Origin of the sequence: Lacisediminihabitans changchengi (assembly GCF_016634425.1) — a bacterium.
Taxonomy (GTDB): Bacteria; Actinomycetota; Actinomycetes; order Actinomycetales; family Microbacteriaceae; genus Lacisediminihabitans; species Lacisediminihabitans changchengi.
Map to the genome: position 1 here is coordinate 1 of NZ_JAEPES010000002.1, position 115,343 is coordinate 115,343.

Here is a 115,343-nt window from a genome sequence, read left to right on the forward strand (position 1 = left end):
CCTCGCCAAATCCCGCCTCACCCTCGTTCCCGACACCGGAAGCGAGGTGACCGAACCAGAACTGGCCCTCAGCGCATAATCCTTAGCTCGAAGGAAAACCGGCTACACCACTACCTGGGACTTGACCATGGCTTCTAATTCAGCGAATGGAAAAGCCCTCACTAGACGCGCTGGTTGGCAGATTTGTTGAGTTTCGGTGCGTAGCCTTGGTGCAGAGTTGTCACCGGTCCCCACTGCCGTGAGCACTACCTCCAGAAAGTAGTCTCATGTTCTTGCTCGGCCCCACCGTCGTCTATTCCGCCAGCGACCTCACCGCCGCAGCCACCTGCGAGTGGGCGACGATGCACCGGGTCGGCGCGAAGCTCGGGCGGGTGGAGCTATCGAAGTTCGAGGCTGACGACATGCTCGCCCGCACCGCGAAGCTCGGCGACGCGCACGAGCTGCGGGTGCTTGCCGACCTGAAGGCGACGCGCGACGTGGTGGAGATAGCGCGGCCCGAGAACCCGACCGAGGTCGAGGAGGTTGCGCGGCAGACATCCGTCGCCTTCCAGAGCGAGGCGGGTGTCGTCTACCAGGCCGACTTCTTCGACGGACGTTTCTCGGGTACGCCGACTTCATCCTGCGATCGGATGACGGCAGCTACGAGGTCTACGACACCAAGCTCGCCCGGCACGCGAAGATCACCGCGCTGCTGCAGCTCGCGGCGTACAGCGAGCAACTGCAATGCCTCGGCATCCGCACCGGCGAGCGGGTGCACCTGTGGCTCGGCGACATGCAGGTGAGTTCGCATCGGCCGCAAGACATCCGTGACGCGCCGACGCGGGTTGTTGGCGCGCTCCAATTAATGTAACGCTGTAGGGGAGGGCCGAAGGCCGGCTCCATTTCACGGGACAGCGAGGTCACCATGATTTTGCCCAAAATCAGAGCATTGCGCGCATCGCACACAGCTCGAAAGCGTCGATTGAGAGCGGCCTCGGTGCTTCTGGCATTCGCCGCCCTGGCCACCCTGGTTCCGGCCGCATCCGCGTCGGCGCTCACCGGTTCAACCCGGTTGCATGACCCGAGCATCATCAAGGTGGGTTCGTGCTTCTACGGTTTCTCGACCGGTTTCGAGAACGATCCGCTCAACCCGAGCGGCTCGATCACCGAGTACAAGACCTGCGATCCGACGGCCGCGACGGGCTGGGTCAAGGTGGGCAACATCTGGAATTCCACGCCCTCGTGGATCGTGAAGAAGCTCGGCTCGAACCCGCCGAATATCTGGGCGCCCGACATCAAAGTGATCAACGGAAAGTATTACCTCTACTACGCAGCCTCGCTCTGGGCCAACAACACCATCGCAGATATGGGTGTGGCCACGGCAACCAGCATCACCGGCCCATGGACTGATCAGGGGCTTGTCACCGATGTGAATTACCCGATCGACCCCAACGTCGAACGGGGGCCGAAAAACTCCCTGTACGTGTCGTGGGGTTCGTGGGCGGGCACGTACATGCACCTGCTGGACAACGCGACGGGAAAGCTGTCGACCACGAACAACAACCTGTGGATGATTGCCAAGGGCATTGAAAGCCCGACCATCATGCACGACGGGGGCTACTACTACCTCTTCGGGTCGAAGGGGAGCTGCTGCAGCGGCGTGAACAGCACCTATTACACGGTCGTCGGACGGTCAACCAGCATCACCGGCCCGTACCTCGACAAGGCGGGCGTGAATATGGTCTCTGGCGGCGGCACCACGGTGCTCACGGGAGCCTCGCCCAAGGTGGCCGCCGGTGGTGGCGACGCCTACGAACGCGGAGCGCTGAAGTATTTCGCGTACCACTACTACGACGCCAACAATGCTGGACGCGAGACCCTCGACATCCGTCAGGTCACGTTCTCCAACGGATGGCCGGTCATGGGGGCTCCGCTCTCGTAACGGCCCGGGGCCGTCGTCGCGCCGAGGTGCGTTACGACGGCCCCGTCACCGTCATCATCCCCGTCACAGTCACAGGCACCGTCGAGGCGCGTTCGATCAACTCCGGCTGGAAGACGACCTCGCGGGGCGCAATGCTGAGATCGGATGCCTCCTCCAGCAGCAGCCGGATGGCGGTGGACCCCATCTCGGCGCTCGGCTGCCGAACCGAGGTGATCGGAACGACGGCCGACCGCGCATACATGATGTCGTCGTACCCGACGAGAGCGATGTCGTCTGGCACCCGGATCGCCGAGCCAGACATCGCGAACGCTTCGAGGATGCCCAGCGCGAGCAGGTCGTTCGCCGCGAAGATCGCGTCTGGTCGCCGCGCCTTCGGTCGATCGGCGATCTCTTGTCCGACGAGCCGGCCGGCCTGGATGCTGAGCGCCTGAATGCTGACAGGCGGAGCGCTGAGCAGCTCCAGCGTGGCAGCGGCGGACCCCGCGATCGCGGCCTGCGCGCCAGCGAGGCGGTCGGTCACCTGCCTGATGTGCAGGGGACCGGCGACGAACGCCACCCGAGTGCGCCCGAGATCGACGAGGTGCTGCACCGCGAGCTGGCCGCCCGCGACGTCGTCGACAGAGACGGATGTGGCTTCGACGGGAGTGTGTGCCCGGCCGATCAGAATCGACGGGATGCGCCGCTCGCGCAGGCTGCGCACCCGGGTGCTGATGTCTCGGGTGGGCGAGACGAGTACGCCGCGAACCCGTTGGAGCTCGAACGCCGCGAGGTAGTTCTCCTCACGCTCGCTGTCGGCATCGCTGTTGCCGAGCAGGACGGTGAGGCCGAGCGCTGATGCCGACCTCTCGGCGCCCCGCGCGACCTCCATGAAGAACGGATTGCCCGCATCCAGCATCACGAATCCGATCGTCGAGCTCGTGCCGGCTCGCAGTTGCCGGGCTCTCTCATTGGGCACGTAGTTCATCGCGGTGATGACGGCCTGCACCCGTTCGCGAGTGGCGAGTGAGACGACTTCGGGACGATTCAATACGTTCGAGACGGTTCCGACGGAGACTTCGGCGCGCGCGGCGACGTCACTCACTCGGAACTCCTTCATGCCGACGGTGTGCCTCTCTGCTGGGGTAGGCGCAAGCATGGCATAATTTGGAGCGCACCAATATTAAAACTTGGAGCGTGCCAAAAAAGTGTTGACACACTTGGAGCGCGCCAGTTAGGTTGCTCAGCATTGAACCGTCTCAATCGGAGGCGTCGCATTTCAAGGAGGAATTGTGACCACAGCATCCAGTCGACGATTTACCCGTCGACTCGTTCCCGTCCTGGCGGTTGCCGGTGCGACGCTCATCGCTCTCAGCGCGTGCGCGGGCGGCGGCGGCGCGGCAGCCGGCAACGGCAAGTTCACGTATCTACACGTGACCGAAGACCCCGCCACCCCGGCCATCATCAAAGAACTCGCCGGCAATGAGTGCACCGCCGAGAATAAGGCCCTGCCGTACGACGATCAGAAGATCGCGCAGGCCCAGCTCGACCAGAAGGTTCAGCTTCTTGCGGGCCAGAAGGGTCTGCCGACGATGTTCTCCGCCGGCGGTGCCCCCACCGTCACGCAGTCGCTCGACAAGTCGGGATCGCTCGTGGATGTCGACGCGGCGCTCACCAAGCTGGGTGTGGCCGACGACATCCTGCCGGCCGCCAAGTCCACCATCAAGGCGCTCTACGGCGGAAACGACATCGCGCTGCCCTACCAGTTCAACATCGAGGGCTTTTGGTACAACAAGAAGATCTTCACCGAGAACGGCTTGACCGTTCCCGGCACCTGGGACGAGCTCGTCTCTGACGCGAAGGTGCTCAACGACGCCGGCGTTCAGCCGTTCGCCACGGGCGCCAGCGGACAGGGCTGGCCGATCACCCGTCTCATCAGCGGCTACGCCTTCCGCGAGCTCGGACCGGACGCCATGGCGAACATCCGTGACGGCAAGGCCAAACTCACCGACCCGGCCTACGTGAAGGCCGCCCAGGCAATCGCAGACCTCGGCTCGAAGGGGTACCTCGGCAAGGCGCCCGAAGCCGTGGACTACAACACGATCATCTCGGACTTCCTCACGGGCAAGGCCGGAATCATGTACATGGGAAGCTGGGTTCTGCCGAACTTCGCCGACGCCACCGCCAACAAGATCGGCTCGGACAACATCGGGTTCTTCCCGTTCCCGACCGTGCCCGGCGGCAAGGGAACAGTCGACCAGCTGCCCGCGAACGTCGGTGTTCCCACCGCCCTCTCCAAGGCCGCCTATAACGACAAGGTCGGCGCCTGGACGAAGTGCATCGCGAAGAACTTCGGAAGCGCTGCGCTGAAGGAGAGTGGCCAGATCTCGGGCTTCAAGGTGAACACGCCGGTGAAGACCGACGCGCTGACCTCGCTGGTGCAGGACAAGATCGCGAGCACGAAGACGAGCGTCGTCTGGTTCGAGACCTACTTCAGCTCCAAGGCGAGCACCACATCCTGGAACAACATCGCCGCGCTCGTCGACGGTAAGACCAGCGCCGACGATTTCATGAAGCTGGTGCAGGCCGACCTGTAGCCTGCCGAACTCTCGCGGGCGGCCGATCAGCATGGCGGCCGCCCGCGGGAACCCGCGCCCATCGAGCTCGACCACGGGCCCACTCCAGAAAGCTCTTCACGTGAAATCTGTGTTCGCGGACCGCAAAGCCGCAATCATCCTGCTCGCCCCGGCACTGCTCATCTACGTCGTCGTCATGCTCGTGCCGGTGTTGTCGTCTCTCGGCTACACCTTCTACACCGGGAGCCCGATCACCGGATTCACCTTCAACGGGTTCAACAACATCACGCGCCTGTTCCAGGACAAGGATGTCTGGACCGCTCTCGGCTTCACCCTTCGGTACGCCCTCGTGGTCTCGGTGCTCCAGATCGCCCTCGGGTATGCCCTCTCACTCTTCTACCTGTTCGTGCTGCGCCGACTGTCGACGCTCGTGCGCACCCTGGTCTTCTTCCCGGTGGTGTTGCCCACGGTGGCGGTGGGCCTGCTGTTCCAGCGCCTCTTCGCGATCGTTCCTCAAAACGGCATAGCCAACACCGTGGTGGAGTTCTTCGGCGGACACGCGCTGAGCTGGTTCAACGACGCGGGCACCGCATTCTGGGTGATCGTGATCATGGACCTCTGGCGGTCGATGGGCTTCTACGGCGTGCTTCTGTATGCCGGGTTGCTCGACATCCCCGATGACATCATCGAATCGGCCAAGCTCGACGGTGCATCGGGAGTGCGCCTCATCCGGCACATCGTCATTCCGCTCTCGCTTCCCGTGCTGCTGTCCTCGATCATCTTCTCGATCAACGGCACCCTGAAGGTCTTCGACTCGGTGCTGGCGCTCACCAACGGAGGACCCGGCAACGGCACGACCCCGCTGACGCTGTACATGTTCCAGACCGCATTCAGCTATGGCGATTACGGCTACGGCAGCACCATCGCCCTGCTGCTCACGGTCATCTGCCTCATCGTGACGGTACTCATCTTCCGCTCCTCGCGCCGCGACCTGACGAAGGGCTGATCGATGACGTCCACTGCGCTTCCCGCCACTCGGCAGATCCCCGCTCGCATCGTTTCCCCGTCGAGGATTGTCAGCAAGGTGGCGAGCATCGTCGCCATCGTCGTGCTGCTCGTGATCGAGATCTACCCGCTGTTCTGGCTGATCATGAGCTCGTTCAAGACGCAGGACGAGTTTCTCAACGCCCCCGCCTGGGCGCTTCCGAGCGGTTTCGACTGGAGCAATTACTTCGACGCTCTCGTGACGGCCAACATCGGCAAGAACATCCTCAACAGCGTCATCGCCACGGCGCCGTCGCTCGCGCTGATCATCCTGTTCGGAACGGCGGCGGGTTTCGCGCTCGAGGTGCTCGTGTTCCGGGGTCGAGGGGCGATCCTGCTCACCTTCCTCGCCGGCATCATGATCCCGGGCCAGATGATTCTGTTGCCCCTGTTCAACGCCTACTTTCAGATCGGGATCACCGGCACCCTCTGGCCGCTCATCATCACGTACACGGCCACCGGAATGCCCCTCACCGTCTTCATGATGGCGACCTACTTCAGGGCGGTTCCCCGCGAGATATTCGAAGCGGCGGCCATCGATGGGGCCTCGATGTTGCGCTCATTCTTCTCCATCGGCTTCCCGATGGTGCGCAATGCCGTGTTCACGGTCGCGCTCGTGCAGTTCTTCTTCATCTGGAACGACCTGCTGATCGCGATCACCTTCACGAGTTCCAGCGACACCGCCACGGTGCAGGTGGGGCTCCTCAACTTCTCCGGGCAGTACGGCGCCACCCAGTTCGGCCCCCTGCTCGCCGCCATCTGCGTGAACGTGGTCGGCATTTTGATCATCTACCTCTTCCTCAACCAGCGGATCATGCGGGGCCTGGCAGCGGGCTCCGTCAAGGGATGATCTCCGCGGCATCCGCCCGTTCGCCCCAGTGACTTTCGACTTTCGACTTCGACCCAAAGTGAGAACTCTGTGACCATTCAGCCCACGCCCTTCGATGCCATCGCCGAGCGATTCCGAGAGCCGCACGCCAACGAATACGGCCCCGTGCCGATCTGGTGGTGGAGCGGCGCGAAGGTGACGCGCGAACGGCTTCGCTGGCAGATGGAGCAGCTCACCTCGCAGGGAGTTGCCCAGGCGGTGATCATGAACCTCGCGCCATCGGGGCCGCTGTACGGTTCGCTCGCCGACGATCCGGCGTTCATGAGCGAGGAGTGGTGGGAGCTCTTTCTCGGCGCGTGCGAGGACGCGGCAGAGCTGGGATTCCGATTCTGGCCGTACGACCAGCTCGGATTCTCTGGCGCCAACTTCCAGGGTCGTCTCGTGACGAAGAAGCCGCACTGGGCGGGGCGCACGCTCGGCCGACTCGTCGTCGATATCGAACCTGGTCGCACCACTGAGGTCGCGTTCCCGCAGGACTCGGAGCCCCTGGCCGCCTACGTCGTCTCGACCGACGGTGGGTCGGCCGAGGCGGTGGAGATCGTGGATGGGCGCGCGCGCTGGAGCGGCACTGGCCAGACACTGACCATCGTCTTCGCCCAGGAGCACGGCTTCGACTATTTCAACCCGGAGGCGGTCGCCGGACTCCTCGACACCATCCACGGTGAGTTCGAGCGTCGCGCGTCACAGTGGTTCGGTTCGGTGATCGTGGGGTTCTTCCAGGACGAGCTGCCGTCGATGCCGACCTGGGGGGATGACTTCGCCGCGAGTTTCGAGGCCGCACACGGGTTCGCGATCGAGCCGCGACTGGGGGCGCTGTGGGGGGACCCGACGCCCGGGGACGGGCATCCGCTCTCCGACGATGAGGTGAGGCTTCGGTACGAACGCCACCGGGCGTCGAAATCACGCGCCGCGTTCTTCGGGCAGCTCGACGCCTGGCTCGCCAAAAACGGCCTGCAGTGCGGGTTCGACCAGCAGAGTCCCGCACGCGAGGGCGACCCGGTGGGTTCGGTGGGCGTCTACGCCGACTATCTCGACACGCACAACGGATTCTCGGCCCCGGGCAGCGACCACCTGGGTGACCCCAAGGTGCACAGCTCGCTCTCGCACCTCTCCGGTGGCAGCCGCACGTGGATCGAAGCATTCCATTCGTCGGGATGGGGTGGAACGCTCGAGGAGACCTATGACTGGCTCGCGCCGTTCCTCAAGCGCGGCGCCACACTCTATGACCCGCACGCTGTCTATTACGCGACCCCCGGTGGCTGGTGGGAGTGGGCCCCGCCGTCTACCTGCTGGCGCCAGCCGTACTGGCCCGAGTATCACGTGCTCTCCGGGGCCGTCGCACGGCTGAGCGAGGCCCTGTCATTTGGCACCCTCGTGGCCGACACGGCCCTGATCTTTCCGACGACGACGGTGCAGGCCGGCTTCACGTTCGGCTCGCCGACCACCGCGGCGGCCGATGCGACGCGCGTGTATCACGAGCTCAACGGGGAGACCGCATGGTCGGCCGAGCGCCCCGGCGTTCTGGATCGCGCTGCCCACGAGTACGAGATCGTGAACGACGGTCTGCTCGACGGTGCCCGAGTGGATGCCGCCGGACTCCACGTTGGACCGGCGACCTTCCGCAACGTGGTGCTGCCGGCGGTGGACGTGCTCGATGATGCGGCAGCCGGCGCGCTGGCAGACCTGGTGGATGCCGGCGGCCGCGTCATCGCCGTCGAATCGAGCCCGCGCTGGTTCGTCGAGCCTGGCGAGGGAGCGGAGCGCTTCTCGCGTCACGTCGCCTCGGGTGCGATCGCGGTCGCCGCGGATTCGTCCCGGGTTCCCGAGTTCCTCGAGCGTGCCTCCGTCTGGGCGGAGGCCGACGTTCCCGTGCTTCTGCGGCAGGTGGAGGGCGGCTACCTCCTCGCCCTGTTCGCCCACGACGACGTGACCGGAACCGAGCAGCCGATCTTCAAGGGCTCCGAAGGCTACCTCGACTGGATCGAGGTGTCGTGGAATTCCTTCTGGGAGGGGTTGCGCGCCGACGGGTACACCTTTGTTCCCGTCGGAGGTCGCACGACGCGGGTGCGCATTCACGGTGTCGGCGGGGCGCAACTGCAGCGCTGGAATCCGGTCACCGGAGAGCGCTTCTCGCTCGCCCCGCACATCGCCGATGACGGCTCGGTGAGCGTCGACGTCGACTTCCGCGATGGCAGCGTCACCCTGCTCGCGGTGGGCGACGACCTACCTGATGCCGATGGGACGGCACTCGACTGGGATGATTCGGGCGTGGCGGTCGACATCGTCGACTGGCAGGTCGAGTCGGAATCCTCGCTCGACAACCGGTTTGGAGACTTCGGGTCGGCCGACCGCGGTGGTGTGCTGCCGCAGGAGATCTGGGAGTTCGACACGGCCACCGGTGAGACGCCGACGCAGTGGTCGCCGGTGGTTGCTACCTTCGGTCCATACGCGCGAATCGCTGGTCCGGCGACATCGCCCGATTTCTCTGACGATGACTGGCGCGAGGCGGAATGGTCGCTGTCGCGGGGCATCCGCAACGACGGATCCCACATGGAGTCCCTCGGTCCGAAGGGCTACGTACCCGACGAGGTGCTGCTGTGGAAAGACGTGCGCGCGGGGCAATTCGTTGCCGCAACCACGTGGATCGAGGTGGCAAGCGACTCCCGGAGCCTGGTGGTCGGAGCAAACGCTCGCACGACCGTGTCCATCGACGGTGCGATCGCCGAGCGGGATCCGTCTAACGGATACTGGACCACCGTGCCCGTCGACGCCGGGCGCCACCGCATCGACCTCGGTTTCGAGGCGGAGTACGACGAGGATCTGCGGGCGACATTCGCCGTCGTCGCGGATGTCGAGGCATTCCGCCGGGCCGAATGGGTCGTTCCCGTCGATGGCTCGCTGTCTGCATCGACCCTCACCGTCGAGCTCGAATTCGACATCAACGAGCTTCCGGCCGACGGGCGAGTGCAGGTCGGTGCGGAACAGCCGTGCACGATCGTGATCAACGGCGTCGACATCGGCCGGCAGAACGCCTTCCATCCCTACGGCGGTCACCGCGAGGCACGGTTCCACCCCTACGACCTCGCGCCGCACCTGCACCCTGGCCGCAATCGCCTGGAGCTGCGGTCGACCGATCCCGGACGCGAACCGGCGGTGGTGGTCGACTCGGCACCCACCGCGCTCGGTGGGCTCGGCATCATGACGGGCGTGGGGGAGTGGACCGCGGTGCGTGACGGCACCCCGGTCGATCTTCGCCTGCGCTCGCGTCAATGGGGCGCACCCCGCTTTCTCTGCCTGGTGGCGCGACCGCATCCGTTGCCCCGATCGGCGTGGTTGGAGCGGCCGGCGTTCGGTGGTTCGATCGTCGATGACGTCATTCCCGACCTCGACCCCGACGACGACGCTCCTCGGTGGCTCAGAGCCGCACTTCCGACAGGAACCCGGTCGATCGAGGTGCCGACTCGGCTTGCGTTCGAGGCATTTCTGGACGGATCGACGCTCGGGAGCGATCACGTCATCGTCTTTGACCCGCCGACAGAGACCGGCGCCATCTTCGAATTGCGATTCGACGTGACGGATGGTCGACGAGGCGGTGCGCTGCTCGATGAGCCGGCACGCGTCGAGACGCAGCGTGTCGCGGCGGACCTTCGCGACTGGAGCGAACTCGGATTCGACGCGCTCGCCGGCGAGGTGCGTTATTTCGCCACCGTGTCTGCGTTCGACCCGTCGGATGGCGCGGTCGTGCTCGACCTCGGCGACGTGCGGGGGTCGGCGTCGGTTCACCTCGACGGCGAGAAGGTTGCCGAGTTCGCCTGGGGCCCGTACTCCGTGGATCTTACCGACCGGCTCGCCGGAGGGGACCATGAGCTCGAGGTGAGAGTGCACAACACGCTCGCCAGCTACCTGGATGTCGCTTCGCCCACGCCCGGGGTGTTTCCGGGTCAGAAGCGGGCGGGCCTGTTCGGGCCGGTGCGTCTGGTGGCGAAGAGGGTACGCCGGTCGTGAGCGTAACGGTCGCCACACCCACCTTCGAGCACCACGACCTCGCGCTGGGAATCGGGGAGGTGCGGCCCCGAATCAGCTGGACGATCACGGCGGAACCGGGGTGGACGCAGCGGGCGTATGAGATCGAGACACGTCGGGCGGGCATCGCCCACGAGTCGGGGCGGATCGAATCGTCCGAGCAGATTTTGGTGCCGTGGGCCGATGACGACCTCGACTCGCGCGCCGCGGCAACCGTGCGCGTTCGCGTCTGGGGCCAGGATGACGCGGTGTCGGACTGGTCGTCGCCCTCCGAGGTGGAGATCGGGCTGCTGCACGCCGAAGACTGGACGGCGGTCGGGATCGGGGCAGGCTGGCACGAGGACACCGAGAAAGACAACCCGCCGCCTCTGCTGCGGGGACTTTTCGAGGTCGACGGGCCGGTCGCATCCGCTCGCCTGTATGTCACCGCGCACGGTCTCGCCGAGGTTGAGATAAACGGTCGCAGGGCGGGCGATCAGGCACTGCTTCCCGGCTGGACGGTCTACCAAAGTCGGCTTCGCGTGATCACGATCGACGTCACCGAGCTGTTGGTGGACGGCGCCAATGCCTGGGGTGCCTGGATGGGAGACGGCTGGTATCGCGGTCGATTCGGATTCTACGAGGGCGGTACCCGCAATCTCTACGGAGACCGCCTCGGCCTGTTGGCCCAGCTCGAGATCACGTACGCGGATGGCAGACGGCAGACTGTCGGCACCGATGCCACCTGGCGCGCGGCCTTAGGGCCGATCACCCTGGGTAGCCTCTACGACGGCGAGCGATTCGACGCACGCCGCCACGATCCGGCCTGGTCGACTGCCGCCTACGACGCCTCCGGTTGGGCCCCGGTGGCCATGGTCGAATTCGACCTCGCCACCTTCACAACCCCCGATGGGCCTCCGGTGCGCTGCACCGAGGAGCTGCGACCGAAGACCGTCACAGCCCTCTCCGGCGGACGGATGCTGCTCGACTTCGGCCAGAACCTCGTCGGCCGGCTGCGGGTGACCGTGAAGGGAGAAGCCGGACACGTTGTGCGGTTGCTTCACGCCGAAGTGCTTCAGGACGGCGAGCTGTACCGCCGTCCCCTTCGTGGGGCAGCGGCGATCGACGAATACACGCTCGCTGGGCTGCCGGACGGTGAAGTGTGGGAACCGCGGTTGACCATCCACGGCTTCCGCTACGTCGAGGTGGACGGATGGGAGGGTCGCGCGATCGAGGACGCCGTCGTGGCTCGGGTCTACCACAGCGACATGCGCCGCACCGGGTGGTTCGAAACGTCGAACCCCCTCGTGAATCGGTTGCACGACAACATCGTGGCCAGCATGCGCGGCAACTTCGTCGACGTGCCGACGGACTGCCCGCAGCGGGACGAGCGGCTGGGCTGGACCGGCGACCTCCAGGTCTTCGCGCCCACCGCATCCTTCCTCTACGACACCTCCGGTTTTCTCGCGTCGTGGCTGAAGGACCTCGAGGCCGAGCAGCTGCCGGACGGCACGGTGCCGTGGTACGTGCCGGTGATCCCCGGTGGCGACATGTGGACACCGATCCGCCCCGGCGCGGTCTGGGGTGACGTTGCGGTACTCACGCCCTGGGTGCTGTGGAGCCGCTACGCGGATAAGAACGTGCTCGCGCGGCAGTACGAGAGCGCTCGCCGATGGGTCGACCTCGTCGAACGGCTCTCGGGCGGCGCGCACCTGTGGAACTCCGGGTTCCAGTTGGGCGACTGGTTGGATCCGGCCGCGCCGCCGGACGATCCGGCCGACGCCAAGACCGATCGCTATCTCGTCGCCACGGCATACGCGGCGTGGTCGGCTCGTCATCTCGCGCAGATCGCCGAGGTTCTTGGCCGCGCGGGTGACGCGGAGCACTACGCCGGTCTCGCGGGGGAGATCCGCCGGGCATTCGTCGAGGAATACGTCAACGCGGACGGCACTCTGACCAGCGATGCGGTGACGGCGTACTCGTTGGCGATCGCATTCGGGCTGATGCCCGATCATATGGTGGCGCGAGCCGGCCATCGACTGGCCGCTCTCGTCGCCGAATCCGGGTTCACGATCGCCACGGGGTTCGCCGGGGTGAACGTCGTGAGCGACGCCCTCAGCATGACCGGGCACACCGACATCGCCTACGGACTGCTTCTCGAAGAGGAGTGCCCGTCGTGGCTCTACGCCGTGAAGATGGGCGCGACCACCATCTGGGAGCGCTGGGACAGCATGCTTCCCGACGGCTCGATCAACCCCGGGGAGATGACGTCGTTTAATCACTACGCGCTCGGGTCTGTCGCCGATTGGATGCATCGCAGGGTCGCGGGGATCGAGGCGCTGGAGCCCGGATACCGCGTCGTGCGGTTTCGTCCGGAACCTGGTGGAGGATTGACCTGGGCGAGTGCCCGCCACCTCTCCCCGTATGGAGAGATCTCGATCAGCTGGACGCACGAGCAGGCGGTGCTGACGGTCGAGCTGGTCGTGCCCATCGGAGTAACCGGCATCGTGTACCTTCCCGGGACGGAACCGGTCACCATCGGCGCCGGAACGCATCGACTTCACGCCGAACTAGAGGAAACCCGATGAGCGCAGCGGAGTCGCCACTGCGGATGCCGGCGTCGGCGCACGAATGAGCGTGGTCGAATTGACCGGGCAGGTCGCGCTGGGAGGCGCGGGATTCTCGATCATGCCCCAGCTCGACGACGCCCGGGCAATCGCCACGATACGGGCGGGCTATGACGCCGGCATCCGCATCTTCGATTCCGCGCGAGCCTACGCTCCGGCCGACGATCCCTTGCACAATGAACGCCTCTTTCGGACTGCGCTCGATGGCCGCCCCGATGTTGTGGTCGCCACCAAGGGCGGGCACTATCGCGAGCGCACGGGCGAGTGGCGCATCGACAATCGTCCCGATCGGCTTCGCCGCGACATCGAGGACAGCATTCGCGCCCTCGACACGCGCCCGATCGGGCTCTACTTTCTGCACCGGGCGGATGCGCAGGCCTCGATCGGAGAAGCGGTCGCCGCGCTCGACGACGCACGACGAGACGGGCTCATCGACGGAATCGGGATTTCCAACGTCACGATCGAACAGTTGGACGAGGCAACGGCCATCGCGCCGATCTCCGCCGTGCAGAATCGTCATTCGGCGCTCTTGCGTGAGTCGGATGCGGTGCTTGCGCGGTGCGAGCAGCTCGCCATCCCGTTCTTCGCGTACTCGCCGCTGAGCGGTATCGGTGCCGGCGCGGAGCTGGCGCGACGCCTCCCGAATCTTGCGGCGCTCGCGGCCGAGCGCGGTGTCTCGGTGCAGCGAATGGCGATTGCGTCGCTGCTCGCGTCGTCTCCGTATCTGTCGGTCGTCGTGGGTGCGGGCAGGCCGGCTACGGCGAAGGATTCCGCGGCCGCTGTATCCGAAGCGTGGGGAGATCGGGAGCGCGAGGCGCTGGAGCTGGATCAGGGCGAGCTGTCCGCGCCTAAGTAGGTACCGAAAGTGCTGGCTCGCGGGACGAGCACGGGTTCAAGCATGACGACCCGGTGCTCGTGCTCGTCGGCGGGTACCGAGATCTCCTCGATCAAGAGCGAGGTGGCGGCGAGCCCCATCGCCTCGCCATTCATCTCCACGGTCGTGAGGCTGACCGGTCCGCGCGGCGCCGCGCGGTTGTTCTCACAGCCCACGATGGCGACGTCTCGCGGAACCGAGAGGCCACCCCGCACGACGCCGTCCATGAACCCGTTCGCGAGTTCGTCGGTGACGGCGACGACGCCGTCGGCGCGGGTCGCCGTCGGCTCCAAAAGGAACTGGGCGGCGTATTCGGCGCCGTTCGCGAAATCGAGCTGCTCCTTGTCGACTTCCTGCAGTGTGACGGTCCCACCTGACTCCGCCACCGCGCGGCGCACGCCAAGCCGTCGGTAGTGGACGGGCTGCCAATTCTCGTGGCTGGCCAGGTAGACGAGCCGCGTGCATCCGCGATCAATGAGGTGGCGTGCCGCGAGGTATCCCACCTGCTCGTTGTCGACCAGCACGACGCAGCAGTCGTGATCGTGCGGCCGATAGTTCAGCAGTACGAGCTGTCGCCCGTGTGACCGCATCCGCTTGATTCCGTCGGTCGGATCTTCCATGGGGGCAAGAAGCACGCCGGCGACCCGAGCCTCGTCGAACAGGTCGAGGTAGGCATTCTGTTGCGCCAGATCATCGGCAGAATTGCCGATGAGGATCGTCATATTTGCGTCTCGCGAGCCCGACTGTGCTCCGTGGATCATGTCCACAAACAAGGAATTCTCGATGTTGGTCGACACGAAACCGATGCTTTTGCTCTTGCCAGCAGCGAGGGCTCGTGCCGCGTCGTTGCGCACGTAGCCCAGCGTGGCGATGGCATTCTGAACCCGCTCGAGAGTGCTCGGGGCGACGATGCCCGGATGATTCAACACGTTCGATACGGTGCCTCGCGACACCCCCGCCAAGGCCGCAACATCGGCCAGGCTTGGATTGTGGCCCGCCCGCGATGCTCGGGGTCGATCTGCCATCCACGACTCCTCTTCTCGGCACGAACGGTATGGACCGCTCACAGTTGGAGCGCTACAAGATTCTCTCAGCAAGAGTCGCATACCACGGTAGTTTTGGGCCGGATTTCGATTCACCAATTCCCTGCTGAGCACATTGCCGGTAGTGTCACCGGCCCCCGCTACCGTGAGCACTACCTCCAGAAAGTAGTCTCATGTTCTTGCTTGGCCCCACTGTCGTCTATTCCGCCAGCGACCTCACCGCGGCAGCCACCTGCGAGTGGGCGACCATGCATCGGCTCGACGCGAAGCTCGGGCGGGTCGAGCTGCCGAAGCTCGAGGACGACGACATGCTCGCGCGCACCGCGAAGCTCGGCGACGCGCACGAGCTGCGGGTGCTCGCCGACCTGAGGGCCACGCGAGACGTGGTGGAGATCGCGCGGCCGGAGAACCCGACTGAGGTCGAGGAGGTTGCGCGGCAGACATCCGTCGCCTTCCAGGCTGGAGCGGATGTCGTCTACCAGGCCGCCTTCTTCGATGGACGTTTTCTCGGGTACGCCGACTTCATCCTGCGAGAAGACAACGGCAGCTACGAGGTCTACGACACCAAGCTCGCCCGGCACGCGAAGATCACCGCGCTGCTACAGCTCGCGGCGTACAGCGAGCAACTGCAGCGCCTCGGCATCCGCACCGGCGAGCGGGTGCACCTGTGGCTGGGCGACATGCAGGTGAGTTCGCATCGGCTGCAGGACATCCTTCCCGTCTATCGCAACCGGCGGGCGCGCCTCGAGCGCATCATCGACGAACGGCTCGCCGACAGCGCGCCCACCGCGTGGGGCGACGAGCGGTACGCGGCGTGCGGGCGCTGCGACTACTGCACCGAGCAGGTCGAGCTGCACCGCGACGTGCTGCTCGTCGCAGGCCTCCGGCTCACCCAGCGAGATCGGTTGCGGGCCGCCGGAATCCGCACGATCGAGCAGCTGGCCGAGGCGGCGCCTGTGACCAGCACTGATGCTGTGGACGGCCTGTCGAACGCGACGCTGCGCGGGCTGCGGGAGCAGGCGCGCATCCAGCTCTCGCCGGTCTCCGAGGCCGAACCGCTCGCCTGGGAGATCGCGGACGCCAGCGTGCTCGCCGCCCTGCCCACCCCCGACGTGGGCGACATCTTCTTCGACTTCGAGGGGGATCCGCTCTACCAGGAGGGCGACACCTGGGGCCTCGACTACCTGTTCGGGCTGGTCGAGACCGACGGCACGTTCCGGCCGTTCTGGGCGCATGACCTTCCGCAAGAGAAACGGGCCCTGGTCGAGTTTCTCGAGTATGTCGTCGAGCGGCGGGCGCAGCATCCCGCGATGCACATCTACCACTACGCGTCGTACGAGCGCACCCACCTGCTCACCCTCGCCGCCCGGCACGGCGTCGGCGGCGAGATCGTCGACTCGCTGCTGCGCGACCATGTGCTGGTCGACCTCTACCCGATCGTGCGGCGCGGGCTGCGCATCGGCAGTCACAGCTACTCGCTCAAGAAGCTCGAGCCGCTCTACATGCACGACGCGCGCGAAGGCGTCGCCAACGCCGCCGACTCGATCACCGAATACGTGCGGGCGCGCTCGCTTCAGGCTGCCGGGGAGACGGATGCTGCCGCGCAGGTCATCGCGGACATCGCCCGCTACAACGCCTACGACTGCCTCTCCACGCTCAGGCTGCGCGACTGGCTGCTCGCACGGGCCGCCGAGCAGTCCGTGCCACTCGCCGAGTTCGATGAGCTACGCCCGCCGCACCAGGAGCCCGAACCCGATGAGCTGTACGGGCAGCTCATGGCGCTGATCGACGACACCTCCGCCCTGGATCGCGACCCCACGCAGACCGGCATCGCGCTCGCCGCCGCCGCGCTCGACTACCACCGCCGCGAAAACAACAGCTTCTGGTGGGACCACTTCGACCGTCTGCGCAATCCGATCGACGAGTGGGAGGGAACGCGCGACGTGTTCCGTGTCGATGATGGGGGAGTGGAGGTCATCCGTGACTGGTCTGTCAACGGCAAAGACAAGTCGCTGTCGCGCGACCTGCTGCTGACCGGAACGCCGGCGCCCGGCAGCTCGTTCAAGGTCGGCGACACCGGGCCGTTCATGGTCTACGACGACTACTCGCCGGCCGATGTATCGCTGGAGCCCGGTGCGCGCTGGGCCCACGAACGCTCCGAGCTGCTCGAGGTGGACGAGGTCAGCATGCTCGTGCGCGAGAAGGTCGCGGTCGGCGGGGACCCGATTCCCGACCTGCCGATCGCCCTGTCGCCGTCGAAGCCGCCGCCCTCGAAGTCGCTGGTGGAGGCCATCCGCCGCTGGGCTTCGGAGGTGCTCGCCGCCTGGCCGCGACCGTACGAAGACCCGGCGATGGATGTGCTGCGCCGCGCCTCACCGCGCACCGCGCTCGCGCCCATTGTGGGCGAGCGAAGCGATGCGATCGTGGCGTCGCTGCTGCCGCTGCGCGACTCGTACCTCGCGGTGCAGGGGCCGCCCGGAACCGGCAAGACCTACGTGGGATCCACGGTGATCGTGGAGCTGGTGCGCGACCACGGCTGGAAGATCGGCGTCGTCGCGCAGTCACACGCGGTGGTCGAGCACATGCTCGACGGCATCGTGAAGGCGGGCCTCGACCCCGCCCTCGTCGGCAAGAAGCCGAAGGATGCCTCGGTGCAGGGCGACTGGACCAAGCTCAGCTCCACCGCGGCGCAAGACCGGTTCACCGCGCAGGACGCCTTCGTGCTCGGGGGAACGCAGTGGACCTTCGCCAGCGAGGCGCGCATCCCCTCCCGCTCGCTCGACCTGCTGGTGGTCGACGAGGCGGGTCAGTTCTCGCTGGCGAACACCATCGCGGCGTCGGTCTCGGCCCAGCGGATGTTGCTGCTGGGGGATCCGCAGCAGCTTCCGCAGGTGACGAAGGGAACGCATCCCGAGCCGGTCGATACCTCGGCACTCGGCTGGCTCTCGGCGGGACATGACGTACTGCCGCCGGAGTTCGGCTACTTTCTCGAAACGAGCTGGCGCATGCATCCGGATGTCTGCGCGCCCGTCTCACGCCTGTCGTACGAGGGCAAGCTGCACTCCCACGACTCCGACCGGTCGCTGGCGGGCATCGTGCCGGGGCTGCATCCGGTGGCGCTGGAGCATCACGGCAACTCCACCCTGTCGATCGAAGAAGCGGATGCCGTGGTCGCCCTCGCGCGCGACCTGCTGGGGCGCGATTGGAGTTCTGCCGGTAGCACCGCGCCCCTCGAGCAGGACAACATCATCGTGGTGGCGCCGTACAACGCGCAGGTCGAAACGATCAAGCTGCGGCTCGAGGCGGCGGGCTATGCGTCGATTCCGGTGGGGACGGTCGACAAGTTCCAGGGGCGCGAGGCGGCGGTGTCGATCATCTCGCTCTCGGCCTCGTCGGCGGCCGACGTGCCGCGAGGGCTGGAGTTTCTGCTGCTGGCCAACCGCCTGAACGTCGCCATCTCGCGGGCGCAGTGGGCGTCATACCTGATCTACTCGCCGGGGCTGACCGAGGCGCTACCGACGAGCGTGGCGGGGCTGGCGCAGCTGAGTGCGTTTATCGGGTTGGTTGAGGGTGTGCCTAGCTCTGACCAGTAGCTGAAGACCCGTCGGACAGTGCTTCTGCCTCTTGGGTGAGTGACCACGCCGCGCGCTTGATGAGCTCGGTAATCATCGGATCGAGAAATCGGTCCTCCGTGGCGACGAGCCTGTCGATCGCGGCCTGATAGCCGCCGACCACCGCATCGAGTGCGGCGGAACCCTGCGCTGTTGGCACGATCAGAACGCTTCGCCGGTCTTTCGGGTGATTCTGCCGAACGACCAGCCCGGCCCTTTCGAGTCGATCGAGCATGGCGGTGACGGCCCCCGTCGTCATGTGCAGAGTGCGCGACAACTCTTTAGGAGTGATCTGTTCGGCGTGCCCCACGGCGGTCAACGCGCTGTATTCCGAGTTTGTCAGCTCGAGCCTGGTCGCGTACTCGCTTCGGAGCCGGCGAAGACTGATCTCCAGATGATGAAACGCGCCGGCGAGGGTGTGGGTCGGCGTTTCACCGTCGGTCGAGCCGGCGTACCGGCGCGCCTCGGCTGTCGTTTCCATCAAGTTGTCGCCCAATCGAGTCGCGATCTGCCCAGGTCGAATGGATGCTTCGACGCGGTCAAGTTCAAAAATATTTGCGCTGATGTGCGCGAAAAACCCCCAGTGCAGGGGTGATATCTCGATATTCGAGTTGCTTGAACGTCGTTTAGCTTGATATTCAAGATAACGCACCGCAAGCTGAGGAAGCCCGATGAATAAATTACCCAATCGACCTTATCGCGAGCGATCCGAAACCTAACCCGGGGGAACCATGTCACACCGCCTTGCACTTCGGCCTAGTCGCCGTTCATTCACACTCGTCGGAGCCATTGCCGTGGTCGCCGCTCTTGGCATCAGTTCCGCGATCGTCTGGCAGGCGTCGTATTCCGCGTTCTCCGCAACGACGAGCAACGCCACGAGCAACTGGGCCGCCGGCACCGTTCTGCTGACGAACGACTCGGCAAGCACCGCGATGTTCACCGCGACGGGCCTGAAGCCGGGATCGACCGGAACAAAATGTATCGCTGTGACCTCGACGGGCACCCTGCCGTCTGCCGTGAAGTTGTACACCTCGTCCCCGGCCACAACCAACGCGTTGTCGACCTACATCACGCTGACGATCACCCAGGGCACCGGCGGAAGCTTCGCCTCGTGTGCCAGTTTCGTCGCCGACGCCACCGGTTCTGCGATCTACTCCGGCACTCTCGCCAACATCGGCACCACCAACACGTCCTACGCCAATGGCCTGACCAACTGGTCACCGACCGGCTCGGCGAGCGAGACGAAGACCTACCAGTTCGTCTACACCGTCTCGGCCAGCGCGCCCAACTCGGTGCAGGGCGGCACTGCAGCTCTCGGTTTCACGTGGGAAGCCAACAACACCTAAGCCGAGTCATTGTGACCCGGCAGAGTTTCCCGGGAATTCAGGAGGTGTCGGCGATGCCGGAAGTATCAACTCGTTCGTCGCAGCTGCGACCGGCCAGTGTGACTTCTGGCGACGCCGGCACCTCCTCTTCTGTGAGCCAGTCTCCACCGCTGTCGTGGCGGGGAGGCTGGGGCGCACTCATCATGTCGATGCTGGCTCGAGTCGTGCTTGCAACTGTCGCCGCGCTGCTTCTGACCACTCTCGTCCCCGCTGTCGCTGGGTGGCATCCGACGTTCGTCAGCTCGGGTTCGATGGAGCCGCGCCTGATGGTGGGCGACGTCGTCGTCTCGCGGCCGATCGATTCAGCGCCGCTGCAGCTCAAGCAGGTGATTCTGGAAAAGGATCCCAATCATGCTGGCTGGTTGCGCCTTCATCGATTGGTCGCCATTTCGGGGTCGGGAGAGGTCATCACCAAGGGCGATGCCAACCCTCAGCGCGACACCGCCGGCGTGCCTCTCGCTGACGTCATCGGAATCGCCTCGTTGCGTGTTCCCTACCTGGGCCTTCCCGCGGTCTGGCTGGGCACCGGGCAATACGGCGCCCTCGGCCTCACCGCTGCAGCCCTTGCACTCCTTGTCTCTGTTGCCTTTCTCTTTAAGCAGGATGATTCGAGCCGAACCGGTGCGCCGAGTGCAGCGCCGCGCGAGCGGCGTTCCCGCGCAACACGCCGCGCGCATCGCGGCGAGACCGCCCCGGTACGCATCGCGACGGTGAGCCGAGGAGTCGCCATCGCGAGCGTGATCGGTCTTGCGCTTCCCCTGCTGTCGCCCATGACGGCGGAGGCCGTCGCGTTCAGCAGAACGACCAGCAACGCATCGAATGCCGTTGCCACAGCCAACCGGTTCACCTGCGCCGATCGTGTGGTCGCGGATGCTCCAGCAAATTTCTACAAGCTCACCGAGGCATCGGGCCTCACGGCAGCCGACTCGTCGGGAAACAATCGCCCCGGAACCTACACGTCAACCGGAATCACCTACGGGGTTAGTGGGCCGTGCGCACTCGACGGAGCCACCGCGGTGACGCTCGGCGGCGGCGCGACCACGGGGGTAACGACTGCAAATGCGGTTTCGTCCCCGATGACCTTCAGCGTGGAGATCTGGTTCAAGACGACATCCACTGCCGGTGGGCTCTTGGTGGGGATGTTCACCGACCCGACGTCTGCCACAGCCAGCCAGGATCGCGTGCTGTACATGACCAAAACGGGCAAGATCGCCTTCGGGATGTACAACCGGGTGACCAGTACCCCCGTTTCGGCGACCAGCCCGACCGCGTACAACGACGGTACCTGGCACCTGGCCGAGGCCACCTACACGGTGGCCACCGGGATGACCATCTTCGTGGACGGTTCATCGGTTGCGACGAATGCGGCCGCCATTCCGATCAACAGCTACACAGGCTACTGGCGGCTCGGCTATGGCGGAATTTCCTACTGGCCAGGCGCGCCGACGAGCAGCGTCGGGTTTGCCGGAACTATTGCGTCTGCGGCCGTCTACTCCCAGGCGCTCTCCCCGGCGCAGATCTCGCTCAGATATAGCGCGACGAAAGGAACCTGCGCCAGAGCGGTGCTCGCCGACTCTCCGTCGAACTACTACAAGCTGAATCAGAACAGCGGCACGGTCGCGACCGATTCTTCGGGCAATTCGATTGATGGCACGTACACCGCCGGAATAACCTACGGCGCACCCGGGCCATGTTCGGTGGATGGGGCGGCCGGCGTCACGCTCAGCGGCGCCAACGCAGGCATCACGACAGCGAATTCCCTCACCCGGCCCAACACGTTCAGCTATGAAGTCTGGGTCAATACGACGACCAAAACCGGCGGTCTGCTGATGGGCTTCTACTCAGACCCGACAGCCGTGTCACCCGTCGACAAAGACGCTTTGCTGTATATGAACAATGCCGGCAAGGTTCATTTCGGGATGTATGACTCGACTGCTCTGCGGACCTACAACGTGGAGTCGTCGGCCAGCTTCAACGACGGCACGTGGCACCTGATCCAGGCGACCTACAGTGATGCCACGAACATGGCGCTGTGGGTCGACGGAGTCTCGGTCGGAACGAACACCGCCTCTCCCCACCATGCTTTCAGCGGGTATCTCCGCATCGGGTACGGGGCATCGTCGGACTGGCCGAACCCTCCCGCAAGCACCGGTTTCGCCGGGTCGATGGCCGGGGTTGCGTACTATTCGACGGTGCTCACCGCAGCCCAGGTCGCGGCGCACTACGCGACGCGGTGAGGCTGGCGCCGCCAGGTGGCGCGCACGTGCCGCGGAGGTGTGCCATGCAGTTGTCAACTTCCGCCTGCCGGAGCCCACAGCTCGCGAAGCCGATCTGCGATCTCGTTGAGGGAGAGGTGTTCGGCCGCGACCGCAACGTAGAAGTCGGCGTCGGCGTCATCGCCCAAGTAGACGTACTCGTTCATCGAGAAGATGACAAACGTCGCCGTCGCGGCCAGGCGCTTGTTGCCGTCGAGAAGAGGATGAGTGCGACTGATCGAATCGATCACTGCGGCGACCTTGGTGTGGATGTCGCCGTAAATTTCGGTGCCGTACATGGTCAGATTCGCCCGCTGCAATGCGGACTCGATGAGGCCGATATCTCGCGGGACCGGCGCAAATAGGAGTGTCGACCGGACGAAGACGTCGAGGACCTGGGTGGCGTCGGGAACCCAGGTCACCGATCAGCGAGTTCCTGAAGCGTGTTGCCCAGCACGGCATCCAGTCGAGCGGCCAGCTTGCCCGGATCAAAAGAACGTGTGTTGATCAGGAGGTCGAGCGCCATGTCGACAACCTCCCGCTGAGAGCGAGCGCCGGTGAGCTCTTGCGCTTTTTCGATCTTGCTCTTGTCGATATCGATGCTCGTGACAGCCATGCCGTGCCTCTCTCCTATATAGCTAATATATAACATCGGTTGGAGAGGCACTCGCGTTCGTGAACGTCGTGCTCATCCCGTTATCCCCTGTGGATGAGCCGCAGTGTGCTGAGCTTCCGCGATCAGGGCGGGAGGGCATCCGTGCATTCAATGTCGGCGGGGGCAAATATCGTTCGAGTGTGACTACAGCTCAAGAAAACGGGGTTCCGCCATCGATTGCCAGGATCAGACTCGACGTATTGTCGCCGGACGTACATGCTGCAAGTCGAGCCATCTGGACTGACGCTAGTGTCTGGAAAGGCGGGAGTTCTTGGGCCTGGGTTGATGACTCGGGCTACTTCGCTCATGGGGTGTGCCGAGGCTGGGCGACAGACAATAACGATGCCGAGCTCTGGGCCATAGCTGAAGGGGTTCGCGCGGCTCAGCCTGGTCAGCTGGTGCACGTCAACACCGATAGTGAGACGGCGGCCGCGCTCATGCAACCGTTCGCACTTGTCGATGGCGTGGTGTCCAAACCAATGCGCGACATTGGTAGGTATCGTGAGTCACTGGACGAGATCGGGTCGGTCGCTAACGGGAAAACTGTCGTCGTGCACTGGCTTAAGGGCCATCGTTCTGACGTCAGGAATGTTGCCGCGGACGCCCTCGCAACAGCAGCACGCTGGACGGACTCCACATACGACGAGTGGGAGCACGACTGTCGACACGCTCTTCGAGGATTCGGGGCGAGGCTTGGCCAACGGCTCGCAGAGGGCCCGCTCTGCTCCTGCGGACACCTGCGGTAGCGACTAAATGGTCCCTCGCGAACGTGGTGGGAGGGTCATCCGTGGCGGTGCTGTCGCGCGCGACGACCTGGACATACGCCACCGGCCGGTATGCGCCACCGAGCCGGTAGTCGGCGATGCCGACCGGGGGGAGCTGGATGCCGCCCGCGAGCGTCAGCGCGAGGAGCGCGCCGACGAGAATCATTGGTCAACCGTAGAGGCTCGCGAGTAGCGTGAGGGCACGGCCTTCAAAGGAGTCAGCATGAGCGAGCCGACGATCGAATCAGGGTGGATCTCCCCGGCGGAGTTTCACCGAGCGCCGGCCGTCGGTGACTGGCGGGTCACCGCGACCGGGCCTCAGGCGGTCTTCACCGCGACATCGTTCGCGCAGGCCGCAAGCCTCGTCGGTCCCATCGCCGCCGCTGCCGAGCGGTTCGGCGTATTGCCTGACGTTGATGTGCGACCGGAGGCAGTCGTCGTGCGGGTGCCGTATCGCAGCTGGGACGGCATCCCGGCGGCAGCCAGAGAGTTCGCCGTTGCCGTCTCTGCGGCTGCAGCCGATTTGGACCTGACTCCCGACCCGTCTCGCGCGCAGTCGATCGGCATCTATGTGGCGCAGCACTCCGAGGTCGACGTGCGTCCGTTCTTCCTGGCCGCGCTAGGGTACGAGCCGTTTGGTGACACGGATGCCGTCGACCCGTTGCGCAGTGGACCGCAGCTGGCGTTCAACCCGATTACGGGCGACGCCGCCCGGCGCGGTCGGACGCACTTCGACGTCTTCGTTCCGGCTGACCAGGCCCAGGCGCGAGTGGATGCCGCGCTCGCCGCGGGCGGGCGACTCGTCGACGACTCGAGCGCTCCCGCCTGGTGGTCGCTCGCATCGCCCGACAATCACGGCGTGGACATCGCGTCGTGGACTGACACGTCGGAGTAGAGCGGGGCGGGTTTCGATACGCGTCCTCGTTCCTCGGGCGCTACTCAACCGGCGCCGGAGCTCGACTAGCCCTTGTGCAGCGCTCGATATCTCAGAGCGGTCGTTCCGTGCACCGACTTGAACTGGCGCGAGAAGTAGAAGGCATCGTCGTAGCCCACCTGGACGGCGATACTCGCCACCGAGAGATCAGTGGTGTCGAGCAGTTCGCGAGCTCGCGACATCCGTAGCTGGGTCTGATATTGCAAGACCGGAAACCCGACCTGGCGCCTGAATAGGGCAGAGAAGTGGGAAGGGCTCAACTGGGCCTTAGCGGCCAGCGACGCGATGCTCACCCGCTCGGTGAAATGGCCGCGCAAGAAGTCTCTGGCGTCTTCGATAACCCGTATCCGGTGGTCGTCGGAACCCTGCAGGGCCGCAAGGAGCGTGAGCATGTGCCAGGCAGCCCCCGACGCGGCCAGCAGGCTCGAGGTGCTGAGATCGCGCTCCATCGTGCTCACGATCTCCTCCATCAACGCCACCACTCGAAAGGTGTCGACGACAGTTCTCACGGGGGCGAGCTCGGTCATGCCGCAGGCGGTGAGCACGTCGTCGAGACCGCGGCCATCGAGGTGCACGAACCAGAGCGTCCACGGATCGTCGCGGTTGCTGCCATAGGAGTGCGCAACGCCGGGCGGGATGACGACGGCCTGACCCGCGGCAACAGGGTGGGTGATCTCCCCGATGCGGCACCACCCGCCCCCGGCGGTGCAGACCAGAACGACAGCCTGCGAAACGGGGGTCGAGCGGCTGATGCGGTGCGCGCGCGCTTCGGGAAAGTAGCCGCAGTCGGTCACCAGCAGATGCGTAGTGCCAGGCGAATCCAGCGCCTCGCTAATGCGGGGGCGCGGGAGTACGAGCAGCCGTTGGCCCGGAAAGCCTTCTGCAATTGACATCGAGCTCGATCCCTTCAGAAAGTGATTTCCTCCAGTTTTACCAAGAGATCTGCTATTTTGTCGCCACTCCGATCGTTCTAATGTGGCGTCATGCTCAATGATGAGGCTCGGAAACGGCCAGATGCGATACGGCCAGAACCGACGGAAGTCGCGGCTGAGGCCGATGACACGTCTCGGCTGATCTTGCCGCCAGTACCCGACGAACTCGTCGGCGCCGGGGTGGCCGCCTGGGCGCAGCCGATGATCATTGACACCTATCTGCCGGAGGCGCCGGACACCCTGCCCGCATACCTCGACAATCGTGTCTATCAGGGCTCGAGCGGACGCGTTTACCCGTTGCCGTTTCACGAGCGCATCTCGCAGCACAAGGCGCCGCACGAGTGGCAGGCCGTGCATCTCGAGAACGAGTGGATCCGACTGGTGATCCTTCCCGAGCTCGGCGGCCGCATCCATGTCGCGTACGACAAAGTGAACGATTACGACTTCTTCTATCGCAACAACGTCATCAAGCCCGCGCTGGTGGGGCTGGCGGGGCCGTGGATCTCCGGCGGCGTCGAATTCAACTGGCCGCAGCACCATCGGCCCGCCACATTTCTGCCCACCGACTTCGAGATCGAGCACGAGACAGACGGCGCCGTCACCGTCTGGTGTTCCGATCACGATCCGTTCACCAGGATGAAAGGGATGCACGGCATCCGTCTTCGCCCAGACAGCTCGGTGATCGAGGCACGCGTGCGGTTGTTCAATCGCACAGACGAGACCCAGACCTTTCTCTGGTGGGCGAATGTGGCCGCCGCGGTCAACGACGACTACCAATCGTTCTTCCCAACCGATGTGCGCTTCGTCGCCGACCACGCCAAGCGTGCCGTTGCCACCTTTCCCGCGGTCGAGGGCCGCTATTACGGCATCGACTATCCCGCCCAGAAGAGCGCGCAGACCCCCGACGGCGATCGCCTCGACTGGTACCGAAACATCCCGGTACCCACCTCGTACATGGTGGTAGCCACCGACGACGATTTCTTCGGTGGCTACGATCACGGCCGCGATTCGGGCTTCGTCTACGTCGCGGACCGTCACTTCGCCCCGGGCAAGAAGCAGTGGACCTGGGGGGATGCCGAATTCGGCCGCAGTTGGGAGACCAACCTCACCGACGACGATGGCCCCTATGTCGAGCTGATGGCGGGAGCATTCACCGACAATCAGCCCGACTTCGCGTTTCTCGCGCCCGGCGAGACCAAGGCGTTCAGCCAATACTGGTACCCGATCACCGGGGTCGGCCCAGTGCACCAGGCGACTACCGAGGCGACGGTGCGTCTCGACATCACGTCGGAGGGAAACGTCACTACAGTCGTCATCGGGGTGATGTCGACACAGCTGTTCGTCGATGCGTCGATCACCCTAGGCTTGCGCGACGGCACTGTGCATTTCGAAGACACAGTGCAGTTCGAAACGATCGCCACCCTGACACCCAGCGTTGCGGTGGTGGTCGAGCACACCGTCGACGGTGCATTCGACCCTGCCTCGTTCACCGTGACCGTGCGCTCCGGCACCCGGACGCTGGTGAGCTGGCGCCCCCGAGGGAAGGCCGAGTCGAGCGCAGAACCCACAGCCGCGGTCGAGCCCGAGGCCCCGGAGCAACTGGATTCGGTTGAGCAACTCTTTCTCACCGGGCAGTATCTCGCCCAGTATCGTCACGCCACACGCCTGCCGGAGCCGTATTGGCGCGAAGCGCTGCGGCGTGATCCGGGCGATGTACGGTGCAACCTCGCGCTTTCGCAGCGCCTGCATTGGGCTGGCGATTTTGCCGAGGCCGAAGCGCTGCTCCGCACCGCCCTCGCCCGACTGACGGCGCACGTCTCCACCCCGATCACCGGCGAGGTGCACTATCGGCTGGGCATCGAACTTGTGAACCAGGGGCGCGACGCTGAGGCAGAGGCTGTTCTGGCGAAGGCCGCGTGGGATGCCGCCTGGCGGGTTCCCGCCAATCTGACGCTCGCCCGGATATTCCTCCGCGCCGGTCGTCTGGCCGAGGCCGAACAGGTGCTGACCACGGTGCTCGCGCTCGACGCCGACCAGCTTCAGGCCGCGAACCTGCTCGCCGTTCTGCTACGACTCAGCAATCGGCCCACCGAGGCTCAGCGCCACATCGATGCGACGCTCGCCCGCGATCCGCTCGACCAGTGGACGCGTGACCTCGCCGGGCTGACCGTGACGGATGACGCCCCCACCCTTCTCGACGTCGCCCTCGAGTACTCCGTGGCCGGCGAGGCCGACAGCGCGCTGCGCCTCCTCGACGAGGCCAGCATCGCGGCGAAATCGAATGCGCTCGGTCAGGTGAACGTCGCGCCCCTGGCCCAATACCATCGCGCCATGATCCTCGACCGGCTCGGCCAGACCGAGGCGGCCGGGGAAGCACGTGCCGCGGCACGCGCTGCGGACAGCACCTATTGCCTGGCATCGCGTCTCGACGATGTCGCCGCGTTGAAGGCGGCTCTTTCCGCCGACCCGGCAGACGCCCTGGCCGCGCTGTTGCTCGGGAACTGGTACTACGACCGTCGACGATTCGACGACGCGATCGACTGCTGGACGGCTGCCGGCGGCGTCATGGCCGAGCGCAATCTGGGTATCGCTGCCTTCAATGTGCGTCGTGACCCGCAAGCGGCTCGCCGCCACTACGACGCGGCACTCGCCCTGGCGCCGTCAAACGCGAAACTCCTGTTCGAGTCCGACCAGCTGGCGGCACGGCTCGGCGACTCACACGACGTGCGGCGGATGCGCCTCGAGCGCAGCGCCGACCTCGTCGGTGCCCGCGACGATCTCACCGTGGTGTTCGCCGGACTGCTCACGGCCACCGGAGACCCAGGCGCCGCACGCCGTCTGCTTCTGTCGCGTCAGTTTCAGCCCTGGGAGGGCGGCGAGGGGCAGGTGATCACGGCCTGGGAAGACGCCCACCTCGCGCTTGCCCGGCAAGCGCTAGCTGCAGGGGATGCCGCGGCCGCCGTCGAACGGACTACCGCCGCCATCGACACGCCGGCCAGCCTCGGCGAGGCGCGTCATCCGCTGGCAAATTCCGCTCGCCTCTATCTCGCTCTCGGGGACGCCCTGGCCGCCGCGGATCGCCCAAACGAGGCGCGAGCCGCGTGGACCACGGCTACGCAATTCGAGGGCGACTTTCTCAGCATGAGCACTCAGGCGTTCAGCGACCAGACCTGCTTCACGATTCTCGCGCTGCAGCGCCTGGGCGAGAACGACAATGCGTCGGCGCTCGCCGAGGAGCTTGAGCACTTTGCCGAGGCGCTGGCGGCGACTCCCGCCGTCGTGGACTTTTTCGCCACGTCACTGCCGTCGATGCTCTTGTTCACCGACGACCCGGCGATCGCTCGCGACCGCCAGGTGCGCGCGATTCGAGACCACCTCACGGAAATTTCCATCCCGACCGGTTCCTGACGGTCACACTGGGAGGCAACGCTGCCGACCAGCTACCCACACAGAGAGAAAAGGACGAACCCATGGCAGCATTCACTCGGCGAAAGGTGAGCCGCACCTCGCTCATCCTCGCTACAGCAGCGACCGTGATCCTCTTGGCTACCGCCTGCACTTCGGGCGCGGAGACGGGCGGCGACGTGGCGGCATCCGGCCCCAAGTCGGGCAAGCTCACTATCGCCTACCTGCAGAAGCAGGGCGATCAGCAGTACTTCGTCGACGAGGCCGACGGGGCGAAAGCCGCGGCGAAGTCGCTCGGCGACGTGAACATCAAGGTCGTCGACCTCGGCACCGACGCGAACAAGGCGATCAGCGCGGTCGATTCCGTCATCGCACAGAAGGTCGACGGCATCATCATCGTCGTGCCCGATCAGCAGATCGGCCCGCAGGTGATCGCGGCGGCGAAGGCCGCAGGCATCCCGATCATGGCCTCCGACGACATCATCAAGGATGCCGCGGGCAAGCCAGCCGCATTCGCCGGGTTCGACGGAACCGCCATGGGCAACGCCGTCGGCACCCAGGCGGCGAAGCTCTACAAGGATGCAGGCTGGAGTGCTGCAGACACTCGCATTCTGAGTGGCTACAAGCAGGATCTGTCGGTGTGCACCCAGCGCGTCGACGGCGCGAAAGATGCCTTCACCAAGGCAATCGGCAGCGACATTCCGAAGATCGTCGACATCGGAACGGATAACTCCGCTACCGACGCGCAGAACAAGGCCGGAGCGGTGATCACCGCCAACGCGGGAGTCAAGCACTGGGTCGTCTGGGGCTGCAACGACGAGAACGAAACGGGGATCGTCACCGCGCTGCAGAACTCCGGGGTCGCGCCGGCCAACATCGCAGGTGTCGGGCTCGGCGCCTACCTGACCTGCAAGGACTGGGCGGCCAAGCAGGACACCGGGAACAAGGCGGCGCTGTTCATCTCTGGCGTCGAGGTGGGCAAGGCCGCTCTGACCTCGATGGTCGGTCTCGTACGCGACGGCACCAAGCTGCCCGCCCAGTCGATCGCGAAGACCGCCATGGTCGACTCGAGCAACTGGGAAGCTGCCGGCGTGGTCTGCACCTAACAACTAGCTCGGCCGGGGGTCGCACAGCGGCCCCCGGCACCCGCACTCACACTTTCCCTGGAGATGCAGCATGTCACTACAGCAGGCCCAACCCGAAGCCAGTACCGACGCCGTCACGTTCAGCGCTCGCGACATCAGCAAGAGCTTCGGCCCCATCGTCGCGCTCGATGCGGTGACCCTGGAGTTGCGATCGGGCGAGATCACGGCGCTGATGGGGGAGAACGGGGCGGGAAAATCGACGCTTTTGAAGATCCTGACAGGGGACTACGTTCCCGACAGCGGAACCCTGACGTTGGATGGCGTCGAAGTGCACTTCACCGACCCGGCGCACGCTCACGCGGCAGGTCTTCGAGTCATCTCGCAAGAGCCCGAAATCGTGCCGCACGTCTCGGTCGCCGAAAACATCTACGTAGGATCGCTGGGAGTGCAGGGCTTCTTCTTCGACCGGCGAAAGCTTCAGGCGCGTGCGGCGGCCGACCTCTCTCGCTACGGATTCGACCAGGTCATCTCCCCGACGACAATCGGCAGCCAGCTGTCTGCGGCGCAACGGCAAATTGTCGAGATCATGAGGGCGGTCATCGACAACCCTCGGGTGATCTGCTTCGACGAGCCAACATCGTCTCTCGGCGACGACGAGGTGACGCTCTTGTTCAGGCTCATTCGGCAGTTGCGGGCGGAAGGAAAAGCCATCGGGTATGTCTCGCACCGCATGAACGAGATATTCCAGCTCGCCGATCGCATCACCGTGCTCCGTGACGGAAAACTCGTGGGAACGAAGAAGACCCAGGACACCGACCACAACGAGCTCGTGCACATGATGGTCGGCCGCGATCTCTCCCAGATGTTTCAGCGCGAGCGGCAGCCCGCCGGCGCGACAGTGCTTCATCTGCAGAACGTCACGACCGACGATGTGCACGACATCACCATGACCGTCAAGGCGGGGGAGGTCGTCGGCGTCGCCGGGCTCGTCGGTGCGGGGCGCAGCGAGCTCATGAAAGCGATCGTGGGCGACCTGCCCATCCGCGGTGGCGAGGTCTTCGTCAATGGAGAGCGAGCACATTTCCGGTCTCCAGCGGATGCCCTGGCCGCCGGAATCGGATTCGCGCCGGAGGAACGCAAGGCCGAAGCGCTCATCATGCAGCGTACGGTGCGCGACAACATCGTGCTGGCCAGCCTGTCGCGGATAGCGAAGGGGTGGTTTATCAGCTCGCGGGCGGAGAAGGCGGTAGCGACCAAGTACATCGGCCAACTCCGCATCCGTACCCCCTCCAGCGAGCAGTTGGTGAAGAACCTGTCCGGTGGTAACCAGCAAAAAGTGGTCCTCGCGCGCTGGCTGGCGCTCGGACCAACCCTGCTGGTGCTCGACGAGCCCACGCGCGGGGTGGATGTCGGAGCCAAGGCGGAGATCTACGCCATCATCGACCAGCTTGCACAACAAGGAGTGGCAATCCTGGTCGTCTCGAGCGAGCTGCCCGAGGTGCTCGGACTCGCCGACCGGATCTACGTCATGGCCGGTGGTCGAATCGCGGGTTCCGTGGATCGCGCCGAGGCGACCGAGGAGTCGATCCTCGCCCTGGCCATGTCCGACACCTCGACACAGCACGTCCCATCTCGCAGCGCCGACGCTTCGTGACTCCCACCTTTCGAAAGGAACACTCCGGTGTCCAGTACTGACATAGCAGTCCCCGCCAGCGACCTGGTTGCTGCGCCTTCGCCGATCCGACGGGTGTTCGCCGCCGTCGGCGTGCAGAATATCTCGCTCCTGATCGCTATAGCCGTGCTCGTGGTGATCATCGGCACCCAGAATCCGCTCTTCTTCGGCCTGAACAACATCAGGGTGATCGGAACCGCGATCGCGGTGACAGGGCTCCTCGCCGTCGTGCAGACGGTCGTGATCATCATGGGCGCGCTCGACATCTCTGTCGGGTCGATCGCGGGGCTCACGTCCGTCACCTCCGCCATGATCTTCACCGTCGCGGGCCCGGCGCTTGGGGTGGTCGGCGCGGTGGCCATCGGAATCATCTGTGGGCTGTTGAACGGGTGCATCATCGTCTTCGGGCGGGTCAACCCGGTGATCGCGACCTTGGCGACTCTCGCCGCTTTCAAGGGCATCGCCCAGTTGGTGTCGGATGGTCGAGCGCAGGGGTATACCGGAGCGAACCCGTTCTTCGTCTTCCTCGCCCGCGGCACTCTTCTCGGCATCCCGACGCTCATTGTCGTTCTGATCGTCGCGGCCATCCTGGCGCATGTCGTGCTTCGTTACACCAGCATCGGCCGCAATATCTATGCGGTCGGCGGCAATGACATCGCCTCGCGGCTGGCAGGCATCAACATCAACCGCTATATCCTCGGCGTCTACATGGTGACGGGGGCAGTCGCGGCCATTGCGGGCATCCTGATCACCGCACGAACCGGATCGGGGCAACCGGTGTCAGGCTCCGAGGGGTTGGAGCTGGAGTCGATCACCGCTGCTGCCCTCGGTGGCGCTGCGCTCAAGGGCGGCAAGGGCACGATCATGGGAACGATCCTGGCCGTGATCCTGCTGGGCATCCTCACTAACGGGATGACGCTCCTCGACGTCAACGCCTTCTGGCAGAACGTCGCCAAGGGCGCTCTCCTCGTGATCGCCGTCATCATCCAGCAGCTGCGTTCGAAGGAACGTCGCATCGGTCTGCCTGCATGACGGTGGCTCTGGCCGGCGGCAACGGACTCCGGCTGGTCGTCGACGTCGAGAACGGGGCGAGGATTGTCAGCCTCACCACCGCCGACGGCGTCGAGTGGCTTGCGCCGAGCCGGCCCACCACCGAGGGGGGCCCACGGCCGTCGTTCATCCATCCGGGGATGGGGGGATGGGATGAGGTCGTCCCCACCGTGCAACCTGACGTGCTTCCCGGCGGAACCCGGGTCGGTGACCACGGCGAGGCGTGGAGCGTGCCATGGGCCGAAGAGGAGGTCGCTCCCGGGCACCTTCGTCTGTGGGTCGCGTTGCCCAGCATTCACGCGACTCTGACGCGCACCATCAGGTCAACGACCGCCGGTTTCCGGATCGAGTGGAGCGCCACCACCTCGGCGCCGGTCGCGGTGCCGCTGCTGTGGACGGCGCATCCGCAATTTCGCTCGACAGCGCAATCGGCCTTGTCGTTCTCCAACCTGGGCACACCGGTGCTGCCGAACCTGATCGAACATCATCCGGTCGCCGGACGTTACCTGGTTTTCGACGATCGATCGTTCGCGGACTGGGCACCGCACGGCGGCTCGCTCAAGACCTTCGTCGAGCCAGGCACGCCGATCGACTCGGTCGCTATCGCCGGCCCAGGCGGGAGTTCTGTGTCGCTGAGCTGGGGCGCAGCACAGCTTCCGTACCTGGGCCTGTTCTGGGACAACGGGGAGTTCGCTGAGGGGCCGGTGTTCTCCGTCGAGCCGACAACCGGCCGCGGGGATCTTGCCTCGGAGGCAATGGCGCATGAAGAAGTTGCGATGCTCTCGCCAGGTCGGCCGCTCCGGTGGTGGATCGAGATCACGGCCTGAGGGGTTTCGATACGCGTCCTCGCGCGGGCGCTCGGGCGCTACTCAACCGGCGGAGTAGCGCCCTTCGACAAAAGCTCAGGGACCGTGCGGCTAGCGGCGCTCGCGCTTTTGGTAGGGAGCGCCCGCGTCACGCTTCGGGCGGCCGCCGCGGTCGGGCTTGATTTCGATCAGCTTGCCGCTGATGCGCGTCGCGGCGAGCTTGTCGAAGGTGTCGCGCGGCAGGTCGGCGGGCAGCTCGACGATGGAGAAGTCGGGACGGATGTCGATGTGCCCGAAGTCTTCGCGGCTCAGACCGCCCTCGTTCGCGAGCGCGCCGACGATCTGTCGTGGCTCGACCCGGTGACGCTTGCCGACCTCGATGCGGTACGCCGTGAGCTGCTTGTTCGGGTCACGCGGGCGGCGCTCGCGCTCGGGGCGCTCCGGGCGGTCGTCACGGAAGCGCCCGGCGCCACGCTCCTCGCGCTCGCGAGCCTGACGCGCGAAACGGGGGTCGTCGGGCGACAGCAGCAGCGGGGTGTCGCCCTGCGCGACGATGGCGAGGGCTGCGGAGACATCCGTTTCCAGCACATCGTGGTGCGCCACGTAGTGGGCGATGATGTCGCGGAACTCGTTGAGACGCGCCTCGTCGGCAAGCGCCGCGGTGATCGCGTCGTCGAAGCGGGTGAGGCGCGTGACGTTGACGTCATCGACGCTCGGCAGACGCATCTCGACCATCGGCTGGCGCGTGGCCCGCTCGATCTGGTCGAGCAGGCGACGCTCGCGCGGGGTGACGAAGCTGATGGCGGCACCGCTGCGTCCGGCGCGACCGGTGCGGCCGATGCGGTGCACGTACGACTCCGTGTCGATCGGGATGTCGTAGTTGATCACGTGGGAGATGCGGTCGACGTCGAGACCGCGGGCCGCGACATCCGTTGCCACCAGGATGTCGAGCTTGCCGTTCTTCAACTGCTCGACCGTGCGCTCGCGCTGGGCCTGCGGCACGTCGCCGCTGATGGCGGTGGCCGAATATCCGCGGGCGCGCAGCTTCTCGGCGAGAGTCTCGGTCTCGCTTTTGGTGCGGACGAAGACGATCATGCCCTCGAAGTTCTCCACCTCGAGAATGCGGGTGAGCGCATCGATCTTCTGCGGGTACGAGACCATGAGGTAGCGCTGCGTGGTGTTGACCGAGGTCGTGGTCTTCGCCTTGATCGTTATCTCTTCGGGATCGTGCAGGTACTTGCTCGAGATGCGGCGGATCTGCGCCGGCATCGTGGCGGAGAACAGCGCGATCTGCTTGTCGTCGGGGGTGTCGGCGAGAATCGTCTCGACATCCTCGGCGAAGCCCATCTTCAGCATCTCGTCGGCCTCATCGAGCACCAGGTACTTGAGCTGCGAGAGGTCGAGGGTGCCCTTTTCGAGGTGGTCCATGATGCGACCGGGCGTGCCGACGACGACATGCACGCCGCGACGCAGAGCGGATAACTGGGTGCCGTAACCCTGGCCGCCATAGACCGGCAGCACGTGCACGCCCTTGAGGTGCGAGGAGTAGCTCTCGAACGCCTCGCAGACCTGCAGCGCGAGCTCGCGGGTCGGGGCGAGTACGAGTGCCTGCGGGGTCTTCTGCGACAGGTCGAGTCGATCGAGGATCGGCAGCGCGAAGGCCGCGGTCTTGCCGGTGCCGGTCTGCGCAACGCCGAGCACATCGCGGCCCTCGAGCAGCAGCGGGATCGTCGCGGCCTGGATGGCGGACGGGCTTTCGTAGCCGACATCCTTGAGTGCTTTGAGAACCGGAGCCCCGAGTCCGAGATCGGCAAAGGTGGTGGTGGGAGCTTCTGGCTCGGATGTTTCGGGGGAAGTCATGGCTTAACGGTAGTCGCGTCGGCTGAAGGAAATCGCCGCCTCCGGGGAGGAGGGAGCGTGTTATCCGTCGTTCTCCTCATAGTCCGGCTCTTCGGCGAAATCATCATCGGCATCGTCGGGCGGTGAGGGAAGGGGCGCCGAGGGGTGCAGCTCCTCCTCGGTGTCATCCGGATTCAGGCCCTGGACGTCGAAATCGTCTGAGTCGCGCTTGGTCATGGCATCTCGTCTCTCTCGTCTCGCCTTTCCATCATGCCGCTCGGCGTGCCGAGGGGATAGCTGCAATGAGACGGGTTGACATCCTGCGCCTCGACCGTGGTGCTTCTCGGGGCAACGGGGGATACTTTAAGGCCACCGGTTGGCTGATTGCCGCATCACGACGCGGGTAGGCGACCGCCATTTGCAGGGATGGCTGATGACCGAAGAACGCGGCGTCGAGACTACCGTCGGCACACTGCTGTCGTTGAACGTGGGGCTGCCGAAAGACGTCTCGTGGCACGGTAAGACGGTGCACACCGGCGTCTACAAGTACCCGGTCGATGGTGCACGGCTCGTTCGACGCCTCAACGTCGACGGCGATGGGCAAGGCGATCTGGCTGGCCACGGCGGGGAGAACCGTGCGGTGATGGTCTACCAGCAGGAGTCCTATGACTACTGGACCGAGAACCTGAAGCGCGATGACCTGACGCCAGGCACGTTTGGTGAAAACTTCACCATCAGTGGCCTCCCTGACAGCGAAGTGTGCATCGGTGACCGGTACCGCATCGGCGATGCCACGTTCGAGGTAACCCAACCCCGAGTGACGTGTTACCGGGTGGGAATACGCCTGGGCGTTGCAGAGATGGCGTCCCTGCTCGTCGGCCACCATCGACCAGGATTCTATTTCCGGGTGATCGAAGAAGGCGAGGTTCAGGCGGGCGACTCGATCGTCAAGGTCGAATCGGGGCGTCATCGCCTCAAGGTGGCCGACATCGATGCCCTTCTGTATCTCTCAAACCGCTCGCACGACATGCTGAAACTCGCCGTCGACGTGCCGGCCTTGAGCCCGGGCTGGCAACAGTCGTTCAAGGAGATTCTGGCGGCCGCGGACGCGGGCAACACCATCGACGCCAATCTGGTGATCGGCAGCGAGCCCGCCTGGCCAGGTTTTCGTCCGTTTACCGTGGTCAAAACCGAGCGAGCAACACCCTCCGTCTTGTCGGTGTACCTGGCCGACAAGTCGGGGGCGGCGCTGCCGGCGGCGAGGCCGGGCCAGTACTTGACCTTAAGACTGACGGTGAATGGCGTGGCGGCCGTGCGAAGTTATTCGATCTCCGCCCCACCGAACGAGTCGTACTACCGAATCAGCGTCAAGCGCGAAGACCATGGAACGGTCAGCCGGTATATCCACGACCAACTGACCGTGGGCACCGTCGTCGATGTCGCCGCCCCTCGGGGGGAATTCGTGCTCGATTCGACGGACGAACCGGTGGTTCTGATCTCGGCCGGGATCGGGATATCTCCGGTGCTGGCGATGCTTGCGTCGATTGCATCCACGCAGCGGGATCGGCAGGTGTGGTGGTTGCACGTATCGAGAACCGAAACCGACTATGCGCTCGCCTGCGAGGTAGAGACACTGCTCGAGCAGCTTCCCAACGCTCGGTCGTTCGTGTGGCTGACGAGAGCCGAAGCGCCACGAGATCAGCCGGTGGCCGGGACGACGTTCGGGCGACTCGATTCTGAGGGGTTGCGGGGTCTGGGTTTTTCCGCGGCGTCGAGCGCTTATGTCTGCGGGCCGACGGCCTTCAATGACATGGTGACATCGTCGCTGATCGACATCGGCATTGCTCCCGCAAACGTGCACTCGGAGATCTTCTCGGCGTTGAGCTCGATGAATCCAGGGGTTGTGCAACGGGCGGCCGTCACCCCGCACGCGCCGGCAGGTGCGCCCGGCACGGGCCCGGCGGTCACGTTCGCACGAAGCGGGCTCACCGTGAACTGGTCGGACCAATACCAGTCGCTGCTGGAGCTTGCCGAGGCCTGCGACGTCTCGACGAGGTGGTCGTGCCGCACGGGGGTCTGTCACACCTGCATCACCGGGTTGCTCAGCGGCGACGTCGAGTATTCGACCGAACCGCTCGAGCGTCCCGAGCCATCGAACGTGTTGATCTGTGTGTCCCAGCCCACGGACGAGACCGTGCTCGACGCATGAGCGCCCCAGACAGCGCTGAGACTCAGCGGCCGCTGGTTGCGCTGCGAAGCGCGGCGGGGGCCTGGCTCATTGTCGCTACGGTTCTGTCGTCGATCGTCGGTTTTCTCGATGCGAACGTGATCAACGTCGCTGTGCCTGCCATCAAGCGCGACCTCGGCGGGGGCGCCACCGAGCTGCAGTTCGTCGTCACGGGCTACCTGCTCACTGTGGCTTCGCTACTGCTTCTTTCTGGATCGCTCTCCGATCGATTCGGCCGGCGACGAGTGCTCCAGGTCGGATTGCTGGTTATGCTGCTGGCTTCCGTCTTGTGCTGCGTCGCACCCACGCTCGGGTGGCTGATCGCCGCGCGCGTCGTGCAAGGCGCCGGCGGAGCTCTCGTCGTGCCCAGCAGTCTCGCCATGCTCAACGGCACGTTACGCATGGGCGACCGTGCGCGCGGCATCGGTATCTGGGCGGGCCTGGCGACCCTGGGCACCACCGTCGGGCCGTTCGCCGGCGGGTGGCTGGTAGACAACGCGTCGTGGCGTTGGGTGTTCTTGCTCAACATCCCAATCATCGTGCTTGCGCTGATAGTGCTGCGCTTGGTGCCAGAAGTCGTGAAGAAAGTGAAGACGGCGCACGCTGACCTCCCGGGCGCGCTCCTGGCCGTCGTCGGTCTCGGCGGTACCACCTACGCACTCACGGCAGGCCCGTCGGCGGGCTGGCTGCAGCCGCTGGTGGTGCTGGCGGGAGTGGTGGGTGTCGCCGCGCTCGTCGGGCTGGTGCTCGTCGAGCGCAAGAGTCCTTCGCCGATGATGCGCCTGTCGCTGTTTTCTTCCCGCCAGTTCTCGGCGATCAACATCACGACCGTGCTGCTCTATGGCGGGATGGCCGCGGCCGGCTACTTGCTCGTGCTCCGATGCGAACTGCAGCTGGGCTACACCGCGGCGCAGGCGGGTGCCGTGCTCATCCCGGAATCTGCGGTGTTCCTGCTTCTCTCGCCCCTCAGCGGCGTGCTCGTGACGCGCATCGGCCCACGCTGGCTCATGGTCGCGGGAATCACGGCGGTGGCCCTGGCCTTTGTTCTGCTCTCCGGTGCGAGCCCGGGCCAGAGTTACGTGCAGGCGATCCTGCCCGGCGCGTTGGCCTGGGGGCTCGGTGCCGGGCTCTTGGTGACCCCACTCACGGCCTCGGTTCTCGCCGCAGTGAGAGACGCCGATCTCGGAGAAGCGTCCGCCATCAATGACGGCGCATCCCGCGTCGGTGCCCTGCTCGTGACGGCCTTGGTGCCGGTGCTGATCGGATCGACCGGTGGGATGGAGCTTGCGCTGGCTGTCGACCGGGGATACTCGTCGGCGATGATCGTGATGGCCGTGCTCGCGGCCGCGTCAGCTGTGGTCACGGGCATCTTCGTGTCAAACGCTCGCGGCGCTGCCCTTCAGATGACCCCTGGACCACGGGTGAACTCGTGTGCGATCCCGCTCGTCGATCGACCCGTGGGCACAAAGCAACCCTGATCGAGCATCGCCAGTCCTCGACCGTCTAGTCAGCGCGCCACCCGAATGACCGCCTGCACGGCGGCGTGGTCTGACGCCCAGCCCCTGTCGAAGCGGGTCGTGTTGATGCCGACCTTCTCGATGCTCACGCCGGGGGTCGTCAGAATCCAGTCGATGCGCTTGTGGTCGTGCTTCGGCGGGTGGTAATCGAGAAACGTGCCCCAGACCTCCGTGACGCGGCGGTCCGCGGCATCCCAGGTGTCGACCAGCCGGCCATCGCCCAACAGGGCGGTGTGGACTTCGGAGTTTGCATCCGTGTTGAAATCCCCGGTGATGATGGTCGGCAGGCCGGAGACGAGCGCGACATCCCGCAACCGATCGGCGCTGCGCAGGCGCGAGGTGCGGGAGCGGTTGTCGAAGTGTGTGTTGATGAAGTGGAAGCGCGTCTCGGTGGCGACGTCGGCGAAGGTCGCGTCGACGATCACGCGGGGCGTGCGGTTGCCCCAGGTCGAGGAGCCCTGCGCGTCGGGGGTGTCGGAGAGCATGGTCTGCGTGAAGTCGATCAGACGTACGCGCTCGCGGTCGTAGAAGATCGGGCAGCCCTCACCGCGCCCGTTCTTTTCGCGCCCGTGACCGATCGACCGGTACTGCTCGCCCAGGGCGTGGCGCACGAAGGTGGCCTGCTCGGGAAGGGCCTCCTGAACGCCGAGGATGCTGGGGCGCTCTTCCTCGAGCAGCTGCTTCAGTAGCGGTTGCCGGTGCGGCCAGCGGTCGGCGAGCACCGGGTTGAGGTTCGTCATGCGGCGACGGATGTTGTAGCTCATCACGTGCAGTTCGGGCGGAGGAGTGGGCCCCATGAGTGGCATGGGGTCAGCCTATGCGGCATGCCGCTCGGGGTGCGGGATGTGCCGCGCCTAACCTGCCTCGGGGTCGGCGACATGGGGCCATAGCTCGTGTTGCACCATGTGGGCGAGCTCTCTCAACAGGTCGACGTCGAGCTCGTCGGTGCCTGCCAGATCCCGCTGGTGGTCTTTGTCGAGCACCGTGATCACCGCGGACTCCGCGCTGAACGCCTGGTTCGCCAGCAACAGGATGTGTTGCAGCCGCCCCCTCGTTGCCGGCTCCAGCGGTGCCAACTCGTCGACCGCTCGCTGCCGGTCCCCGAGAGGTGTCATGATTCCCCCGAACCCGTTCGGGCCTGAGCCCTCAGGCCGTCGGCGTGCGCGGGTCTGTATCCCTCGAATCGGTCTGCAGGTGCAGATCGATGTCGCGCGTGCGAGAGACCTCGCCTTCAACCGGCACCAGGCCGGTGATCCCGCGATAGTAGGCGTAAAGACTTGTCTGCTCCTCCTGGCCAATCGAGCCGGACGCGTCGACGCTCGGCGCATCTTTCACGATCTCTTTGGAGAACGGGATGCGGATGTCGCCGCCGATCTCGTCTGCGCGCTCAAGCGGGATGAAATACTCCGACCGTCCGAGCAGCCCCATCTTTACGGTTGCCCAGTTCGGCTGACCCGAGCCAGGGTCGACGTAGATCTGCCCGACGGTGCCGATCTTCTCGCCGTCGGCGTCGACCACGGCAACGCCGATGAGGCTCGCGACATTCTGTGCGTTGATCATCAGCGGCCCAGCCCGACGCGGTCGATCTTGCGGTGGTAGCGCATGCCAGCGAGGCCGCCCAGCAGCGCAGCGAGCAGGCTGGCGACCGCGACCGCGATGGCGGTGATGATGCCGCCCACCGTGACCGAGCCCTCGTCAAGCGGAATGCGCGGAAAGCTGTTGAGATTCGCCAGCACATTGAACCGGCTGCCGGCGATCGCGACGATGATGGCCACCACAACAGCGATGACTACGGCCCACAGCCACACCGCGAGGCCCTGTTTGGCGCCACTGAAGCGCGCCATGCGTCCAGCGACGTAGCCGCCAGCGAGGTAGGCGATGAAGATGACGACGACGAGGGCGATGGCGCCGACGACCCCGACGGTTTCTGCGTTGTCGGCCGCGGCATCCGCTGCCTTGCCGGTCGAGCCGCTATTGGTGCCAAGCCCCACCGCTGCGCCCGCGGCGCTGACCAGCGCGGTCAGTAACACCGCGGTGCCGGTGGCGGTGAGCCAGCCGAAGAACGCCGAGCCGAACTTGAACCCACCGAACTCTTCCTTCTCGCGCTCGAAGACGTCGTGGCGGAGGGTGTGCGTGCCGTCCACCGCGACGGCGGCGTCGGTGGACGTGGTGTCGTAGACGGGGGCGCCGGGTTCGCGGCGCGGAGTGACGGGATCGGTCATGGAGGAGTCCTTTGTGAGGCCGGAAACACATGCGGTTACCCGCACGGTACCGACGTTTGGCCTCGTGCAGCACCCGCTTGCACTCTCGCGGGATGCGGGTAGCTGCCGGTGGCACTGCTTCGGCCCGCCCCGAATTGGGGATTTTTCCTCGACTCCGACGCGGCTAGCGTCTCTGCGGGGGTAACGGTGAGCGAAATCGTGAAGTCAGAACAGGCTGACATTGGTGGGAAGTCCGTGGTGCAAGCGCGAACTGACTTCGCGGGAATCCACGCCCTCCTCTCCCGCCGGCCAGGGTATGCCGTCGCCGAGAAGTGTCTGGAGGTGCAGATCGCCGCCGAACTCGCAGAATCGTCGCTGCGCGCCAACGGTCGACGGATACTTCACGACAGCGCCTGGTCTTGGTACATGGGTGCGATCGGGGAAATCGAGGTCGGCAGGATTCTGAGCTCGCTCGGTCCTGAGTGGATGGTGCGTCACGCGGTTCCCATCGGCGCGGGCACGAAGGATGTCGACCACCTCCTGATCGGCCCTGGTGGAGTCTTTGCGCTAAACACCAAACATCACCGCGACGCGAGAATCTGGATTGGCGATCACGTCATGCGGGTCAATAACGCCGATAAACATCACATGCGAGACGCACAGCGAGACGCGACGGACGTGGCAAATCGGCTTCGCGCGAAAATAGGCTTCCCGGTAACGGTGTCCGCGGCGGTTGTGCTCATCGGACACCGTTCGATTAGCGACGCTCGTCGAGGGGTAGCGCACCCGGCCGAGGTTGTCGCTGCTGTTGACCTGCTCCGCTGGCTGAATTCACGCCCGCGGCAGATGGACGACACACAGCTCGCGCTGATCCGATTGGCAGCTGAAGAACCCGACACCTGGCATGTCGATCCGAACGCCGCAAACACTCTGCGCGTCATGCAGCGGTTCGAGCGGTTGCGGGCGGAGATCGGCGATACGCCGGCGCGGGGAATGACCGCTGCGAACCCTCACGGGGCACCGACGAATCATCGACGCCCGCCATCCTCGAGGCCGGCACCAGCGCGCCAAGCGAAGCCCGAGCCGACTCGCGGCGGCAAAATACTTCGTTTGCTCGTGATCGGCGCGCTCGCCATATGGGGTGCGTCGAATGTGGGGTCGGCCATCGCCCGATTGCTCTATGGCTAGATGCTGCCCCAGTTCAGCACCGGATGCCCGGTTATCGTGCGCGCCATGGTCTGCGCCTGGGCGTCGGTGAGGGATGCCACGTAGTCGCAGACGCCGCGGCCCCGCGACATCCGTTCGAGGTCTGCACGGCTTGTTTGTCCCTCAAGCAGTTCGGGCTGGTCGGCGAGGGTGCGTCGGTAGCCCAGGCTGGCAAGTTCGATGAGGTCGAGCAGGCGGGCGGGTACGCGCGGGCCGTCGTCGCGGCGCTGCAGCCAGAGATCGAGGGCTTCGACGATGGTGCCGAGCACGAACTCCTGGCCCGAGCGGTAGATGCCGAGCTCCGGGCGCCGCAACACGAACTGGCGGTGCACGAACTTGAGGATCGCGATCTCGTGCCAGGCCTGCGGTGCGAGGCGGATGTAGCCGGAACGGGCCGGGGGATCATCCGTCACTACGACCGAGGCCTGCAGGTGCGCGAGCCAGGTCGAGACGAAAGACGAGAGGTTGCGCTGGGCCGCCAGCGAACCGTCGAACGGCACCGTGAGCACGCCCTCGACCAGGTCGTCGCGCACGCTGCGCACCGCCTGCTCGAAGCGATCGTCGTCGGCGATCCACGGGTCGCTGCGGTGCATCTTCAGCCGCAGCGCCTCCAGCGCGGCTCCCGGGCCGCCGTCCGCACCGCGCGCGTCGAGCCAGCCTCGGAACTCGCGCTCCACCTCGGCGTAGCTCAGCACGCCGACGCGGTAGAAGTCGTCGAGGTCGTGCAGGGCGTAGGTGATGTCGTCGGCGAGATCCATCACCGAGCACTCGAGCGTCTGCCGCCACTGGCCGATCGCCGGATAGGACTCCCGTACCAGTTGGAGCTCGGGCAGATTGAGCACGTATGCCGACATCTTCGCCGGCCCGTAGCCATCGGATGCCGGGCGCGCCCCGAGCGGGAAGTCGCTCGTCGGGTGCACAACACGACGGCTCCACGGGTACTTGAGCACGGACGCCCGGACAGCCGCGGTGAGATTGAGGCCCGTGGTGGCGGCGTCGCAGACATCCAGTTCCACCAGGGTGCGGAAGGTCTGCGCGTTGCCCTCGAAGCCCTCGCTGAGGCCGAAATGGTCTTTCGCCAGTCGGTCGAGAGCGTGCTCGCCGCTGTGCCCGAACGGCGGATGCCCGATGTCGTGCGCCCACCCGCCGGCTTGGGCGACCAAGGGGTCGCATCCCCCCAGGGCGGCGATTGTGGGCGCGAACTCCTCGCGGGTGCCGAGGTCGGCGGCGATGGTCCAGGCGACGGACGCGACCTTCATGGAGTGGGTCATCCGGTTGTGCACCATCTGGGTGGAATCGCTCTGGGACAGCACCTGGGTCACCGCCGACAGCCGCGAGAAATACGGCGAGATGGCGATGCGCTCGAGGTCGGTGCGGTACGCGGCATCGGCGCTCTCTTTGCTGGTGCCGGTCGGGCGGTCCTCGTGGGTGCGCCGCGCGAGGCGGGGATCGAGCGTCATCCCCGTATTCTGCCCCGTCGGTGCGCAATGCTCTGTTACTGCTGACTTCCGAGGCATTGCTGATGACTTCTTCGTCACTTCCTCGTCACTTCCTCGTCACTTCCTTGTCACTTTCTCGTCACTTCCGAAATGCAGGAAATTCCTCGCGTGGTGCGGCGTTTCGCCGACGACGCGCCGCGCTCGAGCTCGAAAGGCCTTCATTTCGGAAGTGGGCGGATGGCGGAAGGGGGGGGCGGATGTCGTGGGCCGGGGCTGACCGAGACCATCGGGTCATCAGTGCGGATGTACCGGGTAAACGCCGCGATCCCGCCGTCGCAATTGTCCCGTCGCGTCGAGGTGCCGTCGGGTTTCTCGATCTTCCCGGGCGACCTGGTGCGGCCGCCGACGGAGCGGCTTTCGCGAAGCACCAACCTGGTCTTCCATTCGGAGCCGGCAGCGGGCGGGCACTTCGCGCCGATCGAGCAGCCCGAGGTGTACGCGCAGGAGTTGCGGGACTTCTTCCTGCCGTTTCGGTCGAGCCACCCCTGATCGGGGGATCCCTGCATTGGGGGATTCGAGAGGAACTCACAAGCCGCTACGGTCGACTCATTGCCCGCCACCCTAGGAGATCCATGAGCGACATCACTATTCCCGAGCCCACCGCCGTTGCGCCCGAGCCGACTGCCGTGCCCACCGCAACACCGCAGGGACCGGCCGTCACCAACGTCTACGTGCAGCAGGCGTCGGCACCGGCGCTACCGCCGCGATCGGTCGGTGCCGCGTACGCCTTCCTGCTTCTGCTCGGCGTCCTTGGAGCGCACAAGTTCTACCTCGGCAAGGGCGGCATGGGAGTGCTGTACATCTTCACTGTCGGGATCTTCGGCATTGGCATCCTGATCGATCTCTTCACGCTGCCGTCACAGGTGCGCGCAACCAACGCGCGTCGCGCGGTGGGCATCGCGTAACTTCTCTCACCGCACGATACGAAACCCCCGTGGTCCGATGAGGACGACGGGGGTTGTGCGTTTCGACGCTCAGGCGACGCGGTAGCGCAGATAGACCACGTCGCTCGCGTCAAACCGACGTTCCTCGAGGAGCTGCAGCGACATCCGGAGTCCGTCGGGGAGAAACCGGGTTCCGCCACCCACGACGACCGGGCAGACGAACTGCAGGATCTCGTCGACCAGCCCCGCGCGCAATGCTTCAGCCGCGATGCCTGGGCCGCCGATCACCAGATCGTGTTCGGAGCGGTCTTTGAGGCGCGCAACTTCGGTTGCATCGAAGTCGCGGCGAAGATCGGTGCGGGCGGTGTCGACGCGATCAAGGGTGCGGGAAAAGACCAGCTTGTCGGCTGCGTGCCACTGCTCTGCGAAATCCCGCATTTCGGGTGCGTCATTGTCGATGGTCTCCCACGCAGTCATCACGTCGTAGGTGCGGCGGCCGAACAGCCAGGTGCGGCTGGAGCGCTGCAGGTCGTTGATGAATCCGTGTACCTCGGCGTCCGGTGCCGCCCACCGGAAGTCGCCGTCACGGTCGGCGATGTACCCGTCGAGGGAGCTGATGCTCGAATAGATCAGTCTGGCCACGGTGCCTCCGTCTTGTACCGGTTCCTGTTTACTCCGGTTTCCCTCTTTCAGGACCACGGATAATCGTGGGCCGCTGCCACACCTCGGCACCGACGGGCTGGCATGACGAGCAGCGCACTCCACTCCGGGACCCTTTCTCGCCGAACTGTGGTAGCTCAGCGCCTCCGAGGGTGACCGGTTGTGTGAGGTCGGCGAAGCAAACCGACAGGCAACCGGGTTAGATGGGTCCGCTCTGCCGGCCCGATACCCGGCACTCGGTGAGGCACTCACCACCGGCGCTGTCAGTGTCGACGCCGCCGCGGTCATTTTGCACGAGCTCGAACAAGCAGCCCCGTTCTGCGGTGAAGTGCTCGACGTGGGTCGGTCACGGCGGTTATTCAGCAGCGCCCAACGTCAGGCGTTGGCAGAGTGATATTGCGGATGTGCGTTCCCGGCGTGCGGGCACCCACCGGGCTACACCGATGCGCATCACGTGCACTGGCGGTCGAACGGTGGGCCGACTGACCTGGCCAATGGGATTCCGTTGTGTTCGTTCCATCACCACCGTGTGCACGACGACGGATGGGAGATCGTGATGCGCGATGAGGTTCCGTATTTCATTCCACCACCCTGGATCGACCCCGACCAGATTCCTCGACGAGGAGGGAGGGTGATGCTGGTCAGCTGACTGTGCGACATCGCGTGATCGAGCCACCCCGCACTGGGGTAGTGCGATGCCCTTCGCTCGCGCCTAGCGTTGTGCGCGGGGGTACGGCAATGGCAAGTAGAACGGCGCGGCAGCAACCCGCCTCCGCGGCGGGATTCCGCAATGTCGCCTCGCGAGCAACGGATGTCGACGGCCTTCGCCTGACGAGCCGCGAACCCGAACGTCGCTACGAAACACACCGGGGCCGAGGCGTCGTCACGATCCTTGTCGTGCTGATCGGCATGCCGGCTGCGGTGATCGCCGCCCTCATCGGGTTCACGTCGATCGTGGGGACCCTGGCGCAGTAGGCAGCGCCCGAGGGACAAGGCCGCGTATCGAGGCCCGGCCAGCTAATCCTTCAGCTGCTGGTGCGAGTTGGCGAAGGAGATCGAGTTCGCGGTGACCCCGACCAGCCCGAGACTCACGCGCAGCAACTCCGGCGGCAGCTCGTTTCCGGGCGGCGGTGTGGCTGCGCCGAAGTTCAGCGCCGTGCCATCGCCGAGCGTTGCCGTCGCCGAATCTAGGTAGACCTGCACGTTGCCGTTCAGCTCCATGCGGTCAGACGTGCTCACCAGCGACGGGCCGGTCGACTTGCGCACGTCGAGCACGAAGTCGGTGACGACCACGTCGTCGGCACTCACCTTGAGGGCAGTGGCTCGGGAGCCGTCGGCGAGTGGGACGGTGACCACGGCGATTCCGTGAAGTCCAGAGATCGTGATGGACGATCCGCCGAGAGTCGCCGCGGGCAACGTGAACGTCGGGGCCGAGTCATCCGCAACCGGCGTCGGCGGTGGCGTCTCGCCCGGCGTCCCCGGCACCGCCGGAACCGCGGGCTGCCCCGGAGTGACACCGAGCAGCGGGATCGGAACGGCGATACCGGGAGCCTTCGGCGGACTGCTGGGGGTGCTCGACGAGGTTGGGGTCGGCGACGGGCTAGTACTCGGCGCCGCACAGGGCATGATGATCGGCAGACACAGCGCGGCAGGCTCGGCACGCGCCGCACCAATGCCGCTCAGGGCGAGCACCAGCACAGCGGCGACCGCCGCCGTGGTTCGGGAGCGTTGGCCGGTTAACGCCGGCCGCGCGCTAAAGGGCGCTTCGCCCCCTCGTCGGCGTGCTCATCCTGCGACTCGTCGGCGTCATCAGGGGTGGCGGCGATCGCGTCGAACTCCTCACCGGACGGGCTGTCGGTAACGGAGTCATCCGGCGACTCCTCCGGCGCGACGTCTTTGGGCATCCAGGCGACGACCAACACACCGCCGACCGCACCGAGCAGCATCCCGATGACGAAACCGCCGAGGTTCACCCCGATCAGCGAATACACCGAGAGCGCGAGGGCGATCACTCCGTAGAAGATCCGGTGCACCGGCATGGCGATGGCGAGGATGCCGAGCGCGACCAAGGCGATCGGCACGATCGTCGCCTGCAGCCCCTCGATGCCGAGCTGCACGTGGAACTTGCCGATGTCGAGCTGCCCGGAGAAGAACAGTTCGACGCCAGCGAGCGCGACGAGCAGCCCGCCGACGGTCGGCCGACTACGACACCAGTTTCTCAAGCCCTGCATTAGAAGCAGGTCTTTCCGTCGGTGAGCTCCAGGTGCATCCCCGTCAAGGTGAACACGGATGCCTGGGTCGACCACGCGGTCTGTTGCAGGTTCGAGATGCTGATGCCGTCGGCATCCTGAGCGAAGTCACCGGCCTGACCCTTGGCGTCTGTCTTGACCGTCGACGCGTCGACACCGATACGGATGTTGGTGAAACTCGAGTCACCCTTGAGGTCGGTCATCCCGATCTGCAGGTCGCTCGCCGACGCCGGCTTGCCCCCACCGCCCGCGGTGATGAGCACGCCCATCTTGCCGAGCGGAGTGTCGGTGACGACCGACTGGCAGAGATCGGAGAGCGTCGCCGACGTGATGTTCGCGATCGCGGCCTGGTGGTCCTTGCCCGCGGTATCGGTGGCGACACCGGCATACTGCGAGAAGCCCGTGCCCTCGAGCTTCGATGCCCCGATCTGGAACTGGCTGCCGGAGACCGAGAACGACACCGGGACAGCGCCCTGCGCGACCCCGCCCATCAAGACGCTGGCGGCGATCGCCACCGGCACCGCGGCCAGCACGATACGACCGGAATGGGAGCGGGTGAGCCTTCTGAGCTTCATGAATCCTCCTTGATTCAGCGGGTGCGTGAGGGCGCATGACACTGTGCCCTCCACCGGAAGAGATGCTTTCGCGGCGCAACTATGACGCGGATGGGAGAAAATTTCTGCGGCGCGGGCATCATGGGGGGATGAAGATTTTCACCCCTCCCCAGACCACGCTCGAGGCCTCCAACGTCATCCTCGGGCTCATGAGGATCGCCGACCTCGACGACACGGAAGTGCAGAACCTGGTCGGCACCGCCATCGACTCCGGCATCAACTTCTTCGACCACGCCGACGTGTACGGTGCGACGACGCACGGCTGTGAACAGCGCTTCGGCGAGGCGATCACGTTCACCGACGCGGAGCGCGAGTCGGTCATCATCCAGTCCAAGACCGGTATTCGCAACGGCTTCTGGGACTTCTCGAAGGAGCACATCCTCGAGTCGGTCGACGAATCGTTGACGGCGCTGAACACCCCGTACCTCGACATCCTGCTGCTGCACCGTCCCGACACCCTGATGGAGCCGGATGAGATCGCCGCGGCTTTCGACGAGCTGCAGAGCTCGGGCAAGGTGCGCAACTTCGGCGTTTCGAACCAGACGCCCGGCCAGATCGAACTGTTGAAGCGCTCGGTGAACCAGCCACTGGCGTTCAACCAGGTGCAGCTGAGCATCACCCACGCTCCGCTGTTCGCGCAGGGGGTCGCGGCCAACATGGCCGGACTCGACCAGTCGATCGACCGCGACAACGGCATCCTCGACTACAGCCGCCTGAACGACATCACCCTGCAGGCCTGGTCGCCGTTTCAGAAGGGCTTCTTCGACGGAGTGTTCCTCGGAGACCGCGAGCACTTCGCCGAACTGAACGACGTGCTCGCCGAGCTCGCCGTGAAGTACGAGGTGACCCCGACCGGCATCGCCGTCGCCTGGATCACCCGTCACCCGGCGAACCTGCAGGTCGTGCTCGGCACCACCAAACCCGAGCGCGTGATCGAGTCGGCGGCCGGGTCGGAGATTCCGCTCACCCGCCAGGAGTGGTACCGCCTGTTCACGGCGGCGGGGCACATCCTCCCGTAGAACGCCGGCCGAGTAGCAACTCCGCGATTGCTACTCGACCGCCGCCTCCCGAGGGGGGACCAAAGCCCATAGCAATGCGGCGGCCGGTGGGGTTGGATCAATCCATGACACCGTGGAAGTACGTCGAACCGAAAGACCTTTCCGCCGAAACCCTGCAGCGCCTCAATCATTGGTGGCGCGCGGCCAACTACCTCTCCATCGGGCAGATCTACCTGCTCGACAACCCGCTATTGCGCAGGCCCCTGACGACGGATGACATCAAGTCCCGTCTTCTCGGACACTGGGGCACCACCCCCGGCCTCAACTTCATCTACGCGCAGCTGAATCGGGCCATCCGCGAGCGCGACCTCAGCACGATCTACATCACCGGGCCGGGCCATGGCGGCCCGGGCATGGTCGCTAACTCCTATCTCGACGGCACCTACAGCGAGCTGTATCCGCAGATCCCGCAGACCGAGGACGGCATCCGCAAACTGTTCCGGCAGTTCTCGTTCCCCGGCGGCATCCCCTCGCACGCTGCCCCCAACGTGCCGGGCTCGATCAACGAGGGGGGCGAGCTCGGCTACTCGCTCTCGCACGCGTACGGTGCGGCCTTCGACAACCCCGACCTGCTCGTGGCCACGGTGATCGGCGACGGCGAGGCCGAGACCGGCCCGCTCGCCACCGCCTGGCACTCGAACAAGTTCGTCGACCCGCTGACCGACGGCGTCGTGCTGCCGATCCTCCATCTCAACGGCTACAAGATCGCTAACCCGACCGTGCTGGCGCGCATCCCCGAGGAGGAGCTGCTGCAGCTGATGCGCGGCTACGGCCACACGCCGTACATCGTCTCCGGGGGCTTCGACGACGAAGACCCGATCGAGGTGCACAAGCGCTTCGCGGCGACCCTCGACACCGTGCTCAACCAGATCGCGCAGATCAAAGCGGATGCCGCGGCCGGCACCCTCACGTCTCGCCCAGCCTGGCCGATGATCATCTTCCGTTCTCCCAAGGGCTGGACCTGCCCCAAGGAGATCGACGGACATCCGGCCGAGAACAACTGGCGCTCGCACCAGGTGCCGCTCGCCAACGCGAAAGACACCCCCGCGCACACCGCGCTGCTGGAGGAGTGGATGCGCTCCTACAAGCCGGAGGAGCTGTTCGATCAGGCGGGTGCCCCGATCTACGAGGCGACCGCACTCGCCCCGGACGGCGATCTGCGGATGAGCGCTAACCCGATCGCGAACGGCGGGCTGCTGCGCACGCCGCTCGACCTGCCCGATTTTCGTGACTACGCACAGGACGTGCCGAGCCCCGGAGCAACCGCAGTGGAGGCGACGGCGGTGCTCGGGGGCTGGCTGCGCGACGTGATCGCCCGCAATCCGCGGAACTTCCGCATCTTCGGGCCGGACGAGACCGCATCCAACCGACTGCAGGCCGTGTTCGAGGTGACGAACAAGCAGTGGGATGCGGAGAGCTGGCCGATCGACCAGCTCGATAACCACCTGGCGAAGGCCGGCCGCGTGATGGAGATGCTCAGCGAACACCAGTGCGAGGGATGGCTGGAGGGCTACCTGCTCACCGGTCGACACGGTCTGATCAATTCGTACGAGGCGTTCATCCACATCATCGACTCGATGTTCAACCAGCACGCCAAGTGGCTGGAGTCGGCGAAGGCTGTGCCATGGCGTCGCCCGATCGCCTCGCTCAACTATCTGCTGTCGTCGCACGTCTGGCGGCAAGACCACAACGGCTTCTCGCATCAAGACCCGGGGTTCATCGACCACGTCGTCAACAAGAAAGCCAGCATCGTTCGGGTCTACCTGCCGTTCGACGCCAACACCCTGCTCTCGACGTATGACCACTGCCTGCGCACCACCGACTATGTGAATGTCGTGGTCGCCGGCAAGCAGCCGGCGCCGAACTGGCTGACCATCGACCAGGCCATCGACCACTGCACCCGCGGCCTTGGCCTGTTCCAGTGGGCGGGCAGCGAGGTCGCCGGCGAGCAGCCGGATGTGGTGATGGCGTCGGCCGGGGACGTTCCGACCCTCGAGATGCTGGCGGCGGTCAGCATCCTGAAGGAGCGCGTTCCGGAGCTGCGGGTGCGTGTGGTCAACGTCGTCGACCTGATGCGCCTGCAGAATTCGACAGAGCATCCGCACGGGCTGAGTGACCGCGAGTACGACGCGATCTTCACCACGGATAAGCCGGTGATCTTCGCGTATCACGGGTATCCGTGGCTGATCCACCGTCTCATCTACAAGCGCGCGGGCAATGCCAACGTGCACGTGCGCGGGTTCATCGAGGAGGGCACGACCACCACGCCGTTCGACATGCTGATGTTGAACAGTCTCGACCGCTATCAGCTCGTCATCGACACGCTCGACCGGGTGCCGGGGCTGGGCGAGCGCCAGGCCGGGCTGCGGCAGGACATGCAGGATGCCCGGCTGAAGGCCCGCGCGTACACCCGCGAATACGGCGTCGACATCCCCGCCGTCACCGAGTGGAGCTGGAGCGGCGTCGCGCAGGACGAGGCCGACGATACCGGGGGCGACAACGTCTGAGCTGCCGCTGGTTGAGTAGCGCCCGAGCGGGCCTCGATACGGCTGCTCGTTCGTCGCGGCCTACTCAACCAGCGAAACGCCGAAGGATATTCGGGCGTCTCCCCATAACCCGCGCACAAATTCGGCGTCGGGAATGAAACGCCGCCCTCTGCGTTGGATTGAGTCACAGGCACTCAAGTTTTCCCAGGAGGTCCAATTGCCTAACAACTTCGACCCAGAGCAGACCGGCGCAGGCTCGTTCGACGAGTTTCTCGCGCGGTACCTCCAGGGTGAGCGCGCGGCCCAGTCCGAACGTTCAATCAACATCTCCCGCCTCATGAGCCGTCGCACCCGCGAGGTGCTCGCCGAGGCTGGGCGCTACGCCGTCGAACTCGGCCACGGTGAGCTCGACGCGCTCCACATTCTTCACGTGATCGCCACGCAGGAGCCCGCGGCCGGCGCCATCGCCGGCGTAGGCGGCGACCCGTCGGCGATTGCCGCCGCCGCCGAGGAGCGTCTGCCCGAGCCCACTTCGCGGCGAGCCGATATAGCCCCCATGCTCACGCAGTCCAGCCAGCGTGCGCTGTTCCACGCGTACCAGGTGGCGCGTGCCTCCGGATCGACCTACGTCGACCCCGAGCACCTCTTCTTCGCGATCGTGATCGGTCAGGAAGCCCCCGCCGGTCAGGTGCTGTCTGCCGCGGGCGTCACGCCAGAGGCCCTGCAGGCCGGGATGCGCGAGAGCGTCGACACCGACGGCTCCACCTCGGGGCCGACCACCTCGCAGGCTGCCGAGTCGACATCCGAGACCCCGATGCTCGACAAATACGGTCTCGACCTGACCGAGCGCGCCCGCAGCGGCAAGCTCGACCCGGTGATCGGCCGTTCCGACGAGATCGAGCAGACCATCGAGATCCTGTCGCGTCGCACCAAGAACAACCCTGTGCTCATCGGCGAGGCCGGCGTCGGCAAGACCGCCATCGTCGAGGGACTCGCCCAGGCCATCGTCGACGGCGGCGTTCCCCAGCAGCTGCTGGGCAAGCGCGTCGTCTCGCTCGACCTGCCCGCCATGATCTCCGGTACCCGTTACCGCGGTGACTTCGAGGAGCGTCTCACCACGTTGATGGACGAGATCACGGCCAACAAAGCCGAGGTCATCGTCTTCGTCGACGAACTGCACACCGTCGTCGGCGCCGGTGGTGCTGGTGAGGGTGGAATGGACGCCGGCAACATCCTCAAGCCGCGTCTGGCCCGAGGCGAGCTGCACGTCGTTGGTGCGACCACGCTCAAGGAGTACCGCTCCATTGAGAAGGACCCGGCCCTCGAGCGTCGTTTCCAGCCCGTGCAGGTCGGTGAGCCGAGCATCGAGGATGCCGTGCTCATCCTGAGCGGACTCCGCGGCGCCTACGAAGACCACCACGCCGTGCGCTACACCGACGAGGCCATCCGTGCCGCCGTCGAGCTGTCCGCGCGGTACGTGACCGACCGCTTCCTTCCCGACAAGGCGATCGATCTGATCGACCAGGCCGGAGCGCGACTGCGCCTCTCGCTCGGCTCGAAGATCGACACCTCGGCATTGCTGCAGGAGCTCGCCGTGCTGGAGTCCCGCAAGAACTCCGCCGTCACCGCCGAGCACTACGAGGAGGCCTCCGACCTTCGGGACGAGATCGCTGCGGTGCAGGAAAAGCTCGCGGCCGCGGCATCCGCTGGTCAGACCACCGCTTCGGCCGTCGTCGATGAGAAGGAGATCGCTGCGGTGATCTCTCGCGCCACCGGCATCCCGGCCAACCGTCTCACCGAGGCCGACCGTTCGCGCCTCGCGAAGCTCGAGTCTGAGCTGCACGAGCGCGTGATCGGGCAGGACGACGCCGTGACCGTCGTCGCCAAGGCCGTGCGGCGCAACCGCACCGGGCTCGGCGACCAGCAGCGGCCGGTCGGCAGCTTCCTCTTCCTCGGCCCGACCGGTGTTGGCAAGACCGAGCTGGCGAAGACCCTCGCGGGCTCGCTGTTCGGTGACGAGAAAGCGATGCTGCGCTTCGACATGAGCGAGTTCGGCGAGCGTCACACCGTGTCGCGTCTGGTCGGTGCCCCTCCCGGGTACGTCGGCTACGACGAGGCCGGCCAGCTGACCGAGCGTGTGCGCCGGAACCCCTACTCTGTTGTGCTGTTCGATGAGATCGAGAAGGCCCACCCCGACGTCTTCAACCTGCTGCTGCAGGTTCTGGATGACGGGCGGCTGACGGATGGCCAGGGCCGTACCGTCGACTTCCGCAACACCGTCATCATCATGACCTCGAACCTCGGAAGCGAGTTTCTCGCCAGCCGCGGTGGGGCCCTGGGCTTCGTGCAGAGCGACTCCGGCAACGGCTTCGCCTCGGAGAAGGACCTGCGCGACCGCGTCATGGGCAAGCTCCGGGAGGCCATGCGCCCCGAGATCCTCAACCGGATCGACGAGATCGTGCTGTTCCGCAAGCTCGAGAAGCCGCAGCTGCGGCAGATCGTTCGCCTGCTGCTCGATGCGACCGAGACCCGTCTGGCCGCTCACGACATCAGTGTGGACGTGACGGACGCCGCCCTCGACTGGATCGCCGACAACGGCTACGAGCCCGAGTACGGTGCCCGCCCGCTGCGTCGCCTGATCCAGCGCGAGATCGACGACCGGATCGCCGACCTGCTGGTCACCGAGGAGCTCGCGGACGGCGGACACGTCACCGTGGATTCTTTCCAGGGCGAGCTGCTGGTCGTCTCGCGCCAGGAGGCCGAGCTCCCGCTCGCCGCATAGCGTCGCTCGCTGCACTTCAGCATCCCGAACTCCCCGTCTGCATCTCGCAGGCGGGGAGTTCTCGCGCTAACCCCGTGAGTTGCAGGTTGGAGTGGATATGCGTGGCTCAGAACCACTCGAACGTGCAACTCACGGGGTGGTGGGCGGCATACCCTGGAAGCACACGAGCTTAAGGAGTGACGGATGCCGCTGACCGGAGAGTACGAACCAGGAACCGCCGGCTGGGCCCGCGACCAGGTCGAGCAGTTCGAGGCCAGCAACGGCCAGGAGGCTAACACCCTGCGCGGCCGTCCGATCATCGTGCTGACCTCCCTCGGGGCGAAGAGCGGCAAGATCCGCAAGACGCCGCTGATGCGCGTCGAGCACGACGGGGAGTATGTGGCCGTCGCCTCCCTCGGCGGGGCTCCGAAGCATCCGGTCTGGTATTTCAACCTCAAGGAGCACCCGCTGGTCGAATTGCAAGACGGCGCCGTCAAGCGCGACTACCGCGCGCGCGAGCTCGAAGGCGACGAGCGTGACGTCTGGTGGGACCGCGCGGTCGCGACCTGGCCCGATTACGTGGAGTACACGAAGAAGACCGATCGGGTCATCCCGCTGTTCCTGCTGACGCCGGTCGACTGAACCCATGGCATCTCTCGAACACATGACATCTCTCGAACAGCAGTACGCCGACCTTCAGGCCAGCGGCCTGACCCTCGATCTCACCCGGGGAAAGCCGTCGCCCAGCCAACTCGATCTGTCGAACCCGCTGCTCGCACTGCCCGGGGAGGGTGACTTCCGCGACGCCAGCGGCACCGACCTGCGCAACTACGGCGGGGCAGACGGCCTGCCCGAGCTGCGCGCGATCTTCGGCGAACTGCTGCAGATCCCGAGCGACCAGCTGCTGGCCTACGGCAACGCCAGCCTCGCCATCATGCATGACACCATCGTGCAGGCGCTGCTGGTCGGCGTGCCCGGTGGCGATGGCCCGTGGCGCGATGTGCCCGATGTCGCAGTGCTCTGCCCGGTGCCCGGCTACGACCGCCACTTCACGATCCTCGAATCGCTCGGCGTGCGGATGATCCCGGTCCCGTTCGTCGACGGACGGCTCGACCTCGACACCATCCGTTCCCTGGTCGCGTCCGACCCCAGCATCCGGGGCATGTGGTGTGTGCCGATGTACTCGAACCCCACCGGCGTGACCTACACGGTCGACGAGGTCGAGGCGCTGGTCGGCATGGAGACCGCTGCCCCCGACTTCCGCCTGTTCTGGGACAACGCGTACGCCGTCCACCACCTCACCGAGGCCGAGCCGCTGCCCCTCGACGTGCTGGGCATGGCCGAGCGCGCGGGGCATCCGGAGCGCCCGCTGGTCTACGCCTCCACCGCCAAGATCACCTTCCCCGGTGCCGGCGTCGCCTTCTTCGGTGGCTCGCGCGTCAACGTCGAGTGGATGCGCGCCCGCACGTCAGCGCAGACAATCGGGCCAGACAAGCTCAACCAGCTCCGCCACCTGCGCTTCTTCGGGGATGCGGAGGGCGTGCGCCGACTGATGCGGAAGCACCGCGCGATCATCGCGCCGCGGTTCGCCGCGGTCGAGCGGATCCTCGGCGAACGGCTCACGGGCGTGGCCGACTGGACGCACCCGACCGGCGGATACTTCGTCAACCTCGAGGTGCCGCGTGGCACCGCCAGCGTCGCGGTGGCTCTCGCGGCGGCGGCGGGCGTTGCGCTGACCCCGGCCGGCAGCGCATTCCCGTACCGGGACGATCCGGAGGACAGCAACATCCGTATCGCCCCGACCTTCCCGTCGCCGGACGACCTGGAGGCCGCCATTGAGGCGCTGTGCATCTGCGTGTTGCTGGCCGTCGAGCGTTCGAACTAGATGAAACTCCCCACAACGTCCCCGATAACCGGCCGACCGGCCCTTAAGGTGTCGGTGTGTGGCGTGCCAACAGATCCCCAGACGACTTCGACGAGGAGCCGGCGGATGACCATGCCCGCCCGCATCGACAGGTGACAGCTCCTCACGCACTCAGCCTCGGTGACCCGAGCTTTCAGCCGTCCAACGTCGCGGAGCCGACGTGGGCGAACTGGCGCAGCCAACTCGCCGGCATCGGCGGCGTCTCGCCCCTGCTGCACTTCATCGACGAACCGCGCACCCGCATCGAGCTGAGCGCCACCCATCCCGGTGGTCTCGCCCAGTTCATCACCGGCAAGACGACGCTGCTCTCGAGCCTGATCCGCGACGACATCGCCCTGCGGGCGGCCAAGTATGCGGCAGGCGAGATCGCCGCGAAGAGCCTCGAGCTCGCCACCGCCCGCGGCATCGACTCGATCCACCTGGGCATCGGTATTGCGGAGTGGAAGCACGGCGGTGTGGACTACCGCGCCCCCGTGCTGCTGCGGCCGCTCGCCATCCGTCGCTACGGCCGGGATTTCGAGGTGCGCCTGAAGGGTGCGCCGTTCCTCAACCCGGCACTCGCCGCGGCACTCACCGAGCAGTTCCACATCGCCCTCGACGCTCAGGCCTTCGTGGCGCTCGCCGAGGAAGACGGCTCGTTCAAGCCCAACCCGGTGATCGACCGCCTCCGCGGCCTCACCTCGCACCTCGACTGGTTCAACGTGCAGCCGCGCCTGGTCGTCTCGTCGTTCGCGGATGTCGCCCACGCCATGAGCGCGGACGCCGCGAATCTCGAACACCCCATCCTCGATGCCCTCGCCGGCAACCCGACCGCCAAGTGGTCGGTCGAGGAGGGCTACGCGCCGGTCGAACCGCAGAACCCCGACCTGCGCACGCCCGAGACCGACACCCTGCTGCTGGATGCCGACGCCGAGCAGGAGAACGTCGTCGCCCAGATCGCGGCCGGCAACTCGGTCGTCGTCAAGACGCTTCCCGGTACCGGTGCGACCCAGACCATCGTCAACGCGCTCGGCGCGCTGGTGAACCAGAACAAGCGCGTGCTCGTGGTGAGCGCCCGTCGATCCTCGCTGCTCGGAATCGCGGAGCGGCTCGGGGATGTCGGCCTCGCCGGGGTGGCCGTGTCGCCGTCGACACTGCGGCGGGACCTCATCCGTTCGATCGGACGCAACGAGAAGGCCATCGCCCCCGCAGTCGGCGAGGTGGATGACGCGCTGGTGCGCCTGCGCAAGGTGCTGATCGACTACCGCGGCGCGGTCGCCCGACGCGACCCTGCCATCGGTGTCTCGGTGCTCGACTGCCTGACCGAGCTGTCGCGTCTGGCCCTGCTGCCGTCGCCGCCAGCGACCACCGCGCGGCTCTCCCGCGAGTCGGTCGAGCTGATGTCGACCGACCGCAGTCGTGCCGCCGACGCGATCGTGAAGGCCGCATCGCTCGGGGAGTTCCGGTACGGTCCCGCCGATTCGCCCTGGTATGGCGCCAACTTCTCCACCAGCGAAGCCGCAATGCGCGCGCACGGTATCGCCAAGCAGCTTCAGCACACCGAGGTTCCGCGGCTGCTCGAGCGCGCCAACCTCCTCATCGACGGCACGCGCATGCGACCGTTCGAGAGTATCTACGAGCTGGGCGTCTATCTGCGACTGCTCATTGACATCCGCGACACCCTCGACAAGTTCCTGCCGGTCGTCTTCGACCGGTCCCTCGCCGAACTGATCGCGGCGACCTCCTCGCGCAAGGATTCGCCCGAGATGTCGGGCGCGAACCGGCGTCGGCTGAAGAAGCTCGCACGTGAATACGTGCGCCCCGGTGTTCACGTGACCGAGCTCAACGAGGCCCTGGTGCGCATCCAGCAGCAGCGCGTGCTGTGGCAGCGCTTCGTTGCGGCCGGGGTCACCCCCGAGGTGCCGATCGGCATCGCCGATGTGCAGGTCGCCTTCCAGCATGTAGCGCAAGACCTGGCCTTCCTCGACGAGCCGCTCGGCAACGTCACCAAGGAGGACCAGCTCGCGCACCTTCCCATCCACGTGCTGGTCGACCGCCTCGCCGGGCTCGCCGCCGACTCCGAGGTGCTGAACAACCTGCAGGAGCGTGCGCAGTTGCGGGCGACCCTGCGCGAACTGCAGCTCGACCCGCTGCTGGTCGACCTCGCGTCGCGGCACGTGCCCGACACCGAGGTCGCCGCCGAACTGGAACTCGCCTGGTGGCAGTCGGCCCTGGAATCGTTGCTCGAGACCGACCGCGCACTGCTCGGCGCGAACACCTCCGTGCTCGACCGGCTGGAGGCGGACTTCCGTCTCGTCGACGAAGCTCATGCGTCCAGCGGCGCCAAGCTGATGGCCTGGCAGCTTGCCGAGAACTGGAGCATCGGGCTGGTCGATTGGCCAGAGGAGGCGGCCGCGCTGAAGCGCACGCTGCGCACCCACCACGTGGATGCCCGCGACCTGCAGGAGGCCGCGCCGCACCTTTCCCGCACCATCGCCCCGATCTGGCTGGCCTCGCCGTACGAGGTGGCCGGCATCACCGACACGCTGCGCTTCGACACCGTCATCCTCGTCGACGCGGGCGCGACCACCCTGGCCGAGAACGTCGGTGCCATCCGTCGTGGCAAGCAGACGGTGGCCTTCGGCGACCCGATCACGCAGACGCCGAGCCCCTTCGCCATCGCGGTCGCCGGTGACGAGCCGCTCGTCGTCTCGCTCGACGACCTGCACGCCGACTCCGCGCTCGCCAGGCTCGGGATGCTGCTGCCCACGCTCGCGCTCACCCGCAGCTACCGCGCCGGCGGCGAAGACCTGGCCGAGCTCGTCAACCGCCGGTTCTACGCCGGCAAGATCGAGTCGTTCCCCTGGGCCGGATCCTTCCTCGGCCACAACAGCATCCGTCTGGACTACGTCGCCGACGGCACCGGCATGCCCGACCCGGAGTCGGGCGGGGTGGAGAGCGTCGACGCCGAGGTGTCGCGCGCCGTCGAGCTGGTCGCCGAGCACGCGACGCAGCGTCCGCACGAGTCCCTCATGGTGATCACCGCGAGCGAGGTGCATGCCGTGCGCGTCCAGCAGGCTGTGCTCGCGGCATCCGTCGGCAACGCTGCGTTGAGCGAATTCGTCCTCAGCGATCGCAGCGAGCCCTTCACTGTCACCACGATCGAGCAATCGGTGGCGCAGAGCCGCGACCGGGTCATCTTCTCCATCGGCTACGGCCGCACCCCGCACGGCCGCGTGCTGTCAGACTTCGGCGCGCTCGGCCGTGAGGGTGGCGAGCGTCTTCTCGCCGTCGCCATGACCCGCGCCCGGCGCGCGATGGTCATCGTGACCTGCTTCGAGCCGACCGACATCGACGAGGAGCGCATGCACCACGGTGCGATCGCGCTCGCGGAGATCCTCACCGACATCCAGGCCCGCACGCGCATCGACCATGTGCCGGATGACAGCGATCCCATGCTCGTCGACCTGGCCCGCCGGCTCGAGATCCGCGGGCTTCGCGTCGCGCTCGGGTTGCGCGGAAAGCTCGGGCTGGTCGCCTCGCACCAGGGCATGTGTCTCACCATCGAGACCGACAGCGTGCTGCAGGGCGCGAGCCTGCGCGAGTCGCTGCGCCTGCGCCCCGACATGCTGCGGCGCCTCGGCTGGCACTACCTGCGTGTGCACGCGTTCGAACTGTTCAGTGATCCGGATGCCGTCGCCGACCGCATCACGAAGATGCTGGGTGTCGACACGTCCCCTGTCACCGAGCCGATCCAGATCGTCGGCGGGTAGTTCGATGCCAGAGGACATCACGGAGCCGGCACCCCGGCCCCGGGGGTCTGCGGTGCCGCCTGCGGCTGCGGCTGCTGCGGGGTCAGGAGCGGGTCGCCCGCGCGTGCGACGCCGGGTGACGACAGAGCCCGTCCCCGGCACCGACCCGAACCCGCAGTCCGAGCCGACCCGTCACGCCGAGAACGAGAACGACGACCGCCTGAAGGCCGACAAGCCGCCGCACTGGGGCTGATCCGCCCCGCCCGATCGCTCAACAGGATGGCTTCGCCGAATCATCCGTCAACAGGCTGGATTCGGGAGTTTTGGCCGGCCCATCCTGTTGGCGGACGGTGGGTTTCGACACGCGTCCTCGCGCGGGCGCGCGGGCGCGCGGGCGCTACTCGGCGTGCCTGCCGCCGGAGGAGGGCTGCGCGCCTGCCGCCGTGCTCGGCAGCGTGTGATCGCCCTCCGGGGAGGGGACTCCGGCCAGCAGGTCGCGGATCTGGATCAGCAGCTCGGTCTCGGTGGGCGGCACGTCGGCGGGAGTCGCATCCTCCTCCTTCTTCAGCTTCGCGTACGCGATCTTGCTGAGACGGTTGATCGGCAGCACCAGGGCGAAGTACACGACCGCCGCCACGATGATGAACTGGATGACCGCGGCGATGACGGCACCGAACAGGATCGTTGCCGAACCACCACTCACCGTCGGAATGGTGACCTTGAGGGCGTCCTTCAAGTCATTAGCGTTGAACAGTGCACCGATGATCGGGTTGAACACGGCGGTGACCAGCGTGTTGACGATCGCGGTGAACGCCGCGCCGATGACGACAGCGACTGCGAGGTCGATGACGTTTCCGCGGAGGATGAAGTCTTTGAAACCTTTGAGCATGCTGTCACTTCCTTACCGTGGGGGACTGGTTCAGAGCCTAGGCCCGGGCACCACCCCCGGCTAGGAGGTTGGCGACGACGGCGTGCTGGGCTTCTTCGTCTCAGACTTCTTCGCGTCGGACTTGGGCGCGGCGGCGGGAGCCGGGGTGCTCGAACCCGCGTCGGACGTGGAAGCGGCAGCATTCTTCGACTTGGCGGCGCCCTTTTCCGCCGCCCGACTGTCGTTGCGGTAGAAGCCGGAACCGTTGAAGCTCACCCCGATCGACTTGAAGACCTTGCGCAGGGTCGGCTCTTCGCAGTTCGGGCAGATGATCAGCGAGTCTTCGCTGAAGCTCTGGTGCTTGTCGAACTCGAAGCCGCAATTGGCACAACGATATGAATAGGTGGGCACGGGCAATCCTTTGTGCGGGAGGGTGGGGCTAGAAGTCGACTATCGCGCTGGGGGTGACGACGCCGTCGACGCCACGGTCGTGCACCTCGGTGGGCACAGAATCGACGAGTTCGCGGTCGAAGATCACAGCATAGACCGGCGGGCACTTCTCCATGGAGCCGAGGGTGCGGTCGAAATAACCGCGGCCCCAGCCCATGCGCATACCCTGGCGGTCGACGGATGCCGCGGGCACGATGATCAGGTCGACCCCGTCGAGCGCGCTCGGCGACAGCAGCTCGCCCACCGGCTCTGGCATGCCGAACAGTCCCTCCTGTTCGGTCTCGCCGTCGCCGATGGTCCAGTCGAGCAGGCCGTCGTCGCGCGACACCGGAAACAGCACGCGCAGGCCCTGCTCCTGGGCCCAGTTGAGGAACGGACGGATGTTCGGCTCGTCATTGGAGGAGAGGTACGCCGAAATGGTGCGCGCGTCATAGGCGGTAACGAGATCGCGCAGGTGCGAACAGATGGTCTCGGTGGCGTGCTCACGCTCGGTCGCGGTCATGTTGCGCCGGCGTTCTCGGAGCTCCGCGCGGAGTGCGCGCTTCTGGTGGCTCACCTCGACGGTCATACGCCAATCCTAAGCTTCTGCCCCCCGTAACGATTCCGAAACCCACCACGGCTACCCTGTGGCCATGACGTTCCACATCACAAAAGCAGTAATACCAGCAGCAGGGCTAGGAACACGGTTCCTTCCGGCGACCAAGGCCATGCCGAAGGAGATGCTCCCAGTAGTAGATAAGCCCGCCATCCAGTACGTCGTCGAGGAGGCCGTCGGGGCCGGCCTCACCGACGTGTTGATGATCACGGGACGCAACAAGAATGCCCTCGAGAATCACTTCGACCGCGTCGGAGAGCTTGAGGCCACCCTTCTGCAGAAGGGCGACATCGACCGCCTGAAGAAGGTCAATTACGCAACGGACCTAGCCGAGGTGCACTACGTGCGCCAGGGCGACCCGAAGGGTCTCGGCCACGCGGTGCTCCGCGCGCAGATGCACGTCGGCAACGAGCCGTTCGCCGTGCTCCTCGGTGACGACATCATCGACTCGCGCGACGTGCTGCTCGCCCGCATGATCGAGGAGGCCGGCAAGCGCAACGCGAGTATCGTCGCTCTGCTCGAGGTCGACCCATCCGTCGTGCACATGTACGGCGTCGCGACCGTCGAGAAGACGGACGACGACGACGTGGTGAAGGTCACGGGGCTGGTCGAGAAGCCGAAACGGGAGGACGCGCCGTCGAACTACGCCATCATCGGACGCTACGTGCTTCAGCCCCAGGTGTTCGACATCCTGGCCCACACGCCTCCGGGTAAGGGCGGGGAGATCCAGCTGACGGATGCGCTACAGACCCTGGCCGCGAACGAGAGTCTCGCGGGCGGCGTCTACGGCGTCGTCTTCCGTGGCCGCCGCTACGACACGGGCGACCGCTTGGACTACATCAAGGCGATCGTGCAGTTGGCTGTCGACCGTGAGGATCTCGGTCCGGATCTGCGTCCGTGGCTGAAGGAGTTCACCGCTACTCTCGAGTAGAAGTTTCTGAACCATGCGGGGCGGATGTCGTCGTCCGCCCCGCTGACCGAACTGGACGATATCGGTGGCTACTCCCATCCCCACTCTGCGTGAGGGGAACGTGACGATCCGGCCGATCCGGCTGAGGGACGCCCGGCAGCTCGAACGCGAGCTGCTCGACAACCGCAGCTGGTTGCGCAAGTGGGAGGCGACCAACCCCCACGGCGCGATGTCGTTCGACGTGCGATCGAGCATCCGGAGCCTGCAGACCAACGCGCGCGCAGGCTTCGGCATGCCGTTCGCCATCGAGCACGACGGCGAGTTCGCCGGACAGCTCAACGTCTCGAGCATCACCTACGGGTCGCTCTCGTCGGCGACGATCGGCTACTGGGTGTCTGAGCGCTTCGCCGGACTGGGCGTCACGCCCACCGCGGTCGCCCTCGCCACCGATTACGCCTTCTTCCAGGCCGGGCTGCATCGCATGGAGATCTGCATCCGGCCCGAGAACATCCCGAGCCTGCGCGTGGTCGAGAAGCTCGGCTTTCGCTACGAGGGGCTGCGGCGGCGCTACATCCACATCAACGGGGACTGGCGCGATCACTTCTGCTTCGCTCTCGTGGTCGAGGAACTGCCCACCGGCGTGCTGCGCCGCTGGCTCGACGGCCGGGTTCCGGCCGGGGCGGGCGTCGTGCCGGAGGTCGACCGCATCGCCGCGCAGGTGCCGGGCATCTTCCCGCGCTAGGCGGCCCGCGGATTCTCGCTCAGATTCCCCGCTGAGCAATCTCTGATCGGGCGTAACACGCCCGGGGTTAATGGGGAGGTTAATGTCTGATGACTCTTACGGTAGGCACATGGCAGTCGACGGGTTCGGATCCAGCGTGATCATCGCGCTCGCTGCTGTGCTCTGGCTCGCCTACCTGGTTCCCACCTGGCTGCGCCGGCGCGAGTACCTGTCGACCGAGCGCAACGCGATCCGCCTGCAGCAGACGCTGCGCGTGATGGCAGAGGCGGCGGAGATCCCCGCCGAGGTGCGCGCCGAGACCACCGCCCGCAGCGCCGCAGAGCAGGAGCGGCTGCTCCGCAAGCATCAGCAGCGCGAGGCCGCCGTCGCCCGGGCGCAGGATGCCGCCGCCGCCCGCGCGGCAGCCAGCCGACTCGCCGAACTCCACCCCGCCATCGCCGCGGACGTCGCCATCGCCTCGCCGGCAACCCGTCGCCTCCGCCGTTCCCGCGTGGTCACCTCGGTGGTGCTGCTGCTCGCCCTGGTCGCCACCGCCGTCGGGGTTGCCCAGCTCATCGCCACCGGCTCGTTCGTGATGCTGGTCGGCGGGGGGATCGTCAGCACCGGCTCGTTCGTGATGCTCGGGCAGCTGGCATCCGTCGCCCGCGCTCGCGCCGAACTGGTGCGTAACCTCCGCGCCCGCCCCGTGGTCGTCGCCGAGCGCCCGAAGGCGCAGCCGCAGCGCCCGCAGATACCCGCCGCGGTGCGTCAGGCGAGCTGGACCCCGGTGCCGCTGCCCAAGCCGCTGTACATGTCGAAGCCGCAGGCAGACCGCGCTCTGGAAGCGTCGCTTGAAGCGGCCGCCGAGCTGCGTCAGGCCGCGGCGGATGCCCGGCGCAAGCAGCGCGAGGTCGAGCAGCAGCCCGGCGTCACGCCGATCCGTCCGGTCGCGCCCGTTGCCGCGCCGAGCAAGTTCGCCACGATGGGGATCATCGAGCCGACCGAGGCGTCGAAGACCGACCTCGATGCCGTGCTCGCCCGCCGTCGTCGCGTCGGCTGAGCCTGATCGCAGTCTTCGCCGTCTTCGGTGATCGAGTAGGCCGCGAGCGTCGCTGATCGAGTAGGCCGCGAGCGTCCACGCGAGCCCAGCGCGTGACAAGACGGCCCGCACTCTCGTGATAATGTTGCAACGCACTGCGGGCCCTTGGCGCAGTTGGTAGCGCGCCTCGTTCGCATCGAGGAGGTCAGGAGTTCGAATCTCCTAGGGTCCACCACCGCAACGTGCAGAGAAAGCCCCGCTCGAGTCGCTCGAGCGGGGCTTTCGTCGTTCTGCCTCGGGCCCATCATGACGCCCGGTGTGGGCATCCAATGGACACAAAGGAACCTGCACACAGAAGAACCTGCACACAGAAGAAGCCCCGCTCGAGTGAACTCGAGCGGGGCTTCGTGGTGCTGTGGAGGCGTTACTGCAGAGGTGTTACTTGATCTGCGCCGTGATGGTCGCGACTCCGACCAGCAGGCCGCCCTTGACGGCGTCGGTGTTGAACGTCTTGTTCAGCAGGTCGGCCGCAGCGGATGAGACGTGAACCGTGGTGCCGGTGAGGATGGCGTTGTTGCCATCGAGCTGCAGCGGCTTGAGGGTTCCACCGTGCAGGTTGAACAGGGGCGCCTGAACCACAGCGACGGTGCCGTTGACCGAGACATCACCGTAGAGCAGCGAGTTGCCCGGGTTGACCGTGAAGTTGGCGAGGCCGACGACGGTCGAACCGGCGGTCAGGGTCAGGCCGGAACCATCGTGCTCGATGATGCCCTGCACGTAGGGACGGTAGGTGCCCTTCGGGGACCAGTAGACGACCGAGCCACCGGTGATGGGGAAGTGGACCGAGCCATCGGTGAGGGTGGCGGTTCCGCTGACGCCCGGGGTCAGGCCGAGGGAGGTAAGCGCACCCGTGAAGCCGGAGTCGAGCAGGACGGCGGTGTCGCCACCCTTCAGGGCGGGAACTGCAGCGACCGGAGCCGGGATGCCGGATGACGCCGACTTGGCCTCGGGAGCGGCGCTTGCCGTGGAGGAGACGCCGGCGATGCCGACGAGGAGAAGACCGGCGGTAGCGATACCGACAGCGGCTTTGGTGAATGAACGCATGATGTGATCCCTTGATTGGAGTGTGTGGGTGAACTGCTTGATGCAGAGTGTTCGCCACCCTCCGGCACAGGGTTTGGTCTTCAATAAATAACCTGATGAGGAGGATGTTTGTACCACAGCTTCCCCGACGATCCCCGACCCTGGTCCGGCGAGGGCCAGCCGTCGTCCTCGTCTTCGAGTGCCCAGAATTAACCTTCATGCGGCACAATGCGGGGTATGTCAAAGAAAATCGATGCCGCCCTCAAGGATCTGATCAAGGCCCTCGAGAAGCACGCGGAAGCCGTGGGTGGATCCCGCATCTCGCTCAAGAAGTCCGAGCGTGCCTCCGCCAGGGTGCAGGAGACCGCCACCACCTACGCCCAGGTCGTCTACGAGAAGAGCGGCCTCGAATCGCCGCTCAGCCTGGTCTCGCTCAACGGACTCGACGCGGCGACCCTCTCGTCGCTCGCGGCGGAACGCGACAAGCTCAGCTCGAAGAAGAAGAAGTAGGGCCCCTCTCTCGAACCCAATCGGCTCGTTACGAGGAGAAGTGTGACCCGCGGTCCTTCTGACCCGATCGTCGTCGGCGATCAATCCGTGCTCGACCGTGGTGCGGAGCAAGCTTCTCCGCGCACCCTGATTGACATCCTCTCGGCGACTGCGGCCCGGCATCCTGACGCTCTCGCGCTCGAAGACGCGCTCGGCGGTATCAGCTACCGCCGCCTCCTGCGCCAGGTGCTCGCGCAGGCCGCCGAATTGCGCGCCAGTGGCGTGCGCCGAGGTGACCGGGTGGGGGTGCGGATCCCGTCTGGCACCCGCGAGCTGTACCTCGCCATCCTCGCGATCATGGCGGCCGGCGCAGCCTACGTTCCGGTCGACGCCGACGATCCGGAGGAGCGCGCCGAGCTCGTGTTCGGCGAGGCCGCGGTCGTGGGCGTGATCGGTGCCGCCGGTTTTAGTGCCACCGGTTTCGTTGCGACCGGTTTCGTTGCGACCGGCAGCGAAGGGGGCGCGGATGTCGCGGATGTCGCGGCTCTCGAAACCGCGGACCCCGCCAGCACCGGCGCCATCCCCGTCGTGCCCCCGCCCACGCCCGACGACGACGCCTGGATCATCTTCACCTCGGGTTCCACCGGCGTGCCCAAAGGCGTCGCCGTCACTCATCTTTCTGCCGCGGCCTTCGTGGACGCCGAGGCGGGCCTGTTCCTCCAGCGCGAGCCGATCGGCATCGCCGACCGGGTGCTCGCCGGGCTCTCCGTGGCCTTCGATGCCTCCTGCGAGGAGATGTGGCTGGCCTGGCGCAACGGCGCGTGTCTCGTGCCAGCGCCGCGCTCACTGGTGCGCTCGGGGGTGGACCTCGGACCGTGGCTGATCGCTCACGGCATCACCGTCGTCTCGACGGTGCCCACACTCGCCGCGCTCTGGCCCGAGGAATCCCTCGAGGCAGTGCGCCTGCTCATCTTCGGGGGCGAAGCCTGCCCGCCGGAACTGGTCTCGCGCATCCTCGCCCGCGACCGCGAGGTCTGGAACACCTACGGACCCACCGAGGCGACGGTCGTCGCCTGCGGAGCGCTGCTCGACGGCAGCAGTCCGGTGCGGATCGGCCTGCCGCTGGCCGGCTGGAACCTCGCCGTGGTCGATGCCGCCGGCGCGCGGGTGGGGGAGGGCGAGGTCGGCGAGCTGATCATCGGCGGTGTCGGACTTGCCCGATACCTCGACGCGGCCAAAGACGCGGAGAAGTACGCGCCGTTTCCCGCTCTTGGCTGGGATCGCGCCTACCGCAGCGGCGACCTGGTGCGCTTCGAGGAGGCCGGACTCGTCTTCGTCGGTCGTGCCGACGACCAGATCAAGCTCGGTGGTCGACGCATCGAGCTGGGGGAGATTGACGCGGCTCTGCGCGCTCTCGAGGGTGTGGCGGATGCCGCCGCCGTCGTTCAGCGCACCCCCGCCGGAAACCAGGTGCTGGTCGGCTATCTGGCGTTGACCGACGACTCGGTCGCGTTTGATCGAGTCGCCGCGAGCGACCGCCTGCGTGAGGAGCTGCCCGCGGCGCTGGTCCCGCTGCTTGCCGTCGTCGACGGTCTGCCGACGCGCACGTCGGGCAAGGTCGACCGCGGCGCGCTGCCCTGGCCGTTGCCGGCGGACGATGGCGCCAGCGAGGGCGAATTGTCGCCTACCGTCGCGTGGCTCGCGGGGCCGTGGGCGGCCATCCTGGGTGCACCCGTGACCGGTGCGGATGACGACTTCTTCGCCCAGGGCGGCGGCTCCCTCACCGCGGCGCAGCTGGTCTCCGCGATCCGGGAACGCTACCCGGAGACTCGGGTCAACGACATCTACGACCACCCGCGAATCGGTGCCCTCGCCGAGGAACTCGACTCACGGATGCCCGCGGCCGCCCAGAGCGAGCGGGTGGTCCGCCCGGTCTCCCGCGGCAGCCAGCTCGCCCAGACGCTCATCGGAATCCCGCTGCACGTGCTGGTGGGCCTGCGCTACCTGGTGTACCTCGCGGCGGCGAACAATCTGCTACTCGCGGCCGGCGGTCCCCGGGTGCTCCCGGAGGCATCCTGGTGGACGATCGGGTTCGGTGCGGTGCTGCTGATCACCCCGCTCGGAAAGATGGCGATCTCGGTGGCGGCGGCCCGCATCCTGCTGTACGGGGTGAAGCCCGGGAATTACCCTCGCGGGGGAGCGGTGCACCTGCGGCTGTGGACGGCAGAGCAGGTCGGTCAGCTGGTGGGCGGCGCGAGTCTGGCCGGGGCGCCATGGATCACCTACTACGCACGCGCCCTCGGCGCGAAGATCGGGGAGGGCGTCGATCTGCACACCCTGCCCCCGGTTACCGGCATGCTCAGCATCGGCCCACGGGCGGCGATCGAGCCCGAGGTCGACCTGGCGGGGTACTGGATCGACGGAGACATCCTGCGCCTCGGACGCACCCACGTCGGCGCGGACGCCGTCATCGGCTCGCGCAGCACTCTGCTCGGCGGGGCCAGCGTCGGTGCCGGTGCGGAGGTGGAGCCCGGCTCTGCCGTGGCTGGACGCATCCCCGCTGGGGAGCGTTGGGCGGGTTCGCCCGCTGTGCGTGTCGGGCAGGCCCGTCGGCCGTGGCCGGCCGAACGACCGCCCCGCGCCACCGCCTGGCTCATCGTCTACGGTCTCGGATCGGTGGTCATGTCGGCGGTCCCGATCGCTGCGCTCCTCCTCGGCATCGCCGTGATCGGTGCGATCATCGGCCACCCGGCGACCTTCGGTGTCGCGGTCGGCAGCGCCTTCGCCGCGCTGCCTCTCGGCGTGCTGGTGGCCGGCCTCAGCTATGCGCTGCTGCTGATCCTCATGGTGCGGCTCCTCGGTATCGGTCTGCGCGAGGGGCATTTTCCGGTGCGCGGCCGCATCGGGTGGCAAGTCTGGTCTACCGAGCGGTTGCTCGACAGCGCCAGAACGCTGCTGTTTCCGCTGTACGCGAGCCTGGTGACCCCGGTCTGGCTGCGAGCACTCGGAGCCACGGTCGGTGCGGGGGTGGAGGCATCCACTGTGCTGCTGATTCCGCGACTGACCACAATCGCGCCCGGTGCCTTTCTCGCCGACGACACCATGGTCGCCACCTACGAACTCGGGGGAGGCTGGGTGCGCATCGGGCGGGCGAAAGTCGGTCGGCGTGCGTTCCTCGGCAACAGCGGCATCACCGGTCCGGGCCGCTCGGTGCCGCGCGGGTCGCTGGTGGCGGTGCTCTCGTCGACCCCGCGCAAGGCCAAACGCAACTCTTCCTGGCTTGGCAATCCGCCCGCCCGGCTGCGGCGTACCGTCAGCGACGTGGACGAGGCACGCACCTTCGAGCCGCCACAGCGGCTCAAGCTCGCCCGCGGCGCCTGGGAGCTGCTGCGGATCGTTCCCGTCTTCGTCACCGGGTGGATCGCGCTCGGAATCCTCGCCGTGCTCGACTGGCTGTGGCTGACCATCGGACTCGGCTGGACCATCGCGCTCTCCGGCATGGTGATGCTCGCTGCCGGCGCGGTCGCGGCCGCGGTGACCAGCCTCGCCAAACTCGTCTTCGTCGGTCGGATCGATGCCCGCGAGCATCCGCTCTGGTCATCGTTCGTCTGGCGCAACGAGGTATCAGACACCTTCGTCGAGATGGTGGCGCGGCCGTTCTTCGCCGCCAATGCCGTCGGGACACCGGCTGTCGCCGTGTGGCTGCGCACGCTCGGTGCGACGGTGGGCCGCGGAGTCTGGTGTGAGACCTACTGGCTGCCCGAGGCCGACCTGGTCAGCCTCGGCGACGGTGCAACAGTGAACCGCGGCTGCGTCGTCCAGACACATCTGTTCCACGACCGCATCATGCAGCTGGATGCCGTGCGGCTTGGCAACGGTGCGACGCTCGGGCCCCACAGCGTGATCCTTCCCGCCGCCGCGATCGATACGGGTGCGACGGTCGGCGCCGCGTCGCTCGTGATGCGCGGGGAGCGCGTGCCGCCGGGCTCGTTGTGGGCGGGCAACCCGATCGCTCCGTGGGTGGCAGCACCGCCTGTGACAGCGCCGTGGAATACTTGACGCCAGCCATGGCCGCCATCCCGAGAACGACCGTCACCGCCAGTGGTCCGTCCACCACGGGCGCCCCATCGGCCGGTGACCCCTATCTGCCCACCAGCGGCAACGGCGGTTACCTGGTCGACCACTACGACCTCACCCTCGACTACCGCGTCTCGACGAACCGGCTGACCGCGACGGCGGTCATCACCGCGCTGGCGACGACGACGCTGGCGAAGTTCAGCCTGGACATTGCCGGACTGATGGTCGACAAGGTGACGGTCGGAGGCGCGCGGCCGAAGGCGGTCAAGACGACGGCCCGCAAGCTGGTGGTGACCCCGCTAGAGGCGATCGTGGCCGGCGCCGAGTTCGTCGTCGAGGTGCGGTATCACGGCACTCCGCATCCCATTCGCAGCCCATGGGGCGAGGTCGGCTGGGAGGAACTCGCCGACGGCGTGCTGGTGGCGAGCCAGCCGAACGGTGCATCGTCGTGGTTTCCCTGCAACGACCACCCGAGCAACAAGGCGACCTTCGACATCACGGTGAGCTGTGAGTCGGCCTACCAGGTGATCTCCAACGGAGACCTCGTTTCGAAAACGGCCGGCGCAAGCCGCACCACGTGGGTCTACGCCATCACCGAACCGATGGCCACCTACCTCGCGGCGGTGCAGATCGGGCACTATCGCAGCACGCACAGCGCCACCGGTGGCGTCCCGTTCGGGCTGTACTTTCCGCACCACCTCGCGGCAGCAGCGGCCATCGACTTCGGCCAGGTAGGCACGATGATCGAGCTCTTCACCGAGCTGTTCGGACCGTACCCGTTCGATCGCTACAGCGTGGTGGTCACCGCCGACGAGCTGGAGATCCCACTCGAGGCGCACGGAATGGCCACGTTCGGCAGCAATCACGTCGACGGCGCGCACGGCACCGACCGGCTGATCGCCCACGAGCTGGCGCACCAGTGGTTCGGCAACTCGATCACGATCGCCCGCTGGCAGGACATCTGGTTGCACGAAGGCTTCGCCTGCTATGCGGAGTGGCTCTGGGCCGAGGCGAACGGTGGCGAGACCGCGCAGCACAATGCGACGCGGCACTGGGCCCTGGTGAACGCACAACCCAAGGACATCGTCATCGGCGACCCCGGCATCCCCACCCTGTTCGATGACCGGGTCTACAAGCGTGGAGCACTGGCGCTTCACGTCGTGCGCCACGAGATCGGCGATGAGGCGTTCTTCGGCGGTCTGCGGGCGCTCACGGTGGCTCGACGGTTTTCGAGCGTGGACCTGGCGGATGTCCTGGCCGCCTTCGCGCAGACAGCGCCAGGGGCTCCCGTGGCCGCCGTCCTCGATCGGTGGGTGTACGCGGCACCGCTGCCGCGCTTGCCTCGCTGATTGAGTAGCGCAGGGCGTTCGCGTATCGACATCCACCGCGTGCCGGGTCTCAGACGAGTCCTCGCGCGGGCGCTACTCGACCGGCGGTTAGGAGCGCGTGAGGTCGGAGTTCTGGTCGACCTCGGCATCCGTCGGCTTCTTCTTCGTCGAGCTACCGCTGCTGGGAGCCTCCGGCTTCTCGACCCAGCCCGGTCGGTAGACCGAGGTCTCCGGCTCCGGATGGCGACGCGCCTGCACCACGATCAGCGCGACTCCGAGCGCGATTGCGACGAACGAGGCCCAGATGTTGGCCGGGATGCCGAGGAACCCGTCACTCGTCGGGTCGATGCGCAGCGCCTCGAGCCAGCTACGGCCGAGTCCGTACCAGATCAGGTAGACGCCGAAGGCCTTGCCCCATCTCAGCTCCGAACCGTGGCCGCGCAGGCGGCGCTCGAGCACGAGGATGATGACGATGCCGATGAGGTTCCAGATGATCTCGTACAGGAACAGGGGGTGGAACAGCGTGCCCTCCGGCAGCCCCTTCGGGTAGGCGTTCTGTATGGCAACGTTGCTCGACTCGATCTGCAGGCCCCACGGCAGCGTGGTCGGCAGCCCGAACAGTTCGTGATTGAACCAGTTGCCGAGGCGCCCGATGGCCTGGGCCACGAGCATGGCCGGCGCGAGCGCGTCGGCGAACGACCAGAGCTTGATGCCGTGGCGCCGACATCCGATCAGCGCGCCCACGGCGCCACCCAGCAGCGAGCCGTAGAGCGCGTTGCCGCCGTCCCAGATGGCGAAGACGTTCCAGAGATTTGCACCGGAGAAGAAGTAATCGCCGGTGTGCGTGAGCACGTGATAGAACCGGGCGCCGACGATGCCGAGTGGTACCGCCCAGATGATCACGTCGAGCACCACGCCCGGGCGTCCACCGCGGGCGCCGAGACGACGCTGCGTGATGATGATCGCGGCGACGATGCCGGCCAGGATGCAGAGCGCGTAGGTGTGGATGAGCAACGGCCCGACATTGAATTGTGCCAGCACGGGTGGCGGGCTGGGAATGCTCAGGGGGAGATGCGGCAGCACGGCGGTCCTTCGGTCGGCGCGGGACGATTTCCGCCATTCTCTCGCACTTCTGCTGTGCCGCGGCCCGGGAAGTGACGGGGCGTACTCCTCGAATCAATTTGTGCAATGTACTCGCGCAGACCGGCAATGAGGAGCACTGTGCTCTGCATGAAGACCATTTCGTACGGGGGCGAATCGTTCACTACCAGCGATGCTGCGGCGGAGGCTCTGCTCGATTTCGCCGCTGCGGCAGCTCACAGCGAGGCCGCGGACGTGGTGCATATTCCCGCGGTGGCGGCAAACGGCGATCTGATCACTGCCGACCTGGTGATCGGTCCGGCCAGCGAACTGCTCGTGGTGCCCGTGGATGTCGCCTTCCCGGAGCCGGATTCGACGGCCGCGGTGCTCGAATTGCGGGCCAAGATCCGCGATCTGATGAGCTCCCGCCGCATCAGCTATGGCTCGGCTCTTCCCGCCACGGACGGTGCCGACGCGGCGCAGGCGGAGTGGGGCGAAGAATACGAATAACGAGCGGCGCCGTCATCCGGCGCTCTGGTTGCTATCGTCGTCGAAAGGTCGCAACCCGTACCGACCTCTTCAGACGCACAGAGTGGATTTCCGTGACTCAGCAGGACCAAGACACCGCCACCGACCAGCTGTCGCAAACCTCGGGACGCCTCGCTCTCGCGATCGGTCGGCTCAATCGACGAATGCTGAGGGCGACGGAGGGGTTGAGCCACGGCTCACTCTCCGCGCTGTCGAGCATCGTCAAGTTCGGCCCGCTACGGCTCAACGAACTCGCCGGGCGCGAGGCGGTTGCGGCGGCGACCATCACCCGTATCGCCACCGATCTCGAGGTGCGCGGATATGTCACAAGGGAATCCGACCCGCTCGACCGGCGGGCGATCACCATCGCCGCGACCGAGTCGGGCGTCGACTACATCGTGCGGGCGCGTTCGGCCCGGGCCGACGTCATTTCGGCGCTCCTTGGAACCCTGGAGCCGCACGAGCTCGAGCTGGTCGAAGACGCTCTGCCGGTGCTCGAAGCGCTCGTGCTCGAGGCGCACTACGCCGGCAAGGACTAAGCGCTAGCTCAGAACTGCCCGGTGCCGACGGCGCAGGACCAGCAGCACGATCGCCGCGACCGCGGCCGGTGGCAGCACCCAGGGCAGCAGCACTCCCACCACGACGATCACCCCGGTGATGAAGGTCACCAGCGCGTTCCACCCGGTCGTCAGGCCGGACAGAAAGTCGGCCGGCGCGGGAGCCGGGGGAGCGGGCGCGATCGACCCCAGGCGCAGCGTGATCGTCGCCAGTGCGATCTGGTTGCCGAGCGCAGCCTGTTGTGCCTCGAGCGCCTCCAGGTCGGACTGCCGTTGCGACAGCGCCGACTCGATGGTGATGAGATCCGCTGTCGTAGCCGACCGCGACATCAGATCGACCAACCGGTCGACGGATGCCCGCAGCGCGGTAACCCGAGCGCCGAGGTCAGTGTGCTCCGCCGTCACATCTCGGGCCGAAATGCTGACGTCGTCCACCTTGCCGAGGGCACGGATCGACGCGAGAGTCTCGGTGAGGGCGGCGGACGGGATCCGCAGCGTGAGCGATGCGCTGCCGTGATCACCTTTTGTTGCCGCGCGCTCGGTGCGGTCATCGACGCGGCCGCCCGCGGTCTCGACGATGCGCACGGCGCGGGTGGCGGCATCCGTCGGCTTCTTCACGGTGAGCGAGACGGTGCCGGTGCTCACGACGTCACGACCCGCGGTGGCGGGCTTTGTGGTGCCCGAGCTTGCTGCAGTGTCGGAGCCCTCGGCAACCGTCCCGGTGCGCGGTACTGATGAGTCGGCGATGGAGGGAGCGGAGTCGCTGCCGCGCGACTCGGAGGAACCGGAGCTGACGCACCCGGTGAGAGAAGCGGTGAGAACGAGGCCGACGGTGAGAGCGACGACCAATGCTGGGGAAGTGCGGCGCTGTGTCATGCAGCGAGGCTAGATCGAAGAATCCCGTGGCATAAGCCAACGTTTCGGGCGTCTTATACGTCCGCTGGCAATCATCTGCACGTCTTCGCGGCGTTGGAAGGCGGGAGTACCGTTCGCCCCAACGACTGCAGAGGGAGGACCATCATGGGTCTATTGGATGATGCGAAGGATGCCGCACAGGCGACCGGCAAGAAGATCGGTGAGACCGTCGATGACGCCAAGGAGCGCATCAGCGACAAGGCCGACGAGGCCAAGGCCGACGCCGATGTCAAGAAGGCCGAACGTGAGCGTGACGCGACGGTGAAGAAGAACGAGTACAAGGAGAGCCTCCGCGACTGAGTCGTCGGGCGGGATTTCGGAGCGGGCGGTGCGGATGCGCCGCCCGTTTCTCGTGTCGCCGTATCGTTGGAGGCGCAGCATCGTCTATCTCAGGGAGCTTCATGCCGTCACTCATGATCGTCGTCGGAAGCGTGCGTCCCGGCCGGATCGGTCTCCCTATCGCCCGCTGGGTCGAGCAGCTCGCCGTCGAGCACGGCGGCTTCGACATCGACTTCGTCGACCTGGCGGAGCTGGACCTGCCGTTCATGGACGAGCCGAATCACCCGCGATTGCGGCAGTACACACACCAGCACACGATCGACTGGAGTGCCCGGGTGGATGCTGCCGACGCTGTCATCTTCGTCACCCCCGAGTACAACCACAGCTTCTCGCCCGCGCTCAAGAACGCCCTCGACTACCTTTCCCAGGAGTGGTGGCGCAAGCCCGTCGGGTTCGTCAGCTACGGGGGCGTCTCCGCGGGGACCCGCGGCGTCACGGCGCTGGAGCCGGTCATCATGGTGCTGGGCATGGTTCGCGCCGGCGCCGCGGTCGAGTTGCCCTTCGCCGCGCGCCAGCTCACCGGCGGGGAATTCGTCGCCGAGCAGAAGGAGACCGCCATCCTGGGTCATCTGCTCACCGAGCTGGAGGCCTTGAGCGACGCACTGAAGCCGCTCTACAACCGCGCCTGACGAGCCTGACCGCGCTGGGCTCGCCGATCTAGCTGGGCTGGCCGACCCAGCTGGGCTCGCCGTTCTAGCTGGGCTGGGTCTGCACCGGCTCGGTGTCGGGGATCGGACTCGCGTCGCGCCCCCGAAGATCGGGCGCGGCCTTGCGGAAGATGGTCGGGATCACGAATCCGAGGAAGGCGAGCGACGCCGCGACCCAGAACGCTCCGGGGGCGGCGAATCGATCGATCATGAAGCCGGCCCCGGCGGAACCGAGCGCCGCGCCGATCAGCTGGCCGGTGCCGACCCAGCCGTACGCCTCGGCGGTCTCGCTGAAGCGCACACTCGATGAGACGATTCCGAACATGACCGCGAGGGCCGGTGCGATGCCGACCCCGGCGATGAGCAGCGTCGCAGCCAGCCACCAGACGTTGACGGATGCCGCGGCCAACGCCATCCCGGCGAAGACGATGAAGATGCGGCGCGCGAGGGCCCACGGGCCGATCGGTACGTGACCCAGCAGTAGCCCGCCGGCCAACGAGCCGAGCGAGAATATCGCGAGCACAATGCCCGATTCCGCACTCTTCTCGCCGAAAGCGGAAACGACCCCGGCTTCGATGGCGGAACAGGCGCCGATCAGCAGAAAGCCGGTGACCGTGGCCAGCAGCACGGGGGGCTTCGCGAGCACGGCACCGAGGGCGCGGCGACTGCGCGGAATGCGAACCCGGCCGACCTCGGGCGAGAGTACGAACCACAGCCCGCCGCCGACGAGGAAGACGAGGGCGACCAGAATGGCGACAACGGTGCTGATCTGGGTGGCGACGAAGGTCGTGATGACGGGCCCCGCCACCCAAATGACTTCCTGGGCGGAGGCATCCAGCGAGAACAGCGGGGTGAGCTGCGTGGAGTTGACCATCTTCGGGTAGATGGTACGAACCGCCGGCTGCACCGGAGGAGTGCTGAGGCCGCTGATCAGTCCGAGCACCATGTAGATCGGCACGGGCAGCGCGGGTGCCAGCGCGATGGTGCCGATTGTCACCGTGCAGACCGAGATGGTGAGGATGAGCACCTTGCGCATGCCCCAGGCGCCCATCCACCGACTGGTGAGGGGACCGGCCACCGCCTGGCCGATGCTGGTCGCGGCGAGCACCAGACCCGCGGCGCCGTACGAGTGGGCGATGTGCTCGATGTGAATGAGGTAGGCGAGCGAGAGCATCCCGTTCGGGAATCGCGCCAGCAACTGGGCCGACATGATGCGCGCGACGCCGCGCGTTCTCAGGAGGTCCAGATAGCTCTTCACAAGGAAACAAGCCTATCGGGGGCCCGGCGTCGTACAGAGAAATCGGGATGGCCCTGGCAGAGCGATTCGCAGGGTTTGCTCGAAAAGCCTCGGTTAGAGTGCATGCGCACACAAAATCGGTGATAAGGAGTGCAATCGGATGACCACGCTCGGACCCCGGCGACGCGACAGACTCACCGCTGCCGCCCCCACCCGCCACGGTCAATTGCGCAAATCCCATCCGGTTGCCGGAGTCTTCCGTTTGCTCGGCATCGCCCTCGCGGTGGTGTTGGTGGCCGCGGTATCGGTCGGCGGCGTCGCCGTCTGGCAGGTCACCTCGAGCATCAAGTCCGGCGTCAAGCTCACCGATTCCAGCGGCAAGGCCGTGCAGCCGCCGCCCGAGATCGGTGCCATCGACGGGGGAGTCAATCTGCTGTTGGCTGGCACCGATACTCGCACCGGACAGGGCGGCCAGTTCAGTAATAAGGCGGATCAGGCCGCGAGCTCGGGGGCGGGCAACAACGACGTCACGATGCTGCTGCACATCTCCGAGGACCACACCAACGCCACGGTGATCAGCTTTCCTCGCGACCTCATGATTCCCATTCCGGCCTGCCCGCGCCCCAACGGCGGCACGGTCGGGGCGACCTCCGTGGCGATGTTCAACACCACGCTCTCCCGCGGCGGCATCAACTGCACCGTGCTCACCGTGCAGAAGATGACCGGCCTCAAGATCCCGTTCGCGGCGACCATCAGCTTCGACGGCGTGATCGGGATGTCCGACGCCGTCGGCGGCGTCACCGTCTGTCTCGCAGACCCGCTGAAAGACCCGTACGTCGGGCTCGATCTCCCGGCCGGCACCGCCACGCTGCAGGGCTCGGATGCACTCGCCTTCGTGCGCTCCCGTCACGGCGTCGGTGACGGCAGCGACCTCGGCCGCATCAGCAACCAGCAGGTGTTCCTGTCTGCCCTGTCGCGCAAGCTCACCTCCGGCGGAGTGCTCGGCAACCCCGTGCAGCTCTACTCGATTGCCAAGACAGCGGCGAACAACATGGAGCTCACCGACGGCCTGTCCAACCCGTCGACGATGGTGCAGATCGCTCTGGCGCTCAAAGACATCGGGCTCGGCAACATCACCTTCCTGCAGTATCCGACGGCGTCCGACCCGTCGAACCCGAACCGCGTGGTGCCGATCGCGTCCTCCGCCGCTGTACTGAACGCGGCCCTCGTCGCTGACAAGCCGATCCAGCTGAGCGGTCAGATCGGCCGCGCTGCCGAGCTCGACCCGAACGCCACTGCAGTGCCGTCAGCGAGCCCGACACCGACGCCGACCAAGGGTGGCAAGACCCCCACCCCGACACCCTCGCCAACGGCGACGGCGGCGGCCGAGGCGCCGGTTGTGCTGCCATCGACCATCACCGGGCAGACAGCCGCGCAGCAGACCTGCTCCAAGCGCTCGAACTAGCCCGCGCCCGCGCGCCCGCGCCCCCCTGCGCATCCGCGCTGCACTTTGTTATCCCCGCGCCCGTTGTAACTGGCGCGGGGATAACAACCGGCAGCATGGTCAGGTAGAGGTTCGTCATCGTGATGCGCGACCCCGTTACGCAGGCATTCCTGCACAACCAGGATCGACGCGCTTGTGCAGGAATTCCTGCACAACCGGGCTACGGAGCACTACGAATCCGGCCCCTGACCGACACTTTCGGCACGCCGTCGCGCTCTCCACAGGCTGTGCAGAAAGCGGCGAAGTTATACACATCTGTGGATGACACGCCCACTAGATGTGGTGTTAGCCGAATGTCGTACCCCCGATATATAGTGGTGGAACCGCGAGAGGGAACCAAGCCTCCGTGGCAGATTTCGGGGTAGAAAGCGCTGGTTGGAGCGCTTTTTTCAGCATCATGCAGCAGCACGCGATCAGAGTTCATCAACGCCTGAGTTTGTGAACGATTGATCGCATTAGACGAAGTGGGAGCACTCGTGGCAATAACGGTAGTGAAGCGCGATGGACAGCGTGAGGCGTACGACGCCAACAAGATCAACCTGGCGATCGAGCACGCTAGTGCCGGCCTCGACGACAACATCACCTGGGTCACCCAGATCGCGAGCGAGCTCGAGCTGACCCTGTTCGACGGCATCACCACCCAGCAGCTGGATGAGGCGGTCATCCAGGTCGCGCTTCAGAACGTCAAAGACGATCCGGCTTTCGACACCGTGGCAGCCCGCCTGCTGCTGAAGACCATCTACAAGCGCGTGCTCGGCGACTACGAGACCGCCGAAGAACTGAAGGCGCTGCACCGCGAGCACTTCGCCGCGAACGTCGCGCGCGGGGTGGAGGAGCAGCTGCTCGACTCCCGCCTCACCCAGATGTTCGACCTCCAGGTGCTGGCGGATGCTCTCGAGCCCGCCCACGACGAGCTCCTCAAGTACATCGGTGTCGTCACCCTGAACAACCGTTACGGCATCAAGGGCCGCAACGGAGACGCTCTCGAGGTTCCGCAGTACTTCTGGATGCGTATCGCGATGGGCCTCTCGCTCAACGAGCAGGACCCGACCGCCCACGCCCTCGAGTTCTACAACAAGATGTCGCGCCTCGAGTACATCGCTGCCGGCTCCACGCTGGTGAACGCTGGCACGATCTACCCGCAGCTCGCGAACTGCTTCGTCATGGAGATGCAGGACGACATGGAGCACATCGCGAAGACCACCCGCGACGTGATGTGGCTCACCAAGGGCACCGGCGGCATCGGCCTCTCGGTGACCAAGCTGCGTGCGCAGGGTTCGCCCATCCGCTCCAACAACACGACCTCGACCGGTCCCATCCCGTTCATGCACACGATCGACTCGATCCTGCGTGCGGTGAGCCGCGGCGGCAAGAAGTTCGGCGCCCTCTGCTTCTACATGGAGAACTGGCACCTCGACTTCCCGGAGTTCCTCGACCTGCGTCAGAACTCCGGTGACCCGTACCGCCGCACCCGCACCGCCAACACCGCGGTCTGGATCAGCGACGAGTTCATGAAGCGCGTGCAGAACGACGACGACTGGTACCTGTTCGACCCGCTGGAGGTCGCCGACCTCAACGAGCTCTACGGTAAGGCGTTCTCCGAGCGCTACAACGAATACGTACAGCTCGCCGAGACCGGCCAGATGCGCATGTTCAAGAAGATCGGTGCCCGCGAGCAGTTCAAGTCGATCCTCATCTCCCTGCAGACCACCAGCCACCCGTGGCTGACCTGGAAGGACACGATCAACAACCGTGCGCTGAACAACAACACGGGAACGATCCACCTCTCCAACCTCTGCACCGAGATCACCCTCCCGCAGGACGAAGACAACGTCTCCGTCTGCAACCTGGTGTCGATCAACCTGTCGCGTCACCTTGATGATGCGGGGCACCTCGATTTCGAGAAGCTCGAGCAGAGCGCCCGCCTCGCGGTGCGTCAGCTCGACAACCTGATCGACATCACCCGTTCCTCGGTGAAGGAGGCGGACTTCTCGAACCAGCAGAACCGCGCGGTCGGCCTCGGCGTCATGGGCTTCACCGACATCGTCGAGCGACTCGGCCACAGCTATGAGAGCGAGGCGGCCTACGACCTGATCGACGAGATCATGGAGCACGTCTCCTACGCGGCGATCGACGAGAGCGCGAACCTCGCCCAGGAGCGCGGCTCTTACGCGAACTTCGAGGGCTCGCGCTGGTCGGAGGGCCTCGTGCCGCTCGACTCGATCGCGCTCACGGAGGCCGACCGTGGCATCCCGATCAAGGTCAACCGCACCACCCGCCTCGACTGGGATGTGCTGCGCGAGAAGGTCAAGGGCGGCATGCGCAACGCGACGCTGATGGCGATCGCGCCCACCGCATCCATCGGCCTTGTCGCCGGAACCACCCCGGGTCTCGACCCGCAGTTCTCGCAGATCTTCAGCCGCGCCACCTCGAACGGCAAGTTCCTCGAGGTCAACCGCAACCTGGTGACCGACCTGCAGAAGCTGAACCTGTGGGACACCGTGCGGGAGTCGATCCTGCGTAGCCAGGGCGACATCCAGAACATCGCGGAGATCCCGGACTCGCTGAAGGCGACCTACAAGACGAGCTTCCAGCTCTCGCCGTACGCGTTCCTCGAGGTCGCGGCTCGTGCGCAGAAGTGGATCGACCAGTCGATCAGCCGCAACATGTACCTCGAGACGCGTGACCTCGGCGACATGATGGACATCTACTTCGCGGCCTGGGAGCGTGGCGTCAAGACCACGTACTACCTGCACATGAAGCCGCGCCACACCGCGGAGCAGTCGACGGTGAAGGTCAACAAGTCTGAGGAGCTCGGCTCCAGCGCACCCCGTAAGGGATTCGGCGCCGCGACGGCAGCTGCCCCGGCGACAGTCGCTGCCGCAGAGCCGGCCGCAGCATCAGCAGCGCCGCGTCGAGGCTTCGGCGGGCTCGCACCCAAGAGCGGAGAGTAAGCATGAACACAGCAACGGCAACCACGATCGATGCACCGACCTACTTCGACTACATCGTCCCGGTAGACCCGATGGACGACCTGCAGTGCGACAGCTGCCAGTGATTCGAGGCGGTCGCTGCGCGACCTCCTCACCAACCATCATCTCGACGCACGAACCTGAACGGAACAACTAATGGCAATCCTCGGCACCGGCCTCCAGGAGGGGCTGCTCCTCAAACCGATCAAGTACCAGTGGGCGATGGACCTGTATGACCAGGCCGTAGCCAACACCTGGTTCCCGAACGAGATCCAGTTGGGCGAGGACATCGCCGACTTCAAGAAGATGACCGACGAAGAACGTCACGCGGTCACCTTCCTGATGAGCTACTTCAACCCGAACGAGCTTCTGGTGAACAAGGCGCTCGCCTTCGGTGTGTATCCCTACGTGAGCGCGGCGGAGTGCAGCATCTACCTCGCCAAGCAGATGTGGGAGGAGGCCAATCACTGCATGTCTTTCGAGTACGTGCTGGAGACGTTCCCGATCGACCGCGAGGCCGCATACAACTCCCACGTCGACATCCCGTCGATGGCCCGTAAGGAGGAGTTCGAGCTCAAGTACATCAAGCGCATGACCGAGAACACCCTCGACATCACCACCACCGAGGGCAAGAAAGACTTCGTGCGCAACCTGGTCGCGTACAACGTCATCCTCGAGGGCGTCTGGTTCTACTCGGGCTTCATGGTCGCGCTGAGCTTCCGCCAGCGCAATCTGCTGCGCAACTTCGGCTCGCTCATGGACTGGGTGGTGCGCGACGAGTCGCTGCACCTCAAGTTCGGTATCAACCTCATCCTCACGGTGCTCGAGGAGAACCCCGATCTGCAGACCGAGGAGTTCGCCGCCGAGATCAAGCAGATGATCCTGGATGCGGTGGCGATGGAAGAGGAATACAACCGCGACCTGCTCCCGGGCGGCATCCTCGGCCTCAACGCCAACTACATCAACCAGTACGTCAAGTACCTGGCTGACCGTCGGCTCGAGGAACTCGGCTTCGAGCCCGAGTACAACGTGTCGAACCCGGCGAAGTGGATGGCGACGGCGAACGATACCCTGCAGCTGGTCAACTTCTTCGAGTCGACCAACACGTCGTACGAATCCAACGCGTCGGCGACGGTCGCGGCAAAGTAACAACGCGGCAAAGTAACAACGCGGCAAAGTAACAGCCACACACCCTACGAAACAGGTACCTGTGCACTACAACACCGCGCCCCGCATCGGGCGTCCACTGTCGGCGATCGGCCTCGGAACCTGGCAGCTGGGCGCCGACTGGGGCGACGTCAGCGAGACGGTGGCCGCGGACATCCTCGCGGCATCCGTCGTCAGCGGCGTCACCGTCTTCGACACGGCGGATGTCTATGGCGACGGTCGCAGCGAGCGGGTGATCGGCGCTTTCCTGACCGCGCGCCCCGAGCTCGACATCTTCGTCGCTACGAAGATGGGCCGCAGGGTCGAGCAGCGCGACGAGTTCTACACGCTTGAGAACTTCCGCGCCTGGACCGACCGCTCGCGCGCCAACCTCGGCGTCGACACGCTCGACCTGGTGCAGCTTCACTGCCCGCCGACCGAGACGATCGAGCGCGACCAGGTCTTCGACGACCTGGACACCCTCGTCGCCGACGGGGCTATCGCGCGCTACGGCGTGAGCGTGGAGACGGTGGACCAGGCGCTGGCGGCGATCGCCCGACCCAACGTGGCGAGCGTGCAGATCATCCTGAATGCGTTCCGACTCAAGCCGCTGGATGCCGTGCTTCCCGCCGCGATCGATGCCGGTGTGGCGATCATCGCGCGCGTGCCCCTCGCCTCCGGTCTGCTGAGCGGCAGATACAACAAAGACACCGTGTTCGCGGCCGACGACCACCGCACATACAACCGGCACGGCGAGGCTTTCGACGTGGGCGAGACCTTCTCGGGGGTCGACTTCGAGCAGGGCGTGGCGGCGGCGCAGGAGTTCGCGAGGCTGGCATCGACGAACGGACTCACCCCGCCGGTGGCAGCGCTCGCCTGGCTGGCGAATCTGCCCGGTGTCACCACGGTGATCCCGGGTGCGCGCACCGTCACGCAGGCGAAGTGGAATGCGTCGGCGGGTTCGGTCGACGACCTCGACATCACCCCGCAGGTGCAGGACATCTACGACCGGTACTTCCGCGAGGCGGTGCACGGCCGGTGGTAGAGATCTCCATGAGGGGGCTGACCACGGAGCGCGTCGAGTGGGAAGACCCGCGCGCAGCCGCACTGCGCGATGGCATGGAAGACGAGATGAACGCGCTCTACGGGCCGTTGTCGAGTTCGCTCGGCGAGAGCGTCATGGAGCAACTGAGAGTCGGACTCAACGTGCTGCCTGGCACTATCGCCGCGACGGTCCTGGCGATCGACGGCGACACCGCGATCGGGCAGGCCGGACTGCGGCCGCACGCTGCCGATGCTTCTGGGGTTCCCTCGCTCGAGGTGAAGAAGGTCTTCATCGGGCCCGAGCACCGCGGCCGGGGCGCCTCGCGCGTGCTGATGACAGCGCTCGAGGATGCGGCGCGAGACCTGGGCATCCGTCGTCTGGTCTTGCAGACTGGCCCGCTCCAACCGGCCGCCATCGCTCTCTACGAGAAGATCGGCTACGTGGCAATTGCGCCGTACCCGCCGTACGAGCTGCTGCCCGGCGCGCTGTGCTACGAGAAGCTGCTGAATTAGTTTCGAAACGACTCCGCCGTGCGCTGAAGCAGGGCGAGATGCTCTGTGCGCCAGGCCGCGTCAACGTCGGGAATGTTCTCGTTGCCGAGGCTCATACCGACAGCACCGTCGATCAGCTCGCGCACGATGTCCGCGTGGCCCGCGTGGCGGTTCGTCTCCGCGATGAGGTGCACGATGATCTCCTGCAGGGTGACCGCGCGCCTGGCCTCCGACCACCACGGCACCTCGGCGACAGTGTCGAGAGGGAACTCGCGGATGGTCGCATCCGAGTGCTCCCAGACCCTGCGATAGAGGCTCACGATGTCGTCCCGCGACTCGTCGCGGGTGGCCCACATATCGGCATCCGCGTCGGCGTCGTCGGCCATCCATGGCAGCGATTCGGGAGACGGGCGGCCGAAAACGTCGCCGAGGTAGCCGGCTTCCACGCTCGCGACATGTTTGACCAGGCCGAGCAGGTTCGTGCCGGTCGGCACGAGAGGGCGGCGGATGTCGTAGTCGCCCAGTCCGTCGAGCTTCCAGATCAGGTTCGTGCGGGCCGCATCGAGGTATCGCTGCAGAGCAGTCTTCGCGTCGTCAACCATTTCCCCATGTTGCCACCGACTGCCCACCGCTGTTCCTGATCGTGGGCAGAGGATGTTGGACCATGCAGGCGAGAACGCGTACCGTTCCGAATACCTGCACAGCAAGGATCAACGTCAGAGTCGACGAAGGGGTCACCATGTCCAACCCGAGTAATGCCACGATTTCAGTCGCGGCGATCCTCTCCGAATCCGCCGAGCGCACCCCCGACAAGGTCGCCATCGTCGTCGGTGGCGCCGAGACGACCTACGCAGAACTGTGGGAGCAGACGCGGCGCTACGCCGGGGCGCTCGCGGGTCTGGGTGTGTCGCCGGGAGACCCGGTCGCGGTGCTCATCCCGAACGTTGCCGACTTTCCGCGGGTCTACTACGCCGTGCTCAGCCTCGGCGCGATAGTGGTGCCGATCCACGCGCTGCTCAAGAGCGACGAGATCGAGTACGTGTTGCGTGACTCCGGCGCCACCCTGCTGGTCTGCGCTGCGCCCTTGCTCCCCGAGGGCGCGAAGGGTGCGGCCAAAGCGGGCATCCCGGTGCTGTCGGTGCTCGCGCCCGAGCCGGTCGACGGCATTCTGCAACTGGAGAAGCTGGCTGCGGACGCCTCACCGATCCGCACCTACCGGCCGATGGACCCGTTCGACACCGCGACGATCCTGTACACGAGCGGCACGACCGGCAAGCCGAAGGGCGCGATGGGCAGCCACTTCTCGCTGGTCGAACAGACCAACACGCTGCTCCTCACCACCTTCGAGATGGTGTCGGAGGACGTGATCTTCGGCGGCCTGCCGCTGTTTCACACCTTCGGGCAGACCGTCGCCCTGAACACCGGGCTGCGCGCCACCGCCCGCATCGTGCTGTTGCCGAAGTTCGACGGAGCGACCGCCCTGCGCGCCCTGATCGACAGCGAGTGCACGATCATGATGGGCGTGCCGACGATGTACATCGCCCTGCTCGAGGCGGCGAAGGCAACCGACGAACGACCGAAGCTCAAGTACGCGATCTCGGGAGGGGCATCCCTGCCGCTGGCGGTGATCGAGCGGTTCCGCGAGGTGTTCGGTGTGGTGATCTACGAGGGCTATGGGCTCACCGAGACGAGCCCGGTCGCGAGCTTCAACCACATCGGGCGCGAGCCGCGGGTCGGCAGCATTGGCCAGCCGATCTGGGGAGTGGATGTCGAGGTCGCCCGGTCGGACGCCGACGATCACATCGAGCTGCTTCCGCACGGCGAGCTCGGGGAGATCGTGGTGCGCGGTCACAACATCATGAAGGGATACCTCAATCAGCCGGGGGAGACGGCGAAGGCGATCGTCGATGGCTGGTTCCGCACCGGTGACCTCGGCACGAAAGACGACGACGGTTACCTGTGGATCGTCGACCGCAAGAAAGACATGATCCTGCGCAACGGCTACAACGTGTACCCGCGCGAGGTCGAAGAGGTGCTGATCGCCCACCCGGCGGTGTCGAGTGCGGCGGTGTTCGGTGTCGCTCACGAGACGCACGGCCAGGAGATCATGGCCTGCGTGGTGCTGGCGCCGGATGCGGCCGCGGATGCTGCGGAACTGGCGGCCTATGCGCGGGAGAAGCTCGCCGCCTACAAGTACCCCCGGCGTGTGGAGGTCGTAGAGATCTTGCCGCTCGGGCCGAGCGGCAAGGTGCTCAAGCGCGAGCTGGTGAAGCAGTACGAGGGCGAGGCGTCGCTGGTCGAGTAATCAGGTGCTCAGCAGCTTCGTGATGCGCTGCAGCGAGGCCGGCTCGGCCGTGCCCAGCTGCTGCGCGAACAGGCTGATCCGCAGCTCCTCGAGTAACCATCGCGCGTGCACGATGTTCGCCGACAGGGTGGGCGCCAGCGGCAGGGTTCCCCCCGCGGCCAGGTAGCGTTCCGTGGCGGACTGGACTTCGGACATCCAGACTCGGTCGCGTCCGAGGTTCTCGCCCAGCTTGGCGATGCGGTGTTCAATGCCGGCGAGGTAGACCGGCAGGCGGCGCAGCTGAATGAGTCCGGTCGCCGAGACGAAGCCCGGGTAGACCAGGTTTCCGAGCTGTTCCCGCACGTCGGCGAGCGGGCTCAGCAAGACGACACTGGAGGCGTTCTTGATCGCCTTCTCGTCCGTCCGGCCGGCCAGGATGACCTTGCTCACCAGCGACACGGTGCGAAACATCGTGTCGAGCAGCGTCGCCGAGATCTCGTCGCGCGCAGTCTCGAATTGCGCCTTCGTGAAGATCTCGCGCCCGTCGATCACGGCGTCGATGCAGGCGGCCAGGCAGTCGGAGAACAACTCCGCAGTGGTGCGGTACGGGCTCTGCGCCAGGCTGAGCTTCTCGGCGGAGGTCAGGTGCTCTTGCACGTACGACACGGGCGAGGGGATGGTGAGCTGCAGCATCCGTCTCACGCCGCCGCGTAGTTCGCGCGCCTGATCGGCGGGGGTGCTCATCAGGCGGATGGCGACGCTCGTGCCCTCATCGACGAGCGCGGGGTAGGCGCGAATCGTGTTGCCGCCCTGCTTGCTGTCGAGCACGCGCGGGAGTTCGTCGAAGTCCCAGCTGGTGAGACCCTTCCGCTCCAGCGCGCTGGTTGGCCGTGCCGCGCTGACCTGGGCGGCGACGGATGCGCGGGCCACGCTATCCCGCGCGCTCGAGCCGAGCTGCTGCTGCAGACCGCGCAGGTCTTTGCCGGCGGCGAGGGTCTTTCCGCGCTCGTCTTGCACCGCGAAGGTCACCAGCAGGTGGCTTGGCACGCGTTCCCGCTCGAAGTCGGCGGCCGTCACGGGCACGTAGGTGAGGCGCTGGATGGCGGCAGCCAGCGTGGTTGCGAGCGACTCGGAGCCCGGGGTTGCCGGCAGCTCGAGCAGCAGCTTGCGCGCCCAGTCTGCGGCAGGTACGACATTGCGGCGGATGGCCTTCGGCAGGGCCTTGATCAGCGCGGTGACCAGTTCCTCGCGAAGACCCGGCACCTGCCAGTCGAAGCCGGCGGGGGAGAGTCCGGGAAGCAGGGCCAGGGGCACCTGCACGGTGACGCCGTCATCCGCTGCCCCCGGCTCGAAGCGGTAGCGCAGGCTGAGGCGCTGGTCGCCCTGCTGCCAGTAGCTGGGGAACGCGTTCTCGTCGACCGCGGTGGTCGCCTCCTCCTCATCGACGAGGTTCTCGGCGGTCATGGTGAGCAGATCAGGGGTGGTCTGCCGCGCCTTCTTCCACCAGGACTCGAAGTCGCGCTGCGTGCTGACGTCGGCGGGGATGCGCCGCTGATAGAACTCGAAAACCGCCTCATCGTCGAACAGGATGTCGCGGCGGCGGGTGCGCTCCTCCAGCTCGGCGAGCTCCTTCCGCAGCCGACGATTGGCGACGTCGAAGGCCTTCACCTGCACGCTGGTGCGGTCGAGATCCCACTCTCCCTCGACCAGGGCGTGACGGATGAACAGCTCCCGCGCGTAACCCGGATCTACCCGGTTGAACTGCACCCGTCGACGCGCGACGATCGGGACGCCGTAGAGCGTGACCCGCTCGTAGGCGACCGCCGCTCCCTGCTTCTTCTCCCAGTGCGGCTCGCCGTAGCTGCGCTTGACCAGGTCGCCGGCGATGGGTTCGGCCCAGGCCAGGTCGATGGCGGCGTTGGTGCGGGCGAACAGCCGACTGGTCTCGACCAGTTCGGCACTCATGATCTCGGCGGGCTGCTTCTTGTTAAGCGCCGAGCCGGGGAAGATGCTGAAGCGCACCTGGCGGGCGCCGATGTACGGGCCCTTGGCGTCCCGGCTCTTGGCGTCCTTGCCGGTGCTCGCGGTGTCTTTGATGCCGATCTGGCTCAGCAGGCCCGCGAGCAGGGAGCGGTGGATGCCGTTCGGGTTCGTGCTCGGGGCGGTGACGACGAGGCCGAGCTGCGTGGTCATCCGTTCGAGTTGGCGGTAGACGTCTTTCCACTCGCGCACGCGCAGGTAGTTGAGGTACTCGTTCTTGCACATGCGGCGAAACTGGTTGCCGCTGAGCTCTTTCTGCTTCTCCTCGAGGTAATTCCAGAGGTTGAGCAGGGTGAGGAAGTCGCTGGTCGGGTCGACGAAGCGGGCGTGCTGCTGGTCGGCCTGGGGGCGGCGTTCGAGCGGCCGCTCGCGCGGATCCTGGATGCTGAGGGCCGCGACGATCGCCATGACCTCGCGCGTGGTGCCGTGTTGTTTCGACTCGATGACCATGCGGGCGAGCCGCGGGTCGATCGGCAGCTGCGTGAGCTGCTTGCCGATGCGGGTGATTCGAGGCTCGGTGACTGAGCCTGTCGAAGCGCCCTTCGACGAGCTCGGGGACCGTTCGGCTCGCGGTGTCTCGATAGCGTTCAGCTCGAGGAGCAGGTCGAGCCCGTCTTTGATACCGCGGGAGTCCGGCGGTTGCAGGAACGGGAAGTTCGCGATGTCGCCGAGGCCGAGCGAGATCATCTGCAGGATGACCGCGGCGAGGTTGGTGCGCAGAATCTCCGGTTCGGTGTACTCCGGGCGGCGGAGGAAGTCCTCTTCGGAGTAGAGGCGGATGGCGATGCCGTCGCTGGTGCGACCGGAGCGGCCGGACCGCTGGTTGGCGCTGGCCTGGCTGATCGCCTCGATCGGGAGGCGCTGCACTTTGGAGCGCACGCTGTAGCGGCTGATGCGGGCGGTTCCGGCGTCGATGACGTACTTGATGCCGGGGACGGTCAGGCTGGTCTCGGCGACGTTGGTGGCGAGCACGATGCGGCGGCGTGTGCCGGGCGTGCGACTGGTCTCGAAGACGCGGTGCTGTTCGGCGGAGCTGAGCCGGCCGTAGAGGGGGAGCACTTCGGTGCCGGGGAGCGAGCGTCCGCGGATCGCTTCTTCGGCATCCCGGATCTCGTTCTCGCCGCTGAGGAAGACCAGGATGTCGCCGGAGCCTTCGCGGCCGAGCTCGTCGATGGCGGCGTTGATGCCCTCCATCGGGTCGAGGTCTGCTCGGGTCTCCGCGGCATCCTCGTCGTCGTCGATCGGGACCTCGGCGACCAGCGGGCGGTAGCGCACCTCGACCGGGTATGTACGTCCGCTGACCTCGATGATCGGGCCCGGGGTGCCTGCGGCGTCGGCGAAGTGGCGCGCGAAGCTCTCGGGGTCGATGGTGGCGGAGGTGACGATGATCTTGAGGTCGGGGCGGCGCGGCATCAGCTGCTTGAGGTAGCCGAGCAGGAAGTCGATGGTGAGGCTGCGCTCGTGTGCCTCGTCGATGATGATCGCGTCGTACTTGCGCAGCAGCCTGTCGCGGTGGATCTCGTTGAGCAGGATGCCGTCGGTCATCAGCTTGACGCGGGTGTCTTTGGAGACGGTGTCGGTGAAGCGCACCTGGTAGCCGACGAGGCCGCCGAGCGGGGTGCCGAGCTCGTCGGAGATGCGCTCAGCGATGGTGCGGGCGGCAATGCGGCGGGGCTGGGTGTGACCGATGCTGCGGTAGCCGAGCTCGAGCAGGATCTTCGGCAGCTGCGTCGTCTTACCCGACCCGGTCTCGCCGGCGACGATCACGACCTGGTTATCGCGGATGGCCGCCGCGATGTCATCCCGTCGCTGGCTGACCGGCAGCTCTTCCGGGAAGGTGATCGCAACGTCGAGCGGAGCGGCGGTGTCAGGCATGGCCTTCCATGGTACGGCGCGATCGCGATCGCGATCGCGGGTGCGGGCGTGAGCGAGGCGCGGGGTAGTCCCGGGCAGGTTCGCGATTTCGTGATGTCAGTTCGCGCTAACATCAGCGCGAACTGACATCCGCGGGGGTTGCTATTCCTCGATTGTTGCCAGTTCGGGCTGACGTTAGCGCGAACTGACAATACGAATTCGCGCAGCCGTCGTCGCGGTTCGAGGCCTCGCGGTTCAGGGCGTCGCGGTTCGAGTCCTCAACAGGCCCCCAGCGAACTGCAGTTTCCCCACTTCGGCCTCCCCGCGCGTGCTCGGCGAGCGGGGACGGGACAGTCGATGTCATGCACGTCTATGAGGTCCTCGCCCAGCCGATCCGGCGCCGCATCGTCGAAGTTCTCGCGAGCGGTGAGCACACCGCCGGAGTCCTCGAGAACGTTGTCGTTCGGGAGTTCCACGTGACCCGCGCCGCCGCGCAGCACCACCTGCGACTGCTGAAAGACCACGACGTCGTCATCGCGGAGAGCGATTGGCCGCACCGCTCCTATCGCCTCAACGACCATTTCATCTCCTACCTCGAGCTGGAGGCACAGAAATTGCGCTGGTTCTGGGACAGGCGGATCGGGTGGCGGGTCAGGGCCGAGCAGGTCGTTGGATTTCACCTGCAGAGCGGGCGGGGCTACCGCGGGTCACCACCGTGGATACTCGAATCGGCCCGCGCCAGGGCGGTCGAGGTTGGGGCGTTCGGCGAGAAGCGAAGACGACAACAACGCGGCCACGCGTCCTAGGGTGGACGAGTGCAACTGAATCAGGTGCGGGTATACCGCAGTGACGAGAAGCTCGCCCGCGAAGACCAGCTCGCCTGGAAGATCGCCGAGGTCGCCGCCGACCCGGTCGAGGTCTCCAACGAGGTCACCGAGATGGTGATCAACCGCCTCATCGACAACGCCGCCGTCGCCACCGCCTCGCTCACCCGGGCTCCGGCGATTGCGGCACGGGCCCAGGCCCAGGACCACCCGTACGCTCCGGGATCGACGGTGTTCGGCATCCCGGGTCGGTACGGTCCGGAGTGGGCGGCCTGGGCCAACGGGGTCGCGGTGCGCGAACTCGACTATCACGACACCTTTCTCGCGGCCGAGTATTCGCACCCGGGCGACAACATCCCGCCGATCCTGGCCGTCGCGCAGCACGTGGGACGCGGCGGCCACGATCTGGTGCGGGGCATCGCGACCGGCTACGAGATCCAGATCGACCTGGTGAAGGCTATAAGTCTGCACGCGCACAAGATCGACCACGTGGCGCACCTCGGCCCGAGCGCCGCGGCCGGCATCGGCACCCTGCTGGGGCTTGCGCCCGAGACGATCTTCCAGTCCATCGGGCAGGCGCTCCACACCACCACCGCCACCCGCCAGTCGCGCAAGGGCGAGATCTCCACCTGGAAGGCGCACGCACCCGCCTTCGCCGGCAAGATGGCCGTCGAAGCGGTCGATCGAGCGATGCGCGGACAGACCAGCCCCACCCCGATCTACGAGGGCGAAGACGGGGTGATCGCCTGGCTGCTCGACGGGCCGGACGCCCACTACGAGGTGCCACTGCCCGAACGCGGTGAGACCAAGCGGGCCATCCTCGACAGCTACACCAAAGAGCACTCCGCCGAGTATCAGGCCCAGGCCTGGATCGACCTGGCCCGCCGACTGCACCAGCGGTACCCGGAACTCGGGCCGGACACGATCGAGCGCGTCATCATCCGCACCAGCCATCACACCCACAATGTGATCGGCTCCGGGGCGAACGACCCGCAGAAGTACGACCCGACCGCGAGCCGCGAAACCCTCGACCACTCCATTCCCTACATCTTCACCGTCGCGCTGCAGGACGGCGAGTGGGACCACGAGAAGTCCTACGCCCCGGAGCGGGCAGCGCGCCCCGACACCGTCGCGCTGTGGAACCGCGTCGTCACCGAAGAAGACCCCGAGTGGACCCGGCGCTACCATTCGAACGACCCGGCCGAGAAAGCGTTTGGCGGCAGCGTCGCCATCACGCTCCGCGACGGATCGGTGATCGTCGACGAAATCGCGGTCGCCGACGCGCACCCGCTCGGCGCGAACCCGTTTGGGCGCGAGCAGTACATCGCCAAGTTCCGCGGCCTCGCCGAGGGAACGCTGGAAGAGATCGAGATCGAACGCTTCCTCGACCTGGTGCAGCGTTTGCCCGAACTGGATGCGACCGAACTCGGCGGACTGACCGTGACCGCACGGCCCGGCCTGCTGCTTCCCGGCCCGAAGGGACTGTTCTAATGCTGTACACGGATGTCACGCCCGCCGAGAAGCGCGCCCGCCTGCGTGCCGCGCTCGGATCGGGAGAGCTGCTGCGCTTCCCCGGCGCATTCAACCCGCTGAGCGCCCGGCTCATCGGCGAGAAGGGCTTCGAGGGCGTCTATATCTCGGGCGCCGTCATCGCCGCCGATCTGGGCCTGCCCGACATCGGCCTCACCACGCTGACGGAGGTGGCAGCCCGCGCCAAGCAGATCAGCCGGATGACCGACCTCCCGACGCTGGTCGACGCGGATACCGGATTCGGCGAGCCGATGAACGTCGCCCGTACGGTTCAGGAGTTCGAGGATGCCGGAGTCGCCGGCCTGCACATCGAAGACCAGGTCAACCCGAAGCGGTGCGGGCACCTCGACGGCAAGGCCGTCGTCGGGCTCGACACGGCGACCAAGCGCATCCGTGCGGCGGTCGATGCGCGCCGGGACCCGAACCTGCTGATCATGGCGCGCACCGACATCCGTGCCATCGATGGATTGGCGGCCGCGACCGACCGGGCCAAGGCGCTCGCAGAAGCTGGCGCCGACGCGATCTTTCCCGAGGCGATGGCCGACCTCGCCGAGTTCGAGGCCATGCGGTCGGCGGTCGACGTGCCGATCCTCGCCAACATGACCGAGTTCGGAAAGAGCGAGCTGTTCACGACCGAGCAGTTGCACGGCGTCGGCATCGACATCGTCATCTACCCGGTCAGCCTGTTGCGCATCGCCATGGGCGCGGCTGAACGCGGCCTCGACACCCTCGTCGCCGAGGGTTCGCTGAAGTCCGAGGTGGCAGGCATGCAGACCCGCTCCCGCCTCTATGAGCTCCTCGACTATGAGGCGTACAACACGTTCGACACTTCCGTCTTCAATTTCGACGTACCGAAAGGCATGTGATGACAGAACCGACCGACATCAAGAAGGGGCTCGCGGGGGTCGTCGTCGACTACACCGCGATCTCCAAGGTGAACCCCGATACCAATTCGCTGCTGTATCGCGGCTACCCGGTGCAGGAGCTCGCCGCACAGTGCGATTTCGAGGAGGTCGCCTACCTGCTGTGGCACGGCGAGTTGCCGACGGATGCCCAACTCGCCGAGTTCCAGGCGCTCGAGCGTTCGCTGCGCCACCTCGATGAGAACGTGAAGCGGGTCATCGACGATCTGCCGGTCACCGCGCATCCGATGGACGTCGTGCGAACCGCGGTGAGCGTGATCGGCGCGAACGATCCAGAAACAGCGAACAGCAGCCGCGATGCCGAGCTGCAGAAGGCGCTCGCCCTGTTCGCCAAACTGCCGTCGATCGTCGCCTACGACCAACGTCGCCGCCGCGGCGAGCCCCTGATCGAGCCGCGCGACGACCTCGGCTACAGCGCGAATTTCCTGCACATGACGTTCGGCGAGGTGCCCGACCTGGTCGTCGTGAACGCCTTCGACGTGTCGATGATCCTGTACGCCGAGCACTCCTTCAACGCCTCCACCTTCACCGCTCGAGTGATCACGTCCACCCTCTCCGACCTGTACTCGGCGGTCGTCGGGGCGATTGGCGCTCTCAAGGGGGAGCTGCACGGCGGTGCGAACGAGGCAGTGATGCACACCTTCGGCGAGATCGGGTCGGCGGACAAGGTCGCGGACTGGCTCGACGCCGCGCTCGCCGAGAAGCGCAAGATCATGGGCTTCGGTCACCGGGTCTACAAGAACGGTGATTCGAGGGTGCCGACCATGGAGGCCGCGCTCGACACTCTGGTCGCCGAGTACGACGCCGGGGATCTGATGGAGCTCTACACCGCGCTGAAGAGCGACATGCAGCAGCGCAAGAACATCAAGCCGAACCTGGACTATCCCTCCGGACCGGCGTACCACCTGATGGGGTACGACACGGAGACGTTCACGCCCCTGTTCGTCGCGAGCCGGATCGTCGGGTGGACCGCGCACATCATGGAACAGCGCGCGTCCAACTCACTGATCCGCCCGCTGAGCGAATACAACGGCGTGGAGCAGCGCACCGTGCCCGACTCCGAGAAGAACTGAAAGAGAAAAGAAATATGACCATCCCCACCATCACCCTCAACGACGGCAAGAACATCCCGCAGCTCGGCTTCGGTGTGTTCCTGGTCGACCCGCCGGAGACCGAGCGGATCGTGACCGACGCCCTCGAGGCCGGCTACCGTCACATCGACACGGCCGCCATCTACGGCAACGAGGAGGGCGTCGGGCGTGCGATCGCGAAGTCGGGCATTCCGCGCGACGAGCTGTTCATCACCACGAAGCTGTGGAACTCCGAGCAGGCGTCGGAGAAGGCCGCGAACGCGATCGACGAGAGCCTGAGCAAACTCGGCCTCGATCACGTCGACCTGTACCTCATCCACTGGCCGGTGCCGAAGCAGGACAGGTACGTCGAGGCCTGGACGGCGCTCGAGCAGATCCGCGCCAGCGGCAAGGCCACCAGCATCGGCGTCTCGAACTTCCTGGTGCCGCACCTCGAACGCGTGCTCAAAGAGACTGGCGTGGTTCCCGCGGTCAACCAGATCGAGCTGCACCCCTACCACCAGCAGCCCGAGGTCACCGCCTTCGGTCGGCAGAACGGCATCGCCACCGAAGCCTGGGGTCCGCTCGGCCAGGGCAAGTACCCGCTGCTCGAGCTGCCCGAGGTGACCGCCGCGGCCGAAGCACACGGCAAATCCCCGGCCCAGGTGGTGCTGCGCTGGCACATCCAGCAGCAGCACATCGTCTTCCCCAAGTCGAACTCGAAGAACCGCATCGCCGAGAACTTCGACATCTTCGACTTCGAGCTGACCCCCGCCGAGGAGGCGGCGATCACCGGCCTCGAGCGGGGCGGCCGCGTCGGCGGCCACCCGATGGAGGTCGGCTAACTCCATGGCCGCTCGCCTCGCGGATGCCGTCAGCCCCTACCTCGTCTCGCACGCGGGTAACCCGGTCGACTGGTTTCCGTGGGGCGAGGAGGCCTTCGCGGAGGCGGAGCGGCGGGACGTTCCGCTGCTGATCTCGATCGGTTATTCGACCTGTCACTGGTGCCACGTGATGGCGCGCGAGAGCTTCAGCGATCCGGCGATAGCGGCACGACTGAACGCGGACTTCGTCAGCGTCAAGGTCGACCGGGAGGAGCATCCGGATGTCGACGCCAGCTACCTGACGTCGGCTGGCGCGTTCACCGACAACCTGGGCTGGCCGCTCACCGTCTTCGTCACTCCGCAGGGCAGGACGTTCTTCGCCGGAACGTACTTTCCGCCGAAGCCGCTCGCCGGGCATCCGTCGTTCTCGCAGGTGCTCGACGCCGTCCAGGAGGCGTGGACGGAGCGCCGTGATCAGGTTGAGGACAGCGCGGCGAAGGTCGCGGCTGCGCTGGGGTCCGCGGCGTCGGAAACCGCACCCGGTGCCCTCCCGACCGACTTTGCCGGCGTCGTCGCCGAGCTGGTCGGCTACGAGGACACCGAGTTCGGTGGTTTCGGCGGTGCGCCCAAGTTTCCGGTCGCGCCGGTGCTGCTCTTCCTGCTCGAGCGTGGCGCGCAGGACGACACGTCCCTGTCGAACACCGACGCCCGCGACCTGGCCGAGCGCATGCTCGTCACGATGGCCGGTTCGCCACTCCGCGACGCGGTCGAGGGCGGCTTCTTCCGCTACTCCACCCGCCGCGACTGGGGCGACCCGCACTACGAGCGCATGCTCTACGACAACGCCCTGCTGCTGCGCGCCTACGCCCGACTCGAGGTGCTTCGGCCGCAGGCCGCTCCCGGAATCGCCGCCGGAATCGCCGACTTCCTCATCTCGGTGCTGCAGCAGCCGGATGGCGGTTTCGCCTCCGCGCAGGACAGCGAAAGCACTGTCGTCGATGAGAACGGCGTCGGGGAGCGGGTCGAGGGCGGCTACTACGCCCTGGATGCGGCGGCTCGAGCCGCGCAGACACCGCCGGCCCTCGACGGCAAGATCCTCACCGGCTGGAACGGACTGGCCATCGAGGGTCTGGCCGCCGCCGGCTTCGCGCTCGATCGCCCGGATTGGCTGGCCGCGGCTGTGCGCGCCGCCGACCTCCTGCTCGGGCGGCACCGGGTCAGTTCCGGGGGTGCCGGCGACGGCACGTTGATCCGGGCATCCATCGGGGAGCGGGTGTCCGCCGCATCCGCCACCCTCGAGGACTACGGGATGCTCGCCTCGGGTCTGCTGCAGCTCGCGACGGCAACCGGGGAGGCTAGCTTCGCCATCGCGGCGCGCGAATTGGTCGATGTCTGCCTGGTCGAAGGTTCATTCGCCGTGCCGGGCGGGGCCGACCCCGCACTCGCTGCGCGCGGACTGGCTCTGGCGAGCGATCCGTCCGAAGGGGCATACCCCTCCGGGCTGAGCGCCATAGCGACCGCAGCGGAGAAGCTCTACCTGATCACCGCGGAGCAGCGATATCGCGATGCGGCGACGGAGGCGATGCGTTCGGTGGCGCCGCTCGCGATGCTGCGCCCGATCTCGTTCGGCACGTCGCTCGAACTCATCGCGCGGTTGGCCGTGCCGGTGACGCAGCTGGTCGTGGTGGGGGAGAACGGCGCGGAGGTCGGCGCGAAACTGGCGCGCACGGCATCCGTCGGTGTCAGCACGGTCGTCACGGTCGAGCAGGCTGCCGCTCTCGCGGCGGCCGGGTTTGAACTGTTCGAGGGGCGCGAGCGCGCTGCCGCGTACCTGTGTCGCGACTTCGTCTGTCGGCTGCCGATCACGCGGGAAGCGGAGCTGGCCGCCGCGCTCTAGGTTCGCGGCGTGGTCGAGGTGCGCGGTGTGGTCGATGTGCGCGGCATCGTCGCGGTCCCGTTCGCGATCGCGCGGCGCACCACGAACAGGATCGCTCCGAGTCCGACCGCGATGCAGACCTGCCCGAGCACACCGAGCGGAAAGTAGATGTGGTCGTTTAGAAACAGGAACGCGCCCACGATCAGCACCACGCCACCCGGCGCGGCCAGCACACCGGCTCGACGGAACGACGCGAGCGCCGTGATGCCGCAGGCCGCGATGAACGCGACGCTGCCGACGAAGCCGATGTCGCGGCCGAGGCCGAAGACCGTGCCCGTCGCCATGCCCATGTCGTCGAGTTTCAGACCGCCAGCGCCGATGCCGGCGAGCACGTCGAGGCCGGTGTAGAAGGCAGCGTAGAGAAACCCAAGGATGCCGACCACCCAGGTCAGGAAGGGGTCGTAGCCGCGGATCACGAGCCACGGTCCGAACGCGAGCAGGGGGAACACCGGCAGCAGGCCGATGTGCAGGTTGCGCCAGTACTCGGCGGACGCAGCGGTGAGGTGCTCCGGGTGGGTGACGCCCACGATCGCCAGGGCCACGGGCGGCACGAGCACGGCGAGGTAGAGCAGAACGGTGCGCGAGGTCATCCGGCTAGGTTACGGCCTAGTGCCAGCCCGGGAACCAGTAGTGCAGCTGGATGAACGAGACGGACACTTGGTCGCCGGTCCAGATCGGGTAGAAGAAGGCGCTGATCGCGGTCACGGCAACCACGAAGACCATCACGACACCCACCCCTCCCGGCTGGAACCGCCGTGGCACGCTCACGTCGAACGGGTTCCCGGTCGTCGGTCGCAGCAGCAGTCCGATCACCAGCACCAGCGACAGGATCATGTACGGCTCGAACACGATCGCGTAGAACTGGAAGATCGTGCGCTGCGCGTACAGCAGCCAGGGCAGGTAGCCGGCGACGATCCCCATCAGGATTAGGCCGCACTGCCATTCGCGGTACCGCACCAGCCGATACGACACGTAGACCAATGCTGCTGTCGCCGCCCACCAGATGAGCGGGTTGGCGATCGAGGTGATGAACTGCGCGCAGCCGTCCGCGTCGGTGCAGCCGCCGACGCCATCGGCCACAGACAGATACGAGAACGCGGTCGGCCGGGTGAGAAACAGCCAGGTGAACGGGTTCGCCTGGTAGGCGTGAGCGGTGTGCAGCCCGACATTGAAGTCGTAGATGCTCTGCTGGTAGTGGAAGAAGCTCTGCACTGCGCGGGGCACCCAGGAGAAGAATCCGGATGCCGCATTGCCGGGCTCATTCGCCCACTCCCGGTAGTAGCCGCCCTTCGTCACGAACCACCCGGTCCAGCTGAGCAGGTAGACCGCGACTGCCACCGGCACGGTGAGCAGGAAGGTCGCAAACGCCTGCCGGAACACGGCGCTGCTCGCCCAGAAGGTGATGCCGGCATGTTTGCGGGCCACGGCGTCCACCACGACGCTGTAGATGGCGAAGGCGGCCAGGAAGTACAGGCCGCTCCACTTCACCGCGGAGGCGGCACCGAACAGTATTCCGGCGGTGACGAGCCAGGGGCGGGCCCACAGGGTGGGGCCCCAGTCGAGGTCGCCGCCGGCATCCGTTCTGCGCGCGACCCAACGATCGAGGCGCACCCGGGCCTGGCCGCGGTCGAGAAGGATCGCCCCGAAGCCGAGCAGGGTGAAGAACATCACGAAGTTGTCGAGCAGGCTGATCCGGGAGAGCACGATCGCGTGACCGTCGACCGCGAACAGGAAGCCGGCGAGGGTGGCGAGCAGCGTGGAGCGCAGCAGCGCGCGGGCGATCAGAACGAGCAGGAACACGGCAAGGATGCCGACCACGGCGGTGCTGATTCGCCAGCCGACGGAGCTCTGGGCGCCGAACAGGTCGAGCCCGAACGAGATGATCCACTTGCCGAGCGGCGGATGCGCGACGTACGCGGGCGCACTGGTGAAGGTGTCCACCTGGCCGGCGTTGAAACCCGTGTCGGCGCCGGCAGGCCATGCCCCCTCGTATCCGAGGCGCGAGAGGGTCCAGGCATCCTTCACATAGAAGGTCTCGTCGAACACCAGCGTGTGGGGAAACCCGAGGTGCCACAGCCGCAGCACCGCGGCGAGGAGCGTCACCACGAGGGGACCGCCCCAGCGCCACAGCCAGCGGCGCAGCGGCGTCTGATCGAGCCAGGCGGCGACCCTGTCCACTCGCCCGGGCTGCTGCCACGGAACCTCGGTGGTGGCCACGAGCGCATCGAACGCGGGCTCGGGTCTGGTCACCAGGCAATCGTAGGGGAGGGGCGGTGGGAGGATTGCTGGGTGCTCATCCTCGCCGCGACCCCGATCGGTAATCTCGGCGACGCCTCACGCCGGCTCGTCGAAGCGCTCGAGAACGCCGAGGTGATCGCTTCCGAAGACACTCGCGTCACCATTCACCTGATGCGGGCCCTGGGCGTCGAGAACCGCCCGCGGCTGATCGCGTTGCACGAACACAATGAGGTGGCGAAGGCCGGCGAGATCGTCGAGCTGGCGCGGTCGACGGATGTCCTGGTGCTGACCGATGCCGGAATGCCCGCCATCAGCGACCCCGGCTTCTCGATCGTGGCCGCCGCTGCCGACGCCGGAGTGACCGTCACGGCGCTGCCCGGACCGTCTGCGGTGCTGACCGCACTCGCCGTCTCGGGACTGCCGACCGACCGGTTCAGCTTCGAGGGATTTCTGCCGCGCAAGGGCCGTGTCGCCTATTTCGCCGCGCTCGCCACCGAACAACGCACCATGGTCTTCTTCGAGTCGCCGAACCGCCTCGCCGATGCGCTGCGCGACCTCGCCACATCGCTGGGCTCCGAGCGTCGAGTTGTGGTCTGTCGCGAGCTCACGAAAATGTACGAAGAGGTCAAGCGGGGAACCGCCGCCGAGCTGGTCGAGTGGGCGTCGGCGGGGGTCCGCGGCGAGATCTGCATCGTGGTGGAGGGGGCCGCGCCGGTGGCGTTCAGCCTCGATACGGGGATCGCACAGGTGCTCGAGCTCGTGGCATCCGGAACCCGGCTCAAGGAGGCCTCGACGGAGGTAGCCTCGCTCACTGGCCTGAGCCGCCGCGACCTGTACGAAGGCGCGCTCACCCGCCGCTGACGCCCCCGCCCCACTCCTCACGTTTGCCCGAATATGCAGGTTTTTGGTACGCAAAACCTGCATATTCGGGCAAACGTGGAAGAACTCATCGCGGGCGGGGAAGATTCAGGTGCTCGCGGATGCGAGCGACCAGTTCGGTCGGATCTTTGAGATCGTCCCAATTGATTTCCATCACCCGCCATCCCTTCCCCTCGAGGCGAGTCCGGCGGGTCATGTCCTTGCGCCATTGTTCCTTCGGGCGGTGGTAGTCCCCCTGATACTCGAGGATCAGCTTCTGCTCGACGAAGGTGAAGTCTGGACGAATGGCCGGACCGTCATCGGTCTGAACAAGAACGTGGTTGATGCTCGGCGTCGGCAATCCGCCGTGAGCGATGATCACCCGCAGAATCGATTCGGGCGGAGATTCGGCGTGAGCATCGAGCAATGGCAATGCTGCACGCATCCGCGGTAGGCCACGTCGTCCCGGAAAGTGCGTGACTGCATCCGAAAGTTCGGCCGTCGTCACGATGGGTAGTCGCCAGTGGATGAGGTGATCACCCACCGCGACCAATTCGTGCACGCTGAGCTGGCTTGCAAGGTCGCACCAGGTGCGAGGGGGCGCGGTCATCCGAAGTCCCTCCTGGGCGAGAATGTCCTGATCGCGAAGGCTGAGGCGGTGGCCTCGGATGTGGGTGGCATGGGGGCCGCGGGCCGGTGCCGGGATGACGATGTGCAGATCCGATGACCGCTCAAGGCGCCAGGGCACGGGGAAACCCAGCAGCTGAGCAGCGGTGGAATGGCTAAAGGCCGCGGTCGGCGGCATGCGCAACGCAAACAGCCGGCAGCGGGCGATGAAGTCGAGGTCAGGCTCGGTCGAGCGGATCGAATGCACGGTGCGGTTCCAACGCCTGCCGCGCAGATCGTTGGCCTCGACTCCGGCGGCGATGGCGTCACGGACTCGAAACGGTTGGATGTCGGACTCGGTCATCGGGACATGGTGGCGCAGCGCGTCAGCTGCCGTCGATGGTTTTCCACAGCCCCTCCCACGTTTGCCCGAATATGCATGTTTCCGGTACCCAAAACCTGCATATTCGGGCAAACGTCGAGGGTGGGACAGGGAGAAGCGGCGGCGGCGTAACGGGATACCCGCAGGAATTAGAATGGGCGGATGGCCGCCGGAGAATCCTTCTACATTGCGACGCCCATCTTCTACGTCAACGACGTGCCGCACATTGGCCACGCGTACACCGAAGTTGCGGCTGACCTCCTCGCACGCTGGCACCGTCAGGCGGGCGACGACACCTGGCTGCTCACCGGCACCGACGAGCACGGGCAGAAGATCCTGCGCACGGCGGTGGCGAACGACACGACGCCCAAGGCCTGGGCCGACAAGCTGGTGGCGGATGCCTGGCAGCCGCTGCTGAAGACGATCGAGATCGCGAACGACGACTTCATCCGCACGACCGATAAGCGTCACGAAGAGGGCGTGCTGGTCTTTCTGCAGAAGCTCTACGACGACGGCTTCATCTATTCCGGCGAGTACGAGGGCTACTACTGCGTCGGCTGCGAGGAGTACAAGCAGCTCGACGACCTGATGGAGACCGAGAACGGCGACTACGCCGGTCAGCAGGTCTGCAAGATCCATGGCCGCCCGGTGGAGATCCTCAAGGAGAAGAACTACTTCTTCCGGATGAGCGATTTCCAACAGCGCCTGCTCGACCTGTATGAGTCGCAGCCCGACTTCATCCAGCCGGAGAGCGTGCGCAACGAGATCATCCAGTTCGTCAAGCAGGGACTCGACGACCTGTCGATCTCGCGCTCGAGCTTCGACTGGGGAATCACGATCCCCTGGGACGACAGCCACGTGCTCTACGTCTGGTTCGACGCTCTGCTCAACTACATCACCGCGATCGGCTACGGCGCCGACATGGAGAACTTCGAGCGCCGCTGGCCGGCCGTGCAGTTGGTCGGTAAAGACATCGCCCGCTTCCACGCCGTCATCTGGCCCGCGATGCTCATGGCCGCGGAACTTCCCGTGCCGAAGCGCGTCTTCGGCCACGGCTGGCTGCTCGTCGGCGGCGAGAAGATGTCCAAGTCGAAGCTCACCGGTATCGCCCCCGAGCAGATCACCGAGACCTTTGGAGCGGATGCCTTCCGCTACTACTTCATGCGCGCCATCAGCTTCGGCCAGGACGGCTCGTTCAGCTGGGAAGACCTCAGCGCCCGCTACCAGGCCGAGCTCGCGAACGGATTCGGTAACCTCGCCTCTCGCGTCATCGCCATGGTCACCCGCTACCGCGACGGCGTGATCCCGGCTCCCGGCGCGTACGAGCCCGCCGACGAGGCGATCTTCGCCACGGCTCGGGATGTCGCGGCGGGCGCGGATGCGGCGATCGAGCGTTTCGCGATCAACGAGGCGCTCGCCGTGATCTGGAACCTGGTCGACGAGCTCAACGGCTACATCACCATTCAGGAGCCGTGGGCCCTGTCGAAGGACCCGGAGAAGGCGGAGCGGCTCAACACCGTTCTGTTCACCGTGGTCCGCGGGCTCGGCACCCTCGCGGTGCTGCTCGCTCCGGTCATCCCGACGGCATCGGCGAAGCTATGGGCCGCTCTCGGCGGCGACGGCGCTGTCGACGCCCAGGACATCCGTGCAGCCTTCGACTGGGAGGGCGGCCCGAACGTGACGCCGCTCGAGTCGTCGCTGTTCCCCCGGATCGAGCAAGTCGTCGCCGCTGAATAACCGTCGACTGAGTAAGGTGACGCAGGAACGACGGAGGGAAGCGCGATGACCGGAGCACACGTGCGCGAGCGCGACCCCGAGCACGTGCAGAAGCGCGACCTCAGCTACCCGCCACTGCCGGTACCGCTGGTCGTCGGCACCTACGACAACCACACGCACCTGGAGATAGCCGACGGGGAAGACCCGCTCGACTACCTCGAGCAGCTCGACCGCGCTTCGAGCGTCGGCATCCGGGGCGTCGTGCAGGTCGGCGGCGACCTCGAGACCTCGCGCTGGTCGGCCGAGATGGCAGCCAAGGAGCCGCGGATGCTCGCGGCCGTCGCCATCCATCCGAATGAGGCTCCGCGGTACGAAGCAGCGGGGGAGCTGGATGCGGCCCTCGCGGAGATCGACGAGTTGGCCGCCCGCCCGCGGGTGCGCGCCATCGGCGAGACCGGGCTCGACTTCTTCCGCACCGAGGGTGACGGGCTGGCCGCACAGCACCGCTCGTTCGAGGCGCACATCGAGATCGCCAAAAAGCACGGCCTGGCCATGCAGATCCACGATCGGGATGCGCATACCGAGGTCATCTCGACCCTCCTGCGCGTCGGAGCGCCAGAGAAGACCGTTTTCCACTGCTTCTCCGGCGACGCCGACATGGCCCGCATCTGCGCCGATCACGGCTGGTATCTCTCGTTCGCCGGTACCGTCACGTTCAAGAACGCGACCAATCTGCGCGAGGCGCTCGAGGTGATCCCGCGCGACCTGATCCTGGTGGAGACGGATGCGCCCTACCTCACGCCGACCCCGTACCGCGGGCGGCCAAACGCCCCGTACCTGATTCCGACCACGCTGCGCTTCATGGCCGACCACCTCGGTACCGAGGTGTCGATGCTGGCCGCCCAGGTGACCTCGAACACCGAGTTGGTCTACGGCAGCTGGGACTCCGAGCCCGTGCTGCACGGCGAAGACGAGCCACTCGAGTACGACCCGGCGGACATCGCGTGAGCCTATTGGGGCCTGCGGAGATCCGCGACCTGGCCGCGCTGCTCGACCTGCAGCCGACCAAGAAGCTCGGCCAGAATTTCGTCATCGACGCCAACACCGTGCGTCGCATCGTCAAGGCGAGCGGGGTCACTCCCGGCGAGAGCGTCGTGGAGGTCGGCCCGGGGCTGGGCTCGTTGACTCTCGGGATACTGGAGGCCGGGGCATCCGTCGTCGCCGTCGAGATCGACGACCGCCTGGCCGGTCAGCTGCCGAAGACGGTTGCACTGCTGCAGCCGGATGCAGAGCTCACCGTGATCCTTCAGGACGCGATGACCATCACCGAGCTTCCCGGCGACCCGACCGCCCTGGTCGCGAACCTGCCGTACAACATCTCGGTGCCCGTGCTGCTGCACTTCATCGAGCTGTTCCCGAACATCGACAAGGCGCTGGTGATGGTGCAGGCCGAGGTCGGGCAGCGCATCGCCGCCGAGCCCGGCTCGAAGATCTACGGCAGCCCGAGCCTCAAGGCCGCCTGGTACGGACGCTGGAGCACCGCGGGCATGGTCAGTCGCCAGGTGTTCTGGCCGGTGCCGAACGTCGACTCGATTCTGGTGCGGTTCGCGCGGGCCGAGCAGCCGGGAACCGAGGCCGAGCGGCGTGCGACGTTCGCGCTGATCGATGCCGCGTTCCAGCAGCGACGCAAGATGCTTCGGCAGTCGCTGTCGGTCGTCCTCGGGGATAGCGCGGCGGCATCCGCCCGACTGGATGCTGCCGGGGTGGCCCCGACCGCTCGCGGTGAGGAGCTCACCGTGCTCGATTTTCTGCGGATCGTTCGAGCCGAGGAAGTATAGGCGAACGTGACCCGTGCGGGCTGTCCAGTAGGTTGGATGCATGACCACCGCGGGCGCCACGAAGGCCGTTCACGCTAAGGCTCCGGGCAAGATCAACGTCTTCCTCAAGGTCGGCGCTCTGCTCGACGACGGCTACCACGACGTCGCGACCGCCTACCAGGCCGTCTCGCTGTTCGAGGATGTCCGCGCGACTCCCGCAGACGACTTTTCGGTAAGTTTCACCGGCCCGATCGACACGTCCTCGCTCGCCGTCGACGGAAGCAATCTGGCCATCAAGGCGGCGACGCTGCTCGCCCATCGCGCCGGCTATCGCCGTGGGGTGCACCTCGAGATAGAGAAGCACGTACCGATCGCGGGCGGCATGGGCGGCGGATCCGCGGACGCCGCGGCGACCCTGCTCGCCTGCGACACTCTCTGGGGCACCGACCTCGGCCGGGACGAACTGATGGAGCTCGCGGCCTCGCTGGGCTCCGATGTGCCCTTCGCCTTCGCGGGCGGCACGGCGATCGGCACCGGACGCGGCGACAAACTCAGCCCCGCCCTCGCCGCCGGGCAATTCCAGTGGGTGCTGGCTCTCGCCGACTTCGGCATGAGCACTCCCGAGGTCTACAGGGAACTCGACCGGCATCGTGACCGGCACGCGCAAGACATTTTCCCCGCGGCCATCGCGCCGCAGGTCGACACCGCGGTGCTGCAGGCGCTGCGAGCCGGTGACGCCCACATGCTCGCCGAGGTGTTGCACAACGACCTGCAGGCGCCGGCCCTGCACCTGGAGACCCAGCTCGCCTCCGTGATTCAGCTCGGCGAGGAGAACGGTGCGCTCGCGGGGCTGGTCTCCGGCTCCGGCCCGACCATCGCGTTCCTCGCGCCCGACCTCGACGGTGCGCTCGAGCTGCAGATCGCGCTGAGCGCGGCGCGGCTCACCGTGGTGCGCGCGACCGGCCCGGTGCACGGCGCCCGCATCGTGAGCGACTAAGCAGCTCGGCCTCAGTTCCGTTTTCGCTTCTGCGCCGCCACTTCTGCACCGCCACTTCCGCACCGCCACTTCTGCACCGCCACTTCCGAAATGAAGGCAAATTTCGCCAACTCTCGGCGTGTCTGCGACGACACGCCGCCCCGCATCGAAAACATCCTTCATTTCGGAAAGGGCGACCACAAATGCGGGCGAGCGGCAGCTTAAGTGAGTTCGAACTAGGGCTGCCCAGGTCAGCGCACGTAGCGCACGACGTTGGTCGTCGAAATGTTCCACTCGCGCTCGACGTGGAAGCCCAAGGCCGCCAATTTCTCGGCCACGCTCGGCCGCCAATCCTGCTTATCGCTGGTGATGAGCCAGGCAACACTGGTGCCGTCGAACCGCTCGGTCACCTGGTCGAGCGGATACGCGGTCTCCCAGAGGGTGCCGGTCTGCGCGGCCGGGGTCTTGAGCTTCACGTCGACGAGCCCTGCGAAAGCCTCGGGATACGAGTACTCGATCACCCGGCTGGTCGCGGCCTTGTGTTTGCGTAGCGGCCCCCAGATCACAGCTTCTGAGGCGTCAGGAGCGTCGGCAGCCCGTTCGCGAGCCACGAGTTCGGCGACCTGGTTCCACGCCGTCGACTGCTTCGCGGTTGGCGTGCGCTGCGCGATGTACGAGGGCATCGTGAGCACGGCACAGAGGGCGACGATGCCCGCCGCCATCCACCAGCGGCGAACGGATGTCGCGGCCACCGCCATGAGCACGGCTGCGGCCGGCGCGCTGAACGTGACATACCGCGCCGAGTACAGCGGATCCACCAGCACCGACGCGACCAGGAGCCCGGCCGTCGGCACGATCAGCCAGGGCAGCACCACGGCCGCAAACCCGACCCCCGCTCTGCGATAGCGCGGGTGCCTGCGCAGCAGCAGCACCGCGCCAATGACAATGAGGATCCAACCCGCGATCGCGAACGTGTTATTGCGATAGAACCACTGGGCGACGAAGACGCCGTGCAGCGTATCGGCGTCGAGCGGGAGGATCCAGGAGACCTGACCGGACTGGGCATCGGCCAGCCGCAGCAGCGGGATGCTGGCGAGCCCCGCCACCGCGGCCGCGGCGGCGAACAGGCCGACCGACCGTCGATCGCGGCGCGCGTTCAGGATCACCGTGACGGCGTGGGCGGCGATCACCAGGGCCAGATAGAGGAAGGTCCAGATGGCGAGCGTGGCGAGAAGGGCATATGCGGTCCACCAGAGCAGGCGCGAGCGTCGGGATTGTGCGGCGCGACGCCACGCTCCGACGAAGACCAGGGTGAGACCGATGGCCAGCACGACCTGCACGGCGTAGGAGCGGCCTTCGCCGCCCATCCAGGTCACCCGGGGCAGCAGCAGAAACAGTACGGCGGAGGTGATGGCGAGGCGTTCGGATGCGAACCTGCGCACCAGTACGAGCAGCAACGCCGCGGCGAGCCCGGTGGCGGCGGCGCTCGGGAGGCGCAGGGTGGACGGCGTGTAGCCCACCAGATCGAACCAGACGTGCATCGCCGCGTAGTACACGCCGTGCACCGCGTCGATGCCCCCGAGCATCCGAAAAAGCTCGGGCCAGCTTCGGGTCGTGGCCGAGATGGTCGCCGCCTCGTCGAACCAGACCGACGGCACCCACGAGAAGGCGAAGGTGACGAGCAGTCCGAGCACGCCGACGGATGCCGGGGCAATCAGCTGGCGCGCGGACCCGTTCGGGCGGCTGACCGTGACGGGCGCGGTGGGGCGGAGCGTGGTCATCCGGTCATCCCCCCTCTGCTTTTCGCCTGTCTGGCTATTGAGTGTTTGGCCACTCACTGTTCGGCTACTCACGATGATGGGGCCCGCCGCAGCGATTGCGGAGGACCCCATCATTAGAGCGACATCGTGAAAGCGACGTTACTCCGTGTCTCTCAACGACTACTTGGTTGCAACCGTGATGGTCGCAACGCCGACCAGCAGCTGCGACTTGACGGCGTCGGTGCTGAAGGTCTTGTTCAGCAGATCGGCGGCGACGGCCGAGATGTGAACCGTGGTGCCGGTGAGGATGGCGTTGTCACCGTCCATCTGCAGCGGCTGCAGCGTTCCGCCGTAGAGGTTGAACAGAAGCGCCTGGGTGGCGGCGGAGGTGCCGTTGACGGCGACGTCACCATACAACTTCGAGGTGCCGGGGTCGATGGTGAAGTTGGTCAGCTCGACCGTGGTGCCACCGGCCGCCAGCGAGAAGCCGGAACCCTCGTGCTTGATCGAACCCTGGACGTACGGGCGGTACTTCTCGCTCGGGTCGAAGTACTTGACGTTGCCGCCCGTGATCGGAAAGTGGAGGCTGCCGTCGGTGAGGGTAGCGGTTCCGACCGTGCCGGGCGTGAGGCCCAGGGTGGTGAGGGCTGCCGCGAAGCCCGCGTCGAGCTTTACCGCGGTGTCGACACCGGTCAGTGCCGGGATGTCGGCCAGCGCCTTCGGAGCCGCCGCAGCGGAGGAGGACGTGTCGGAGGACTTGGTGGAGGTGTCCGCGCTGGAGCTCATCGAGCAGCCGGCCAGTGTGGCGACGAGGAGGCCGGCAGCGGCGATTCCGATGGTTGCCTTGGCGGCGGTGTTCTTGAACGAAAGCATGGTCTTTATCCCTTTCCTCGCCTGCCGAAGGTGGCGGGCGGTTCTGGGTAGTCGTTCGGCCACCCTCGCGAAAACGACGGGCCTGTTACCGTTTTGTGACAAGACGGCGTGCCCGCGGAATCCACTTCTGGCGGTAGCAGGTCACCGCCACCACCACGAAAACCGCTGTTCCGACCGCGGTCGCGGTGATCCCGGGCATGGGCGCGAGCAGCCGGGCGGTAAGGGCGAGCGGCACGGCAAACCATTCCCAGCGCCCGGTCATGGCGATGAACGGAACGAGCAGGAGTGCATACCAGGGGTAGCGCGGGCTCACGATGAGCAGCACGGTGCCGATCATGATCAGCTGCCCGAACCATGGTCGCAGCGGGTCGGTCTTCCACCACACCAGCGCTGCGGTGAGCGCGATGAGCAGCGCGGCCACGACCAGCGCTGCGGATTTCGGCACCACCAGACCGATCAGCGCGAACCGGTTGCCGCTTTCGTAACCCTCCTCGCTGAGGTAGCCGGGCAGGTAACCGAGCACGCCGACTCCGGTTGCGAGCACATACGGCACGTAGAGCAGCGCGAAGGTGGCGACGGCCGCGAGGATCACCTTCCACGGCTGCTTCTTGAGCAGGGCCGGCGCGGCGATCACCGGGATGAGCTTCGCCGCGATCGCCGCACCCAGCGCGATGCCGCCGCGGAAGCGGAAGCCGCGAGAGACCGCGAGAGTCGCCACCACGACGAGCAGGCCGCCGAGGACATCCACGTGGGAATTGGTGACGGCCTCGGTGGCGACGAGCGGGCTCCAGGCCCACAGGGCCGCCCAGCGCGGGTCGATGCCGCGCCGCCGCATGGCGGTGATCAGGAGCACCGTAATGCCGACGCTCAGGAGCAGACCGGTGAGTTGCAGCGGCCAATAGGCGGCGGTGGTCGGCACCAGAAAGCGCACGCCGGCGAAATAGAGCTCGCTGGTCGGCGGGTAGATGGTGTTGACCTTCGAGCGGTTGATGGCGGTGCAGAGCGGATCGCCCGACGGGATGCCCGAGGTCTTGTGGGTGCGCGGCTCGAAGCAGGTGTGGGTGCCGTCGGCGTTCTCGCGCGGGGTCGGGAACAGCCAGTCAGTGCGGAGGTGTGCCAGCTCGTCGGCGACAGGGACGTAGGCGTACGGCGAGATCCCGGCATCCTGAACGATGCCGTCCCAGGCGTAGCGCGCGGAATCGGTGCTGGTGTTGGGCGGACCGGCCATGGCCGCGCCGCCGATCAGCACCGAACCGGCGACGACCAGCACGATCGCGGCGCGAGTCGGAACCTTTTTCAGCAGAATGACCGCGAGGGCGAAGAGCAGCCAGAGTCCGGCCGTGCAGAGCAGCAGCCCGGTGTCGTGCTTCGGGTCGAGAAAGCCGTACGCCGTGACCGAGAAGGCCGTCAACACCACCATGGCGATGAGGATGATTCCGGTAAACACTATGCGCTTCACGGGGCTGACCGTACAGTGAGCGAAGGGGAGAGACCTGTCGAATCGCTCGACGGTCTCGAATAGGTCATATGCATATGTCAGAGCGGGCCTAGATCATGCGGCGCCTGCTGCTCGAGGCACGGCGTGCTCTGTCGACCCCCTCGCGAAATCCACGGATGGCCGTTGCCGTCGGACGACTGTTGGGCGCGGCGTTCATCATCTGCTTCGGCACCGGGCTGTACAGCCACTTTCTTCAAGACCCGCTGCCCTGGATGGTATTCACCACCCGGCCGCTCTGGCTCTACCAGATCACGCAGGGCATCCACATCACGGCCGGCATCGCCTGCTTCCCGCTGCTGCTCGCCAAGCTCTACGTCGTCTTCCCTGATCTGTTCGCGTACCCGCCGATCAAAGGGCTTCCGAGCCTGCTCGAGCGCGGCTCGATCGCGCTCTTCGTGTCGTCGTCGATCGTGCAGATCATCACCGGCCTGTTCGACACCTTTCAGTGGTACCCGTTCCCGTTCAACTTCCGGCAGGTGCACTTCGCGCTCTCGTTCGTGATCATCGGCTCCCTCGCCATTCATATCGCGGTGAAGCTGCCGAAGATCTCGCGCTATTGGACCCACGCGAAGTCGTACGACGCCGAGGGCAACCTGGTGCTGGATGAGGCGGATGTCGCGCCCACCGCCTCGACCGTGCGGGCCGAGTTGGCGCAGCATCCGAAACCGCTCGGACCGATCGTCCACCGGGCGGACCGCCTCACGGGCAGGCTCTTCGCCTGGATCGACAGTGCCCCGGTGCGCGGCAGTGCCCCGGAGCCCAGTTTCCCTGATGAGCCCAGCGCGCCTGATCAGCCCAGTGCGCTTGATGAGCACAGTGCGCTTGATCAGCCCGGCGCGCCTGATAACCACAGTGCGCGGGCTGCCCGGGTGTCGCGCCGCGGCTTCGTCGCCACCGTCGGCATCGCGGTCGCCGCGTTGGTAGGTCTGACCGCGGGCCAGTCCTTCGCCTTCCTCGGCGGCACCAACGTCTTCGCGCCGCGCAAGAAGGGCATCGGTCCGGGCACCCTGCCGATCAACCGCACCGCTCGCGCGGCCCAGGTGACGGATGCCATGGTCGGCGCCGACTGGATCCTCACCGTGAAGCGCGGCGACGCCATCAGCACCTTCACCCGCGAACAGCTGCTCGCGATGCCGCAGCGGGAGGTGCAGCTACCGATCTCCTGCGTCGAAGGCTGGAGCCAGATGGCGACCTGGAGGGGAGTGCGCCTCAAGGATCTGACCGACACCGTCGGACGGAACCCGCGCGAAGATCTGCGCCTCACCAGTCTCGAGGTGAAGGGCGGATATCGGGTGACCGAGATGGGTCACGAGTACATCGAAGACGATCTCACGCTCGTCGCGCTGCAACTCAACGGCGAGACTCTCGCCATGGATCATGGTTATCCCGCGCGCGTGATCGCTCCGGGGCGCCCGGGCGTGCTGCAGACCAAATGGCTGTCGAAGCTGGAGGTGCTGTCGTGAGGCTGGCCCGCGTCATCCTGATCGCGTTCGGTGTGCTGGTGCTGCTCCTCGGTGTCGTCGTGCTGTTCGAGACCAACACGCTGAAGAAGATCGCCGGGCTCGCCGCATGGCTGATCCTCGCCCTCATCGTGCATGACGGCATCATCGCGGGGATCACGTTCGCGACGGCACTCACCCTGCGTAAGGCGGGCAGGAAGGTGCCGACGGCGGTGCTCGCGATCGTGCAGGGCGCGCTGGTGATCGCGGCGGTGTTCGCGATCGTCGTGGTGCCTGAGGTCTACAAGAAGTCGATCGGAACCAAGAACCCGACCGTGCTGCCGCTCGACTACGGGCCGACACTGCTGGGATTCTGGGGCGTGCTTGCGGCGCTTACCGTGGTGGGCATCGCGCTGTACCTGGTGCGCGCGCGGATGCGGCGCGGTAGTTCGCTGGTTGAGTAGGCCGCGACGAAGGAGCAGCCGTATCGACACCCGTAACGCTCACGCGGGGTGGGTCTCGATACGCGTCCTCGTTCCTCGGGCGCTACTCGACCGACGAAAAACGGCGCTACCCGACCGACGGCTACGCGCGGACGAAGCGGGTGAAGCTACGGCCGTCCGCTGCCCATGCGGCTGCGAGGCGCAGTCCCACGCGCGAGGAGCGGCGGGCCAGAGCGGTGCTCCCGATCTCGGCCCAGGGAAATTCGTCGCTTTGCTCGCCGTGGATGTCCGCGAGAGTGCCGATGAACACGTCGTCCCGCAAGGGCTCGCTGTTCACCTCCACCACGACGGACCCGTCGGGGGAGATCAGCTCTCGGCAGCGGGCCATGAGCGCGCTCGGGTCGCCGCCGATGCCGATGTTGCCGTCGACGAGCAGGCCCGTGGCCCAGCTGCCCTCGAGCGGAACCATCTCGAACACCGAGACCTCGCGCACCTGCAGCCCGGCCGCGCGAGCGATCGCGACGGCGGTCGGCGAAACATCGATGCCGAGGGCGACCAGCCCAAGATCGTTGGCGGCGCGCACCATGCGACCGGGACCGCAGCCGATATCGAGCACAGGTCCGGTGACTCCGCGCAACAGTGCAATGTCGGTGGCGTCGGCGTCGTCGCTCCAGCGGGCGGCATTCATCGTCGAGTGCGGGACGGATGACCCGGCCCGCGCATCGCGCAGATACAGCACGTCGTCATCACGCCGCAGGGCGCGGGCATAGGGCTCGGCGCCCCCGGAGCCGAAGGTCGCAACAGCGAGACTCACCGCGCACCATCCTGCGCCTCGAATGAACCCGAGAGGTCGAAGGAGCGCAGAGTGCGGGAGAACCGGGTATCGGGCGCTAGCGCGGCGACGGCCCGGGCATCCGTGATGGTGTCGACGTCGATCAGCTCTGCCAGCATGCCGACGCCGAGGCCGGCGGAGCGGAGGCTCTCGAGCTGTAAGCGACCGGTATCGTCGCGCGACATCGGAACTCCCCGGATGAGGTCGCCGTTCGGTTCGGCGAGCGCGAGCGTCCAGTATCCGCCATCGTTGGCGTAGCCGAGCCAGGCATCGATGCCGTCGGGCCACGGCGCGAACACGGGGGCGAGGTGGTCGGCGGTCAGCTGGGGGGTGTCCATGCCGACGAGCACGGTCGGGCCGTCGCATTCGTCGAAGATCGCTCCGAGGCGCATGTCGAGGTCTCCGCTCACTTGATGTATCACATCGAATGGTTCGGAGCCCTGGGGTAAGAGGTTGCCGTCGAAGGCGAGAATGCGGCGGGATGCGGGAAGCGCGGTCACCACTGCCAGCGTGTCGGCGAGTGCTGCGGCGGCGAGCTCCGCCGCCTGCTCGTAGCTGAGCGGAGGGTGCAGCCTGGTCTTCACCTTGCCCGCAACGGTCTCCTTGGCGATCACGATCACGGTGGTCACCGGGGCAGCTCCCGGAGTAGTCGCGACATATCCTTCACGGCGATGACCGTACCCCGCAGGGTTCCGGTCACCTTCGAGCGCCCGACCCGCGGCGAATATGGAGCGTCGACCTCGACCACGCGCAGGCCGGCGGATGCTGCGCGCAACACCATTTCGAGGGGATACCCGCTCCGCCGGTCCCGCAGGTCGAAGCCGAGGAGCTGTTGCCGCCGGGCGACCCGCATCGGGCCGAGGTCGTGCAACGGGATGCCGGTGGCCCGGCGCATCAGAATCGCGAGCGCTCGGTTGGCCAGGCGTGCGTGCACCGGCCAGGCACCGCGGATGGTCGGTCGACGGCGTCCGAGCACCAGGTCCGCGGCGCCCGAGTCGAGCAGCGCAACCATGGGAGGGAGGTCGGCCGGATCCATCGAGGAGTCCGCGTCGCAGAACGCGACGACCGGGGCGGTGGCGGCCAGGAGTCCGGCGTGGGCTGCCGCGCCGAACCCGCGGCGGGTCTCGGCGACCACGAGGGCGCCGTGCGCGCGGGCGACGTCGGCGGAGTCATCCGTTGATCCGTTGTCCACCACGATCGCGCGGTAGCCAGCGGGGATTCGGGAGAGCACCCAGGGGAGGGCGGCGGCCTCGTTCAGGCAGGGCAGCACGATGTCTACCTGTGGGGTTGTCACGTTCCGAGAGTACGGGAAGGCTCGCAGCAAGCTGGAAGGCGCATCGACGTACTCTGAACCATGACCACTCGCACGGCCCGCTGGCTGGCCGCCTTCACCGGCGTCGTCTCCGCCATCGTCGTGTTGGGCGCTGCTGAGCTCGGCTCCCTCGTCACCGGCAACGCCGGCAGCCCGATCTTCGCGGTCGGCTCGCTCGTGATCGACCTCGCGCCGCCCGGGGCGAAAGACCTGATGATCAGCCTGTTCGGTACCGGCGACAAGGCCGCGCTGCTCACCCTGCTCGCCGTCATCATCGTGGCGGGGTCGGCCGGTGCCGGCATTCTCGAACTGCGTCGCCCGCCGTTCGGGGTCGTGGTGTTCGGTGTCGCGAGTCTGATCGCGCTGATCGCCGTACTCACCCGCGCCGGATCCACCGGCAGCGACGGCGTGCCGACCATCATCGGCGCGGTCGTCGGCGTGGTGGTGTTGCGCGTCGCCATCCAGCGGCTCGGGGTGTGGCGTTCTGCGCCGGTCGACGGGGCAGCATCCTCCACGGCTCGCCGTCGCTTCCTCACCATCACCGTCGTCGCGGGTGCTGCTGCTCTCGTCGCCGGTACCGGGGTGCGAATCAAGAACTCCGGAGCAACGGTCATCACCGAGGCGCGCAAGGCGCTGAAGCTGCCAGCGCCCGCCGTCGCCTCCCCGCCGGTCCCGTCGGGTGCGCAGCTCGACGTGAGCGGCATCTCGCCGTACATCACCCCGAACAAGGATTTCTACCGCATCGATACCGCGCTGGTGGTGCCCAACGTCGACGCAGACACCTGGACGCTCAAGGTCACCGGCATGGTCGAGAACGAGGTTGAGATCACGTTCGCCGAGCTGCTGAAGAAGCCGCTTACCGAGCACATCCTCACCCTCACCTGCGTCTCGAACGACGTCGGTGGCGACCTGATCGGCAATGCGC

96 protein-coding genes and 1 tRNA gene (1 of these 97 running past the window's edge) are annotated in these 115,343 nt (G+C 66.4%); 62 read left to right on the plus strand and 35 right to left on the minus strand.

The genetic code is table 11. The features are described from left to right. Positions 1 to 266: 266 nt before the first annotated feature. Together IV501_RS05585 and IV501_RS05590 are read left to right on the plus strand one after the other, a co-directional pair. Positions 267 to 782 carry a hypothetical protein gene (locus IV501_RS05585; protein WP_200555472.1) on the plus strand — a complete coding sequence of 172 codons (516 nt, stop codon included), beginning with the start codon at positions 267 to 269 and terminating at the stop codon, positions 780 to 782. Between the two features lie 194 nt (positions 783 to 976). After that, positions 977 to 1,921: an arabinan endo-1,5-alpha-L-arabinosidase gene (locus IV501_RS05590; RefSeq protein WP_200555473.1), complete on the plus strand. Its 945-nt coding sequence runs from the start codon at positions 977 to 979 to the stop codon at positions 1,919 to 1,921. Between the two features lie 31 nt (positions 1,922 to 1,952). On the opposite strand, the gene IV501_RS05595 is transcribed toward IV501_RS05590, so the two are convergent. Next, positions 1,953 to 3,002 carry a LacI family DNA-binding transcriptional regulator gene (locus IV501_RS05595; protein WP_307812203.1) on the minus strand — a complete coding sequence of 350 codons (1,050 nt, stop codon included), beginning with the start codon at positions 3,000 to 3,002 and terminating at the stop codon, positions 1,953 to 1,955. A 187-nt stretch (positions 3,003 to 3,189) separates the two neighbouring features. On the opposite strand from IV501_RS05595, the gene IV501_RS05600 reads away from it, so the two are divergent. From IV501_RS05600 to IV501_RS05625, 6 genes are all read left to right on the plus strand, one after another. Then, positions 3,190 to 4,494: an ABC transporter substrate-binding protein gene (locus IV501_RS05600; RefSeq protein ID WP_307812204.1), complete on the plus strand. Its 1,305-nt coding sequence runs from the start codon at positions 3,190 to 3,192 to the stop codon at positions 4,492 to 4,494. 100 nt (positions 4,495 to 4,594) lie between these two features. Continuing rightward, positions 4,595 to 5,479 (plus strand): carbohydrate ABC transporter permease, encoded by an 885-nt coding sequence (locus IV501_RS05605; protein ID WP_200555475.1) that lies wholly within the window; start codon positions 4,595 to 4,597, stop codon positions 5,477 to 5,479. 3 nt (positions 5,480 to 5,482) lie between these two features. Further along, positions 5,483 to 6,367, plus strand: coding sequence for a carbohydrate ABC transporter permease (locus tag IV501_RS05610; protein ID WP_200555476.1), 885 nt, complete (start codon positions 5,483 to 5,485; stop codon positions 6,365 to 6,367). A 69-nt stretch (positions 6,368 to 6,436) separates the two neighbouring features. After that, positions 6,437 to 10,411, plus strand: coding sequence for a hypothetical protein (locus tag IV501_RS05615; protein ID WP_200555477.1), 3,975 nt, complete (start codon positions 6,437 to 6,439; stop codon positions 10,409 to 10,411). Then, complete coding sequence (locus IV501_RS05620; protein WP_200555478.1) at positions 10,408 to 12,996, plus strand: family 78 glycoside hydrolase catalytic domain; 2,589 nt, start codon at positions 10,408 to 10,410, stop codon at positions 12,994 to 12,996. The genes IV501_RS05615 and IV501_RS05620 overlap by 4 nt, the downstream gene beginning before the upstream one ends. A gap of 49 nt (positions 12,997 to 13,045) precedes the next feature. Beyond that, complete coding sequence (locus tag IV501_RS05625) at positions 13,046 to 13,891, plus strand: aldo/keto reductase (RefSeq protein WP_200555479.1); 846 nt, start codon at positions 13,046 to 13,048, stop codon at positions 13,889 to 13,891. Here IV501_RS05625 and IV501_RS05630 read toward each other — a convergent pair. Further along, positions 13,864 to 14,934: a LacI family DNA-binding transcriptional regulator gene (locus tag IV501_RS05630; protein ID WP_200555480.1), complete on the minus strand. Its 1,071-nt coding sequence runs from the start codon at positions 14,932 to 14,934 to the stop codon at positions 13,864 to 13,866. The two genes, IV501_RS05625 and IV501_RS05630, sit on opposite strands and share 28 nt — an antisense overlap. Positions 14,935 to 15,125: 191 nt before the next feature. Here IV501_RS05630 and IV501_RS05635 point away from each other — a divergent pair, with 191 nt between their 5' ends. Then, the gene (locus IV501_RS05635) at positions 15,126 to 18,545 is read left to right on the plus strand and encodes a TM0106 family RecB-like putative nuclease (protein WP_200555481.1); all 3,420 of its coding nucleotides are present in this window, start codon (positions 15,126 to 15,128) and stop codon (positions 18,543 to 18,545) included. Here IV501_RS05635 and IV501_RS05640 read toward each other — a convergent pair. Further along, positions 18,529 to 19,251 carry a MarR family winged helix-turn-helix transcriptional regulator gene (locus IV501_RS05640; RefSeq protein ID WP_200555482.1) on the minus strand — a complete coding sequence of 241 codons (723 nt, stop codon included), beginning with the start codon at positions 19,249 to 19,251 and terminating at the stop codon, positions 18,529 to 18,531. The two genes, IV501_RS05635 and IV501_RS05640, sit on opposite strands and share 17 nt — an antisense overlap. A 106-nt stretch (positions 19,252 to 19,357) precedes the next feature. On the opposite strand from IV501_RS05640, the gene IV501_RS05645 reads away from it, so the two are divergent. Further along, positions 19,358 to 19,909: a hypothetical protein gene (locus IV501_RS05645; protein ID WP_307812205.1), complete on the plus strand. Its 552-nt coding sequence runs from the start codon at positions 19,358 to 19,360 to the stop codon at positions 19,907 to 19,909. A gap of 131 nt (positions 19,910 to 20,040) precedes the next feature. Further along, entirely contained in the window at positions 20,041 to 22,185 is a 2,145-nt protein-coding gene (locus IV501_RS05650; protein WP_200555484.1) for a signal peptidase I, read from the plus strand. Between the two features lie 53 nt (positions 22,186 to 22,238). Here the strand turns inward: IV501_RS05650 and IV501_RS05655 are convergent, their stop codons facing one another. Continuing rightward, positions 22,239 to 22,625 (minus strand): type II toxin-antitoxin system death-on-curing family toxin, encoded by a 387-nt coding sequence (locus IV501_RS05655; protein ID WP_200555485.1) that lies wholly within the window; start codon positions 22,623 to 22,625, stop codon positions 22,239 to 22,241. Next, positions 22,622 to 22,819 carry a type II toxin-antitoxin system VapB family antitoxin gene (locus IV501_RS05660; protein ID WP_200555486.1) on the minus strand — a complete coding sequence of 66 codons (198 nt, stop codon included), beginning with the start codon at positions 22,817 to 22,819 and terminating at the stop codon, positions 22,622 to 22,624. The genes IV501_RS05655 and IV501_RS05660 overlap by 4 nt, the downstream gene beginning before the upstream one ends. A 179-nt stretch (positions 22,820 to 22,998) precedes the next feature. On the opposite strand from IV501_RS05660, the gene IV501_RS16665 reads away from it, so the two are divergent. From IV501_RS16665 to IV501_RS05675, 3 genes are read left to right on the plus strand one after another with little or no spacing between them, the layout of a single operon-like run. Beyond that, the gene (locus IV501_RS16665; RefSeq protein ID WP_200555487.1) at positions 22,999 to 23,604 is read left to right on the plus strand and encodes an RNase H family protein; all 606 of its coding nucleotides are present in this window, start codon (positions 22,999 to 23,001) and stop codon (positions 23,602 to 23,604) included. Between the two features lie 7 nt (positions 23,605 to 23,611). Then, a complete protein-coding gene (locus IV501_RS05670) occupies positions 23,612 to 23,815 on the plus strand; it encodes a hypothetical protein (RefSeq protein WP_200555488.1) in 204 nt (67 codons plus the stop codon). A 30-nt stretch (positions 23,816 to 23,845) separates the two neighbouring features. Continuing rightward, entirely contained in the window at positions 23,846 to 24,517 is a 672-nt protein-coding gene (locus tag IV501_RS05675; protein WP_200555489.1) for a VOC family protein, read from the plus strand. Positions 24,518 to 24,582: 65 nt separating this feature from the next. Here IV501_RS05675 and IV501_RS05680 read toward each other — a convergent pair whose 3' ends face one another. Further along, positions 24,583 to 25,449 (minus strand): AraC family transcriptional regulator, encoded by an 867-nt coding sequence (locus tag IV501_RS05680; RefSeq protein WP_200555490.1) that lies wholly within the window; start codon positions 25,447 to 25,449, stop codon positions 24,583 to 24,585. Between the two features lie 183 nt (positions 25,450 to 25,632). On the opposite strand from IV501_RS05680, the gene IV501_RS05685 reads away from it, so the two are divergent. From IV501_RS05685 to IV501_RS05705, 5 genes are all read left to right on the plus strand, one after another. Continuing rightward, positions 25,633 to 28,896 (plus strand): DUF5107 domain-containing protein, encoded by a 3,264-nt coding sequence (locus IV501_RS05685; RefSeq protein ID WP_200555491.1) that lies wholly within the window; start codon positions 25,633 to 25,635, stop codon positions 28,894 to 28,896. 62 nt (positions 28,897 to 28,958) lie between these two features. Further along, on the plus strand, positions 28,959 to 29,999 hold the full coding sequence (locus IV501_RS05690; RefSeq protein ID WP_200555492.1) for a substrate-binding domain-containing protein: 1,041 nt from the start codon (positions 28,959 to 28,961) through the stop codon (positions 29,997 to 29,999). A gap of 70 nt (positions 30,000 to 30,069) precedes the next feature. Then, complete coding sequence (locus tag IV501_RS05695) at positions 30,070 to 31,632, plus strand: sugar ABC transporter ATP-binding protein (RefSeq protein WP_200555493.1); 1,563 nt, start codon at positions 30,070 to 30,072, stop codon at positions 31,630 to 31,632. 27 nt (positions 31,633 to 31,659) lie between these two features. Further along, positions 31,660 to 32,682, plus strand: a complete 1,023-nt coding sequence (locus IV501_RS05700; protein WP_200555494.1) for an ABC transporter permease — start codon at positions 31,660 to 31,662, stop codon at positions 32,680 to 32,682. Continuing rightward, on the plus strand, positions 32,679 to 33,527 hold the full coding sequence (locus IV501_RS05705) for a hypothetical protein (protein ID WP_200555495.1): 849 nt from the start codon (positions 32,679 to 32,681) through the stop codon (positions 33,525 to 33,527). The genes IV501_RS05700 and IV501_RS05705 overlap by 4 nt, the downstream gene beginning before the upstream one ends. A 90-nt stretch (positions 33,528 to 33,617) precedes the next feature. Here IV501_RS05705 and IV501_RS05710 read toward each other — a convergent pair whose 3' ends face one another. Both IV501_RS05710 and IV501_RS05715 read right to left on the minus strand, forming a co-directional pair. Next, a complete protein-coding gene (locus tag IV501_RS05710) occupies positions 33,618 to 35,366 on the minus strand; it encodes a DEAD/DEAH box helicase (protein ID WP_200555496.1) in 1,749 nt (582 codons plus the stop codon). Between the two features lie 60 nt (positions 35,367 to 35,426). Next, positions 35,427 to 35,582 carry a hypothetical protein gene (locus tag IV501_RS05715; RefSeq protein ID WP_200555497.1) on the minus strand — a complete coding sequence of 52 codons (156 nt, stop codon included), beginning with the start codon at positions 35,580 to 35,582 and terminating at the stop codon, positions 35,427 to 35,429. A 289-nt stretch (positions 35,583 to 35,871) separates the two neighbouring features. On the opposite strand from IV501_RS05715, the gene IV501_RS05720 reads away from it, so the two are divergent. Together IV501_RS05720 and IV501_RS05725 are read left to right on the plus strand one after the other, a co-directional pair. Next, positions 35,872 to 37,554, plus strand: a complete 1,683-nt coding sequence (locus IV501_RS05720; protein WP_200555498.1) for an MOSC and FAD-binding oxidoreductase domain-containing protein — start codon at positions 35,872 to 35,874, stop codon at positions 37,552 to 37,554. Further along, a complete protein-coding gene (locus IV501_RS05725; RefSeq protein WP_200555499.1) occupies positions 37,551 to 39,050 on the plus strand; it encodes an MFS transporter in 1,500 nt (499 codons plus the stop codon). Before IV501_RS05720 ends, IV501_RS05725 begins: the two co-directional genes overlap by 4 nt. A gap of 29 nt (positions 39,051 to 39,079) precedes the next feature. On the opposite strand, the gene IV501_RS05730 is transcribed toward IV501_RS05725, so the two are convergent. From IV501_RS05730 to IV501_RS05745, 4 genes are read right to left on the minus strand one after another with little or no spacing between them, the layout of a single operon-like run. Then, complete coding sequence (locus IV501_RS05730) at positions 39,080 to 39,895, minus strand: endonuclease/exonuclease/phosphatase family protein (protein ID WP_200555500.1); 816 nt, start codon at positions 39,893 to 39,895, stop codon at positions 39,080 to 39,082. Positions 39,896 to 39,943: 48 nt separating this feature from the next. Continuing rightward, positions 39,944 to 40,204: a hypothetical protein gene (locus tag IV501_RS05735; protein WP_200555501.1), complete on the minus strand. Its 261-nt coding sequence runs from the start codon at positions 40,202 to 40,204 to the stop codon at positions 39,944 to 39,946. Between the two features lie 31 nt (positions 40,205 to 40,235). Next, positions 40,236 to 40,649: a PRC-barrel domain-containing protein gene (locus tag IV501_RS05740; RefSeq protein WP_200555502.1), complete on the minus strand. Its 414-nt coding sequence runs from the start codon at positions 40,647 to 40,649 to the stop codon at positions 40,236 to 40,238. Continuing rightward, a complete protein-coding gene (locus IV501_RS05745; protein ID WP_234698338.1) occupies positions 40,649 to 41,311 on the minus strand; it encodes a hypothetical protein in 663 nt (220 codons plus the stop codon). Before IV501_RS05745 ends, IV501_RS05740 begins: the two co-directional genes overlap by 1 nt. 186 nt (positions 41,312 to 41,497) lie before the next feature. Here IV501_RS05745 and IV501_RS05750 point away from each other — a divergent pair, with 186 nt between their 5' ends. Next, on the plus strand, positions 41,498 to 42,478 hold the full coding sequence (locus IV501_RS05750) for a nuclease-related domain-containing protein (RefSeq protein ID WP_200555503.1): 981 nt from the start codon (positions 41,498 to 41,500) through the stop codon (positions 42,476 to 42,478). On the opposite strand, the gene IV501_RS05755 is transcribed toward IV501_RS05750, so the two are convergent. Further along, positions 42,475 to 43,956, minus strand: a complete 1,482-nt coding sequence (locus IV501_RS05755) for a deoxyguanosinetriphosphate triphosphohydrolase family protein (RefSeq protein WP_200555504.1) — start codon at positions 43,954 to 43,956, stop codon at positions 42,475 to 42,477. The genes IV501_RS05750 and IV501_RS05755 overlap by 4 nt on opposite strands. 216 nt (positions 43,957 to 44,172) lie before the next feature. Between IV501_RS05755 and IV501_RS05760 the strand changes: the two genes are divergently transcribed. Together IV501_RS05760 and IV501_RS05765 are read left to right on the plus strand one after the other, a co-directional pair. Further along, positions 44,173 to 44,484, plus strand: a complete 312-nt coding sequence (locus tag IV501_RS05760) for an alpha/beta fold hydrolase (protein ID WP_200555505.1) — start codon at positions 44,173 to 44,175, stop codon at positions 44,482 to 44,484. An 83-nt stretch (positions 44,485 to 44,567) separates the two neighbouring features. Further along, the gene (locus IV501_RS05765) at positions 44,568 to 44,900 is read left to right on the plus strand and encodes a TM2 domain-containing protein (protein WP_200555506.1); all 333 of its coding nucleotides are present in this window, start codon (positions 44,568 to 44,570) and stop codon (positions 44,898 to 44,900) included. A gap of 69 nt (positions 44,901 to 44,969) precedes the next feature. Here IV501_RS05765 and IV501_RS05770 read toward each other — a convergent pair whose 3' ends face one another. Beyond that, positions 44,970 to 45,521, minus strand: a complete 552-nt coding sequence (locus IV501_RS05770; RefSeq protein ID WP_200555507.1) for a dihydrofolate reductase family protein — start codon at positions 45,519 to 45,521, stop codon at positions 44,970 to 44,972. A 756-nt stretch (positions 45,522 to 46,277) separates the two neighbouring features. On the opposite strand from IV501_RS05770, the gene IV501_RS05775 reads away from it, so the two are divergent. Next, positions 46,278 to 46,514 carry a hypothetical protein gene (locus IV501_RS05775; protein WP_200555508.1) on the plus strand — a complete coding sequence of 79 codons (237 nt, stop codon included), beginning with the start codon at positions 46,278 to 46,280 and terminating at the stop codon, positions 46,512 to 46,514. 42 nt (positions 46,515 to 46,556) lie between these two features. Here the strand turns inward: IV501_RS05775 and IV501_RS05780 are convergent, their stop codons facing one another. From IV501_RS05780 to IV501_RS05790, 3 genes are read right to left on the minus strand one after another with little or no spacing between them, the layout of a single operon-like run. Next, positions 46,557 to 47,237, minus strand: a complete 681-nt coding sequence (locus IV501_RS05780) for a hypothetical protein (protein WP_200555509.1) — start codon at positions 47,235 to 47,237, stop codon at positions 46,557 to 46,559. A gap of 38 nt (positions 47,238 to 47,275) precedes the next feature. Beyond that, positions 47,276 to 47,770 (minus strand): DUF6114 domain-containing protein, encoded by a 495-nt coding sequence (locus tag IV501_RS05785; protein ID WP_372430741.1) that lies wholly within the window; start codon positions 47,768 to 47,770, stop codon positions 47,276 to 47,278. Further along, entirely contained in the window at positions 47,770 to 48,363 is a 594-nt protein-coding gene (locus IV501_RS05790; protein WP_200555511.1) for a DUF6230 family protein, read from the minus strand. The genes IV501_RS05785 and IV501_RS05790 overlap by 1 nt, the downstream gene beginning before the upstream one ends. A 128-nt stretch (positions 48,364 to 48,491) precedes the next feature. Here IV501_RS05790 and IV501_RS05795 point away from each other — a divergent pair, with 128 nt between their 5' ends. The 6 genes from IV501_RS05795 to IV501_RS05820 all read left to right on the plus strand — a co-directional run bounded on the left by IV501_RS05795 (position 48,492) and on the right by IV501_RS05820 (position 60,383). Beyond that, positions 48,492 to 49,421 (plus strand): aldo/keto reductase, encoded by a 930-nt coding sequence (locus IV501_RS05795; RefSeq protein WP_200555512.1) that lies wholly within the window; start codon positions 48,492 to 48,494, stop codon positions 49,419 to 49,421. Positions 49,422 to 49,525: 104 nt separating this feature from the next. Further along, the gene (locus IV501_RS05800) at positions 49,526 to 51,967 is read left to right on the plus strand and encodes a phosphoketolase family protein (RefSeq protein WP_200555513.1); all 2,442 of its coding nucleotides are present in this window, start codon (positions 49,526 to 49,528) and stop codon (positions 51,965 to 51,967) included. A gap of 196 nt (positions 51,968 to 52,163) precedes the next feature. Then, entirely contained in the window at positions 52,164 to 54,728 is a 2,565-nt protein-coding gene (locus tag IV501_RS05805; RefSeq protein WP_200555514.1) for an ATP-dependent Clp protease ATP-binding subunit, read from the plus strand. A 183-nt stretch (positions 54,729 to 54,911) separates the two neighbouring features. After that, a complete protein-coding gene (locus IV501_RS05810) occupies positions 54,912 to 55,349 on the plus strand; it encodes a nitroreductase family deazaflavin-dependent oxidoreductase (protein ID WP_200555515.1) in 438 nt (145 codons plus the stop codon). 4 nt (positions 55,350 to 55,353) lie between these two features. Beyond that, a complete protein-coding gene (locus IV501_RS05815; protein WP_200555516.1) occupies positions 55,354 to 56,592 on the plus strand; it encodes an aspartate aminotransferase type Ic in 1,239 nt (412 codons plus the stop codon). A gap of 56 nt (positions 56,593 to 56,648) precedes the next feature. Continuing rightward, positions 56,649 to 60,383, plus strand: a complete 3,735-nt coding sequence (locus IV501_RS05820; RefSeq protein ID WP_372430742.1) for an AAA family ATPase — start codon at positions 56,649 to 56,651, stop codon at positions 60,381 to 60,383. A gap of 376 nt (positions 60,384 to 60,759) precedes the next feature. Here IV501_RS05820 and mscL read toward each other — a convergent pair whose 3' ends face one another. Genes mscL through IV501_RS05835 form a run of 3 tightly spaced genes read right to left on the minus strand, consistent with a single transcriptional unit; the run spans position 60,760 to position 62,248 of the window. After that, complete coding sequence (gene mscL, locus IV501_RS05825) at positions 60,760 to 61,251, minus strand: large conductance mechanosensitive channel protein MscL (RefSeq protein ID WP_200555518.1); 492 nt, start codon at positions 61,249 to 61,251, stop codon at positions 60,760 to 60,762. Positions 61,252 to 61,311: 60 nt separating this feature from the next. Then, positions 61,312 to 61,641, minus strand: a complete 330-nt coding sequence (locus IV501_RS05830; RefSeq protein ID WP_200555519.1) for an FmdB family zinc ribbon protein — start codon at positions 61,639 to 61,641, stop codon at positions 61,312 to 61,314. A gap of 28 nt (positions 61,642 to 61,669) precedes the next feature. Next, positions 61,670 to 62,248: a 5-formyltetrahydrofolate cyclo-ligase gene (locus IV501_RS05835; RefSeq protein WP_200555520.1), complete on the minus strand. Its 579-nt coding sequence runs from the start codon at positions 62,246 to 62,248 to the stop codon at positions 61,670 to 61,672. A 64-nt stretch (positions 62,249 to 62,312) separates the two neighbouring features. Between IV501_RS05835 and galU the strand changes: the two genes are divergently transcribed. The 4 genes from galU to IV501_RS05855 all read left to right on the plus strand — a co-directional run bounded on the left by galU (position 62,313) and on the right by IV501_RS05855 (position 65,180). Then, positions 62,313 to 63,206: a UTP--glucose-1-phosphate uridylyltransferase GalU gene (galU, locus tag IV501_RS05840; protein WP_200555521.1), complete on the plus strand. Its 894-nt coding sequence runs from the start codon at positions 62,313 to 62,315 to the stop codon at positions 63,204 to 63,206. A gap of 58 nt (positions 63,207 to 63,264) precedes the next feature. Further along, a complete protein-coding gene (locus tag IV501_RS05845) occupies positions 63,265 to 63,927 on the plus strand; it encodes a GNAT family N-acetyltransferase (RefSeq protein WP_372430747.1) in 663 nt (220 codons plus the stop codon). Positions 63,928 to 64,036: 109 nt separating this feature from the next. After that, positions 64,037 to 64,966 carry a hypothetical protein gene (locus tag IV501_RS05850; protein ID WP_200555523.1) on the plus strand — a complete coding sequence of 310 codons (930 nt, stop codon included), beginning with the start codon at positions 64,037 to 64,039 and terminating at the stop codon, positions 64,964 to 64,966. Between the two features lie 138 nt (positions 64,967 to 65,104). Further along, positions 65,105 to 65,180, plus strand: a tRNA-Ala gene (locus IV501_RS05855). A 203-nt stretch (positions 65,181 to 65,383) separates the two neighbouring features. Here the strand turns inward: IV501_RS05855 and IV501_RS05860 are convergent. After that, a complete protein-coding gene (locus IV501_RS05860) occupies positions 65,384 to 66,049 on the minus strand; it encodes a hypothetical protein (protein WP_200555524.1) in 666 nt (221 codons plus the stop codon). A 216-nt stretch (positions 66,050 to 66,265) separates the two neighbouring features. Between IV501_RS05860 and IV501_RS05865 the strand changes: the two genes are divergently transcribed. Genes IV501_RS05865 through IV501_RS05875 form a run of 3 tightly spaced genes read left to right on the plus strand, consistent with a single transcriptional unit; the run spans position 66,266 to position 71,943 of the window. Next, a complete protein-coding gene (locus IV501_RS05865; protein WP_200555525.1) occupies positions 66,266 to 66,538 on the plus strand; it encodes a hypothetical protein in 273 nt (90 codons plus the stop codon). A 42-nt stretch (positions 66,539 to 66,580) separates the two neighbouring features. Further along, the gene (locus IV501_RS05870; protein WP_200555526.1) at positions 66,581 to 70,576 is read left to right on the plus strand and encodes a Pls/PosA family non-ribosomal peptide synthetase; all 3,996 of its coding nucleotides are present in this window, start codon (positions 66,581 to 66,583) and stop codon (positions 70,574 to 70,576) included. An 8-nt stretch (positions 70,577 to 70,584) separates the two neighbouring features. Next, positions 70,585 to 71,943, plus strand: coding sequence for a M1 family metallopeptidase (locus IV501_RS05875; protein ID WP_200555527.1), 1,359 nt, complete (start codon positions 70,585 to 70,587; stop codon positions 71,941 to 71,943). A gap of 87 nt (positions 71,944 to 72,030) precedes the next feature. Here IV501_RS05875 and lgt read toward each other — a convergent pair whose 3' ends face one another. After that, positions 72,031 to 73,002, minus strand: a complete 972-nt coding sequence (gene lgt, locus IV501_RS05880; RefSeq protein ID WP_200556104.1) for a prolipoprotein diacylglyceryl transferase — start codon at positions 73,000 to 73,002, stop codon at positions 72,031 to 72,033. Between the two features lie 150 nt (positions 73,003 to 73,152). Between lgt and IV501_RS05885 the strand changes: the two genes are divergently transcribed. Further along, on the plus strand, positions 73,153 to 73,512 hold the full coding sequence (locus IV501_RS05885; RefSeq protein WP_200555528.1) for a hypothetical protein: 360 nt from the start codon (positions 73,153 to 73,155) through the stop codon (positions 73,510 to 73,512). 92 nt (positions 73,513 to 73,604) lie between these two features. Next, positions 73,605 to 74,069 carry a MarR family winged helix-turn-helix transcriptional regulator gene (locus IV501_RS05890; RefSeq protein WP_307812206.1) on the plus strand — a complete coding sequence of 155 codons (465 nt, stop codon included), beginning with the start codon at positions 73,605 to 73,607 and terminating at the stop codon, positions 74,067 to 74,069. Positions 74,070 to 74,072: 3 nt separating this feature from the next. On the opposite strand, the gene IV501_RS05895 is transcribed toward IV501_RS05890, so the two are convergent. Beyond that, positions 74,073 to 74,963, minus strand: a complete 891-nt coding sequence (locus IV501_RS05895; protein ID WP_200555529.1) for a DUF4349 domain-containing protein — start codon at positions 74,961 to 74,963, stop codon at positions 74,073 to 74,075. 144 nt (positions 74,964 to 75,107) lie between these two features. On the opposite strand from IV501_RS05895, the gene IV501_RS05900 reads away from it, so the two are divergent. Together IV501_RS05900 and IV501_RS05905 are read left to right on the plus strand one after the other, a co-directional pair. After that, complete coding sequence (locus tag IV501_RS05900; protein ID WP_200555530.1) at positions 75,108 to 75,302, plus strand: hypothetical protein; 195 nt, start codon at positions 75,108 to 75,110, stop codon at positions 75,300 to 75,302. A gap of 101 nt (positions 75,303 to 75,403) precedes the next feature. Beyond that, positions 75,404 to 75,970 (plus strand): NADPH-dependent FMN reductase, encoded by a 567-nt coding sequence (locus tag IV501_RS05905; RefSeq protein WP_200555531.1) that lies wholly within the window; start codon positions 75,404 to 75,406, stop codon positions 75,968 to 75,970. Positions 75,971 to 76,034: 64 nt separating this feature from the next. Here IV501_RS05905 and IV501_RS05910 read toward each other — a convergent pair whose 3' ends face one another. Then, positions 76,035 to 77,246, minus strand: coding sequence for an MFS transporter (locus IV501_RS05910; RefSeq protein WP_200555532.1), 1,212 nt, complete (start codon positions 77,244 to 77,246; stop codon positions 76,035 to 76,037). 139 nt (positions 77,247 to 77,385) lie between these two features. On the opposite strand from IV501_RS05910, the gene IV501_RS05915 reads away from it, so the two are divergent. From IV501_RS05915 to IV501_RS05935, 5 genes are all read left to right on the plus strand, one after another. Then, positions 77,386 to 78,690 carry an LCP family protein gene (locus tag IV501_RS05915; RefSeq protein ID WP_200555533.1) on the plus strand — a complete coding sequence of 435 codons (1,305 nt, stop codon included), beginning with the start codon at positions 77,386 to 77,388 and terminating at the stop codon, positions 78,688 to 78,690. Positions 78,691 to 79,205: 515 nt separating this feature from the next. After that, positions 79,206 to 81,683 (plus strand): ribonucleoside-diphosphate reductase subunit alpha, encoded by a 2,478-nt coding sequence (locus IV501_RS05920; protein WP_200555534.1) that lies wholly within the window; start codon positions 79,206 to 79,208, stop codon positions 81,681 to 81,683. A 174-nt stretch (positions 81,684 to 81,857) separates the two neighbouring features. Beyond that, positions 81,858 to 82,850 (plus strand): ribonucleotide-diphosphate reductase subunit beta, encoded by a 993-nt coding sequence (locus IV501_RS05925; RefSeq protein WP_200555535.1) that lies wholly within the window; start codon positions 81,858 to 81,860, stop codon positions 82,848 to 82,850. Positions 82,851 to 82,911: 61 nt separating this feature from the next. Further along, positions 82,912 to 83,892: an aldo/keto reductase gene (locus IV501_RS05930; protein ID WP_200555536.1), complete on the plus strand. Its 981-nt coding sequence runs from the start codon at positions 82,912 to 82,914 to the stop codon at positions 83,890 to 83,892. An 8-nt stretch (positions 83,893 to 83,900) separates the two neighbouring features. Then, complete coding sequence (locus IV501_RS05935; protein WP_200555537.1) at positions 83,901 to 84,404, plus strand: GNAT family N-acetyltransferase; 504 nt, start codon at positions 83,901 to 83,903, stop codon at positions 84,402 to 84,404. On the opposite strand, the gene IV501_RS05940 is transcribed toward IV501_RS05935, so the two are convergent. After that, positions 84,401 to 84,985: a DinB family protein gene (locus tag IV501_RS05940; protein WP_200555538.1), complete on the minus strand. Its 585-nt coding sequence runs from the start codon at positions 84,983 to 84,985 to the stop codon at positions 84,401 to 84,403. The two genes, IV501_RS05935 and IV501_RS05940, sit on opposite strands and share 4 nt — an antisense overlap. A gap of 137 nt (positions 84,986 to 85,122) precedes the next feature. On the opposite strand from IV501_RS05940, the gene IV501_RS05945 reads away from it, so the two are divergent. Next, on the plus strand, positions 85,123 to 86,688 hold the full coding sequence (locus IV501_RS05945) for a long-chain-fatty-acid--CoA ligase (RefSeq protein WP_200555539.1): 1,566 nt from the start codon (positions 85,123 to 85,125) through the stop codon (positions 86,686 to 86,688). Here the strand turns inward: IV501_RS05945 and hrpA are convergent, their stop codons facing one another. Continuing rightward, the gene (gene hrpA / locus IV501_RS05950) at positions 86,689 to 90,582 is read right to left on the minus strand and encodes an ATP-dependent RNA helicase HrpA (RefSeq protein ID WP_200555540.1); all 3,894 of its coding nucleotides are present in this window, start codon (positions 90,580 to 90,582) and stop codon (positions 86,689 to 86,691) included. A 341-nt stretch (positions 90,583 to 90,923) separates the two neighbouring features. Here hrpA and IV501_RS05955 point away from each other — a divergent pair, with 341 nt between their 5' ends. From IV501_RS05955 to IV501_RS05980, 6 genes are read left to right on the plus strand one after another with little or no spacing between them, the layout of a single operon-like run. Beyond that, positions 90,924 to 91,367 (plus strand): ArsR/SmtB family transcription factor, encoded by a 444-nt coding sequence (locus IV501_RS05955; protein ID WP_200555541.1) that lies wholly within the window; start codon positions 90,924 to 90,926, stop codon positions 91,365 to 91,367. A 9-nt stretch (positions 91,368 to 91,376) separates the two neighbouring features. Then, on the plus strand, positions 91,377 to 92,876 hold the full coding sequence (locus IV501_RS05960; RefSeq protein ID WP_200555542.1) for an MmgE/PrpD family protein: 1,500 nt from the start codon (positions 91,377 to 91,379) through the stop codon (positions 92,874 to 92,876). Further along, a complete protein-coding gene (gene prpB / locus IV501_RS05965) occupies positions 92,876 to 93,781 on the plus strand; it encodes a methylisocitrate lyase (protein WP_200555543.1) in 906 nt (301 codons plus the stop codon). The genes IV501_RS05960 and prpB overlap by 1 nt, the downstream gene beginning before the upstream one ends. Beyond that, positions 93,781 to 94,911 carry a bifunctional 2-methylcitrate synthase/citrate synthase gene (locus IV501_RS05970; RefSeq protein ID WP_200555544.1) on the plus strand — a complete coding sequence of 377 codons (1,131 nt, stop codon included), beginning with the start codon at positions 93,781 to 93,783 and terminating at the stop codon, positions 94,909 to 94,911. The genes prpB and IV501_RS05970 overlap by 1 nt, the downstream gene beginning before the upstream one ends. 14 nt (positions 94,912 to 94,925) lie before the next feature. After that, positions 94,926 to 95,753, plus strand: coding sequence for an aldo/keto reductase (locus tag IV501_RS05975; protein ID WP_200555545.1), 828 nt, complete (start codon positions 94,926 to 94,928; stop codon positions 95,751 to 95,753). A 4-nt stretch (positions 95,754 to 95,757) separates the two neighbouring features. Further along, positions 95,758 to 97,629, plus strand: coding sequence for a thioredoxin domain-containing protein (locus tag IV501_RS05980; protein WP_200555546.1), 1,872 nt, complete (start codon positions 95,758 to 95,760; stop codon positions 97,627 to 97,629). Here the strand turns inward: IV501_RS05980 and IV501_RS05985 are convergent. Continuing rightward, positions 97,626 to 98,258: a hypothetical protein gene (locus IV501_RS05985; RefSeq protein ID WP_200555547.1), complete on the minus strand. Its 633-nt coding sequence runs from the start codon at positions 98,256 to 98,258 to the stop codon at positions 97,626 to 97,628. The genes IV501_RS05980 and IV501_RS05985 overlap by 4 nt on opposite strands. A 16-nt stretch (positions 98,259 to 98,274) precedes the next feature. Then, positions 98,275 to 99,918: a dolichyl-phosphate-mannose--protein mannosyltransferase gene (locus IV501_RS05990; RefSeq protein WP_200555548.1), complete on the minus strand. Its 1,644-nt coding sequence runs from the start codon at positions 99,916 to 99,918 to the stop codon at positions 98,275 to 98,277. A gap of 39 nt (positions 99,919 to 99,957) precedes the next feature. Between IV501_RS05990 and rsmI the strand changes: the two genes are divergently transcribed. Beyond that, positions 99,958 to 100,767, plus strand: a complete 810-nt coding sequence (gene rsmI / locus IV501_RS05995; RefSeq protein WP_200555549.1) for a 16S rRNA (cytidine(1402)-2'-O)-methyltransferase — start codon at positions 99,958 to 99,960, stop codon at positions 100,765 to 100,767. Positions 100,768 to 100,852: 85 nt separating this feature from the next. Here the strand turns inward: rsmI and IV501_RS06000 are convergent, their stop codons facing one another. Next, a complete protein-coding gene (locus tag IV501_RS06000; RefSeq protein ID WP_200555550.1) occupies positions 100,853 to 101,734 on the minus strand; it encodes a DUF559 domain-containing protein in 882 nt (293 codons plus the stop codon). Positions 101,735 to 101,914: 180 nt separating this feature from the next. Between IV501_RS06000 and metG the strand changes: the two genes are divergently transcribed. From metG to IV501_RS06020, 4 genes are read left to right on the plus strand one after another with little or no spacing between them, the layout of a single operon-like run. After that, complete coding sequence (gene metG, locus IV501_RS06005) at positions 101,915 to 103,489, plus strand: methionine--tRNA ligase (RefSeq protein WP_200555551.1); 1,575 nt, start codon at positions 101,915 to 101,917, stop codon at positions 103,487 to 103,489. Positions 103,490 to 103,534: 45 nt separating this feature from the next. Continuing rightward, positions 103,535 to 104,476: a TatD family hydrolase gene (locus IV501_RS06010; RefSeq protein WP_200555552.1), complete on the plus strand. Its 942-nt coding sequence runs from the start codon at positions 103,535 to 103,537 to the stop codon at positions 104,474 to 104,476. After that, entirely contained in the window at positions 104,473 to 105,306 is an 834-nt protein-coding gene (gene rsmA / locus IV501_RS06015) for a 16S rRNA (adenine(1518)-N(6)/adenine(1519)-N(6))-dimethyltransferase RsmA (RefSeq protein ID WP_200555553.1), read from the plus strand. Before IV501_RS06010 ends, rsmA begins: the two co-directional genes overlap by 4 nt. 40 nt (positions 105,307 to 105,346) lie before the next feature. Next, on the plus strand, positions 105,347 to 106,282 hold the full coding sequence (locus IV501_RS06020) for a 4-(cytidine 5'-diphospho)-2-C-methyl-D-erythritol kinase (RefSeq protein WP_200555554.1): 936 nt from the start codon (positions 105,347 to 105,349) through the stop codon (positions 106,280 to 106,282). Positions 106,283 to 106,512: 230 nt separating this feature from the next. Here IV501_RS06020 and IV501_RS06025 read toward each other — a convergent pair whose 3' ends face one another. From IV501_RS06025 to IV501_RS06035, 3 genes are all read right to left on the minus strand, one after another. Next, a complete protein-coding gene (locus tag IV501_RS06025; RefSeq protein WP_200555555.1) occupies positions 106,513 to 108,042 on the minus strand; it encodes a glycosyltransferase family 39 protein in 1,530 nt (509 codons plus the stop codon). 159 nt (positions 108,043 to 108,201) lie between these two features. Further along, entirely contained in the window at positions 108,202 to 108,894 is a 693-nt protein-coding gene (locus tag IV501_RS06030; RefSeq protein ID WP_200555556.1) for a hypothetical protein, read from the minus strand. A gap of 85 nt (positions 108,895 to 108,979) precedes the next feature. Beyond that, the gene (locus IV501_RS06035; RefSeq protein ID WP_307812207.1) at positions 108,980 to 110,353 is read right to left on the minus strand and encodes a glycosyltransferase 87 family protein; all 1,374 of its coding nucleotides are present in this window, start codon (positions 110,351 to 110,353) and stop codon (positions 108,980 to 108,982) included. Positions 110,354 to 110,508: 155 nt separating this feature from the next. On the opposite strand from IV501_RS06035, the gene IV501_RS06040 reads away from it, so the two are divergent. Then, complete coding sequence (locus tag IV501_RS06040; protein WP_234698341.1) at positions 110,509 to 111,855, plus strand: molybdopterin-dependent oxidoreductase; 1,347 nt, start codon at positions 110,509 to 110,511, stop codon at positions 111,853 to 111,855. After that, a complete protein-coding gene (locus IV501_RS06045; protein WP_200555557.1) occupies positions 111,852 to 112,295 on the plus strand; it encodes a hypothetical protein in 444 nt (147 codons plus the stop codon). Before IV501_RS06040 ends, IV501_RS06045 begins: the two co-directional genes overlap by 4 nt. A 121-nt stretch (positions 112,296 to 112,416) precedes the next feature. Here the strand turns inward: IV501_RS06045 and IV501_RS06050 are convergent, their stop codons facing one another. The 3 genes from IV501_RS06050 to IV501_RS06060 are packed head-to-tail and all read right to left on the minus strand — an operon-like array spanning position 112,417 to position 114,400. Next, positions 112,417 to 113,088, minus strand: coding sequence for a class I SAM-dependent methyltransferase (locus tag IV501_RS06050; protein WP_307812208.1), 672 nt, complete (start codon positions 113,086 to 113,088; stop codon positions 112,417 to 112,419). Beyond that, positions 113,085 to 113,735, minus strand: a complete 651-nt coding sequence (locus IV501_RS06055; RefSeq protein ID WP_200555558.1) for a TIGR04282 family arsenosugar biosynthesis glycosyltransferase — start codon at positions 113,733 to 113,735, stop codon at positions 113,085 to 113,087. The genes IV501_RS06050 and IV501_RS06055 overlap by 4 nt, the downstream gene beginning before the upstream one ends. Continuing rightward, positions 113,732 to 114,400, minus strand: coding sequence for a glycosyltransferase family 2 protein (locus IV501_RS06060; protein WP_200555559.1), 669 nt, complete (start codon positions 114,398 to 114,400; stop codon positions 113,732 to 113,734). The genes IV501_RS06055 and IV501_RS06060 overlap by 4 nt, the downstream gene beginning before the upstream one ends. A gap of 60 nt (positions 114,401 to 114,460) precedes the next feature. Between IV501_RS06060 and IV501_RS06065 the strand changes: the two genes are divergently transcribed. After that, a protein-coding gene (locus tag IV501_RS06065; RefSeq protein ID WP_200555560.1) for a molybdopterin-dependent oxidoreductase crosses the window boundary here: on the plus strand, positions 114,461 to 115,343 show its 5' portion. Its footprint extends 662 nt past the window's final position; 883 of the gene's 1,545 nt are visible here — the first part of the coding sequence; it begins with the start codon at positions 114,461 to 114,463; its stop codon lies beyond the right edge, outside the window.

What these genes read in the sequence shown, in the direction of transcription:
- IV501_RS05585 (WP_200555472.1), top strand. Translation starts at nt 267, where the DNA reads ATGTTCTTGCTCGGCCCCACCGTCGTCTATTCCGCCAGCGACCTCACC.
- IV501_RS05610 (WP_200555476.1), top strand. Translation starts at nt 5,483, where the DNA reads ATGACGTCCACTGCGCTTCCCGCCACTCGGCAGATCCCCGCTCGCATC.
- IV501_RS05630 (WP_200555480.1), bottom strand. Translation starts at nt 14,934, where the DNA reads ATGGCAGATCGACCCCGAGCATCGCGGGCGGGCCACAATCCAAGCCTG.
- IV501_RS05635 (WP_200555481.1), top strand. Translation starts at nt 15,126, where the DNA reads ATGTTCTTGCTTGGCCCCACTGTCGTCTATTCCGCCAGCGACCTCACC.
- IV501_RS05660 (WP_200555486.1), bottom strand. Translation starts at nt 22,819, where the DNA reads ATGGCTGTCACGAGCATCGATATCGACAAGAGCAAGATCGAAAAAGCG.
- IV501_RS05670 (WP_200555488.1), top strand. Translation starts at nt 23,612, where the DNA reads ATGGTCCCTCGCGAACGTGGTGGGAGGGTCATCCGTGGCGGTGCTGTC.
- IV501_RS05675 (WP_200555489.1), top strand. Translation starts at nt 23,846, where the DNA reads ATGAGCGAGCCGACGATCGAATCAGGGTGGATCTCCCCGGCGGAGTTT.
- IV501_RS05680 (WP_200555490.1), bottom strand. Translation starts at nt 25,449, where the DNA reads ATGTCAATTGCAGAAGGCTTTCCGGGCCAACGGCTGCTCGTACTCCCG.
- IV501_RS05690 (WP_200555492.1), top strand. Translation starts at nt 28,959, where the DNA reads ATGGCAGCATTCACTCGGCGAAAGGTGAGCCGCACCTCGCTCATCCTC.
- IV501_RS05695 (WP_200555493.1), top strand. Translation starts at nt 30,070, where the DNA reads ATGTCACTACAGCAGGCCCAACCCGAAGCCAGTACCGACGCCGTCACG.
- IV501_RS05705 (WP_200555495.1), top strand. Translation starts at nt 32,679, where the DNA reads ATGACGGTGGCTCTGGCCGGCGGCAACGGACTCCGGCTGGTCGTCGAC.
- IV501_RS05710 (WP_200555496.1), bottom strand. Translation starts at nt 35,366, where the DNA reads ATGACTTCCCCCGAAACATCCGAGCCAGAAGCTCCCACCACCACCTTT.
- IV501_RS05715 (WP_200555497.1), bottom strand. Translation starts at nt 35,582, where the DNA reads ATGACCAAGCGCGACTCAGACGATTTCGACGTCCAGGGCCTGAATCCG.
- IV501_RS05725 (WP_200555499.1), top strand. Translation starts at nt 37,551, where the DNA reads ATGAGCGCCCCAGACAGCGCTGAGACTCAGCGGCCGCTGGTTGCGCTG.
- IV501_RS05730 (WP_200555500.1), bottom strand. Translation starts at nt 39,895, where the DNA reads ATGCCACTCATGGGGCCCACTCCTCCGCCCGAACTGCACGTGATGAGC.
- IV501_RS05735 (WP_200555501.1), bottom strand. Translation starts at nt 40,204, where the DNA reads ATGACACCTCTCGGGGACCGGCAGCGAGCGGTCGACGAGTTGGCACCG.
- IV501_RS05740 (WP_200555502.1), bottom strand. Translation starts at nt 40,649, where the DNA reads ATGATCAACGCACAGAATGTCGCGAGCCTCATCGGCGTTGCCGTGGTC.
- IV501_RS05745 (WP_234698338.1), bottom strand. Translation starts at nt 41,311, where the DNA reads ATGACCGATCCCGTCACTCCGCGCCGCGAACCCGGCGCCCCCGTCTAC.
- IV501_RS05755 (WP_200555504.1), bottom strand. Translation starts at nt 43,956, where the DNA reads ATGACGCTCGATCCCCGCCTCGCGCGGCGCACCCACGAGGACCGCCCG.
- IV501_RS05760 (WP_200555505.1), top strand. Translation starts at nt 44,173, where the DNA reads ATGGCGGAAGGGGGGGGCGGATGTCGTGGGCCGGGGCTGACCGAGACC.
- IV501_RS05765 (WP_200555506.1), top strand. Translation starts at nt 44,568, where the DNA reads ATGAGCGACATCACTATTCCCGAGCCCACCGCCGTTGCGCCCGAGCCG.
- IV501_RS05775 (WP_200555508.1), top strand. Translation starts at nt 46,278, where the DNA reads ATGGCAAGTAGAACGGCGCGGCAGCAACCCGCCTCCGCGGCGGGATTC.
- IV501_RS05785 (WP_372430741.1), bottom strand. Translation starts at nt 47,770, where the DNA reads ATGCAGGGCTTGAGAAACTGGTGTCGTAGTCGGCCGACCGTCGGCGGG.
- IV501_RS05790 (WP_200555511.1), bottom strand. Translation starts at nt 48,363, where the DNA reads ATGAAGCTCAGAAGGCTCACCCGCTCCCATTCCGGTCGTATCGTGCTG.
- IV501_RS05795 (WP_200555512.1), top strand. Translation starts at nt 48,492, where the DNA reads ATGAAGATTTTCACCCCTCCCCAGACCACGCTCGAGGCCTCCAACGTC.
- IV501_RS05800 (WP_200555513.1), top strand. Translation starts at nt 49,526, where the DNA reads ATGACACCGTGGAAGTACGTCGAACCGAAAGACCTTTCCGCCGAAACC.
- IV501_RS05810 (WP_200555515.1), top strand. Translation starts at nt 54,912, where the DNA reads ATGCCGCTGACCGGAGAGTACGAACCAGGAACCGCCGGCTGGGCCCGC.
- IV501_RS05815 (WP_200555516.1), top strand. Translation starts at nt 55,354, where the DNA reads ATGGCATCTCTCGAACACATGACATCTCTCGAACAGCAGTACGCCGAC.
- mscL (WP_200555518.1), bottom strand. Translation starts at nt 61,251, where the DNA reads ATGCTCAAAGGTTTCAAAGACTTCATCCTCCGCGGAAACGTCATCGAC.
- IV501_RS05835 (WP_200555520.1), bottom strand. Translation starts at nt 62,248, where the DNA reads ATGACCGTCGAGGTGAGCCACCAGAAGCGCGCACTCCGCGCGGAGCTC.
- galU (WP_200555521.1), top strand. Translation starts at nt 62,313, where the DNA reads ATGACGTTCCACATCACAAAAGCAGTAATACCAGCAGCAGGGCTAGGA.
- IV501_RS05850 (WP_200555523.1), top strand. Translation starts at nt 64,037, where the DNA reads ATGGCAGTCGACGGGTTCGGATCCAGCGTGATCATCGCGCTCGCTGCT.
- IV501_RS05860 (WP_200555524.1), bottom strand. Translation starts at nt 66,049, where the DNA reads ATGCGTTCATTCACCAAAGCCGCTGTCGGTATCGCTACCGCCGGTCTT.
- IV501_RS05865 (WP_200555525.1), top strand. Translation starts at nt 66,266, where the DNA reads ATGTCAAAGAAAATCGATGCCGCCCTCAAGGATCTGATCAAGGCCCTC.
- IV501_RS05875 (WP_200555527.1), top strand. Translation starts at nt 70,585, where the DNA reads ATGGCCGCCATCCCGAGAACGACCGTCACCGCCAGTGGTCCGTCCACC.
- IV501_RS05885 (WP_200555528.1), top strand. Translation starts at nt 73,153, where the DNA reads ATGAAGACCATTTCGTACGGGGGCGAATCGTTCACTACCAGCGATGCT.
- IV501_RS05895 (WP_200555529.1), bottom strand. Translation starts at nt 74,963, where the DNA reads ATGACACAGCGCCGCACTTCCCCAGCATTGGTCGTCGCTCTCACCGTC.
- IV501_RS05900 (WP_200555530.1), top strand. Translation starts at nt 75,108, where the DNA reads ATGGGTCTATTGGATGATGCGAAGGATGCCGCACAGGCGACCGGCAAG.
- IV501_RS05905 (WP_200555531.1), top strand. Translation starts at nt 75,404, where the DNA reads ATGCCGTCACTCATGATCGTCGTCGGAAGCGTGCGTCCCGGCCGGATC.
- IV501_RS05915 (WP_200555533.1), top strand. Translation starts at nt 77,386, where the DNA reads ATGACCACGCTCGGACCCCGGCGACGCGACAGACTCACCGCTGCCGCC.
- IV501_RS05925 (WP_200555535.1), top strand. Translation starts at nt 81,858, where the DNA reads ATGGCAATCCTCGGCACCGGCCTCCAGGAGGGGCTGCTCCTCAAACCG.
- IV501_RS05935 (WP_200555537.1), top strand. Translation starts at nt 83,901, where the DNA reads ATGAGGGGGCTGACCACGGAGCGCGTCGAGTGGGAAGACCCGCGCGCA.
- IV501_RS05940 (WP_200555538.1), bottom strand. Translation starts at nt 84,985, where the DNA reads ATGGTTGACGACGCGAAGACTGCTCTGCAGCGATACCTCGATGCGGCC.
- IV501_RS05945 (WP_200555539.1), top strand. Translation starts at nt 85,123, where the DNA reads ATGTCCAACCCGAGTAATGCCACGATTTCAGTCGCGGCGATCCTCTCC.
- hrpA (WP_200555540.1), bottom strand. Translation starts at nt 90,582, where the DNA reads ATGCCTGACACCGCCGCTCCGCTCGACGTTGCGATCACCTTCCCGGAA.
- IV501_RS05955 (WP_200555541.1), top strand. Translation starts at nt 90,924, where the DNA reads ATGCACGTCTATGAGGTCCTCGCCCAGCCGATCCGGCGCCGCATCGTC.
- prpB (WP_200555543.1), top strand. Translation starts at nt 92,876, where the DNA reads ATGCTGTACACGGATGTCACGCCCGCCGAGAAGCGCGCCCGCCTGCGT.
- IV501_RS05970 (WP_200555544.1), top strand. Translation starts at nt 93,781, where the DNA reads ATGACAGAACCGACCGACATCAAGAAGGGGCTCGCGGGGGTCGTCGTC.
- IV501_RS05975 (WP_200555545.1), top strand. Translation starts at nt 94,926, where the DNA reads ATGACCATCCCCACCATCACCCTCAACGACGGCAAGAACATCCCGCAG.
- IV501_RS05980 (WP_200555546.1), top strand. Translation starts at nt 95,758, where the DNA reads ATGGCCGCTCGCCTCGCGGATGCCGTCAGCCCCTACCTCGTCTCGCAC.
- IV501_RS05985 (WP_200555547.1), bottom strand. Translation starts at nt 98,258, where the DNA reads ATGACCTCGCGCACCGTTCTGCTCTACCTCGCCGTGCTCGTGCCGCCC.
- IV501_RS06000 (WP_200555550.1), bottom strand. Translation starts at nt 101,734, where the DNA reads ATGACCGAGTCCGACATCCAACCGTTTCGAGTCCGTGACGCCATCGCC.
- metG (WP_200555551.1), top strand. Translation starts at nt 101,915, where the DNA reads ATGGCCGCCGGAGAATCCTTCTACATTGCGACGCCCATCTTCTACGTC.
- IV501_RS06010 (WP_200555552.1), top strand. Translation starts at nt 103,535, where the DNA reads ATGACCGGAGCACACGTGCGCGAGCGCGACCCCGAGCACGTGCAGAAG.
- IV501_RS06020 (WP_200555554.1), top strand. Translation starts at nt 105,347, where the DNA reads ATGACCACCGCGGGCGCCACGAAGGCCGTTCACGCTAAGGCTCCGGGC.
- IV501_RS06025 (WP_200555555.1), bottom strand. Translation starts at nt 108,042, where the DNA reads ATGACCACGCTCCGCCCCACCGCGCCCGTCACGGTCAGCCGCCCGAAC.
- IV501_RS06030 (WP_200555556.1), bottom strand. Translation starts at nt 108,894, where the DNA reads ATGCTTTCGTTCAAGAACACCGCCGCCAAGGCAACCATCGGAATCGCC.
- IV501_RS06040 (WP_234698341.1), top strand. Translation starts at nt 110,509, where the DNA reads ATGGCCGTTGCCGTCGGACGACTGTTGGGCGCGGCGTTCATCATCTGC.